Origin of the sequence: Enterobacter cloacae complex sp. I2 (genome assembly GCF_014896205.1) — a bacterium.
In the GTDB taxonomy this organism is placed as follows: Bacteria; Pseudomonadota; Gammaproteobacteria; order Enterobacterales; family Enterobacteriaceae; genus Enterobacter; species Enterobacter quasihormaechei.
This window is the reverse complement of sequence record NZ_JADBRA010000007.1, coordinates 1-115343: the sequence shown is the minus strand read 5'-3', so window position 1 is coordinate 115343 and position 115343 is coordinate 1. Positions and strand designations below refer to the sequence as shown.

Annotated in this window: 107 protein-coding genes (1 of these 107 running past the window's edge); 74 read left to right on the top strand and 33 right to left on the bottom strand. The window is 57.5% G+C overall.

Annotated features, from left to right (window positions below; translation table 11 throughout):
* The 4 genes in view from IM300_RS08005 to IM300_RS07990 are tightly spaced (at most 5 nt apart) and all read left to right on the top strand, a layout consistent with a single transcriptional unit that may run on beyond the window.
* Positions 1 to 178, top strand: the 3' end of a protein-coding gene (locus IM300_RS08005) for an FAD/NAD(P)-binding protein (RefSeq protein WP_193036031.1). It extends 1694 nt beyond the left edge of the window; the window shows 178 of its 1872 coding nt (coding positions 1695–1872); its start codon lies beyond the left edge, outside the window; the stop codon is at positions 176 to 178.
* A gap of 5 nt (positions 179 to 183) precedes the next feature.
* A complete protein-coding gene (locus tag IM300_RS08000) occupies positions 184 to 798 on the top strand; it encodes a cysteine hydrolase family protein (RefSeq protein WP_107534116.1) in 615 nt (204 codons plus the stop codon).
* The gene (locus tag IM300_RS07995) at positions 798 to 2069 is read left to right on the top strand and encodes an MFS transporter (protein ID WP_107534115.1); all 1272 of its coding nucleotides are present in this window, start codon (positions 798 to 800) and stop codon (positions 2067 to 2069) included. Before IM300_RS08000 ends, IM300_RS07995 begins: the two co-directional genes overlap by 1 nt.
* Complete coding sequence (locus IM300_RS07990; protein ID WP_193036029.1) at positions 2066 to 3604, top strand: 2-isopropylmalate synthase; 1539 nt, start codon at positions 2066 to 2068, stop codon at positions 3602 to 3604. The genes IM300_RS07995 and IM300_RS07990 overlap by 4 nt, the downstream gene beginning before the upstream one ends.
* A 38-nt stretch (positions 3605 to 3642) precedes the next feature.
* Here the strand turns inward: IM300_RS07990 and panM are convergent, their stop codons facing one another.
* Complete coding sequence (gene panM / locus IM300_RS07985; protein WP_193036027.1) at positions 3643 to 4026, bottom strand: aspartate 1-decarboxylase autocleavage activator PanM; 384 nt, start codon at positions 4024 to 4026, stop codon at positions 3643 to 3645.
* A 424-nt stretch (positions 4027 to 4450) separates the two neighbouring features.
* On the opposite strand from panM, the gene livK reads away from it, so the two are divergent.
* From livK to ugpQ, 10 genes are all read left to right on the top strand, one after another.
* Complete coding sequence (gene livK / locus IM300_RS07980; protein ID WP_193036025.1) at positions 4451 to 5560, top strand: high-affinity branched-chain amino acid ABC transporter substrate-binding protein LivK; 1110 nt, start codon at positions 4451 to 4453, stop codon at positions 5558 to 5560.
* Between the two features lie 46 nt (positions 5561 to 5606).
* The gene (gene livH, locus IM300_RS07975; RefSeq protein WP_063449544.1) at positions 5607 to 6533 is read left to right on the top strand and encodes a high-affinity branched-chain amino acid ABC transporter permease LivH; all 927 of its coding nucleotides are present in this window, start codon (positions 5607 to 5609) and stop codon (positions 6531 to 6533) included.
* Positions 6530 to 7807 carry a high-affinity branched-chain amino acid ABC transporter permease LivM gene (locus IM300_RS07970; protein WP_063865377.1) on the top strand — a complete coding sequence of 426 codons (1278 nt, stop codon included), beginning with the start codon at positions 6530 to 6532 and terminating at the stop codon, positions 7805 to 7807. The genes livH and IM300_RS07970 overlap by 4 nt, the downstream gene beginning before the upstream one ends.
* A complete protein-coding gene (gene livG, locus IM300_RS07965) occupies positions 7804 to 8571 on the top strand; it encodes a high-affinity branched-chain amino acid ABC transporter ATP-binding protein LivG (protein ID WP_006812274.1) in 768 nt (255 codons plus the stop codon). Before IM300_RS07970 ends, livG begins: the two co-directional genes overlap by 4 nt.
* A gap of 1 nt (position 8572) precedes the next feature.
* On the top strand, positions 8573 to 9286 hold the full coding sequence (livF, locus tag IM300_RS07960; RefSeq protein ID WP_074177582.1) for a high-affinity branched-chain amino acid ABC transporter ATP-binding protein LivF: 714 nt from the start codon (positions 8573 to 8575) through the stop codon (positions 9284 to 9286).
* Between the two features lie 245 nt (positions 9287 to 9531).
* Positions 9532 to 10848: a sn-glycerol-3-phosphate ABC transporter substrate-binding protein UgpB gene (gene ugpB, locus IM300_RS07955; RefSeq protein WP_193036023.1), complete on the top strand. Its 1317-nt coding sequence runs from the start codon at positions 9532 to 9534 to the stop codon at positions 10846 to 10848.
* A gap of 106 nt (positions 10849 to 10954) precedes the next feature.
* Positions 10955 to 11842 (top strand): sn-glycerol-3-phosphate ABC transporter permease UgpA, encoded by an 888-nt coding sequence (gene ugpA, locus IM300_RS07950; RefSeq protein WP_193036021.1) that lies wholly within the window; start codon positions 10955 to 10957, stop codon positions 11840 to 11842.
* Complete coding sequence (ugpE, locus tag IM300_RS07945) at positions 11839 to 12684, top strand: sn-glycerol-3-phosphate ABC transporter permease UgpE (RefSeq protein ID WP_045347706.1); 846 nt, start codon at positions 11839 to 11841, stop codon at positions 12682 to 12684. The genes ugpA and ugpE overlap by 4 nt, the downstream gene beginning before the upstream one ends.
* Before the next feature lies 1 nt (position 12685).
* The gene (locus IM300_RS07940; protein WP_047718141.1) at positions 12686 to 13756 is read left to right on the top strand and encodes a sn-glycerol-3-phosphate import ATP-binding protein UgpC; all 1071 of its coding nucleotides are present in this window, start codon (positions 12686 to 12688) and stop codon (positions 13754 to 13756) included.
* Complete coding sequence (ugpQ, locus tag IM300_RS07935; protein ID WP_193036019.1) at positions 13753 to 14493, top strand: glycerophosphodiester phosphodiesterase; 741 nt, start codon at positions 13753 to 13755, stop codon at positions 14491 to 14493. Before IM300_RS07940 ends, ugpQ begins: the two co-directional genes overlap by 4 nt.
* Here ugpQ and IM300_RS07930 read toward each other — a convergent pair.
* Positions 14483 to 14854: a DUF2756 family protein gene (locus IM300_RS07930; RefSeq protein ID WP_063449537.1), complete on the bottom strand. Its 372-nt coding sequence runs from the start codon at positions 14852 to 14854 to the stop codon at positions 14483 to 14485. The two genes, ugpQ and IM300_RS07930, sit on opposite strands and share 11 nt — an antisense overlap.
* Positions 14855 to 14976: 122 nt before the next feature.
* Here IM300_RS07930 and ggt point away from each other — a divergent pair, with 122 nt between their 5' ends.
* Positions 14977 to 16722 carry a gamma-glutamyltransferase gene (ggt, locus tag IM300_RS07925; protein WP_173937192.1) on the top strand — a complete coding sequence of 582 codons (1746 nt, stop codon included), beginning with the start codon at positions 14977 to 14979 and terminating at the stop codon, positions 16720 to 16722.
* A gap of 40 nt (positions 16723 to 16762) precedes the next feature.
* Here ggt and yhhY read toward each other — a convergent pair whose 3' ends face one another.
* The gene (yhhY, locus tag IM300_RS07920) at positions 16763 to 17251 is read right to left on the bottom strand and encodes an N-acetyltransferase (RefSeq protein ID WP_193034091.1); all 489 of its coding nucleotides are present in this window, start codon (positions 17249 to 17251) and stop codon (positions 16763 to 16765) included.
* A 256-nt stretch (positions 17252 to 17507) separates the two neighbouring features.
* Here yhhY and IM300_RS07915 point away from each other — a divergent pair, with 256 nt between their 5' ends.
* From IM300_RS07915 to gntU, 5 genes are all read left to right on the top strand, one after another.
* Positions 17508 to 18545: an oxidoreductase gene (locus IM300_RS07915; protein WP_193036017.1), complete on the top strand. Its 1038-nt coding sequence runs from the start codon at positions 17508 to 17510 to the stop codon at positions 18543 to 18545.
* Between the two features lie 123 nt (positions 18546 to 18668).
* On the top strand, positions 18669 to 19364 hold the full coding sequence (locus tag IM300_RS07910; protein WP_193036015.1) for a pirin family protein: 696 nt from the start codon (positions 18669 to 18671) through the stop codon (positions 19362 to 19364).
* A 91-nt stretch (positions 19365 to 19455) separates the two neighbouring features.
* Positions 19456 to 20451, top strand: coding sequence for a gluconate operon transcriptional repressor GntR (gene gntR, locus IM300_RS07905; RefSeq protein WP_063865382.1), 996 nt, complete (start codon positions 19456 to 19458; stop codon positions 20449 to 20451).
* Positions 20452 to 20577: 126 nt separating this feature from the next.
* Positions 20578 to 21105 carry a gluconokinase gene (gntK, locus tag IM300_RS07900; protein WP_003861569.1) on the top strand — a complete coding sequence of 176 codons (528 nt, stop codon included), beginning with the start codon at positions 20578 to 20580 and terminating at the stop codon, positions 21103 to 21105.
* Between the two features lie 3 nt (positions 21106 to 21108).
* Positions 21109 to 22449 carry a gluconate transporter gene (gene gntU, locus IM300_RS07895; RefSeq protein ID WP_023295539.1) on the top strand — a complete coding sequence of 447 codons (1341 nt, stop codon included), beginning with the start codon at positions 21109 to 21111 and terminating at the stop codon, positions 22447 to 22449.
* A 107-nt stretch (positions 22450 to 22556) separates the two neighbouring features.
* Here gntU and yhgN read toward each other — a convergent pair whose 3' ends face one another.
* The gene (gene yhgN / locus IM300_RS07890; RefSeq protein ID WP_003861574.1) at positions 22557 to 23150 is read right to left on the bottom strand and encodes an NAAT family transporter YhgN; all 594 of its coding nucleotides are present in this window, start codon (positions 23148 to 23150) and stop codon (positions 22557 to 22559) included.
* Between the two features lie 178 nt (positions 23151 to 23328).
* Between yhgN and asd the strand changes: the two genes are divergently transcribed.
* From asd to glgP, 6 genes are all read left to right on the top strand, one after another.
* Positions 23329 to 24432, top strand: coding sequence for an aspartate-semialdehyde dehydrogenase (gene asd / locus IM300_RS07885; protein ID WP_193036013.1), 1104 nt, complete (start codon positions 23329 to 23331; stop codon positions 24430 to 24432).
* A 239-nt stretch (positions 24433 to 24671) separates the two neighbouring features.
* Complete coding sequence (gene glgB / locus IM300_RS07880; protein ID WP_193036011.1) at positions 24672 to 26858, top strand: 1,4-alpha-glucan branching enzyme; 2187 nt, start codon at positions 24672 to 24674, stop codon at positions 26856 to 26858.
* Entirely contained in the window at positions 26855 to 28828 is a 1974-nt protein-coding gene (glgX, locus tag IM300_RS07875) for a glycogen debranching protein GlgX (RefSeq protein ID WP_193036009.1), read from the top strand. The genes glgB and glgX overlap by 4 nt, the downstream gene beginning before the upstream one ends.
* Before the next feature lie 17 nt (positions 28829 to 28845).
* Positions 28846 to 30141 carry a glucose-1-phosphate adenylyltransferase gene (glgC, locus tag IM300_RS07870; RefSeq protein WP_063449532.1) on the top strand — a complete coding sequence of 432 codons (1296 nt, stop codon included), beginning with the start codon at positions 28846 to 28848 and terminating at the stop codon, positions 30139 to 30141.
* Entirely contained in the window at positions 30141 to 31574 is a 1434-nt protein-coding gene (glgA, locus tag IM300_RS07865; RefSeq protein WP_063865387.1) for a glycogen synthase GlgA, read from the top strand. Before glgC ends, glgA begins: the two co-directional genes overlap by 1 nt.
* Positions 31575 to 31592: 18 nt before the next feature.
* A complete protein-coding gene (glgP, locus tag IM300_RS07860; protein WP_112792200.1) occupies positions 31593 to 34040 on the top strand; it encodes a glycogen phosphorylase in 2448 nt (815 codons plus the stop codon).
* Between the two features lie 90 nt (positions 34041 to 34130).
* On the opposite strand, the gene glpD is transcribed toward glgP, so the two are convergent.
* Positions 34131 to 35639: a glycerol-3-phosphate dehydrogenase gene (gene glpD, locus IM300_RS07855; protein ID WP_112792199.1), complete on the bottom strand. Its 1509-nt coding sequence runs from the start codon at positions 35637 to 35639 to the stop codon at positions 34131 to 34133.
* 188 nt (positions 35640 to 35827) lie between these two features.
* Between glpD and glpE the strand changes: the two genes are divergently transcribed.
* From glpE to IM300_RS07840, 3 genes are read left to right on the top strand one after another with little or no spacing between them, the layout of a single operon-like run.
* Positions 35828 to 36160: a thiosulfate sulfurtransferase GlpE gene (glpE, locus tag IM300_RS07850; RefSeq protein WP_063865391.1), complete on the top strand. Its 333-nt coding sequence runs from the start codon at positions 35828 to 35830 to the stop codon at positions 36158 to 36160.
* A gap of 47 nt (positions 36161 to 36207) precedes the next feature.
* Positions 36208 to 37038: a rhomboid family intramembrane serine protease GlpG gene (glpG, locus tag IM300_RS07845; RefSeq protein ID WP_193036007.1), complete on the top strand. Its 831-nt coding sequence runs from the start codon at positions 36208 to 36210 to the stop codon at positions 37036 to 37038.
* A 16-nt stretch (positions 37039 to 37054) separates the two neighbouring features.
* On the top strand, positions 37055 to 37813 hold the full coding sequence (locus IM300_RS07840) for a DeoR/GlpR family transcriptional regulator (protein ID WP_063449527.1): 759 nt from the start codon (positions 37055 to 37057) through the stop codon (positions 37811 to 37813).
* An 81-nt stretch (positions 37814 to 37894) separates the two neighbouring features.
* Here IM300_RS07840 and malT read toward each other — a convergent pair whose 3' ends face one another.
* Positions 37895 to 40600: an HTH-type transcriptional regulator MalT gene (gene malT / locus IM300_RS07835; protein WP_193036005.1), complete on the bottom strand. Its 2706-nt coding sequence runs from the start codon at positions 40598 to 40600 to the stop codon at positions 37895 to 37897.
* 572 nt (positions 40601 to 41172) lie between these two features.
* On the opposite strand from malT, the gene malP reads away from it, so the two are divergent.
* A complete protein-coding gene (malP, locus tag IM300_RS07830; RefSeq protein ID WP_193036003.1) occupies positions 41173 to 43566 on the top strand; it encodes a maltodextrin phosphorylase in 2394 nt (797 codons plus the stop codon).
* Between the two features lie 9 nt (positions 43567 to 43575).
* Positions 43576 to 45654, top strand: a complete 2079-nt coding sequence (gene malQ / locus IM300_RS07825; RefSeq protein ID WP_193036001.1) for a 4-alpha-glucanotransferase — start codon at positions 43576 to 43578, stop codon at positions 45652 to 45654.
* Positions 45655 to 45741: 87 nt separating this feature from the next.
* Here malQ and gntT read toward each other — a convergent pair whose 3' ends face one another.
* The 3 genes from gntT to gntX form a co-directional block, all read right to left on the bottom strand.
* Positions 45742 to 47058: a gluconate transporter gene (gene gntT / locus IM300_RS07820; protein ID WP_193035999.1), complete on the bottom strand. Its 1317-nt coding sequence runs from the start codon at positions 47056 to 47058 to the stop codon at positions 45742 to 45744.
* 363 nt (positions 47059 to 47421) lie between these two features.
* Positions 47422 to 47997: a Fe-S biogenesis protein NfuA gene (gene nfuA / locus IM300_RS07815; protein ID WP_063449522.1), complete on the bottom strand. Its 576-nt coding sequence runs from the start codon at positions 47995 to 47997 to the stop codon at positions 47422 to 47424.
* Positions 47998 to 48058: 61 nt separating this feature from the next.
* Entirely contained in the window at positions 48059 to 48739 is a 681-nt protein-coding gene (gene gntX / locus IM300_RS07810) for a DNA utilization protein GntX (protein WP_193035997.1), read from the bottom strand.
* A gap of 36 nt (positions 48740 to 48775) precedes the next feature.
* Between gntX and bioH the strand changes: the two genes are divergently transcribed.
* Positions 48776 to 49558: a pimeloyl-ACP methyl ester esterase BioH gene (bioH, locus tag IM300_RS07805; protein WP_193035995.1), complete on the top strand. Its 783-nt coding sequence runs from the start codon at positions 48776 to 48778 to the stop codon at positions 49556 to 49558.
* On the opposite strand, the gene feoC is transcribed toward bioH, so the two are convergent.
* The 5 genes from feoC to greB all read right to left on the bottom strand — a co-directional run bounded on the left by feoC (position 49533) and on the right by greB (position 55568).
* Complete coding sequence (feoC, locus tag IM300_RS07800) at positions 49533 to 49769, bottom strand: [Fe-S]-dependent transcriptional repressor FeoC (protein WP_193035993.1); 237 nt, start codon at positions 49767 to 49769, stop codon at positions 49533 to 49535. The two genes, bioH and feoC, sit on opposite strands and share 26 nt — an antisense overlap.
* Positions 49770 to 49780: 11 nt before the next feature.
* Positions 49781 to 52099: a Fe(2+) transporter permease subunit FeoB gene (gene feoB / locus IM300_RS07795; protein WP_107534077.1), complete on the bottom strand. Its 2319-nt coding sequence runs from the start codon at positions 52097 to 52099 to the stop codon at positions 49781 to 49783.
* A 30-nt stretch (positions 52100 to 52129) separates the two neighbouring features.
* Entirely contained in the window at positions 52130 to 52357 is a 228-nt protein-coding gene (gene feoA / locus IM300_RS07790; protein WP_006812243.1) for a ferrous iron transporter A, read from the bottom strand.
* Positions 52358 to 52676: 319 nt separating this feature from the next.
* The gene (locus IM300_RS07785) at positions 52677 to 55007 is read right to left on the bottom strand and encodes a Tex family protein (RefSeq protein ID WP_193036114.1); all 2331 of its coding nucleotides are present in this window, start codon (positions 55005 to 55007) and stop codon (positions 52677 to 52679) included.
* Positions 55008 to 55094: 87 nt separating this feature from the next.
* Positions 55095 to 55568 (bottom strand): transcription elongation factor GreB, encoded by a 474-nt coding sequence (gene greB / locus IM300_RS07780; RefSeq protein ID WP_014072116.1) that lies wholly within the window; start codon positions 55566 to 55568, stop codon positions 55095 to 55097.
* A gap of 228 nt (positions 55569 to 55796) precedes the next feature.
* Here greB and ompR point away from each other — a divergent pair, with 228 nt between their 5' ends.
* Both ompR and envZ read left to right on the top strand, forming a co-directional pair.
* Complete coding sequence (ompR, locus tag IM300_RS07775; protein WP_001157751.1) at positions 55797 to 56516, top strand: two-component system response regulator OmpR; 720 nt, start codon at positions 55797 to 55799, stop codon at positions 56514 to 56516.
* Complete coding sequence (gene envZ, locus IM300_RS07770) at positions 56513 to 57859, top strand: two-component system sensor histidine kinase EnvZ (RefSeq protein ID WP_003861615.1); 1347 nt, start codon at positions 56513 to 56515, stop codon at positions 57857 to 57859. The genes ompR and envZ overlap by 4 nt, the downstream gene beginning before the upstream one ends.
* Before the next feature lie 108 nt (positions 57860 to 57967).
* Here envZ and pckA read toward each other — a convergent pair whose 3' ends face one another.
* Positions 57968 to 59587, bottom strand: a complete 1620-nt coding sequence (pckA, locus tag IM300_RS07765; protein ID WP_193035991.1) for a phosphoenolpyruvate carboxykinase (ATP) — start codon at positions 59585 to 59587, stop codon at positions 57968 to 57970.
* A gap of 375 nt (positions 59588 to 59962) precedes the next feature.
* Here pckA and IM300_RS07760 point away from each other — a divergent pair, with 375 nt between their 5' ends.
* Positions 59963 to 61720: a DUF4153 domain-containing protein gene (locus IM300_RS07760; RefSeq protein ID WP_193035990.1), complete on the top strand. Its 1758-nt coding sequence runs from the start codon at positions 59963 to 59965 to the stop codon at positions 61718 to 61720.
* Between the two features lie 122 nt (positions 61721 to 61842).
* Here the strand turns inward: IM300_RS07760 and hslO are convergent, their stop codons facing one another.
* The 4 genes from hslO to IM300_RS07740 form a co-directional block, all read right to left on the bottom strand.
* Positions 61843 to 62727, bottom strand: a complete 885-nt coding sequence (gene hslO / locus IM300_RS07755) for an Hsp33 family molecular chaperone HslO (protein WP_006812239.1) — start codon at positions 62725 to 62727, stop codon at positions 61843 to 61845.
* 18 nt (positions 62728 to 62745) lie between these two features.
* Positions 62746 to 63147: a ribosome-associated heat shock protein Hsp15 gene (hslR, locus tag IM300_RS07750; protein WP_063449514.1), complete on the bottom strand. Its 402-nt coding sequence runs from the start codon at positions 63145 to 63147 to the stop codon at positions 62746 to 62748.
* Positions 63144 to 63827, bottom strand: coding sequence for a GMP/IMP nucleotidase (gene yrfG / locus IM300_RS07745; RefSeq protein ID WP_006812237.1), 684 nt, complete (start codon positions 63825 to 63827; stop codon positions 63144 to 63146). Before yrfG ends, hslR begins: the two co-directional genes overlap by 4 nt.
* A 64-nt stretch (positions 63828 to 63891) precedes the next feature.
* The gene (locus IM300_RS07740; RefSeq protein ID WP_063865725.1) at positions 63892 to 66030 is read right to left on the bottom strand and encodes an intracellular growth attenuator family protein; all 2139 of its coding nucleotides are present in this window, start codon (positions 66028 to 66030) and stop codon (positions 63892 to 63894) included.
* Positions 66031 to 66357: 327 nt separating this feature from the next.
* Between IM300_RS07740 and nudE the strand changes: the two genes are divergently transcribed.
* Positions 66358 to 66918 carry an ADP compounds hydrolase NudE gene (gene nudE, locus IM300_RS07735; RefSeq protein ID WP_063449510.1) on the top strand — a complete coding sequence of 187 codons (561 nt, stop codon included), beginning with the start codon at positions 66358 to 66360 and terminating at the stop codon, positions 66916 to 66918.
* Between the two features lie 93 nt (positions 66919 to 67011).
* On the opposite strand, the gene mrcA is transcribed toward nudE, so the two are convergent.
* Positions 67012 to 69564 (bottom strand): peptidoglycan glycosyltransferase/peptidoglycan DD-transpeptidase MrcA, encoded by a 2553-nt coding sequence (gene mrcA / locus IM300_RS07730; RefSeq protein WP_193035987.1) that lies wholly within the window; start codon positions 69562 to 69564, stop codon positions 67012 to 67014.
* Positions 69565 to 69684: 120 nt separating this feature from the next.
* Here mrcA and pilM point away from each other — a divergent pair, with 120 nt between their 5' ends.
* The 12 genes from pilM to trpS all read left to right on the top strand — a co-directional run bounded on the left by pilM (position 69685) and on the right by trpS (position 79642).
* Positions 69685 to 70458, top strand: coding sequence for a pilus assembly protein PilM (gene pilM / locus IM300_RS07725; protein ID WP_193035985.1), 774 nt, complete (start codon positions 69685 to 69687; stop codon positions 70456 to 70458).
* Positions 70458 to 70952 carry a PilN domain-containing protein gene (locus IM300_RS07720; protein WP_193035983.1) on the top strand — a complete coding sequence of 165 codons (495 nt, stop codon included), beginning with the start codon at positions 70458 to 70460 and terminating at the stop codon, positions 70950 to 70952. The genes pilM and IM300_RS07720 overlap by 1 nt, the downstream gene beginning before the upstream one ends.
* Before the next feature lie 3 nt (positions 70953 to 70955).
* A complete protein-coding gene (locus tag IM300_RS07715) occupies positions 70956 to 71405 on the top strand; it encodes a DNA utilization protein HofO (RefSeq protein WP_193035981.1) in 450 nt (149 codons plus the stop codon).
* Positions 71395 to 71799 (top strand): HofP DNA utilization family protein, encoded by a 405-nt coding sequence (locus IM300_RS07710; protein WP_107534064.1) that lies wholly within the window; start codon positions 71395 to 71397, stop codon positions 71797 to 71799. The genes IM300_RS07715 and IM300_RS07710 overlap by 11 nt, the downstream gene beginning before the upstream one ends.
* Positions 71711 to 72949, top strand: a complete 1239-nt coding sequence (gene hofQ / locus IM300_RS07705) for a DNA uptake porin HofQ (RefSeq protein WP_193035980.1) — start codon at positions 71711 to 71713, stop codon at positions 72947 to 72949. The genes IM300_RS07710 and hofQ overlap by 89 nt, the downstream gene beginning before the upstream one ends.
* 286 nt (positions 72950 to 73235) lie before the next feature.
* Entirely contained in the window at positions 73236 to 73757 is a 522-nt protein-coding gene (aroK, locus tag IM300_RS07700) for a shikimate kinase AroK (RefSeq protein ID WP_003861630.1), read from the top strand.
* 57 nt (positions 73758 to 73814) lie between these two features.
* Entirely contained in the window at positions 73815 to 74903 is a 1089-nt protein-coding gene (gene aroB / locus IM300_RS07695) for a 3-dehydroquinate synthase (protein WP_063865743.1), read from the top strand.
* A gap of 92 nt (positions 74904 to 74995) precedes the next feature.
* Entirely contained in the window at positions 74996 to 76294 is a 1299-nt protein-coding gene (gene damX / locus IM300_RS07690) for a cell division protein DamX (RefSeq protein ID WP_193035978.1), read from the top strand.
* A gap of 67 nt (positions 76295 to 76361) precedes the next feature.
* The gene (dam, locus tag IM300_RS07685) at positions 76362 to 77174 is read left to right on the top strand and encodes an adenine-specific DNA-methyltransferase (RefSeq protein ID WP_063449500.1); all 813 of its coding nucleotides are present in this window, start codon (positions 76362 to 76364) and stop codon (positions 77172 to 77174) included.
* A gap of 39 nt (positions 77175 to 77213) precedes the next feature.
* Positions 77214 to 77891 (top strand): ribulose-phosphate 3-epimerase, encoded by a 678-nt coding sequence (gene rpe / locus IM300_RS07680; protein ID WP_003861634.1) that lies wholly within the window; start codon positions 77214 to 77216, stop codon positions 77889 to 77891.
* Positions 77884 to 78645, top strand: a complete 762-nt coding sequence (gene gph, locus IM300_RS07675; protein WP_193035976.1) for a phosphoglycolate phosphatase — start codon at positions 77884 to 77886, stop codon at positions 78643 to 78645. Before rpe ends, gph begins: the two co-directional genes overlap by 8 nt.
* Positions 78638 to 79642: a tryptophan--tRNA ligase gene (trpS, locus tag IM300_RS07670; RefSeq protein WP_023298773.1), complete on the top strand. Its 1005-nt coding sequence runs from the start codon at positions 78638 to 78640 to the stop codon at positions 79640 to 79642. Before gph ends, trpS begins: the two co-directional genes overlap by 8 nt.
* Before the next feature lie 72 nt (positions 79643 to 79714).
* On the opposite strand, the gene IM300_RS07665 is transcribed toward trpS, so the two are convergent.
* The 5 genes from IM300_RS07665 to tsgA form a co-directional block, all read right to left on the bottom strand.
* Complete coding sequence (locus IM300_RS07665; protein WP_008503029.1) at positions 79715 to 79885, bottom strand: YhfL family protein; 171 nt, start codon at positions 79883 to 79885, stop codon at positions 79715 to 79717.
* 143 nt (positions 79886 to 80028) lie between these two features.
* Positions 80029 to 81402 (bottom strand): siroheme synthase CysG, encoded by a 1374-nt coding sequence (gene cysG, locus IM300_RS07660; RefSeq protein WP_063865750.1) that lies wholly within the window; start codon positions 81400 to 81402, stop codon positions 80029 to 80031.
* 134 nt (positions 81403 to 81536) lie between these two features.
* Positions 81537 to 81863 carry a nitrite reductase small subunit NirD gene (gene nirD / locus IM300_RS07655; RefSeq protein ID WP_063449497.1) on the bottom strand — a complete coding sequence of 109 codons (327 nt, stop codon included), beginning with the start codon at positions 81861 to 81863 and terminating at the stop codon, positions 81537 to 81539.
* Entirely contained in the window at positions 81860 to 84403 is a 2544-nt protein-coding gene (gene nirB, locus IM300_RS07650; protein ID WP_107534052.1) for a nitrite reductase large subunit NirB, read from the bottom strand. The genes nirD and nirB overlap by 4 nt, the downstream gene beginning before the upstream one ends.
* Before the next feature lie 259 nt (positions 84404 to 84662).
* Positions 84663 to 85847 carry an MFS transporter TsgA gene (tsgA, locus tag IM300_RS07645; RefSeq protein WP_063449495.1) on the bottom strand — a complete coding sequence of 395 codons (1185 nt, stop codon included), beginning with the start codon at positions 85845 to 85847 and terminating at the stop codon, positions 84663 to 84665.
* A gap of 278 nt (positions 85848 to 86125) precedes the next feature.
* Here tsgA and ppiA point away from each other — a divergent pair, with 278 nt between their 5' ends.
* The 4 genes from ppiA (at position 86126) to IM300_RS07625 (ending at position 89290) form a co-directional block, all read left to right on the top strand.
* A complete protein-coding gene (ppiA, locus tag IM300_RS07640) occupies positions 86126 to 86698 on the top strand; it encodes a peptidylprolyl isomerase A (RefSeq protein WP_022649614.1) in 573 nt (190 codons plus the stop codon).
* A gap of 105 nt (positions 86699 to 86803) precedes the next feature.
* Positions 86804 to 87388: a putative adenosine monophosphate-protein transferase Fic gene (locus IM300_RS07635; RefSeq protein ID WP_193035974.1), complete on the top strand. Its 585-nt coding sequence runs from the start codon at positions 86804 to 86806 to the stop codon at positions 87386 to 87388.
* Positions 87389 to 87418: 30 nt separating this feature from the next.
* On the top strand, positions 87419 to 87982 hold the full coding sequence (gene pabA / locus IM300_RS07630; RefSeq protein WP_193035972.1) for an aminodeoxychorismate synthase component 2: 564 nt from the start codon (positions 87419 to 87421) through the stop codon (positions 87980 to 87982).
* Positions 87983 to 88069: 87 nt separating this feature from the next.
* Positions 88070 to 89290 (top strand): aspartate aminotransferase family protein, encoded by a 1221-nt coding sequence (locus IM300_RS07625; RefSeq protein WP_193035970.1) that lies wholly within the window; start codon positions 88070 to 88072, stop codon positions 89288 to 89290.
* On the opposite strand, the gene IM300_RS07620 is transcribed toward IM300_RS07625, so the two are convergent.
* Positions 89287 to 91374: a YccS/YhfK family putative transporter gene (locus IM300_RS07620; RefSeq protein ID WP_063449491.1), complete on the bottom strand. Its 2088-nt coding sequence runs from the start codon at positions 91372 to 91374 to the stop codon at positions 89287 to 89289. The genes IM300_RS07625 and IM300_RS07620 overlap by 4 nt on opposite strands.
* Before the next feature lie 57 nt (positions 91375 to 91431).
* Entirely contained in the window at positions 91432 to 92064 is a 633-nt protein-coding gene (crp, locus tag IM300_RS07615) for a cAMP-activated global transcriptional regulator CRP (protein ID WP_000242758.1), read from the bottom strand.
* A 311-nt stretch (positions 92065 to 92375) separates the two neighbouring features.
* On the opposite strand from crp, the gene IM300_RS07610 reads away from it, so the two are divergent.
* The gene (locus tag IM300_RS07610) at positions 92376 to 92780 is read left to right on the top strand and encodes an OsmC family protein (RefSeq protein ID WP_107534042.1); all 405 of its coding nucleotides are present in this window, start codon (positions 92376 to 92378) and stop codon (positions 92778 to 92780) included.
* Between the two features lie 85 nt (positions 92781 to 92865).
* Here IM300_RS07610 and IM300_RS07605 read toward each other — a convergent pair whose 3' ends face one another.
* Genes IM300_RS07605 through IM300_RS07595 form a run of 3 tightly spaced genes read right to left on the bottom strand, consistent with a single transcriptional unit; the run spans position 92866 to position 95003 of the window.
* On the bottom strand, positions 92866 to 93735 hold the full coding sequence (locus IM300_RS07605; protein ID WP_063449489.1) for a phosphoribulokinase: 870 nt from the start codon (positions 93733 to 93735) through the stop codon (positions 92866 to 92868).
* Positions 93736 to 93765: 30 nt separating this feature from the next.
* The gene (locus tag IM300_RS07600) at positions 93766 to 93984 is read right to left on the bottom strand and encodes a YheU family protein (protein ID WP_003861664.1); all 219 of its coding nucleotides are present in this window, start codon (positions 93982 to 93984) and stop codon (positions 93766 to 93768) included.
* On the bottom strand, positions 93981 to 95003 hold the full coding sequence (locus tag IM300_RS07595; RefSeq protein WP_193035968.1) for a hydrolase: 1023 nt from the start codon (positions 95001 to 95003) through the stop codon (positions 93981 to 93983). The genes IM300_RS07600 and IM300_RS07595 overlap by 4 nt, the downstream gene beginning before the upstream one ends.
* A gap of 228 nt (positions 95004 to 95231) precedes the next feature.
* On the opposite strand from IM300_RS07595, the gene mdcA reads away from it, so the two are divergent.
* The 8 genes from mdcA (at position 95232) to mdcH (ending at position 102278) form a co-directional block, all read left to right on the top strand.
* Positions 95232 to 96887 carry a malonate decarboxylase subunit alpha gene (gene mdcA / locus IM300_RS07590; RefSeq protein ID WP_063449487.1) on the top strand — a complete coding sequence of 552 codons (1656 nt, stop codon included), beginning with the start codon at positions 95232 to 95234 and terminating at the stop codon, positions 96885 to 96887.
* A complete protein-coding gene (locus tag IM300_RS07585) occupies positions 96887 to 97744 on the top strand; it encodes a triphosphoribosyl-dephospho-CoA synthase (protein WP_063865768.1) in 858 nt (285 codons plus the stop codon). Before mdcA ends, IM300_RS07585 begins: the two co-directional genes overlap by 1 nt.
* Before the next feature lie 9 nt (positions 97745 to 97753).
* Positions 97754 to 98053, top strand: a complete 300-nt coding sequence (mdcC, locus tag IM300_RS07580; RefSeq protein WP_015571419.1) for a malonate decarboxylase acyl carrier protein — start codon at positions 97754 to 97756, stop codon at positions 98051 to 98053.
* Positions 98046 to 98879 (top strand): biotin-independent malonate decarboxylase subunit beta, encoded by an 834-nt coding sequence (locus tag IM300_RS07575; RefSeq protein WP_063865774.1) that lies wholly within the window; start codon positions 98046 to 98048, stop codon positions 98877 to 98879. The genes mdcC and IM300_RS07575 overlap by 8 nt, the downstream gene beginning before the upstream one ends.
* Positions 98879 to 99679: a biotin-independent malonate decarboxylase subunit gamma gene (mdcE, locus tag IM300_RS07570; RefSeq protein ID WP_193036112.1), complete on the top strand. Its 801-nt coding sequence runs from the start codon at positions 98879 to 98881 to the stop codon at positions 99677 to 99679. The genes IM300_RS07575 and mdcE overlap by 1 nt, the downstream gene beginning before the upstream one ends.
* A 123-nt stretch (positions 99680 to 99802) precedes the next feature.
* On the top strand, positions 99803 to 100762 hold the full coding sequence (locus tag IM300_RS07565; RefSeq protein WP_063449483.1) for an AEC family transporter: 960 nt from the start codon (positions 99803 to 99805) through the stop codon (positions 100760 to 100762).
* Positions 100763 to 100764: 2 nt separating this feature from the next.
* The gene (locus IM300_RS07560) at positions 100765 to 101382 is read left to right on the top strand and encodes a malonate decarboxylase holo-ACP synthase (protein WP_107534038.1); all 618 of its coding nucleotides are present in this window, start codon (positions 100765 to 100767) and stop codon (positions 101380 to 101382) included.
* On the top strand, positions 101382 to 102278 hold the full coding sequence (mdcH, locus tag IM300_RS07555) for a malonate decarboxylase subunit epsilon (protein WP_107534036.1): 897 nt from the start codon (positions 101382 to 101384) through the stop codon (positions 102276 to 102278). The genes IM300_RS07560 and mdcH overlap by 1 nt, the downstream gene beginning before the upstream one ends.
* 60 nt (positions 102279 to 102338) lie before the next feature.
* Here the strand turns inward: mdcH and IM300_RS07550 are convergent, their stop codons facing one another.
* The gene (locus IM300_RS07550) at positions 102339 to 103271 is read right to left on the bottom strand and encodes a LysR substrate-binding domain-containing protein (RefSeq protein WP_193035966.1); all 933 of its coding nucleotides are present in this window, start codon (positions 103269 to 103271) and stop codon (positions 102339 to 102341) included.
* A gap of 15 nt (positions 103272 to 103286) precedes the next feature.
* Complete coding sequence (locus tag IM300_RS07545; RefSeq protein ID WP_064910102.1) at positions 103287 to 105191, bottom strand: ABC transporter ATP-binding protein; 1905 nt, start codon at positions 105189 to 105191, stop codon at positions 103287 to 103289.
* Positions 105192 to 105323: 132 nt separating this feature from the next.
* Here IM300_RS07545 and kefG point away from each other — a divergent pair, with 132 nt between their 5' ends.
* The 4 genes from kefG to slyD all read left to right on the top strand — a co-directional run bounded on the left by kefG (position 105324) and on the right by slyD (position 108579).
* Positions 105324 to 105875 carry a glutathione-regulated potassium-efflux system ancillary protein KefG gene (kefG, locus tag IM300_RS07540; protein ID WP_074160922.1) on the top strand — a complete coding sequence of 184 codons (552 nt, stop codon included), beginning with the start codon at positions 105324 to 105326 and terminating at the stop codon, positions 105873 to 105875.
* Entirely contained in the window at positions 105875 to 107680 is a 1806-nt protein-coding gene (kefB, locus tag IM300_RS07535; protein WP_063865786.1) for a glutathione-regulated potassium-efflux system protein KefB, read from the top strand. Before kefG ends, kefB begins: the two co-directional genes overlap by 1 nt.
* Positions 107681 to 107693: 13 nt before the next feature.
* Positions 107694 to 107894, top strand: coding sequence for a YheV family putative zinc ribbon protein (locus tag IM300_RS07530; protein WP_003861689.1), 201 nt, complete (start codon positions 107694 to 107696; stop codon positions 107892 to 107894).
* Between the two features lie 94 nt (positions 107895 to 107988).
* A complete protein-coding gene (slyD, locus tag IM300_RS07525) occupies positions 107989 to 108579 on the top strand; it encodes a peptidylprolyl isomerase (protein WP_063865788.1) in 591 nt (196 codons plus the stop codon).
* Between the two features lie 51 nt (positions 108580 to 108630).
* Here the strand turns inward: slyD and IM300_RS07520 are convergent, their stop codons facing one another.
* Positions 108631 to 108849 carry a protein SlyX gene (locus IM300_RS07520; RefSeq protein WP_063449475.1) on the bottom strand — a complete coding sequence of 73 codons (219 nt, stop codon included), beginning with the start codon at positions 108847 to 108849 and terminating at the stop codon, positions 108631 to 108633.
* A gap of 238 nt (positions 108850 to 109087) precedes the next feature.
* Here IM300_RS07520 and fkpA point away from each other — a divergent pair, with 238 nt between their 5' ends.
* The 9 genes from fkpA to IM300_RS07475 all read left to right on the top strand — a co-directional run.
* A complete protein-coding gene (gene fkpA / locus IM300_RS07515; RefSeq protein WP_107534032.1) occupies positions 109088 to 109906 on the top strand; it encodes an FKBP-type peptidyl-prolyl cis-trans isomerase in 819 nt (272 codons plus the stop codon).
* A gap of 166 nt (positions 109907 to 110072) precedes the next feature.
* A complete protein-coding gene (locus IM300_RS07510) occupies positions 110073 to 110795 on the top strand; it encodes a transcriptional regulator (protein WP_023333674.1) in 723 nt (240 codons plus the stop codon).
* On the top strand, positions 110795 to 111181 hold the full coding sequence (gene tusD / locus IM300_RS07505) for a sulfurtransferase complex subunit TusD (RefSeq protein WP_063865797.1): 387 nt from the start codon (positions 110795 to 110797) through the stop codon (positions 111179 to 111181). The genes IM300_RS07510 and tusD overlap by 1 nt, the downstream gene beginning before the upstream one ends.
* Positions 111181 to 111540, top strand: a complete 360-nt coding sequence (gene tusC / locus IM300_RS07500) for a sulfurtransferase complex subunit TusC (RefSeq protein ID WP_193035964.1) — start codon at positions 111181 to 111183, stop codon at positions 111538 to 111540. Before tusD ends, tusC begins: the two co-directional genes overlap by 1 nt.
* Before the next feature lie 7 nt (positions 111541 to 111547).
* Positions 111548 to 111835, top strand: a complete 288-nt coding sequence (gene tusB, locus IM300_RS07495) for a sulfurtransferase complex subunit TusB (RefSeq protein ID WP_063449471.1) — start codon at positions 111548 to 111550, stop codon at positions 111833 to 111835.
* A gap of 124 nt (positions 111836 to 111959) precedes the next feature.
* Entirely contained in the window at positions 111960 to 112334 is a 375-nt protein-coding gene (rpsL, locus tag IM300_RS07490; RefSeq protein WP_000246815.1) for a 30S ribosomal protein S12, read from the top strand.
* A 96-nt stretch (positions 112335 to 112430) separates the two neighbouring features.
* A complete protein-coding gene (gene rpsG / locus IM300_RS07485) occupies positions 112431 to 112901 on the top strand; it encodes a 30S ribosomal protein S7 (protein ID WP_003861706.1) in 471 nt (156 codons plus the stop codon).
* A 96-nt stretch (positions 112902 to 112997) separates the two neighbouring features.
* Positions 112998 to 115112 carry an elongation factor G gene (gene fusA, locus IM300_RS07480; RefSeq protein ID WP_063449470.1) on the top strand — a complete coding sequence of 705 codons (2115 nt, stop codon included), beginning with the start codon at positions 112998 to 113000 and terminating at the stop codon, positions 115110 to 115112.
* 69 nt (positions 115113 to 115181) lie between these two features.
* On the top strand, positions 115182 to 115343 hold a 162-nt coding region (locus tag IM300_RS07475; RefSeq protein WP_001445782.1), incomplete at its 3' end, for a GTP-binding protein.

The following is a 115343-nucleotide window of genomic DNA, read 5'->3' as shown; positions in this document are numbered from 1 at the left end:
GCAGGGGAAGGCGGTTCCCCAGCTTTACGTTATTGGTATTCCCAGCGAACACACGCGCTGGTTTATGTCCGCTGGCAGCAGCCGCCCGGGCTATTGGACTGATTTTATCTGCGATGCGGATGCCATTGCAGAACACATCTTAACGGCGCTACCCGCTGCCGATCTTAAGCAGGAATAAAGACGATGAAAAAAATGGCGTTACTGATGTTGGATTTTCTCAATGAGATAGTCCATCCCGATGGCGTATACGCGCAGATGGGTTACTACCAGCAGGTGCGGGAAAAAGGGGTGATTAAACAGGCTGCTCAGGCGCTGGCAGGGGCGCGTGCCGCTCATACTCCGGTGGTGCATGTGGTAGTTGGTTTTTCTGAAAACTACGTTGAATGCCCAACCGGCTCCGAGGTTTTTGATATCGCACGTCGCAACCGGCTGTTGCGTTTTGACACTTGGTCGACGGATATCGTCGAAGCGCTGGCACCGCTGCCGGAGGAGAGCATTGTCCGCAAGCATCGGGTTGATCCGTTTTACCAGACCAGCCTTGAATTGACGCTGCGAAGCATGGGCGTGGACACGCTGGTGCTGGCCGGCGTTTCTACCGAGTTTGTGGTGCTGGCGACGGCGATGAGCGCCCACGATCGCGGTTTTCACGTCGTAGTGCTGGAAGATGCCGTTGCGGCGGTGAATAACGTGAAACATCTGGCGGCTCTGGAGGTGATTGGCAGTACCGCTGAACGGCGAAAAACCGCCGATCTTTTCCCGGCTCGCCGGACGTTTAATGCCACTCAGGAGGCCCTCTGATGACAGAAGTTGCAACGACTCTGCTGCGCGGCGCGCGCCACCGCTGGAAAGTGTTGGGTATTGGCGTAGCGGCCAACGCCTGTTTCTCAATGGTGGTAGGAGGCTTGCCGGCGACGGCGGTCTTTATGCGTGCCGATTACAACATCAGCAATGCCGAGCTGGGGTTCGTGCTTGGGATGCTGGGATTGGGGATCGCGATTAGCGAGCTGCCCTGGGGGCTTTTGACCGACCGCTGGGGCGACCGCCCGATCCTGCTGACCGGCTTGTTAAGTACCGGCGCGATGTTGCTGCTGATGGCGGCCTTTGCCGCGCCGCATAACGGTTTTATTCCCGCATACGGCCTGCTTATTACCGGAGTGTTGTTTATCGGACTGCTTGGCAGCAGCGTAAACGGCTCCAGCGGCAGGGCGATCATGGCCTGGTTTCAGGAGGGGGAGCGCGGTCTGGCGATGAGTATCCGTCAGACCGCGGTACCGATGGGCTATGGGATTGGCGCGTTACTTCTCCCCTGGCTGGCGGCTACATGGGGGTTTGTAACGATGTTTATCGTCTCTGCGCTGCTGTGCGCCGTGGTGGGTTTTTATGCCTGGCTGTGGTTGCACGAGCCGGATCGCGTCGGGGGCAATACGGCTCAGGCCGCTACTGCGTCTGCCGTACCGGGCAAAGGGCCGCTGTACGATCCTGCCATCTGGAAAATCGTGCTGGCAATCGGCATTCTCTGCGGGCCGCAGTTCGCGCTGCTCACTTTCGGATCGGTCTTCCTGCACGACTTCGCCCATATCGACGTGGCCGTAGTGTCCGTGTGCCTGGCGGTTATCCAGGTTGGGGCGATGGTGTCGCGCATCTGGAGCGGACGCTGGACGGACAAAAATAAAAACCGTAAGCGTTATCTCAAAAGCTGCACGCTGATAAGCATTCTGGCTTTTGTGCTGCTGAGCGTGCTGGTAGGCATCTGGCCGACTCTGCCGCATCAGGGAGCAACCCTTGCCTTACTGGCGGCGCTATTTATCCTCTCCGGCGTGGTGGTCTCAGCCTGGCATGGCGTGGCCTATACCGAGCTGGCGTCAATGGCGGGGGCAAAACGCGCCGGAACAGCGCTGGCAATGGGCAACACCAGCGTGTTCGTGGTGATGTTTATCACTCCGATCGCTATCCCTTGGATGCAAACGCACTTTAGCTGGAGCAGCGTCTGGCTCGCCTCAGCGGCGTGTGCGGTTATTGCGCTCTGGTTTTTCCCGAAGGTGGAGAAAAAGCAGGAGAACGCAGCATGAGCGCGCATGTGACCAGTGGTAAATATTGCCCGATGCCGCAGCCTGAACTGCCGAACCGACAGTGGCCGACACGCGCGCTGCTCCACGCACCACGCTGGTGTAGCGTTGATCTGCGCGACGGCAACCAGGCGCTGCCGGAGCCAATGAACCCTCAGCAAAAGCGGGCACTTTATCAGCAGTTGGTAGCGATGGGCTACAAAGAGATTGAAGTAGGTTTTCCCGCCGCCTCGGAAACCGACTACCAGTTTGTACGAACCCTGATAGACGACGGGTTGATCCCCGATGACGTACGCATCCAGGTGCTGACGCAGGCGCGAGAAAACCTTATCGCCGACACCGTTGCCGCCCTGAATGGGGTAAAAGAGGCGGTGGTGCATCTCTATAACTCTACGTCGTTACAGCAGCGCGAGCAGGTCTTTAATCTCAGCCGCGCTGGGGTGATCGAACTGGCGCTACAGGGCGTGCGCTGGCTGCTGGAGGAGATGGCAAAGGTGGAGCAAAATTGGGTGCTGGAGTACTCCCCGGAGAGTTTTACTGCCACCGAGATGGATTTTGCGCTGGAGATTTGCAACGCGGTTATCGACCTGTGGGTGGGGAAGACGGGGCGGGAGGTGATCATCAACCTGCCAGCAACCGTCGAGCTGGCTTCGCCAAACGTCTATGCCGACCAGATTGAATGGATCTCAGGTAAGCTTCGCCACCGCCAGAAGGTGACGCTTTGCGTGCATCCTCATAACGATCGCGGTTGCGCGGTGGCGGCAGCGGAAATGGCGTTGCTTGCGGGCGCTGAACGTGTAGAAGGCACACTGTTTGGCAACGGCGAACGTACCGGCAATGTCGATCTGGTCACGCTGGGGTTAAACCTGTTGGTGCAGGGCGTCGATCCGCTGATTGATTTCAGCCAGCTTCCGCAGGTGGTGAATGTCTATGAGTCGGCGACGGGAATGACGGTGCCGCCGCGCCATCCCTACGCCGGAAGCCTGGTATTCACCGCCTTTTCCGGTTCGCATCAGGATGCGATCCGCAAATCAATGGAGCTGCAAAAATACCGCACCCGTTGGGATGTGCCCTATTTACCCCTCGACCCGCACGATATTGGCCGTAGCTACGAAGGGATCATCCGCATCAATGGTCAGTCGGGCAAAGGAGGACTAGGCTACCTGCTGGATTATTACTACGGCATTCGCCCGCCGCGCCCGCTGCTTATTCGCTTTCAGCAGCACATACAGACGCTGGCGGACGCCAGTAACCAGGAGCTGGAGCACGCGTTTCTGCACCAGCAATTTCACGCGTTTTTTGCGACCTGTGACAGTATCAGCGAAGCGCATCCCGGCGGTACGCCCGCAGAATTTCACCCCCAGTGGGATAGCCATCGGCTGGGAGCATCACAGGTGATGAGCTATGTCTGGGGAACGTGGCAGGGCGAACTGGTATACGGTATCGGGCTGGATATTAGTGAAGAGAAAAGCCGCCACCGTGCCTGGGGGCAGCTGTTGCGCTCGCTGCCGGTGAGCGTGATCAGCGTGCCGCTGTAACACACTTGCGCCGCACAAGCTTCATGCGGCGCGAGTTTTTAGCGCTTCTCCCACCCGTTCGCCTGAGCCGTAAACCCTAACGCCTGCATAAACGCCGCCATCACGCCGCGATCCTCCACGCCCACGTCGGCCATCCACCAGGAGGTCACGCTCGGGTTTTCGCGGATCACCTCTTCAATTAAATACTGCCCGACCCCACGGCGGCGGGTCACGTCGCGCACGCGAAGCGAGTCCAGCGCGCCTTCCGTACCGCTCAGCGTTATGCGAACGGCGGCCAGCAGGCGCTCGTTAAAACGCGCGGCATAAATGCGGTGGTTCTCATCGACGGCCAACGACGAAGGGGAATATTCCGGCCAGATCTTGCCCAGGTCGATATGATCCTGTTCGCTAAAGGTCACCAGACGAACGATTGTCAGTTTCATTAGCTGCTTGTCCAAATCAAAAAAAGTAGGGCCAGTGTACTCAATTTATTTGCTCAGGCGCGTTCTCTTTTTATTCACGTTTGCCAGGTGATTCGTTTTTTAGCGGCGACATGGGCAGTTCGAAAACACATGGATTGAAAAATAAGCAGGATTTTAACCTGAAGGGCAGTGATTTATTCCGCGCATTGTACCGTTATTTTATGCTGCAAAACGCGCTTTTATTTGTTTATCTCTGCCTGAATTCAGAATATTATCTTTCCTTAATCTCCTGAAAAATAGAGATATTAGTCTGGTTTTTGATAAAAAACCGCGCTAAACCCTTAAAGGCACTGGTAAAAATAGCGTTGTTCATTAAAAGTACAGAATGCTTTTTAACCATAATAAAACAAAATATAAACATCACTTCACGAATGGGGATTCTGAGATGAAAAGGAACGCGAAGACGTTAATCGCGGGGATGGTCGCACTGTCGATCTCGCATATCGCTATGGCGGAGGACATTAAAGTTGCGGTAGTGGGTGCGATGTCCGGTCCTGTTGCCCAGTGGGGTGACATGGAGTTCAACGGTGCGCGCCAGGCCATAAAAGACATCAACGCTAAGGGCGGCATCAAGGGCGACAAACTGGTGGGCGTGGAATATGACGACGCCTGCGATCCGAAACAGGCCGTCGCGGTCGCCAACAAAATCGTTAATGATGGCATCCAGTATGTCATTGGCCACCTCTGCTCGTCCTCCACGCAGCCCGCGTCCGACATCTACGAGGACGAAGGCATTCTGATGATCACTCCGGGCGCCACCAACCCGGAGCTGACCCAGCGCGGCTATCAGCACATCATGCGTACCGCCGGCCTGGACTCTTCTCAGGGACCGACCGCCGCCAAATATATCCTCGAGACCGTCAAGCCACAGCGTATCGCCATCATTCATGACAAGCAGCAGTATGGCGAAGGTCTGGCGCGCTCCGTGCAGGACGGCCTGAAAAAAGGCGGCGCGAACATCGTCTTCTTCGACGGCATTACCGCCGGTGAAAAAGACTTCTCCGCGCTGATCGCCCGCCTGCAAAAAGAGAATATCGACTTCGTCTACTACGGCGGCTACTACCCGGAAATGGGCCAGATGCTGCGCCAGGCGCGCGCCACCGGCCTGAAAACCCAGTTTATGGGGCCAGAAGGCGTGGGCAATGCCTCTCTGTCCAACATCGCGGGGGATTCTGCCGAAGGCATGCTGGTCACCATGCCAAAACGCTATGATCAGGATCCGGCCAACAAAGCTATCGTGGATGCGCTCAAGGCGCAGAAGAAAGATCCGAGCGGTCCGTACGTCTGGATCACCTACGCGGCCGTGCAGTCTCTGGCAACGGCAATGGACCGTACCGGCAGCAAAGAACCGCTGGATCTGGTGAAAGATTTAAAAGCACACGGGGCGAACACCGTGATTGGGCCGCTGAACTGGGATGAGAAAGGCGATCTGAAGGGATTTGAATTTGGTGTCTTTAAGTGGCACGCCGACGGGTCTTCCTCGGTCGCCAAATAATTATCCCACCGCCCGGCTCTCCGGGCGGGTATAAAAAGGTTTGCATATGTCCGAGCAGTTTCTCTACTTTTTGCAGCAGATGTTTAACGGCGTCACGCTGGGAAGCACCTACGCGCTGATCGCCATCGGCTATACGATGGTTTACGGCATTATCGGCATGATCAACTTCGCCCATGGCGAGGTGTACATGATCGGTAGCTACGTCTCCTTTATGATCATCGCCGCGCTGATGATGATGGGCATCGACAGCAGCTGGCTGCTGGTGGCCGCCGGGTTTGTCGGCGCGATTGTGATCGCCAGCGCCTACGGCTGGAGCATTGAGCGCGTGGCCTACCGGCCGGTGCGCAGCTCCAAGCGCCTGATTGCGCTGATTTCCGCGATTGGTATGTCGATCTTCCTGCAAAACTACGTCAGCCTGACCGAAGGCTCGCGCGATGTGGCGCTGCCAAGCCTGTTTAACGGCCAGTGGATTGTGGGGGCCAGCGAAAACTTCTCTGCCTCTGTCACTACCATGCAGCTGGTTATCTGGGTTGTCACCTTCCTGGCGATGCTGGCCCTGACCGTTTTCATCCGCTACTCCCGCATGGGACGCGCCTGCCGCGCCTGTGCGGAAGATCTGAAGATGGCGAGTCTGCTCGGCATCAACACCGACCGCGTCATCGCTCTGACCTTCGTGATTGGCGCCGCAATGGCGGCGGTGGCGGGGGTTCTGCTCGGCCAGTTCTACGGCGTAATTAACCCGTACATCGGCTTTATGGCCGGGATGAAAGCCTTCACCGCGGCGGTACTGGGCGGCATCGGCAGCATTCCGGGCGCGATGATCGGCGGCCTGATCCTGGGCGTGGCGGAGGCGCTCTCCTCGGCGTACCTGAGCACCGAATATAAAGACGTGGTGTCGTTTGCCCTGCTGATTTTGGTTCTGCTGGTGATGCCTACCGGTATTCTGGGCCGTCCGGAGGTAGAGAAAGTATGAAACCGATGCATTTTGCTATGGCGTTGCTCTCTGCCGCCATGTTCTTCGTACTGGCGGGCGTCTTTATGGGCGTCCAGTTAGGGCTGGACGGCACGAAACTGGTGGTCGATACCGCCCCCGACATCCGCTGGCAGTGGGTGTTTATCGGCACCGCCGTGGTGTTTCTGTTCCAGCTGTTGCGTCCGCTTTTCCAGAAGACGCTGAAAAACGTCTCCGGGCCGAAGTTCGTTCTGCCGGCAATCGACGGTACCACGGTAAAGCAGAAGCTGTTCCTCGTGGCGCTGCTGGTGGCTGCCGTGGCGTGGCCGTTTATGGTGTCGCGCGGCACGGTGGACATCGCCACCCTGACCATGATTTATGTGATCCTCGGCCTCGGTCTGAACGTGGTGGTGGGGCTGTCCGGCCTGCTGGTGCTGGGCTACGGCGGTTTCTACGCTATCGGCGCGTACACCTTCGCGCTGCTGAACCACTATTACGGCCTCGGCTTCTGGACCTGTCTGCCGCTGGCGGGGCTGGTCTCTGCCGCCGCAGGCTTCCTGCTCGGCTTCCCGGTGCTGCGCCTGCGCGGTGACTACCTGGCGATTGTGACCTTAGGCTTCGGCGAAATTGTCCGTATCCTGCTGCTCAACAACACCGAAGTGACCGGCGGGCCGAACGGCATCAGCCAGATCCCGAAGCCGACCTTCTTCGGCCTGGAGTTCAGCCGTACCGCCCGCGAAGGCGGCTGGGATACCTTCAGCAACTTCTTCGGCATCAAATATGACCCGTCCGACCGCGTGATCTGGCTCTACCTGGTGGCGCTGCTGCTGGTGGTCATTACCCTGTTCGTGATCAACCGCCTGCTGCGCATGCCGCTGGGCCGCGCGTGGGAAGCGCTGCGCGAAGATGAGATCGCCTGCCGCTCTCTGGGCCTGAACCCGACCCGCATCAAGCTGACCGCGTTTACCATCAGCGCCGCGTTTGCCGGTTTCGCCGGCACGCTGTTCGCCGCGCGCCAGGGCTTCGTCAGCCCCGAGTCGTTCACCTTTGCCGAATCGGCCTTTGTGCTGGCGATCGTGGTGCTTGGCGGGATGGGCTCGCAGTTCGCCGTGATCCTCGCGGCCATCCTGCTGGTGGTCTCCCGCGAGCTGATGCGCGACTTTAACGAATACAGCATGCTGATGCTGGGTGGTTTGATGGTGCTGATGATGATCTGGCGTCCGCAGGGCCTCCTGCCGATGACGCGTCCACAGCTGAAGCTTAAGCGTGCGGAAGCGAAAGGAGAGCAGGCATGAGTCAGCCATTATTATCCGTTAACGGTCTGATGATGCGTTTTGGCGGCCTGCTGGCGGTCAACAACGTGAACCTGGATCTGCATAAAAAAGAGATCGTCTCCCTGATTGGCCCGAACGGCGCGGGGAAAACCACGGTCTTCAACTGCCTGACCGGTTTCTACAAGCCGACGGGCGGCACCATCATGCTGCGCGACCAGCACCTGGAAGGGCTGCCGGGCCAGCAGATTGCCCGCATGGGCGTGGTGCGTACCTTCCAGCACGTGCGCCTGTTCCGCGAGATGACGGTGATTGAGAACCTGCTGGTGGCACAGCATCAGCAGTTGAAAACCGGCCTGTTCTCCGGCCTGCTGAAAACCCCGGCCTTCCGCCGCACGCAGGAGGAGGCGCTCGATCGCGCCGCCACCTGGCTCGACCGTATCGGCCTGCTCCAGCACGCCAACCGGCAGGCGAGCAACCTGGCCTATGGCGACCAGCGTAGGCTGGAGATTGTACGCTGCATGGTGACCCAGCCGGAGATCCTGATGCTCGACGAACCGGCGGCAGGCCTCAACCCGAAAGAGACCAAAGAGCTGGACGAGCTGATTGCCGAGCTGCGCGATCATCACGACACCACCATCCTGCTGATTGAGCACGACATGAAGCTGGTGATGGGCATTTCGGACCGTATCTACGTGGTAAACCAGGGCACGCCGCTGGCAAACGGCACGCCGGAAGAGATCCGCAACAACCCGGACGTGATCCGCGCATACCTTGGTGAGGCATAAGATGGAAAAAGCGATGTTAACGTTCGACAAGGTCAATGCGCACTACGGCAAGATCCAGGCGCTGCACGACGTCAGCCTGCACATCAATCAGGGTGAAATCGTCACCCTGATTGGCGCCAACGGCGCGGGAAAAACCACGCTGCTCGGCACCCTGTGCGGCGACCCGCGCGCCACCAGCGGGCGGATTGTGTTTGATGGCAAAGATATTACCGACTGGCAGACTGCCAGAATTATGCGTGAAGCGGTGGCGATTGTCCCGGAAGGGCGCCGCGTCTTCTCACGTATGACGGTGGAAGAGAACCTGGCGATGGGCGGCTTTTTTGCTGACCGCGACCAGTATCACACCCGTATCAAATGGGTGTACGAACTCTTCCCGCGCCTGTGGGAGCGCCGCATCCAGCGTGCGGGCACCATGTCCGGCGGTGAACAGCAGATGCTGGCGATTGGCCGCGCGCTGATGAGCCAGCCGCGCCTGCTGCTGCTGGACGAACCGTCGCTCGGTCTTGCGCCGATCATCATCCAGCAGATTTTCGACACCATTGAGCAACTGCGCAAAGAGGGAATGACCATCTTCCTCGTCGAGCAGAACGCCAACCAGGCGCTGAAGCTCGCCGATCGCGGCTACGTGCTGGAGAATGGTCGCGTGGTGCTCGAGGATACCGGCGACGCGCTGCTGGCGAACGAAGCGGTGCGGAGTGCCTACCTGGGCGGCTGAGCCGTCTGTATTGCCCGGTGGCGCTACGCTTACCGGGCCTACGGATACCCTCCAGGCCGGGTAAGGCGCAGCCGCCACCCGGCTTTTTTCATATTAACCCCTTCACACAACCATCATCACCCTGACGCCTGGCCGTCACTTATCTGTAAACAAACAGTTATTTTTCTGTCATTCGAGCATGTCATGTTACCTCGCGAGCACAAAACGCGTGATATCGCGCATCCGGCATAATAAGAGAGATGACAATGACATCGTTACGACACACGGCTTTGGGTCTGGCAATCGGTCTGGCTTTTGCGACGAACGCAATGGCCGTGACCACCATTCCGTTCTGGCATTCCATGGAAGGGGAGTTGGGTAAAGAGGTTGACTCCCTGGCGCAGCGTTTCAACGACACCCACCCGGATTACAAAATTGTGCCGGTGTACAAAGGCAACTATGAGCAGAGCCTGAGCGCGGGCATCGCCGCCTTCCGTACCGGCAACGCGCCTGCACTGTTGCAGGTGTATGAAGTCGGCACCGCGACCATGATGGCCTCGAAAGCCATCAAACCGGTCTACGAAGTGTTCAAAGACGCGGGCATCAACTTTGACGAATCCCAGTTCGTGCCGACCGTCTCCGGTTACTACACCGATTCCAAAACCGGCCACCTGCTGTCCCAGCCGTTTAACAGCTCCACGCCGGTGCTGTACTACAACAAAGATGCCTTCAAAAAAGCGGGCCTGGATCCGGATCAGCCGCCAAAAACCTGGCAGGATCTGGCCGAGTACACCGCGAAGCTGAAAGCGGCGGGCATGAAGTGCGGCTACGCCAGCGGCTGGCAAGGCTGGATCCAGATTGAGAACTTCAGCGCCTGGCACGGCCTGCCGGTTGCCACCAAAAACAACGGCTTCGACGGCACCGACGCGGTTCTGGAGTTCAACAAGCCGGAGCAGGTGAAGCACATCGCGCTGCTGGCGGATCTGAACAAGAAGGGCGACTTCAGCTACTTCGGGCGTAAAGACGAATCCACCGAGAAGTTCTACAACGGCGACTGCGCCATTACCACCGCGTCTTCCGGCTCGCTGGCGGATATCCGTCACTACGCCAAATTCAACTACGGCGTGGGCATGATGCCGTACGACGCCGACGTAAAAGGCGCGCCGCAGAACGCCATCATCGGCGGGGCCAGCCTGTGGGTGATGCAGGGTAAAGACAGCGGCACCTACAAAGGCGTAGCCGAGTTCCTCGACTTCCTGGCGAAGCCGGAAAACGCGGCCGAATGGCACCAGAAAACCGGCTATCTGCCGATCACCAAGGCCGCGTACGACCTGACCCGCGAGCAGGGCTTCTACAGCAAAAACCCGGGCGCGGACATCGCGACGCGTCAGATGCTGAACAAGCCGCCGTTGCCGTTCACCAAAGGCCTGCGTCTGGGCAACATGCCGCAGATCCGCACCATCGTGGATGAAGAGCTGGAAAGCGTGTGGACCGGGAAGAAAACCCCGCAGCAGGCGCTGGACTCTGCGGTAGAGCGCGGCAATCAGCTGCTGCGCCGCTTTGAGCAGTCGACGAAATCGTAATCGCTGAAACGCCCGGTGGCGCTTCGCTTACCGGGCCTACGATGTGCCCCATCCAGGCCGGGTAAGGCGCAGCCGCCACCCGGCATTGTTCAGGAATCAAATCTCCATGTCCTCATCCCGTCCGGTGTTTCGTTCCCGCTGGCTGCCGTACCTGCTGGTCGCGCCTCAGCTGGTCATCACCGTTATCTTCTTCATCTGGCCTGCGGGCGAAGCGCTGTGGTACTCGGTACAAAGCGTCGATCCGTTCGGGCTGTCCAGCCAGTTCGTTGGGCTGGACAACTTTACGGCGCTGTTCCACGACAGCTATTACCTGGACTCCTTCTGGACGACGATCAGGTTCAGCGCGCTGGTGACCGTGAGCGGCCTTGTCGTGTCGCTGTTTTTCGCCGCGCTGGTGGATTACGTGGTGCGCGGCAGCCGCCTGTATCAGACCCTGATGCTGCTGCCTTACGCCGTGGCCCCCGCCGTGGGTGCCGTGCTGTGGATCTTCCTGTTTAACCCCGGCCGCGGGCTGATTACCCATTTTCTGGCGGAATTCGGCTATGACTGGAACCACGCCCAGAACAGCGGTCAGGCGATGTTCCTCGTGGTGTTCGCCTCGGTGTGGAAGCAGATCAGCTATAACTTCCTGTTCTTCTTCGCCGCGCTGCAATCCATTCCGCGTTCGCTGGTGGAGGCCGCCGCCATCGACGGCGCAGGGCCGGTGCGCCGCTTCTTCAGGCTGTCGCTGCCGCTGATCGCCCCGGTCAGCTTCTTCCTGCTGGTGGTAAACCTCGTGTACGCCTTCTTCGATACCTTCCCGGTGATCGACGCCGCCACTGCGGGCGGTCCGGTGCAGGCGACCACCACGCTTATCTACAAGATCTACCGCGAAGGGTTTGCCGGACTCGATCTCTCGGCCTCTGCCGCGCAGTCCGTCGTGCTGATGTTCCTCGTCATCATCCTCACGGTAGTGCAGTTCCGCTATGTCGAAAGTAAGGTGCGCTACCAATGATTGAGAACCGTCGCGGGCTGACGATTTTCAGCCATACCCTGCTGATCCTGGGTATCCTCGTTATCCTGTTCCCGCTGTACGTGGCCTTTGTCGCCGCCACGCTGGACACCAAAGCGGTGTTCGACACGCCGATGACGCTGATCCCGGGCGGGCACCTTTTCGAAAACATGAAGACCATCTGGACCCAGGGCGTGGGCGCCAACAGCGCGCCGTTCTGGCTGATGATGCTCAACAGCTTCATCATGGCGTTCGGCATTACGGTGGGCAAAATCACGGTGTCGATGCTCTCGGCCTTCGCCATCGTCTGGTTTCGCTTTCCGCTGCGTAACCTGTTCTTCTGGATGATTTTCATCACCCTGATGCTGCCGGTGGAGGTGCGTATCTTCCCGACCGTGGAGGTGATCGCCAACCTGAAGATGCTGGACAGCTACGCGGGCTTAACCCTGCCGCTGATGGCCTCGGCGACCGCCACCTTCCTGTTCCGCCAGTTCTTTATGACCCTGCCGGACGAGCTGATTGAGGCCGCGCGCATCGACGGTGCCTCCCCGATGCGCTTCTTCCGCGACATCGTGCTGCCGCTGTCGAAAACCAACCTCGCGGCGCTGTTTGTGATCACCTTTATCTACGGCTGGAACCAGTACCTGTGGCCGCTGCTGATCGTTCAGGACGTTAACCTCGGCACCGCCGTGGCGGGCATCAAAGGCATGATCGCCACCGGTGAAGGCACCACCCTCTGGAACCAGGTGATGGCGGCGATGCTGCTTACCCTAATCCCACCCGTAGTCATTGTTTTAGCCATGCAGCGCGCGTTTGTCCGCGGCCTGGTCGATAGCGAGAAATAAGATGGCAGGTTTAAAACTTCAGGCAGTTACCAAAAGCTGGGACGGTAAAACCCAGGTCATTCAGCCGCTGACGCTCGACGTGGCGGACGGCGAATTTATCGTGATGGTCGGCCCGTCCGGCTGCGGGAAGTCCACGCTGCTGCGCATGGTGGCGGGGCTGGAGCGCGTCACGTCCGGAGATATCTGGATTGACCGCCAGCGCGTCACCGAGATGGAGCCAAAAGATCGCGGCATCGCGATGGTGTTCCAGAACTATGCCCTCTATCCGCACATGAGCGTGGAGGAGAACATGGCCTGGGGGCTGAAAATTCGCGGCATGGGCAAAGGCCATATCGCCGAGCGCGTAAAAGAAGCCGCGCGCATTCTGGAACTTGACGGCCTGCTTAAGCGCCGCCCGCGCGAGCTCTCCGGCGGCCAGCGCCAGCGCGTGGCGATGGGGCGCGCCATCGTGCGCGACCCTGCGGTATTCCTGTTCGACGAACCGCTCTCGAATCTCGACGCCAAGCTGCGCGTGCAGATGCGCCTTGAGCTACAGCAGCTGCATCGCCGTCTGAAAACCACGTCCCTCTATGTCACCCACGATCAGGTCGAAGCCATGACCCTCGCCCAGCGCGTGATGGTGATGAACAAAGGCATTGCCGAGCAGATTGGCACGCCGGTGGAGGTCTACGAAAAACCGGCCAGCCGTTTTGTGGCGAGCTTTATCGGCAGCCCGGCGATGAACCTGCTGGACGGGCGGATCAATGCTGCGGGAACCCACTTTGAACTGGAAAGCGGGATGGCGTTACCGATCAACTGGTACTATCGTGGGTACGCCGGGCGTAAGATGACGCTCGGCATCCGCCCGGAGCATATTGGCTTAACGTCTCAGGCGGACGGCGGCGTGCCGCTGGTGATGGACACGCTGGAGATGCTGGGCGCCGATAACCTGGCGCACGGGCGCTGGGGCGAGCAAAAGCTGGTGGTGCGCCTGCCGCATCAGGAGCGCCCGAAGGCAGGTAGCACGCTGTGGCTGCATATGCCGGAAAATCACCTGCACTTATTTGACGGTGAAACAGGACAACGAGTATGAGCAACTGGCCTTACCCCCACATCGTCGCCCACCGTGGCGGCGGTAAACTGGCGCCGGAGAACACCCTGGCGGCGATTGACGCTGGCGCACGCTACGGCCACACGATGATCGAGTTTGACGCCAAGCTGTCGAAAGACGGCGAAATTTTCCTGCTGCATGACGACAACCTCGAACGCACCAGCAACGGCTGGGGCGTGGCGGGCGAACTGCCGTGGCGCGATCTGCTGAAGGTGGACGCCGGAAGCTGGTTCAGCGGTGATTTCAAAGGCGAGCCGCTGCCGCTACTGGCGGAAGTGGCGGACCGGTGTCGTCAACACGGCATGATGGCTAACATCGAAATCAAACCGACCACCGGCACCGGGCCGCTGACGGGCAAAGTGATTGCGCTGGCCGCGCGTGAGCTGTGGGAAGGCATGACGCCGCCGCTGCTCTCCTCGTTTGACATCGACGCGCTGGAAGCCGCACAGGCGGCTGTGCCTGAGCTGCCGCGCGGGCTGCTGCTGGACGACTGGCGTGAGGACTGGCGCGAACTGACGGGCCGCTTAGGCTGCGTCTCTATCCATCTGAACCATAAGCTGCTGGATGCGGCGCGGGTCAAAATGCTGAAAGACGCAGGTCTGCATATCCTGGTCTACACCGTCAACAAACCCCAGCGTGCAGCCGAACTGCTGCGCTGGGGCGTAGACAGCATCTGTACCGATGCGATTGACCAGATCGGGCCAGACTTTATTTATTAAGCATGCTGCCGTTCTGCTGGGTCGGCAGCATATGCTGCTGACCGCTGCTTTGCGACATCCCGCCACCTAACATCCCGCCGTTTGGGTTTTGCAGCGGCTGCTCGCGCATCTGGCCCTGCTGCACGCGCTGGGTGTTAGCGTTCATCTGGTTTTGCAGGTGCTGCTGCTGCACCTGGGTCTGCGTCTTTAACTGCTGGTTGAGCATCCCTTTCTGCTGTTGTTGCTGGCTCATCATCTCCGTCTGCATACGCTGCTGGCTCGGAATGACGTAGCCCGGCTGGTTCGGGTTGTTCAGGGTGTTAATGGGCTGTGCGAGCGCGGCGAACGGGAGCAGCGCGGTCAGGATCAGGAATCGTTTCATGGTTATCTCCTCCTTTGAGGCGTCTCTTAAGTTTACCTCTAAACCAGCATAACGATGATTTTTTAAGAGTTGTGAACCAGGCTTAAGCGGGGAATATGGACCCCTTCACCTGGAGAACAATAATGATGAAACCAACCTTTTTGCGCTGGGTCGCCCTCGCTGCGCTGATGGCAGGCGGCACATTTACCGTGGCGGCCAACCCGCCCGCCGCTCCTCCGGTCTCTTACGGCGTGGAGGAGGATGTTTTTCACCCCGTGCGGGCCACGCACGGCATGGTGGCCTCGGTTGACGCGCTGGCAACCCAGGTGGGCGTCGATATTCTTAAGCAGGGCGGTAACGCGGTGGACGCGGCGGTCGCGGTCGGGTACGCGCTGGCGGTAACGCACCCGCAGGCGGGGAACCTGGGCGGCGGCGGGTTTATGATGCTGCGCACCAAAGACGGTAAAACCACGGCCATCGACTTCCGTGAGATGGCGCCGAATCAGGCCTCCCGCGATATGTTCCTCGACGATCAGGGCAACCCGGACAGCAAAAAATCCCTGACATCGCACCTTGCGTCCGGCACGCCTGGCACCGTTGCGGGCTTCTCGCTGGCGCTGGAAAAATACGGCACGCTGCCGCTGAACAAGGTGGTGCAGCCTGCTATCAAGCTGGCGCGTGACGGCTTTGTGGTGAACGACGCGCTGGCGGACGACCTCAAAACCTACGGCAGTGAAGTGATTCCGAATCACGAAAACAGCAAGGCGATTTTCTGGAAAGACGGTGAGCCGCTGAAGAAGGGCGATAAGCTGGTGCAGAAAAACCTCGCCAGAAGCCTGGAGCTGATTGCGGAAAACGGTCCTGACGCCTTCTATAAAGGGGCGATTGCCGATCAGATTGCCGACGAGATGCAGAAGAACGGCGGGCTCATTACCAAAGCGGACCTGGCAGAATACAAGGCGGTGGAGCGCGAGCCGATTAGCGGCACCTATCGCGGGTACGACGTCTTCTCCATGCCGCCGCCGTCCTCCGGTGGCATTCACATCGTGCAGATCCTCAACATTCTTGAAAACTTTGATATGCACAAGTTCGGCTTCGGCAGCGCGGACGCCATGCAGGTGATGGCGGAAGCGGAAAAGCGTGCCTACGCCGACCGCTCGGAATACCTTGGCGATCCGGATTTCGTGAAGGTGCCGTGGCAGGCGCTGACCAACAAAGCGTATGCCAAATCGATTGCCGACGAGATCGACATCAACAAGGCGAAGCCGTCCAGCGAGATCCGCCCCGGCAAGCTGGCACCGTATGAAAGTAACCAGACCACGCATTTCTCGGTGGTGGATAAAGACGGTAACGCGGTGGCGGTGACCTATACGCTGAACACCACTTTCGGCACCGGGATCGTAGCGGGCAACAGCGGCATTTTGCTGAATAACGAGATGGATGATTTCTCGGCCAAGCCGGGCGTGCCGAACGTGTACGGGCTGGTCGGCGGGGATGCTAACGCCGTGGGGCCGAAGAAGCGTCCGCTGTCGTCCATGTCGCCAACCATCGTGGTGAAGGACGGTAAAACCTGGCTGGTGACCGGCAGCCCTGGCGGGAGCCGCATCATTACCACCGTGCTACAGATGGTGGTGAACAGCATCGATTTTGGCATGAACGTCGCCGAGGCGACCAATGCGCCGCGTTTCCATCATCAGTGGCTGCCGGATGAACTGCGCGTCGAGAAGGGCTTTAGCCCGGACACGATAAAACTGCTTGAGCAGCGCGGACAAAAGGTGGCGGTGAAAGAGGCGATGGGCAGCACCCAGAGCATTATGGTCGGGCCGGACGGGGCGCTGTTTGGCGCGTCGGACCCGCGTTCGGTAGATGATTTAACGGCGGGGTATTGATGTTTAGCCGGGTGGCGGCTTCGCCTTACCCGGCAACAAACTACTTCATTCGCGCCATATAATACGCATCCACGTACTCACCGTTGCGCAGGCCGTAGCGCTTGCCGGTGCCTTCAATTTCGAATCCGTGCTTTTTGTACACCGCGATTGCCGGTTCGTTATCCACAAACACCGTTAACTCAATGCGGTCGACGCGCAGCCAGTTGTCGCACATATCGATCATGGTACGCATCAGGGCGCTGGCGACGCCCCGGTTTTGCCACTGCGCACCCACACAAATTCCGAAATCGGCAACGTGGCTGCGACGTGGGCGCTGGGCTACGGCAATGCACAGGTGCCCGGCGACAGTCCCGTCGATGCAGGCGACCAGCTGTTTAATGCCGGGCTGATCGGTTAGCCGCTCCTGCCACATCTGCTCTGAGGGATGAGGAACCTGTAGCGTGTTGTGGTACACCTCCGGCTGGGCGTGGATCTGACGAATGGCGTCGTAATCTTTCGGTTCCGCGTGGCGTATCACTATCTCACTCATTCCTTGTTCCTCAGTCGGTTAAAAGTCCCTTCCAACATCATTGACTTTAAAATCTGAGTCAATCGCTATTTTTTGCAAAAAGTGTTGGACAAGTGCGAATGAGAATGATTATTATTGCTCTGCATTCAGGAAGACCTCCTACGGGAACCTGAAAGCACGACATTGCTCACATTGCTTCCAGTATTACTTTAGCCAGCTTCTCGCTGGCTTTTTTTTTGTTATGGTTAAACCCAGTAACCTTAAAAAGGACTGAGCCATGACACTACATTGCGCATTTATTGGATTTGGCAAAAGCACCACGCGTTACCACCTTCCGTACGTTCTCAACCGTAAAGACACCTGGCATGTAGCCCATATCTACCGTCGCAGCGCGAAGCCGGAAGAGCAGTCTCCGCAGTATTCCCATATTCACTTCACCAGCGATCTTGATGAAGTGCTTAACGATCCGCAGGTAAAGCTGGTGATCGTCTGCACTCACGCCGACAGCCACTTCGACTACGCGAAACGCGCGCTCGAAGCGGGCAAGAACGTACTGGTGGAAAAACCATTCACCCCAACGCTTGCCGAAGCCAGGGCGCTGTTCGCGCTGGCGAAAAGCAAAGGTCTGACCGTCACCCCGTACCAGAACCGTCGCTTTGACAGCTGCTTCCTGACGGCGAAAAAGGCGATCGAGAGCGGCAAGCTTGGCGATATTGTGGAGATAGAAAGCCACTTCGATTACTACCGTCCGGTGGCAGAAACCAAACCCGGCCTGCCGCAGGACGGCTCGTTCTACGGTCTGGGCGTACACACCATGGACCAGATCATCTCCCTGTTTGGCCGCCCGGACCACGTGGCGTACGATATCCGCAGCCTGCGCAATAAAGCCAACCCGGACGATACCTTCGAGGCGCAGCTGTTTTACGGCGACCTTAAGGCCATCGTTAAAACCAGCCATCTGGTGAAAATCGACTACCCGAAATTTATCGTTCACGGCACGAAGGGCTCGTTCATCCGGTACGGCATCGACCAGCAGGAGACCAGCCTGAAGGCCAACATCATGCCGGGCGAACCGGGCTTTGCGGCGGACGATGCCGTGGGCGTGCTGGAGTACGTGAACGATGAGGGCGTGACGGTCAGGGAAGAGCTGAAACCGGAAACCGGCGACTATGGCCGCGTCTACGATGCGCTGTATGAAACCCTCGCCAGCGGCACGCCGAATTACGTCAAGGAATCTGACGTTCTCACTAACCTGGAAATCCTTGAACGGGCATTCGAACAGGCTTCTCCTGCCACGGTAACCCTCGCCAGATAAGCAAAAACGGCTCCTCTGCGGTTGTTCATAATTTTTGAACAGAGGAGTCAATTTTCACCCTCTATGATCCCGGGCGGTTTGCGTCCACACTTACTCCATCGAAACGAACTGAGGGTGAAAACAATGATCTACTTACGCAAAGCAAACGAACGCGGTCACGCAAATCATGGCTGGCTGGACTCATGGCATTCATTCTCGTTTGCCGACTATTACGACCCGAACTTCATGGGCTTCTCCGCGCTCCGCGTCATTAACGACGACGTGATTGACGCAGGCCAGGGCTTCGGTACCCACCCGCACAAGGACATGGAAATCCTGACCTATGTGCTGGAAGGGGCGGTTGAGCACCAGGACAGCATGGGCAACAAAGAGCAGGTGCCGGCGGGTGAATTCCAGATTATGAGCGCGGGTACCGGGGTGCGTCACTCTGAGTACAACCCGAGCAAAACGGAAAAACTGCACCTGTATCAAATCTGGATCATTCCGGAAGAGACCGGCATCACGCCACGCTACGAGCAGCGCCGCTTCGACGCGAAACAGGGCAAACAGCTGGTGCTGTCCCCGGATGCGCGTGAAGGTTCTCTGAAGGTGCACCAGGATATGGAACTGTACCGCTGGGCGCTGGCGAAAGACGAACAGTCTGTCCATCAGATTGCCGCCAACCGCCGCGTCTGGATCCAGGTGGTGAAAGGGGAAGTGTCTATTAACGGCACGAAAGCCACAACCGCCGATGGCCTGGCTATCTGGGACGAGCAGGCGCTCTCCGTGTACGCCGACAGCGAAAGCGAAATCCTGCTGTTTGACCTGCCGCCGGTCTAAATAATTTCTCAACCTTCCCTTTAAACGGGGAAGGTTGAGCTTTGTCCGTGATAAACTGAGCAAATCTCTCACTTCAAGATTTCTCAGGACGATGAAAAAGAAACGCCCCGTACTTCAGGATGTCGCCGATCGCGTCGGTGTGACCAAAATGACGGTCAGCCGTTTTTTACGTAACCCGGAACAGGTTTCCGTGGCGTTGCGTGGCAAGATTGCCGCCGCCCTTGATGAACTGGGTTATATCCCCAACCGCGCACCCGATATTCTCTCCAATGCGACCAGCCGTGCGGTGGGCGTCCTGCTTCCTTCCTTAACCAACCAGGTTTTCGCCGAAGTGCTGCGCGGTATCGAAAGCGTCACCGATGCGTTTGGCTATCAGACCATGCTCGCCCACTACGGGTACAAGCCGGAACTGGAAGAGGAACGTCTTGAATCGATGCTTTCCTGGAACATCGACGGGCTGATTTTAACGGAACGTACCCACACGCCGCGCACGCTGAAAATGATTCAGGTGGCGGGCATTCCGGTGGTGGAACTGATGGACAGCCAGTCGCCGTGCCTCGACATTGCCGTTGGGTTCGATAACTTTGAAGCGGCGCGTCAGATGACGGCGGCCATTATTGCCCGCGGCCATCGCCATATCGCATACCTGGGTGCACGACTGGATGAACGTACTATCATCAAACAGAAGGGATACGAGCAGGCGATGCTCGACGCCGGTTTAACCCCGTACAGCGTAATGGTGGAGCAATCGTCATCTTATACGTCGGGTATTGAGCTGATGCGTCAGGCGCGACGCGAGTATCCGCAACTGGACGGTATTTTCTGTACCAACGATGACCTTGCGGTGGGCGCGGCGTTTGAGTGTCAGCGTCTGGGGCTGAAGATCCCTGATGACATGGCGATTGCCGGCTTCCACGGTCACGACATCGGCCAGGTGATGGAGCCGCGGCTGGCAAGCGTCCTGACCCCGCGCGAACGCATGGGGCGCATTGGTGCAGAACGCCTGCTGGCGCGCATTCGTGGTGAGGCAGTTACCCCTAAAATGTTAGATTTAGGTTTCACCTTGTCACCGGGTGGATCTATTTAATCCGACAAATTTGAAGTAGCTCACACTTATTCACATCGCGCACGTTTGGATATTGCTTCTCTTTTGCCCCGGCAGGACAATGTTACCGATAACTGTTACCCGTAACAATTGACTGAGGGACACCCTTTGAGCACGACTAATCACGATCACCACGTTTACGTCCTGATGGGCGTGTCCGGTAGCGGTAAATCTGCCGTGGCGAGCGAAGTGGCGCATCAACTCCAGGCTGCGTTTCTTGATGGTGACTTCCTCCATCCGCGCAGCAACATCATGAAAATGGCTTCCGGCGAGCCGCTGAACGACGACGACCGCAAACCGTGGTTGCAGGCGCTGAATGACGCCGCGTTCGCGATGCAGCGCACCAACAAAGTCTCCCTGATCGTCTGCTCCGCGCTGAAAAAAACCTATCGCGACCTGCTGCGCGACGGCAATCCGAACCTCTCTTTCATCTACCTGAAAGGCGATTTCGGGGTGATTGAAAGCCGTCTGAAGGCGCGTAAAGGCCACTTCTTCAAAACCCAGATGCTGGTCACGCAGTTCGAGGCGTTGCAGGAGCCGGGTGCTGACGAGCAGGATGTCTTAGTGGTTGATATCGATCAGCCGCTGGAAGGTGTTGTAGCCAGCACCATCGAGGTTATTAATAAAAGGCAGTAAGTTTTGAGTACATTAACGCTAGTTCTGACAGCAGTGGGTTCGGTATTGCTGCTGCTGTTTTTAGTGATGAAGGCGCGTATGCATGCCTTCGTTGCTTTGATGGTGGTTTCTATTGGTGCAGGTCTCTTTTCCGGTATGCCGCTCGACAAAATCGCGGCGACGATGGAAAAAGGGATGGGCGGCACGCTGGGCTTCCTGGCCATTGTGGTGGCGCTGGGCGCGATGTTTGGCAAGATCCTGCACGAGACGGGCGCGGTCGACCAGATTGCCGTCAAGATGCTGAAATCCTTCGGACACAGCCGTGCGCACTACGCGATTGGTCTGGCCGGTCTGATTTGCGCGCTGCCGCTGTTCTTTGAAGTGGCGGTTGTGCTGCTCATTAGCGTGGCGTTTTCAATGGCGCGTCATACCGGTACGAACCTCGTGAAGCTGGTCATTCCGCTGTTTGCGGGCGTGGCGGCGGCCGCGGCGTTTCTGCTGCCCGGGCCTGCCCCGATGCTGCTGGCCTCCCAGATGCACGCGGACTTTGGCTGGATGATCCTGATTGGCCTGTGCGCTGCGATCCCGGGGATGATTATCGCCGGTCCGCTGTGGGGCAACTTCATCAGCCGCTACGTTGAGCTGCACATCCCGGACGACATCTCCGAGCCGCACCTGGGCGAAGGCAAAATGCCGTCCTTCGGCTTTAGTCTTTCTTTGATCCTGCTCCCGCTGGTGCTGGTGGGTCTGAAAACCATCGCGGCGCGCTTTGTGCCGGTCGGTTCAACCGCGTACGAATGGTTCGAGTTTATTGGTCACCCGTTCACGGCGATCCTGGTGGCGTGTCTGGTGGCGATTTACGGCCTGGCGATGCGTCAGGGCATGCCGAAAGACCGCGTGATGGAGATTTGCGGCGCTGCGCTGCAACCGGCGGGTATCATTCTGCTGGTGATCGGTGCCGGTGGCGTGTTCAAACAGGTGCTGGTGGACTCCGGTGTGGGTCCGGCACTGGGCGAAGCGCTGACCGGAATGGGACTGCCGATTGCGGTCACCTGCTTCGTGCTGGCTGCGGCGGTGCGTATCATTCAGGGCTCCGCGACCGTGGCATGCTTAACCGCCGTGGGCCTGGTGATGCCGGTGATTGAACAGCTGAACTACTCCGGCGCGCAGATGGCGGCGCTCTCTATCTGTATCGCGGGCGGCTCGATTGTGGTTTCACACGTAAACGACGCCGGCTTCTGGCTGTTCGGTAAATTTACCGGCGCCACCGAAGCGCAAACCCTGAAAACCTGGACGCTGATGGAAACCATCCTCGGCACCACAGGTGCGATTGTCGGGATGATTGCGTTTACGCTCCTGAGCTAACGAGGCTGTATGTGTGTCGGGTGGCGGCTTCGCCTTACCCGACCTACAAAATACCTCAGGTCCCGTAGGCCGGGTAAGCGTGAGCGCCACCCGGCTTTTTTACATCCTCATCCCTTCATCCACGCCCGGATCCCGTCAAGGAACATCTGCGTCGCCATCATCACCAGAATCAGCCCCATCAGACGCTCCAGCGCGTTCACCCCTTTCTCACCCAGCAGGCGCAGGAACAGCGACGACTGCAACAGGATAATAAACGTCCCGCCCCAGGCGATCAGCAGGGCAATCACCAGATGGCTCATCTGATTCGGATACTGATGCGACAACAGCATCAGCGTTGCCAGAATCGTTGGTCCCGCGACCAGCGGGATCGCCAGCGGCACGATAAACGGCTCTTCGCCCGCGGGCAGGCCGCTGCTGCTGCCTTCCGCGCTCGGGAAAATCATCTTAATGGCGATCAGGAACAAAATTATCCCGCCGGAAATGGAGACCGTTTCGGCGCGTAAGTTCAGGAAAGCGAGGATTTTTTCCCCGGCGAACAGGAAGATAAACATCACCAGCAGGGCGATGAGCAGCTCGCGGATCATGATCGCCCGGCGGCGCTTCGGCTCGGTGTGCTTCAGCACCGACATGAAGATCGGCAGATTACCGAGCGGATCCATAATCAGGATCAATAAAACCGCTGCGGAAATGATTTCACTCATCTTAAATTATCCCTGATACTTATTGTGGTCATTGCGATGATTAGCACTTTTTCTGATTGCCGGGCAATCATCGATTAATTTCGCTTGCGACTTTGGCAGCATTTTGTAATGTGAAGCATATCCCAGTTCAATACTGGCTTGCACAATCAGCACACACCCCTTGCAGGAAAAAAATGCTATGAAAAACGTTGGTTTTATCGGCTGGCGCGGTATGGTCGGCTCTGTACTCATGCAACGCATGGTTGAAGAGCGCGATTTCGACGCCATCCGCCCGGTCTTCTTCTCCACTTCCCAGCTCGGCCAGGCTGCACCGTCCTTTGGGGGTACCACAGGCACGTTGCAGGACGCTTACGATCTGGAAGCGCTGAAGGCACTCGACATTATTGTGACCTGCCAGGGCGGCGATTATACCAACGAAATCTATCCGAAGCTGCGTGAAAGCGGCTGGCAGGGCTACTGGATTGACGCGGCCTCGTCGCTGCGCATGAAAGACGATGCCATCATTATTCTCGACCCGGTTAACCAGGACGTCATCACCGATGGCCTGAACAACGGCGTGAAAACCTTTGTTGGCGGCAACTGCACCGTCAGCCTGATGCTGATGTCCCTCGGCGGCCTGTTCGCGCAGGATCTGGTGGAGTGGGTCTCTGTGGCAACGTACCAGGCCGCGTCCGGCGGCGGCGCACGCCACATGCGCGAGCTGCTGACCCAGATGGGCCAGCTGCACCACAGCGTCGCGACCGAGCTGGCAGACCCGGCATCCGCCATCCTCGACATCGAGCGCAAAGTCACTCAGCTGACCCGCAGCGGCGAGCTGCCGGTGGATAACTTTGGCGTACCGCTGGCCGGTGGCCTGATCCCGTGGATCGACAAACAGCTGGATAACGGCCAGACCCGCGAAGAGTGGAAGGGCCAGGCGGAGACCAACAAAATCCTCGCCACCGCGAACACCATTCCGGTTGACGGTCTGTGCGTGCGTATCGGCGCGCTGCGCTGCCACAGCCAGGCCTTCACCATTAAACTGAAAAAAGATGTGTCTATTCCGACCGTGGAAGAGCTGCTGGCCGCGCACAACCCGTGGGCGAAAGTGGTGCCAAACGATCGCGATATCACCATGCGCGAGCTCACCCCGGCTGCCGTTACCGGCACGCTGACCACGCCGGTTGGCCGCCTGCGCAAGCTGAACATAGGGCCGGAGTACCTCTCCGCCTTCACCGTTGGCGACCAGCTGCTGTGGGGTGCCGCCGAGCCGCTGCGCCGCATGCTGCGCCAGCTGGCGTAATAATTTGTTAAACACGGGGGGTGATTGTCACCCCCTTTTTTTGCGTACTACATGGAGTAAAACGCAGATGTCTTATTTTTTATCAGGAGGAACCACGACGTTGGCTATGCTTTAAGGAAGATTTATTTCTCACCTGAGGGTAGGGCGGAGCAGAGAGGATTAACTGCACCGTTTAGGTCACATTAAAAGTCGTCCCGGAGCGCGTAAAAAGGGCGACATAAAAAAACAGGATGAATACCATGTCCGATCGTATTTCGAGAGACGTGATTAATGCGCTTATCGCGGGTCATTTTGCCGACCCCTTTTCTGTGCTAGGGATGCACCGTACAGAGGCCGGACTGGAAGTTCGGGCGCTGTTACCGGATGCGACAGAAGTGTGGGTTATCGAACCCAAAACCGGCCGCAAGGTGGGTAATCTGGAATGCCTCGACTCGCGTGGCTTCTTCTCGGGCGTCATGCCCCGTCGTAAAAACCCCTTTCGCTATCAGCTTGCCGTTATCTGGCACGGTCAGCAAAACCTGATTGACGATCCCTACAGCTTTGGGCCGCTCTTAAAAGAGATGGATGCCTGGCTGCTGTCCGAAGGAACCCATTTACGCCCCTACGAAACGCTGGGTGCCCACGCGGATACCATGGACGGTATCACCGGCACGCGCTTTGCCGTATGGGCACCAAACGCCCAGCGCGTCTCCGTCGTTGGGCAGTTCAACTACTGGGACGGTCGTCGTCACCCGATGCGCCTGCGCCGGGAAACCGGCATCTGGGAGCTGTTTATCCCCGGGGCGCATAACGGCCTGCTCTACAAATTCGAGATGATCGATGCCAGCGGCAAGCTGCGTATTAAATCTGACCCGTACGCCTTTGAGGCTGAACTGCGCCCGAATACCGCCTCGCTGATTTGCGGCCTGCCGGAAAAGGTCGTCCAGAGCGAGGAGCGCAAGCAGGCCAACCGCTTTGATGCGCCGATCTCCGTCTATGAGGTGCATCTCGGCTCCTGGCGTCGCCACACGGACAACAACTTCTGGCTGAGCTACCGCGAGCTGGCGGACCAGCTGGTGCCGTACGCCAAATGGATGGGCTTTACCCATCTGGAGCTGCTGCCGATCAACGAACACCCGTTCGACGGCAGCTGGGGCTACCAGCCAACCGGGCTGTATGCGCCTACGCGCCGCTTCGGCACCCGCGATGACTTCCGCTATTTCATTGATGCCGCGCACGCCGCCGGGCTGAACGTCATCCTCGACTGGGTACCGGGCCACTTCCCGTCGGACGATTTTGCGCTGGCAGAGTTCGACGGCACGAAGCTGTACGAGCACAGCGACCCGCGCGAAGGCTATCACCAGGACTGGAACACGCTGATCTACAACTACGGTCGCCGTGAAGTGTCGAATTACCTGGTGGGGAATGCGCTGTACTGGATCGAACGCTTCGGCATTGATGCCCTGCGCGTCGATGCGGTGGCGTCGATGATCTACCGTGACTACAGCCGCAAAGAGGGCGAGTGGATCCCGAACGAGTTTGGCGGACGTGAAAACCTCGAAGCGATTGAGTTTCTGCGCAACACCAACCGCATCATCGGTGAGCAGGTGGAAGGCGCCGTGACCATGGCGGAAGAGTCCACGGACTTTCCGGGCGTTTCCCGTCCACCGTCAATGGGCGGCCTGGGCTTCTGGTACAAGTGGAACCTCGGCTGGATGCACGACACGCTCGACTACATGAAGCTCGACCCGGTTTATCGTCAGTATCACCACGATAAGCTCACCTTCGGGCTGCTCTACAACTTCACCGAAAACTTCATGCTGCCGCTGTCGCACGATGAAGTGGTGCACGGCAAGAAATCTATTCTCGACCGCATGCCGGGGGACCCGTGGCAGAAGTTTGCCAACCTGCGCGCCTATTACGGCTGGATGTTTGCCTTCCCCGGCAAAAAGCTGCTGTTTATGGGCAACGAATTTGCGCAGGGGCGCGAATGGAACCACGACACCAGCCTTGACTGGCACCTGCTGGAAGGCGCGGACAACTGGCACCACGGCGTACAGCGTCTGGTGCGCGACCTGAACCTGACCTACCGCCATCACAAAGCGCTGCACGAGCTGGACTTCGATCCGTACGGCTTTGAGTGGCTGGTGGTGGACGACCACGCGCGCTCGGTGTTTGTCTTTGTCCGTCGTGACAAAGCGGGTAACGAGATCATCGTTGCCAGCAACTTCACGCCAGTGCCGCGCGAACACTACCGCTTCGGCATTAACCAGCCGGGTAAATGGCGCGAAATTCTGAACACCGACTCCATGCACTACCACGGCAGTAACGCCGGTAACGGCGGGCTGGTGCAGAGCGATGCGATTGAAAGCCACGGTCGTCCGAACTCCCTGAGCCTGACGCTGCCGCCGCTGAGCACCATCTGGCTGGTGCGGGAGGGCGAATGACGCAGCTCTCGGCAGGTAAACCCGAACCGCTCGGGGCGAGTTTTGACGGAAAGGGGGTGAACTTCACGCTCTTTTCTGCCCATGCGGAGCGGGTGGAACTCTGTGTGTTTGACGGGGAAGGTAACGAGCACCGTTACGATTTACCGTCCCGCACGGGGGATACCTGGCACGGTTACCTGTCCGGCGGGCGTCCGGGAATGCACTACGGTTTTCGCGTACACGGCCCGTGGGAGCCATCTCAGGGGCACTGGTTTAACCCGGCAAAGCTGCTGATTGACCCGTGCGCGCACCGCGTGGACGGCGAGTTTAAAGACGACCCGCTGTTCCACGTCGGCTACGGGGAACCTGACCACCGCGACAGCGCGCCCGTCGCGCCCAAAAGCGTGGTGGTGCACGATCTCTACGACTGGGAAGATGATGCCCCGCCGCGCACGCCGTGGGGTAATACCGTCATCTATGAAGCCCACGTCAAAGGGCTGACGTATCTGCACCCGTCGATCCCCAAAGAGATGCGCGGCACCTACAAAGCGCTGGGGCATCCGACAATGGTCGCTTACCTGAAGCAGTTAGGGATCACCGCGCTGGAGCTACTGCCGGTGGCGCATTTCGCCAGCGAGCCGCGTCTTCAGCGTCTTGGGTTAAGCAACTACTGGGGCTACAACCCGCTGGCGATGTTCGCGCTCGACCCGCGCTACGCGGTGCATCCGGAGAAAGCGCGGGACGAGTTTCGTGATGCGGTGAAGGCGCTTCACGCGGCGGGCATTGAGGTCATTCTGGACGTGGTGCTGAACCACAGTGCGGAAAGCGATCTTGACGGTCCAACGCTCTCACAGCGCGGAATCGATAACCGTAGCTATTATTGGATCAGGGACGACGGCGATTATGAAAACTGGACCGGGTGCGGTAACACCCTCAACCTCAGCCATCCGGCCGTTACGCATTACGCGTACGAATGCCTGAAATACTGGGTTGAGACGTTCCACGTGGACGGTTTTCGTTTCGACCTGGCGCCGGTGATGGGGCGCACTCCGGCATTTAGCCAGCAGGCGCCGCTGTTTGAGGCGATAAAAAACTGCCCGGTGCTCTCAACGGTGAAGCTGATTGCGGAACCCTGGGACATTGGTGAAGGCGGTTATCAGGTGGGGAACTTCCCGCCGCTGTTTGCCGAGTGGAACGATCACTTCCGCGACGCCGTCCGTCGCTTCTGGCTGGCGCGCGATCTGTCGCTCGGAGAGTTCGCCGGACGCTTTGCCGGCTCGAGCGATCTCTTTAAGCGCGACGGAAAACGTCCGTCGGCCACCATTAACCTGGTGACGGCACACGACGGTTTCACGCTGCGCGACTGCGTTTGTTTCAATCAGAAACACAATGAGGCAAACGGCGAGGAGAATCGCGATGGGACTAACAATAACCATAGCTTTAACCATGGTATAGAAGGGTTAGGCGGAAGTCTGGACGTGATCGAGCGGCGACGCGCCAGCGTTCATGCGCTGCTGACGACGCTTTTGTTGTCGCAGGGCACGCCAATGTTGCTGGCAGGCGATGAGCACGGTCACAGCCAGCACGGCAACAACAACGCCTATTGCCAGGACAACACCCTGACCTGGCTCGACTGGGGAGAAGCGAACAGCGGGTTGACTCATTTCACCGCGGCGCTGATCCATCTTCGCCAGCGCATCCCCGCGCTCACCGCCGACAGCTGGTGGGAAGAGGGCGACGGCAACGTTCGCTGGCTGAATAAAGACGCGCAATCGTTAAGCGCGCAAGAGTGGCAACACGGCATACCCTGTCTGCAAATCCTGCTTTCGGATGCGTGGCTGGTGACGCTGAACGCGACGGATGACGTCGCAGAGATTGTTTTACCTGACGGGGAATGGCGAGCCATTCCTCCCTTTGCCGGAGCGGATAATCCGGTTGTTATGGCTGTCTGGCACGGGCCTGCGCACGGAGTGTGCGTATTCCAAAGATGATAAAAAAGGAGTTAGTCATGGTTAGATTAGAGAAGAACGATCCGTTAATGTTGGCGCGCCAGCTACCATTAAAAACAGTTGCCCTGATACTTGCGGGCGGGCGTGGTACCCGTCTGAAAGATTTGACCATCAAGCGCGCCAAGCCGGCGGTTCACTTTGGTGGTAAGTTCCGTATTATCGATTTTGCACTCTCCAACTGCCTTAACTCAGGCATTCGCCGCATTGGCGTCATTACGCAGTATCAGTCGCACACGCTGGTGCAGCACATTCAGCGCGGCTGGTCATTCTTCAGCGAAGAGATGAACGAGTTTGTCGATCTGCTTCCCGCGCAGCAGCGCGTACACGGGGAAAACTGGTACCGCGGCACGGCGGATGCGGTGACCCAAAACCTCGACATCATTCGCCGCTACAACGCGGAATACGTCGTGATCCTCGCGGGGGACCACATCTACAAGCAAGATTACTCCCACATGCTGATCGACCATGTCGAAAAAGGGGCGCGCTGCACCGTGGCGTGTCTGCCGGTGCCCGTTGCGGAAGCAACCGCGTTCGGCGTGATGCACGTGGATGCGGACGACAAGATTATCGATTTTGTTGAAAAGCCGGCGAACCCGCCAACCATGCCGGGGGATGACACCAAATCGCTCGCCAGCATGGGGATCTATGTCTTTGATGCTGACTATCTTTATGAGCTGCTGGAAGAAGACGACACAGACGAAAACTCCAGCCACGATTTCGGCAAAGACATTATCCCGAAAATTACCAAAGCTGGCATGGCGTATGCACATCCGTTCCCGCTGTCCTGCGTACAGTCCGATCCGAATGCGGAACCCTACTGGCGCGATGTGGGAACCCTGGAAGCGTACTGGAAAGCCAACCTCGATCTGGCGTCCGTGACGCCTGAGCTGGATATGTACGACCAGAACTGGCCAATACGCACCCATATGGAATCGCTGCCGCCGGCGAAGTTCGTGCAGGACCGCTCCGGCAGCCACGGTATGACGCTGAACTCGCTGGTCTCTGGCGGGTGCATTATCTCCGGTTCGGTGGTGGTGCAGTCCGTGCTGTTCCCGCGCGTGCGTATAAACTCATTCTGTAATATCGATTCGGCAGTTCTGCTGCCGGACGTCTGGGTAGGGCGCTCATGTCGTCTGCGTCGCTGCGTCATTGACCGCGCCTGCGTCATTCCCGAAGGGATGGTGATTGGGGAAAACGCGGAAGAAGATGCGCGTCGTTTCTACCGTTCGGAAGAGGGGATCGTGTTAGTAACACGGGAAATGTTGCGGAAGCTGCAAATCAAACAGGAGCGATGATGCAGGTTTTACACGTATGTTCTGAGATGTTCCCGTTGTTAAAAACGGGCGGACTGGCGGATGTTCTTGGTGCACTACCGGCGGCGCAAATTGCCGGAGGGGTAGATACCCGCGTGTTGTTGCCCGCTTTTCCGGATATCCGGCGCGGTATTCCTGATGCAAAGGTTGTTTCCCGTCGCGAGACCTTCGCTGGACGTATCACCCTGCTGTTTGGACATTACAATGGGGTAGGCATTTACCTGATCGATGCGCCGCATTTATACGACCGTCCCGGCAGCCCGTATCACGATACCAACCTGTATGCCTATACCGATAACGTGCTGCGCTTTGCCCTGCTCGGCTGGGTGGGGGCGGAGATGGCCGTCGGGCTGGATCCGTTCTGGCGTCCGAACGTGGTGCACGCGCACGACTGGCATGCGGGGCTGGCACCCGCGTATCTGGCGGCGAAGGGGCATCCGGCCAAATCGGTGTTTACCGTGCACAACCTGGCGTATCAGGGCATGTATTACGCCCATCACATGAATGACATCGATCTGCCATGGTCGTTCTTTAACATGCACGGGCTGGAGTTTAACGGACAGATTTCGTTCCTGAAGGCGGGGCTGTACTACGCCGACCACATTACAGCGGTCAGCCCAACCTACGCGCGTGAAATTACCCAGCCGGAGTTCGGTTACGGTATGGAAGGGCTGCTGCAACAGCGCCACCGTGAAGGCCGCCTGTCGGGCATTCTGAACGGCGTGGATGAACAGATCTGGAATCCGGAAACGGACCTCCTGCTGGCGGCGCGCTATGGTCGCGACTCGGTGGAAGACAAAGCGGAAAACAAGCGCCAGCTACAGATTGCGATGGGGCTGAAGGTCAACGACAAGGTGCCGCTGTTTGCGGTGGTCAGCCGCCTGACCAGCCAGAAAGGGCTGGATCTGGTGCTGGAGGCGCTGCCGGGATTACTGGAGCAGGGCGGTCAGCTGGCGCTGCTTGGCGCGGGCGACCCGGTCTTGCAGGAAGGTTTCCTGGCGGCCGCGGCGGAACACCCGGGGCAGGTGGGCGTGCAGATCGGTTATCACGAAGCCTTTTCGCACCGCATCATGGGCGGCGCGGACGTGATTCTGGTGCCGAGCCGTTTCGAGCCCTGCGGCCTGACGCAGCTCTATGGCCTGAAATACGGCACGTTGCCGCTGGTGCGGCGCACGGGCGGGCTGGCGGATACGGTGTCTGACAGTTCTCTGGAAAACCTGGCGGACGGTATCGCCAGCGGGTTTGTCTTTGAGGACAGTAATGCCTGGTCGCTGCTTCGGGCGATCCGGCGTGCGTTCGTCTTGTGGTCCCGTCCATCCCTGTGGCGTTACGTCCAACGTCAGGCGATGTCCATGGACTTTGGCTGGCACGTTGCGGCGCAGTCCTACCGCGACCTTTATCAACGCTTGATGTAACGAGGCGAAGTGACAGATATGAACGCTCCATTTAGCTACTCTTCCCCCACGCTCAGCGTTGAGGCGTTAAAGCACTCCATCGCCTATAAGCTGATGTTTACCATTGGGAAAGACCCCGTTATTGCCAACAAGCACGAATGGCTGAACGCCACGCTGTTTGCGGTGCGTGACCGTATGGTCGAACGCTGGCTGCGCTCCAACCGCGCCCAGCTTTCGCAGGAGACGCGACAGGTGTATTACCTGTCGATGGAGTTTTTGATTGGTCGCACCCTCTCCAACGCGCTGCTGTCGCTCGGGATTTATGACGACGTCAAAAACGCGCTGGAAGAGATGGGTCTGGATTTAGAAGAGCTGATTGACGAAGAGAACGACCCGGGGCTGGGTAACGGTGGTCTGGGGCGTCTTGCCGCGTGCTTCCTTGACTCGCTGGCAACGCTGGCGCTGCCGGGGCGCGGCTACGGTATTCGCTACGACTACGGCATGTTCAAGCAGAACATCGTCGATGGCCGTCAGAAAGAGTCCCCGGACTACTGGCTGGAATACGGTAACCCGTGGGAGTTCAAGCGCCACAACACGCGCTACAAGGTGCGTTTTGGCGGGCGTATTCAGCAGGAAGGGAAAAAATCCCGCTGGGTGGAAACTGAAGAGATCCTCGCCGTGGCCTATGACCAGATCATCCCCGGCTACGACACCGATGCGACCAACACGCTGCGCCTGTGGAACGCGCAGGCCAGCAGCGAGATCAACCTGGGTAAATTCAACCAGGGCGACTACTTCGCGGCGGTGGAAGATAAAAACCACTCCGAGAACGTCTCCCGCGTGCTTTACCCGGATGACTCCACCTATTCGGGCCGCGAGCTGCGCCTGCGTCAGGAGTATTTCCTCGTCTCGGCAACGATTCAGGATATTCTCAGCCGTCACTATCAGCTGCACAAAACCTACGCCAACCTGGCGGAGAAGACCGCGATTCACCTCAATGACACCCATCCGGTGCTGTCGATCCCCGAGCTGATGCGACTGCTGATTGACGAGCATAAGTTCAGCTGGGACGACGCGTTTGAGGTGACCTGTCAGGTGTTCTCGTACACCAACCATACGCTGATGAGTGAAGCGCTGGAGACGTGGCCGGTGGACATGCTCGGCAAAATTCTGCCGCGCCATCTGCAAATCATCTTCGAGATCAACGACTACTTCCTCAAGACCTTGCAGGAGCAGTACCCGAACGATACCGGCCTGCTGAGCCGCGCGTCGATCATTGATGAATCCAACGGACGCCGCGTACGCATGGCCTGGCTGGCGGTGGTGATCAGCCACAAGGTGAACGGCGTGTCAGAGCTGCACTCGAACCTGATGGTGCAGTCGCTGTTTGCGGACTTCGCGAAGATCTTCCCGACGCGTTTCTGCAACGTAACCAACGGCGTCACGCCGCGCCGCTGGCTGGCGCTGGCGAACCAGCCGCTCTCCGACGTGCTTGATGAGAACATTGGCCGCACCTGGCGCACCGATTTGAGCCAGCTGAGCGAGCTTGAGCAGCACATTGATTTCCCGACGGTGAACAAAGCCGTACGGGAAGCCAAGCTGCTGAACAAGAAACGTCTGGCGGTGTGGCTGGCGATGCACCTCAACGTGGTGGCGAACCCGAAAGCGTTGTTTGACGTGCAGATCAAGCGTATCCACGAGTACAAGCGTCAGCTGATGAACGTGCTGCACGTGATCACCCACTACAACCGCATTAAGGCTGACCCGACGGCGGAATGGGTGCCGCGCGTGAAAATCTTTGCCGGCAAGGCGGCGTCCGCGTACTACATGGCGAAGCACATTATTCACCTCATCAACGATGTGGCGAAGGTGGTCAACCACGATCCGGACATTGGCGACAAGCTGAAGGTGGTATTCATCCCGAACTACAGCGTGAGCCTGGCGCAGCTGATCATTCCGGCGGCGGATCTCTCCGAGCAGATTTCCACGGCGGGGACGGAAGCGTCCGGCACCAGCAACATGAAGTTTGCCCTGAACGGCGCGCTGACCATCGGCACGCTGGACGGCGCAAACGTCGAGATGCTTGAGCATGTGGGGGAGGAGAATATCTTTATCTTCGGCAATACGGCGGAAGAAGTGGAGTCGCTTCGCAAGCAGGGCTACTCGCCGCGCGAATATTACGAAGAGGATGAAGAGCTACGCCAGGTGCTGACGCAAATTGCCACCGGGGTGTTTAACCCTGAGGAGCCTGGACGCTATCGTGACCTGGTGGACTCGCTGATTAACTTCGGCGATCACTATCAGGTGCTGGCGGATTACCGCAGCTACGTGGACTGTCAGGACAGGGTAGACGAGCTGTACCGTCAGCAGGAGAAGTGGACCAGCGCCGCGATGCATAACATCGCCAACATGGGGTACTTCTCGTCAGACAGAACCATCAAGGAGTATGCCGAGAACATCTGGCATATTGATCCGGTGCGGTTGTAAAACAAAGCCGGGTGGCGGCTCCGCCTTACCCGGCCTACTCGATCCTGTAGGCCCGGTAAGCGCAGCGCCACCGGGCATTTTTTGTCACCCTCAGGACGCCAGCGACAATTCACGCTTTCCCGCATGTTGCGCCAGCCACTGCGCGACGCGAGACTGCTGCTCGGCATTCAGCCACATCCCTTCTTTAGTACGACGCCAGATGGCATCGTCCAGGCGGCGCACCCACTCGTGTTCAACCAGGTAGCGCAGCTCCGCTTCATACAGCTCATGACCGAAATGCTCGCCCAGGTCGCCAATCTCTTTCGCGTCGCCGAGGAACAGCTCGGTATTGCTGCCGTAGGTGCGGGCATAGTGGCGAGCCATCCCTTCGGTGATGAACGGGAAGCGGCGACGCAGCTTCGCGGCGTAATCGTCGCGGTTATCGCCGATATCTCCGCCCGGCAGTACCGCCTCTTTGGTCCACGCGGGGCCGATGCCTTTATAGTACGGCGCCAGTTTTTCCAGCGCGTGCTCGGCCAGCTTGCGGTAGGTGGTGAGCTTGCCGCCAAACACCGACAGCAGCGGTGCCTGACCGTCTACGTCATGAATATCGAGCGTATAGTCGCGGGTGATGGCCTGCGGTGAGTCAGATTCGTCATCGCACAGCGGACGCACGCCGGAGTAGGTCCAGACCACGTCATCGCGCGCCAGCTGTTTCTTAAAGTGCGCGTTGTACACCTTCAGCAGGTAGCTGACTTCACTCTCGTCGATCTCAACGTTTTTCGGATCGCCTTTGTACTCCACGTCGGTGGTGCCGATGATGGAGAACTCGTCCATCCACGGGATCACAAACACGATGCGCTTGTCTTCGTTTTGCAGGATGTAGGCCTGCTTCTGGGTATGTACGCGCGGCACCACAATGTGGCTGCCCTTGATCAGGCGAATGCCGTACGGTGAAGGCAGGTGCATTCCATCGTCGAAGAACTGCTTCACCCACGGGCCGGTGGCGTTCACCAGGCCGCGTGCTTTCCAGCTGAACTTCTCGCCGGTATCCACGTCTTCTGCTTCCACAATCCACAGGCCGTTTTCGCGGCGGGCGGCGGTCGCGCGGGTGCGGGTTTTCACCTCGCCGCCTTTCTTCTCGACCATCTGGGCGTTAGCCAGCACCAGACGCGCATCGTCCACCCAGCAGTCGGAATATTCGAAACCGCGCACGATTTCAGGCTTAAGGACCGATTCTGAGCCAAAACGCAAACCGTTCGAACCCGGCAGGCTGGTGCGTTTGCCGAGATGATCGTACATAAACAGGCCGATGCGGATCATCCACGCCGGGCGCAGGTGCGGGCGGTGAGGCAGGCGGAAGCGCATCGGGATCGCCAGATGCGGGGCCATTTTCAGCAGCACTTCGCGTTCGGCCAGCGCTTCGCTGACCAGGCGGAATTCGTAGTGTTCCAGGTAGCGCAGGCCACCGTGGATCAGCTTGGAGCTGGCGGACGACGTCGCGCAGGCGAGATCGTTAGCTTCCAGCATCAGCACGGATAAACCGCGTCCTGCGGCATCAACCGCAATACCGGCACCGTTGATGCCACCGCCTATCACAATCAGATCTTTGGTTTCCATAACACCCTCATGCACTTTCGTTAAAGCTCAGAAATGTTCGATATCGCTCATAATAGCAAAGGAACGCGCTTTTGGTAACATCAAAAAAACAATTTAGAGTGATATGGATAACATAATGGCGTTTACCCGCCGCCAGGACGTACACTACGGGGTAAAATCTTGTCGTTGACCACTGTAAAGAGAACACCATGGATCAGTTTGAATGTATTAACGTAGAAGAAGCCCATCAGAAGATGCACCAGAAAACCGCGGTGCTGGTGGACATCCGCGATCCGCAGAGCTTTGCCATGGGCCACACGCCGGGCGCGTTCCATTTGACCAACGACACGCTGGGCGCGTTTATGCGCGATAACGACTTCGAAACCCCGGTGATGGTGATGTGTTACCACGGCAACAGCAGTAAAGGCGCAGCGCAGTATCTGATCCAGCAGGGCTACGATGCGGTGTACAGCGTCGACGGCGGCTTTGATGCCTGGCACCGTCATTTCCCGGCAGAAGTTGAATACGCGTTTGAGCGCTGATCCCGCTATACTGTCCCCTTTTGTGTGGAAATAAGCGACCGCTGCCCATGTTGATGATCACCTCTTTTACCAACCCGCGCGTCGCCCAGGCGTTTGTCGACTATATGGCGACGCAGGGCATAATCCTGACTATTCAGCAGCATACGCAGACGGACGTCTGGCTGGCGGACGAAAGCCAGGCCGAGCGCGTGAACGCCGAGCTGGCGCGTTTTCTGGAAAACCCGGGCGACCCGCGCTATCTGGCGGCAAGCTGGCAGTCCGGACAGACCGGCAGCGGACTGCATTACAGCCGCTTTCCCTTCCTTGCCACGATACGCGAGCGCGCGGGCCCGTTTACGCTGCTGCTGATGGCAGCCTGCATTATTGTCTTCATTATTATGAACGTGGTGGGCGACCAGAGCGTGATGATTGCCCTCGCATGGCCGTACGATCCCTCCCTGCAATTTGACGTCTGGCGCTACTTCACGCATGCGCTGATGCACTTCTCGGTGATGCATATCCTCTTTAACCTGCTGTGGTGGTGGTATCTCGGCGGGGCGGTGGAGAAGCGGCTCGGCAGCGGCAAGCTGATTGTCATCACCGTGATCAGCGCCCTGTTGAGCGGCTATGTGCAGCATAAATTCAGCGGCCCGTGGTTTGGCGGGTTATCCGGCGTGGTTTACGCCCTGATGGGCTACGCCTGGCTCAGAGGCGAGCGCGACCCGGAAAGCGGCATCTATTTACAACGTGGATTAATAACCTTTGCGTTAATATGGCTTATTGCCGGATGGTTTGATCTGTTTGGTATGTCTATCGCCAATGGTGCGCACGTTACCGGCCTGGCGGTCGGGCTGGCGATGGCGCTTGCCGATACGCTCCATGAGCGAAAACGAACATAATTCTCAGGGATAATTGATGAAACAAACACAACGTCATGACGCCATTATCGAACTGGTCAAAAAACAGGGATACGTCAGTACCGAAGAGCTGGTCGAGCAGTTTGCCGTCAGCCCGCAAACCATCCGTCGTGACCTGAACGACCTTGCCGATCAGAACCGTATTCTGCGGCATCACGGCGGCGCCGCGCTGCCGTCCAGCTCGGTGAACACCTCGTGGCATGACCGTAAGGCGACGCAAACGGCAGAGAAAGAGCGTATCGCCCGTAAGGTTGCGAGCCAGATCCCGAACGGCGCGACGCTGTTTATTGATATCGGCACCACGCCGGAAGCGGTCGCCCACGCGCTGCTGGATCACGAGAACCTGCGCGTGGTCACTAACAACCTGAACGTGGCCAACACCCTGATGCAGAAGGATGATTTCCGCATCATCCTCGCGGGCGGCGAGCTACGCAGCCGCGACGGGGGCATTATCGGTGAAGCGACGCTCGATTTTATCTCCCAGTTCCGCCTCGATTTCGGCATTCTGGGGATCAGCGGCATCGACACCGACGGCTCGCTGCTGGAGTTTGATTATCATGAGGTACGCACCAAGCGCGCGATTATTGAGAACTCGCGCCATGTGATGCTGGTGGTGGACCACTCGAAGTTTGGCCGTAACGCGATGGTGAACATGGGCAGCATTAGCCTGGTGAATGCGGTCTATACCGACGTAATGCCGCCGGCGGGCGTTATGCAGGTGATTAAGGATAATAATGTGCAGTTAGAGCTGTGCTAACCGTTTTGTCGGGTGGCGCTGCGCTTACCCGACCTACAAAACCCGTAGGCCCGTGCAAGCGTAGCGCCGCCGGGCAATAAATTACACACCGTACCCCATCATCTTCAACAGCTGCTGCGCATGCTGTACCGCGTCCTGACGGTGCGCCACGCCCAGCTTCTGATACAGATTACGAATGTGCGTTTTGATGGTGGTCGCCGCGACGGCCAGCTCACCGGCTATCTGGTCATTGCTGTAACCGGAGTAGATCAGCCCCAGCACCTGCCATTCACGCTGAGTGAGCGGGCTGGTGCGGATAAGTTCCGGCACTTCCGGATGGTTCAGCAGACGCTCCACGAAGTTCTCATCGAAGTGCGCAAACTTGTGGCGGTGATGCTGGTTGATCTCGCGCAGAATGCGCTGGGCGCGATGCTGGTCGAGTTCCGGCAGCGTGTTGAGCTGAATCAGCTGGCGCAGCTGCTGGGCCATCACTTCACCTTCAATCACAAAGTGGCTGATAAACCCGGTGCGGTTCGCCAGCTGCAACGCTTCCAGCAGCACGCGCTGGGCATCGTTTTTACGTCCCGCCTGCCAGTAAAGCTGGTTTAACAGCAGCAGGTTGCGGTTCAAATCGCTCATCAGACGCAGGCTGCGGGCGTTTTCATTTAACTCTTCCAGCACGATCTCGGCAGGCTCGTAGTCACCCATCAGGATCTGCACGCGGGCAATATTGCGCCACTGGCTTTGCAGGAAGTGGTTATTGGCAAATTCTGGCTTAGGCGTCTGACGCAGCCAGTGGGCGGCGGACTTTTTATCGCCGGTCATCTGCCAGTAAATTACCCGAACCTTATCGGCGTTGGACACCCAGTCGCTATGGTACTGCCCATTGCCGAGCAGGTTTTCCAGGCGATTAAGGTGGTTGCGGGCATTATCCAGGTCACCGCGCGCCAGCGAGCACTGTACCAGCAGGGCCAGACACTGGAGTTGCTGTTGAGGCTGGAAGCTCGAAAGCACGTTCAGCCCCTGGCGGGCGCAGCTTTCTGCTTCATCCAGACGCGACCATGCCCACAGCAGCTGAGCGCGAATACGCAACAGGAACTCGTGCATCGGCAGCTGTTCCAGATGCTGTTCACGGATCAGCTGGAACGCTTTCTCCTGGTTTTCCCAGGCGGCTTGCAGGAACCCCTGAGCAAATAAAATCTCGCTTTGCTGGATCAGGCTCCACAGGGCGTAATGCCAGACATCGTGGCGGCGCGCCATCTGTTCGGTTTGCTGCATGAGCGAAAGCGAACGCGTGAGATCGCCCTTGCAGTGCAGCACTTCGCCGTGCACCGAGGTGGCCACAATGCGGCTGTAAAAATTCGCCAGCGGCAGCTCATCCAGCGCGACCATCGCCAGCCGTTCGGCCTCATCCGGGTCGCCGTCGTTAATCGCCACCTGCGCGCGCAGGGCGTTAAACTCGCCGTGCAGGATGGTATCCATCTCGCTTTCCATCTCCTGCTCGGCGCGCGCCAGCAGGGTGTTCACTTCGCTGTAGCGATGCTGACTCTGCATCAGCCAGGCCTGGAGCAGCACCAGACGCGGATTCTCCAGCAGGCTCTCCCACGGCAGCGCTTTCAACGACTCTTCCAGCAGCGACAGTTCGCTGTGGTTGAACAGCCCCCACGCGTGATTGAGCAGAATATCGCGCAGCATACCGGCATCCCCGGCGGCCAGCGCGTGGTGGATAGCCTCGCTCGGGAAACCTTGCGCCATCCAGCTTTCGGCGGCGGCGCGGTGAATATCAGGCAGCTCTGCGGCCAGCTCCCACTGACAGCGCTGGCGCAGGAAGCTGCCAAACAGCGGATGGTAGCTAAACCATTCGCCGGGATCGTCCATGCGCGTCAGGAACAGACCCTGACGTTCAATCTCTTCGAGCTGAAGCTGCCCGTTTTCGATGCCGGTGACGCGCACGATCAGCGCATCGTTCATCGAACGCAGCAGGGAGCTTTTCAGCAGGAAATGGCGGGTGGAGAGGTCAACGCTGTCGAGTACCTCATCCACCAGATAATCCGACAGGTGGCTGGCGTTGATGCCCGCCAGGCGGCGTGCCGACTGGTGCGTCGGGCTGTTGTTTTGCCGCGCGGAGAGAGCAATCAGCTGAAGCGCCGTGGCCCAGCCTGCAACGTCATCACACAGGCGGCTGCTTTCAGACGCCTCGATCGGAGACGTCAGACGGCAGTCAAAGAACTGTTTCGCTTCCTGATGGGTAAAGGCCAGCTGCTGGCTGCCGATTTCCAGCAGCTGATCGCGCACGCGCAGGTTAGCAATGCCCAGTTGCGGAAGGTTGCGCGACAGGACCACCAGCGTCAGGTTTTCCGGCTGATGGCGTAGGAAGAAACGCATCGACTCGTGAATGACCGGGTTCGTGATCAGATGATAATCATCAATCACCACGTACAGCGGGCGATGCCATTCGGCCAGTTCAATAAACAGCTGTGAGAAAAGAGAGGACAGGCTGGCGTACTGGCGCTTCTGCACCATCACCTCGCTGGTGACGCAGTGCCCGTTGGTTGCCTGCTGAATAGCGGCAATTAAATAGCTGGCAAAACGCTCCTGCTGGTTATCCCCTTCATCCAGGGAGTACCAGCCAAGATCGCTTTTGCCTGCCGCCCACTGTGAAATGAGCGTTGTTTTTCCATAACCCGCAGGACTCGTAACCAGCGCCAGTCGGAAATTATGCGCACCGGAAAGTTTAGCCAGCAGGCGCTCGCGGACCACAGTATGGTCAAGACGAACCGGGCGACTTAATTTGGACGGAATCAACATAGTTTTCACTTCACTGTGGGGAACGAGAAAATTTATTTTTTTTGCGCTTCGTAATTAATACCTATAAGTTCGGCCAATACAGGAACTATTGCAAGTTATGTCTGGGTTTGGAGGCTCTGAATTTGCACTCTGTCACAAAACATTCTCATCTATGTTGGAACTTTTGTTAAATGGCTGGATGCCGCGCTGCTGCTGGCTTGTCTGCATGGTGTACGGTTGCGCTGAAACTGGTTTCAGGAGGAGATAATGACGCTGAAGTTAATAAACTTTGGCAAAGGTTGCGCGGGCTTAATAGTGGTGCTGAATAATCCGGGCGCCCGGAAATCATATTCTTCGTAAGTAATCATTTCAGCGATGATTAATTTCCTCCGAAACGGTATTTCACTTCTTTGACACGCTTCCGGTATATCTTTTTTTGCGAAGCGCACACTCACACAGTGGCCTCGATCACACTTTTATGCTCATCCCCGCTACTCCTCCCTGCCTAATCCCCGACAGGATGAGGAAGAGGCGCAGTGAGCCAGGCACACTAGCGTCAAATGTGTTTTCTCTCTACAGGATGCCGATTCCCTATGTCACAGCCTACTTTCAACAAAGCTCAATTTCAGGCTGCCCTGACGCGTCAGTGGCAGCGTTTTGGCCTTCATGCTGCAAACGAGATGACGCCTCACCAGTGGTGGCAGGCGGTGAGCGGGGCGCTCGCGGAGCAGCTGGACGCTCAGCCCGTGACGAAGCCTGTTAAGGGCCAACGTCACGTCAACTACATTTCGATGGAGTTCCTGATTGGCCGTCTGACAGGCAACAATCTGCTGAACCTTGGCTGGTATCAGGAAGTGGGTGACGTGCTGAAAGAACACGACATCAACCTGACCGATTTGCTGGAAGAAGAGACGGACCCGGCGCTGGGTAACGGCGGACTGGGACGTCTGGCAGCCTGCTTCCTGGATTCCATGGCAACGGTTGGCCAGTCGGCGATTGGCTATGGCCTGAACTACCAGTACGGCCTGTTCCGTCAGTCGTTCGCTGACGGCCACCAGATGGAAGCGCCGGACGACTGGCACCGTAATACCTATCCGTGGTTCCGCCACAACGCGCAGCTGGACGTGCAGGTCGGGATTGGCGGGAAAGTGACGAAGCAAGGGCTCTGGGAGCCGGCGTTCACTATTACCGGTGAAGCCTGGGACCTGCCGGTGCTCGGCTACCGTAACGGCGTGGCGCAGCCGCTGCGCCTGTGGCAGGCGAAGCACGCGCATCCGTTCAACCTGACCAAATTCAACGACGGTGATTTCCTGCGCGCCGAGCAGCAGGGTATCGACGCCGAGAAGCTGACCAAAGTGCTCTACCCGAACGACAACCATCTGGCGGGTAAAAAGCTGCGCCTGATGCAGCAGTACTTCCAGTGCGCCTGCTCCGTGGCGGACATTCTGCGTCGCCATCACCTGGCGGGCCGCAAGCTGGCACAGCTGCCGGACTTCGAAGTCATTCAGCTCAACGACACGCACCCGACCATTGCCATCCCGGAACTGCTGCGCGTGCTGATTGACGAGCATCAGCTGAGCTGGGACGACGCCTGGGCCATCACCAGCCGTACCTTCGCCTACACCAACCACACCCTGATGCCGGAAGCGCTGGAGTGCTGGGATGAGAAGCTGGTGAAAACGCTGCTGCCGCGCCATATGCAGATCATCAATAAGATTAACGACCAGTTCAAAACGCTGGTGGAGAAAACCTGGCCGGGCGATAAGCCCGTCTGGGCGAAGCTGGCCGTGGTGCACGACAAGCAGGTGCGCATGGCGAACATGTGCGTAGTCAGCGGTTTTGCGGTCAACGGCGTGGCGGCGCTGCACTCTGACCTGGTGGTGAAAGACCTGTTCCCGGAATACCACCAGCTGTGGCCGACCAAATTCCACAACGTGACCAACGGCATCACGCCGCGCCGCTGGATCAAGCAGTGCAACCCGCTGCTGGCCGGCCTGCTGGATAAGACCCTGAAGAAAGAGTGGGCCAACGACCTGGACCAGCTCATCAACCTGGAAAAATATGCCGACGACGCGAAGTTCCGCGAGCAGTACCGCGCGATCAAGCTGGAGAACAAAGTTCGCCTGGCGGCGTTCGTGAAAATGCGCACCGGGATTGAAATCAACCCGAACGCGATTTTCGATATTCAGATCAAACGTCTGCACGAGTACAAGCGTCAGCACCTGAACCTGCTGCACATTCTGGCGCTGTACAAAGAGATCCGCGAGAACCCGCAGGCCGACCGCGTGCCGCGCGTGTTCCTGTTCGGTGCGAAAGCGGCGCCGGGCTACTACCTGGCGAAAAACATTATCCTCGCCATTAATAAAGTAGCGGCGGCGATCAACAGCGATCCGAAAGTGGGCGACAAGCTGAAGGTGGTGTTCCTGCCGGACTACTGCGTCTCTGCGGCTGAAATGCTGATCCCGGCGGCGGATATCTCCGAGCAGATCTCAACCGCCGGTAAAGAAGCGTCCGGTACCGGCAACATGAAGCTGGCCCTGAACGGCGCGCTGACCGTCGGCACGCTGGACGGCGCGAACGTCGAAATTGCGGAGAAGGTCGGTGAAGAGAACATCTTTATCTTCGGCCATACTGTTGAAGAAGTGAAAGCCATCAAAGCCAAAGGGTACGACCCGGTGAAATGGCGTAAAAAAGACAAAGTGCTGGATGCGGTGCTGAAAGAGCTGGAAAGCGGTAAGTACAGCGACGGCGACAAGCACGCGTTTGACCAGATGCTGCACAGCATGGACAAACAGGGCGGCGATCCGTATCTGGTGATGGCTGACTTCACGGCTTATGTTGAAGCGCAGAAGCAGGTCGACGTGCTGTACCGCGACCAGGACGCCTGGACCCGCGCGTGTATCCTGAACACCGCGCGCTGCGGCATGTTCAGCTCTGACCGCTCAATCCGTGATTATCAGGCCCGTATCTGGCAGGCAAAACGCTAAGGAAGCGCGATGGAGAGTAAACGTCTGGACAGTGCCGCGCAGGCGGCGGGAATTAGCCTCAGTTACATCAATGCGCACGGCAAACCGCAGTCTATTGGTGCGGACACCAAAAGACGTTTGCTGGATGCCATGCATAAAACCGACGCGAAAGCGTCGGGTACGCCAGTGCCGAACGTGAAGGTCTTTACCGCAGGCAAAAAGATGCCGCTGACGGTGGAAGGGCGCGGCGAATTCAGCTGGCTGCTCACTACCGAAGAGGGGCACCAGCACAAAGGCCACGCCACCGGCGGCAAAACGATCAACCTTCCGGCAAAGCTGCCGGAGGGCTACCACAGCCTGACGCTCACCCAGAATGACAGCCGCTTCCACTGTCGGGTGATCGTCGCGCCGAAGCGCTGCTATGAGCCGCAGGCGCTGCTCGAAGGCAAAAAACTGTGGGGCGCCTGCGTGCAGCTCTATACGCTGCGTTCCGACAGCAACTGGGGCATCGGCGATTTCGGTGACCTGAAGAATATGCTGGTATCCGTGGGGGAGCGCGGCGGGGCGTTTATCGGCCTCAACCCGATCCACGCCCTCTATCCGGCCAACCCGGAAAGCGCGAGCCCGTACAGCCCGTCTTCCCGCCGCTGGCTGAACGTGATTTACATCGACGTCAACGCGTTAGACGATTTCAAAAACAGCAAAGAGGCGCAGGCCTGGTGGAAGCTGGACACCACGCAGCAGATGCTGCAACAGGCTCGCGATGCGGAGTGGGTGGACTATGCCACCGTGACCGCGTTAAAAATCGCGGCGCTGCGTCTGGCATGGAAGGGCTTTGCGAAGCGTGACGACGCGCAGATGGCAGCCTTCCGCCAGTTTGTGATGCAGGAAGGTGAGAGCCTGTACTGGCAGGCGGCGTTTGATGCGCTGCACGCGTATCAGGTGCAAGAGGACGAGATGCGCTGGGGCTGGCCGGTGTGGCCGGAAGCGTATCAGTCCGTGGATACCCCGGAAGTAAAAGCGTTCTGTAAGACGCATGCCGACGAGGTGGATTTCTATCTCTGGTTGCAGTGGCTGGCGTACAGCCAGTTTGCCGCCTGCTGGCAGGTGAGCCAGGGCTATAACATGCCGATCGGGCTGTATCGCGATTTGGCCGTCGGCGTGGCGGAAGGCGGGGCGGAAACCTGGTGTGACCGTGAGCTTTATTGCCTGAAGGCTTCCGTGGGTGCGCCGCCGGACATCCTGGGCCCGCTCGGTCAGAACTGGGGCCTGCCGCCGATGGATCCGCACGTGATGGCGGCGCGTGCCTACGAGCCGTTTATCGACCTGCTGCGCGCGAACATGCAGAACTGCGGGGCGCTGCGTATCGATCACGTGATGTCCGTGCTGCGTCTGTGGTGGATCCCATACGGTGAAACGGCCGATCACGGGGCGTACGTGCAGTATCCGGTGGACGATCTGCTGTCGATCCTCGCGCTGGAGAGTCAACGTCATCAGTGCATGGTGATTGGTGAAGATCTCGGTACGGTGCCGGTTGAGATTGTCAGCAAGCTCCGCGACAGCGGGGTTTACTCCTACAAAGTGCTCTATTTTGAAAACGACCTTGAGAAAACCTTCCGCGCGCCGAAAGCGTACCCTGAACAGTCAATGGCAGTCGCGACGACGCACGATCTTCCTACGCTCAGAGGCTACTGGGAAAGCGGTGACCTGACGCTCGGCAAAACGCTGGGTCTCTATCCTGATGAAGAGGTTCTGCGCGGGCTGTATCAGGATCGCGAGCTGGCGAAGCAGGGGCTGCTGGACGCGCTGCATAAGCATGGCTGTCTGCCGAAGCGCGCCGGGCATAAGGCGTCGCTGATGTCGATGACGCCAACGCTTAACCGTGGCTTACAGCGCTTTATTGCCGACAGCAACAGCGCGTTGCTCGGCCTGCAACCCGAAGACTGGATTGATATGGCGGAGCCGGTTAACGTTCCCGGCACCAGCTATCAGTACAAAAACTGGCGTCGCAAGCTCTCCACTACGCTTGAGAAGATGTTTACGGATGACGGCGTGAACAGGCTGATTAAGGATTTGGATAAGCGGCGAAAAGCAGCCGGGAAGAAGTGATAAAAAACCCGCCAGTGGCGGGTTTTTTATTATCAGGTAATGCTCATGTAGGTCGGGTAAGGCGTAGCCGCCACCCGACTTCGGGCATTAAACCACCATATTCAACAGCAGCACCCCGACCAGGCCACACACCGAAATAATGGTCTCCAGCGCGGACCAGGACTTGATGGTTTCACCGATGGTCAGGTTGAAGTACTCCTTGAACAGCCAGAAGCCCGGATCGTTCACGTGGGAGAAAATCACGCTACCGGAACCGACCGCGATAACCATCAGCTCAGGGCTGACGCCCGTCGTGGCAATCAGCGGTGCAACGATGCCGCCCGCGGTGATCGCCGCAACGGTTGCAGAACCCAGCGCAATACGCAGAACGGCGGCGATAGACCACGCCATCAGCAGCGGGGAGACGTTGGTTTCGTGCATCATGGCAGCGATGTATTTATCCACGCCGCTGTCGACCAGCACCTGCTTGAACGCGCCGCCGCCGCCGATGATCAGCAGCATCATGGCGATGATTTTGATGGAAGAGGTCAGCGTGTCGTTGATCTGATCCATGGAGCGACCGCGGTTAAGACCGAAGGTGAACATCGCAATCAGTACCGCAATCAGCGTTGCCATTACCGGGTCGCCCAGGAACTCTGCAACGGACAGGAACGCGTGACCTTTCGGCAGAACCATCTCCGCTACGGCACGCATCGCCATCAGGATCACCGGCACCAGTGAGGTCCAGACGCTGACGCCAAAGCCCGGCATCTCTTCTTCTGAGAAGGTTTTGGCGCTGTACAGGCCTTCCGGGATGGGCTTATCAATGCTTTTCAGGAAGCGCGCATAAACAGGGCCCGCCAGGATAACCGTTGGGATCGCCAGAATCGTGCCGAACAGCAAGGTTTTACCCATATCGGCGTGGAAGATGGTGGCGATAGCGGTTGGGCCCGGGTGCGGCGGCAGGAAGCCGTGGGTGACGGACAGCGCCGCAGCCATCGGCACGCCCACGAACAGCAGCGGGATATTGGCGGCAGCGGCGATGGTGAACACCAGCGGCAGCATCAGCACGAAGCCCACTTCATAGAACAGCGCGAAACCGACGGTAAAACCGGTTAAGACCACCGCCCACTGGATATGCTGCTTGCCAAATTTATCGATAAGCGTGGTGGCAATACGCTGCGCGCCACCGCAGTCCGCGAGCATTTTACCCAGCATGGCGCCGAAGCCCATGATCAGCGCCAGGCTGCCGAGCGTACCGCCGACACCGGCTTTGATGGAGCTGATAACTTTAACCAGCGGCATTCCCTGCATCAGACCGACTGCAAGTGCCACCAGAACCAGAGCGATAAATCCGTTCATTTTGAAGCGGATCATCAAGAGCAGTAATAACACAACACCGATAGCGACGATGACTAATGGCATGATTGACCTGGCCTTTGAATTGTTATGGGTAACGTCATTGTTTCAACGACAAATTCCGGTTGTCCCAACTGGGAACAGAGCGTTAACGGCACTCATACTGATGCCTGCGAAAACGTTAAGTTTAGTCGGCTGTTATAGGGGTGTTGAGTGCCCATGGGAATGATACGGGTAACATGCTGTGATTGAGAATCACCCAGGGAGGCAAAATGTGAATTATGAGACGCAGGTCAACATATGGAGTGAGATCGGCGGGAAATCAAAAGCCGGGTGGCGGCTTCGCCTTACCCGGCCTACGATCCTTGCAGACTGTATTTGTAGGCCCGGTAAGCGCAGCGCCACCGGGCAATACAGACGGGTACTGAATTAGTAGTAAGAGTGCTCGCCGCGCTGGTGCTCGGTCAGATCGCGCACGCCTTTCAGTTCAGGGAATTCGTTCAGCAGCTGCTTTTCGATCCCTTCTTTCAGGGTAACATCGACCATGGAGCAGCCGTTACAGCCGCCGCCAAATTGCAGGATCGCCAGACCCTCTTCGGTGATTTCCATCAGGGAAACTCGTCCACCGTGGCCGGCAAGCTGTGGGTTGATCTGCGATTGCAGCAGATATTCCACGCGCTCCATCAGCGGGGCATCGTCAGAGACTTTACGCATCTTCGCGTTTGGCGCTTTCAGCGTCAGCTGAGAGCCCAGCTGGTCGGTAACGAAATCAATCTCCGCATCTTCAAGATACGGCGCGCTCAGCTCATCAACGTATGCGGTGAGCTGTTCAAATTTAAGGGCAGTGTCAGTTGCTTCCACGGCATCCGGAGGACAATAAGAGACACCACATTCTGCATTCGGAGTGCCTGGATTGATCACAAACACGCGGATCTGCGTCCCTTCTTCCTGATTTGCCAGCAGTTTGGCAAAGTGCGCTTGTGCAGAATCGGAAATACGGATCATAGCTTTGGCCTAATAGTTGACTAAATTACCTGGGTATAATCATACGCCCATTGGAGAAGGGCTACAAGGTACGGCACAGACACCATACCTGAACTGACGCGGCGCCGCTTTGCAAAAGCAGTCGGGAAAGTTCAGCGACGGTACTGCCCGTGGTGACGACATCATCCACAATCGCGATATGGAGACCGTTGACCGGCAATTCAAGGCGAAAGGCGTTTTTCAGGTTCCTTTTGCGCAGCCGGGCATTGAGGCGGTGCTGAACCGCAGTGGCATGTACGCGCTTCAGCGCGCAGGCAGCGTACCGACAGCCCAGCCAGCGGGCGAGCGGACGGCACAGCAGGTCGCTTTGATTATATCCCCGCTGCCAGTGGCGACGCCGGAAGAGGGGCACGTTCATAATTATGTCGATCTTCGGCAGCCCCCGTGTTCGCCGCGCCTGCAAGACCGCCAGTAATAGCAGACGCGCCAGCGGCTTCGCCAGGCGGGTCTGGCTGGAAAACTTAAACTGATGAACCAGACGGCTCAGCGGCAAAACGTAATCATCCACCGCCACCAGCGCGTGCCACGGCGGCGCTTTTTTCAGGCATCGACCGCAGGGGAGCGTCTGGCTGACGGCAGGCAAGCCGCATTGCGGGCAGCCCTTCAGCCAGCCCAGCGCTCGCGTACAAACGGAACAGACGCCCCACTTACTCAGCGCAAGCGGCATTCGGCATAGCCAGCACAAGCCGGGCACTGTTAGCATACGCAACCTCCATGTAAAAAAAGAGAACGATAGCTGATGAAGACGCTGTGGTGGCAGACCGTTGGAACGGGAAATTGTCATCTTGTGCTGCTGCACGGATGGGGACTGAACGCCGAAGTGTGGCGTTGCATAAGTGAGGAACTGGCCTCGCAATTTACGGTGCACCTGGTCGATCTGCCGGGGTATGGCCGCAGCCGCGGCTATGGGGCGATGACGCTCGACGACATGGCGAAGCAGGTTCTGGATGCCGCGCCGCAAAAAGCCGTCTGGCTCGGCTGGAGCCTTGGCGGGCTGGTGGCAAGCCAGATTGCGCTGAGCCATCCTGAGCGGGTGCAGGCGCTGGTGACCGTGGCCTCATCACCCTGCTTCAGCGCCCGCGAGGCGTGGCCGGGCATTAAACCCGAGGTGCTCGCCAGTTTCCAGCACCAGCTGAGCGAAGACTTCCAGCGGACGGTGGAGCGTTTTCTGGCGCTACAAACCATGGGGACAGAAACCGCCCGTCAGGATGCACGGACGCTGAAGCAGACGGTGCTTTCCCTGCCGATGCCGGACGTTGAGGTACTGAACGGTGGGCTGGAAATCCTGAAAACGGTCGATCTGCGCGAGCCGCTGGCATCGCTGGCGGTGCCGCATCTGCGTATTTATGGCTATCTGGATGGGCTGGTCCCGCGTAAGGTGGTTCCGCTGCTGGATGCGCTGTGGCCGGAGAGTCAGTCACGGGTGGTTGCCAAAGCGGCACATGCGCCTTTCATCTCTCATCCTGCTGAGTTTTGTTCGGCGCTGTCCGGTTTTATTAGCGAAGCGTCCACCACTCCCTGAGGCAGGCTTTACCATCCGGGCAATGTTTACAGCTGCCGGACAGACAACCGTCCGGCTCTTCCTGAATGCGCACGACTTTTCCCATGGCCTCCAGCCTTTCCAGCATGGCATCGATCATCGGCTGCGGCGTATGCAGGCTGAGGCTGAGCTGCTTCGCCTCCATTCGCCCCTGCAACGCCAGTAAGTCCCGGACCTGAATCAACGATGCCATCGCTTTCCTCCTCAGTGACAGTCGCCCGCAGGGCTGCTACAGCAGGTGGTTGGGGTTTTGCGCGTCGCCAGCAGATTAATGTCAACGCGGCTACGCGCCCGGCGCAGCAGGCCAATCACCAGCACGTTGAACAGGATCACCGCCAGAATACAGACCAGGCTGTAGCGCGGATGCTGACTGTAATTGACGGTCTGATAAAACACCGTCGCCAGCGAGTAGGCAATGTTCAGCCCCCAGAGAATGGAGAAGCCCATCCAGCCGCGGCTGGACTCGCGGGCAATGGCGCCCATCACCGAGATGCACGGAATATAGAGCAGGACGAAGATCAGGTAGCTATAGGCCGCTGACGCGCTGCCAAATTTCTGGCCCATCACGCCCATTGCTCCGGTCGCCATTTCGCCGTCGCCTTTGCTGGCTTCAATCGGGTTCGCCAGCACGCTCAGGCTGAAGGTATCTTTCAGGCTCTGCCAGGTCTCTTCCACCGCGCCGAGCAGTTCATCGCCGAGGTGAAACGCTGCCGGATTAAACTCCTCTTCCTGGATATTCTCAGCGGTGTAGAGCGTGTTCAGGGTGCCGACCACCACCTCTTTCGCCATCGCGCCGGTGAACAGGCCCACGGTTGCCTGCCAGTTGTCTTCCTGAACGCCAATCGGTTTGAAGACCGGCGTAATGATCCGGCTGACGGAGGCGAGGGCGGAATCGTTAATGTTGTCCGCCGCCTGGCCGCTCAGGGTGAAGCTGTTCAGGGCGCTCAGGAAAATGCTGACGATAACAATCACCTTACCGGCGCGCAGAACGAAGCCCTTCAGACGTTGCCATGTCTGTATGACCAGACTTTTCAGGTGCGGAACGTGATACACCGGCAGCTCCATCACGAACGGCGACGCTTCGCCGCGCATGATGGTGTGCTTCAGCATCAGGCCGGTGAGGATCGCCATCACAATACCCAGCACATACAGGGAGAAGACGGCAAGCGCCCCTTCCTGACCAAAGAACGCCGCGGCAAAGACCGCGAAGATCGCCAGACGCGCGCCGCAGGACATGAACGGCGCCATCATGATGGTCATCAGGCGTTCGCGCGGTGCATCCAGCGTACGCGCGCCCATCACGGACGGCACGTTACAGCCGAAGCCGACAATCAGCGGCACGAACGATTTGCCCGGCAGCCCCAGCGCCTGCATCAGGCGGTCCATCACGAAGGCCGCGCGCGCCATGTAGCCGGAATCCTCAAGGAAGGAGAGGAACAGGTACATCATGCCGATTTGCGGCACCAGCGGGAGGACGGTGTTGATCCCGCCGCCGATCCCCTGCGCAAGGAAGATAGTCAGCCATTCCGGGAAGTGGAGGGTATAGCCCAGCCACTGAATGCCGTGCACGAAGATAGCGACAGAGCCGCCATCAAAGATGGGTTGTAATGCACCGCCGATGTTAATGGCGAGCAGGAACATCACGTACATCACCAGTAAAAAGATCGGCAAACCGAGGAAGCGGTTGAGCACAATCTTATCCACGGCGGCGGTGAAGCGGCTCGGTTCAGCGGTTAAGGCATTACTGACCACGTCACAGATCGCGGCGATGGCCTGATAGCGCGCATCGGCAATGTGCAGGGCCGGGTCATCCAGCTCGTCGCTCAGGCGGGCCAGCGCAACGTCCAGCTTATCCGCCGCATCGCCCGCGTAGGCGCGGCTGTAGATATCGCCTTCCAGCATTTGCAGGCCAAGCCACAGGCGCTGTCTGGCGGGCATGGTGTTGTCCATCTCCTGCGCCAGCTGTCTGGCTTCGCGCAGCAGCGGCTGGGCGTAGTGCACCAGCTCGACGTCGGCATTGCCCGCGTGGCGGTCAATCGCCAGCTTCAGGGCGTCAATGCCGCGCGCGCGGGTAGAAACCAGCGGAACCACCGGGCAGCCCAGACGGGCCGAGAGGGCGTCGACATCGATGCGCAGCTTTTGCTTTTCCGCGATGTCGAGCATGTTGAGCGCCACGATGCAGGGAATACCCAGCTCCAGCAACTGTAACGTGAGATACAGATTGCGCTCGAGGTTGGAAGCATCCACCACGTTGATGAGCATATCCGCGTCGCCGCTCAGAATATAGTGGCAGGCAATTTGCTCATCGAGAGAGGTCTGGGAGGAAATCGTAGTGAGGGAATAAGTTCCCGGTAAATCAACCAGCGTGACCTGGTTATCCGTCGTGGTGAACTGGCCTTCTTTGCGTTCAACCGTTACGCCTGCCCAATTTCCCACGCGCTGGCGCGCGCCGGTTAGCTGATTAAATAAGGTTGTCTTGCCGGAATTAGGATTGCCAATTAAGCCAATAGTTAATTTTTTCATTGTAGTAGACTCACTGAAACCGCTGGCTTGTTAACGGGATAAAGATTCAACTTCAATTAATGCGAGATCTTTTTTTCGCAGAACCAGATTAACGCGTCGGGTTTCGATATGAATGGGGTCGCCCAACGGCGCGACGCGCACCACCTGGAATGATGAGCCGGGTAGCATACCTAGTGACAGCAGCTTCTGCCGATAGGCCGGGCTTATCTCACGGGTAAAACCGATAATTTTCCACGCACTGTCTGGAGTGAATTGCATAGCGCCTGATTCCACGAGAGGTTAAATAATCTACACTGCGATGATAATGAGAATAGTTTTTATCAGCAATAATAAAAATGTGACGGGATGTTGTTAAGCGTATTATTTTGCGGTCGGATTGACCTTGCTCAATATTTGCGGAAGTACCGAAAGGGAAGAATAAATGTATTTTGTTAACGGAGTGATAAATAGTGGTTTAAATATGGATACACCATATTTATTTTAATTTCCTGCGGCCTGCTTGCCGGGCGGCACTGCATTTGCCCGGCCTACAAAATCGTAGGCCCGGTAAGCGTAGCGCCACCGGGCATTTACAGATTTAGCGTTTCTTACCCATTGCCGCTGCCAGCGCATCCATCATCGCGCTGTTGCCCGCCGGCTGTGCGTCGCGTCCGCGTGGCTTCGCGGCTTTCGCTGTCGGGCGCTGCTGTTCACGGCCACCGCCATTACCGCCACGGCGCGCGCTGGTGTCGCCCGGCTGCTCGTCCAGACGCATGGTCAGGGCGATACGCTTGCGCTGGAGATCCACTTCCAGCACTTTCACCTTCACGATGTCGCCCGCTTTGACCACGGTGTGCGGATCTTCAACGAACTTGTCGGCGAGGGAAGAGATATGCACCAGACCATCCTGATGCACGCCGATATCCACAAACGCGCCGAAGTTGGTCACGTTGGTCACCGCACCTTCCAGCACCATGCCCGGGAGCAGGTCATTCATGGTTTCCACGCCGTCAGCAAAGGTCGCGGTTTTGAACTCAGGGCGCGGATCGCGGCCCGGTTTTTCCAGCTCTTTGATGATGTCGGTCACCGTCGGCACGCCGAACTGTTCGTCGGTGAAATCCACCGCCTTCAGGTTACGCAGCGCGCTGCTGTCGCCCATCAGGTCTTTCAGCGCCTGCTGGGTGGCGGCCAGAATACGCTCAACGACCGGGTACGCTTCCGGGTGAACGGTAGAGGCATCCAGCGGGTTATCGCCGTGGTTGATGCGCAGGAAGCCCGCGCACTGCTCAAACGCTTTCGGCCCGAGGCGGCTCACCTTCAGCAGCTGCTGGCGGTTCTGGAACTGACCGTTCTCATCGCGCCAGGCGACGATATTCTGCGCCATCATGCGGGTCAGGCCTGCCACGCGGGTCAGCAGGGGCACGGAAGCGGTGTTCAGGTCCACGCCGACGGCGTTAACGCAGTCTTCCACCACCGCATCCAGCTTGCGCGCCAGCTGCGTCTGGCTCACGTCGTGCTGATACTGGCCCACGCCAATGGATTTCGGGTCGATCTTCACCAGCTCCGCCAGCGGATCCTGTAAACGACGGGCGATAGAGACCGCGCCGCGCAGGGAAACGTCCAGGTCAGGGAACTCCTGCGCCGCCAGCTCTGAGGCGGAATAGACCGATGCCCCCGCCTCGCTGACGATCACCTTCTGCGCCGTCACTTTCGGGAACTGCTTCTGCACGTCAAGATAGAAACGCTCGGTTTCGCGGGACGCCGTACCGTTACCGATGGCGACCAGCTCGACGTTATATTTTTCACACAGCGCCGCCACGACCGTCGCCGCCTTAGCCGCCTGGCCGGTGTGCGGGTAAATGGTGTCGGTGGCGACCAGCTTGCCGGTGCCGTCAACGACCGCCACCTTCACGCCGGTACGCAGACCCGGATCGAGCCCCATGGTGGCGCGCAGGCCAGCGGGGGCGGCCATCAGCAGGTCATGCAGGTTACGGGCGAAGACGTTGATCGCTTCGTCTTCGGCGCGCTCGCGCACGGTGCCCATCAGCTCGGTTTCAAGGTGCATCAGCACCTTAATGCGCCATGTCCAGCTCACCACGCCTTTGCGCCAGCTGTCCGCCGGGGCGTTGTTCAGGCGCAGGCCGAGATGATCGATAATGATCTGCTCGCAGTGGCTCTCTTTTGGCGGCTCGTCAAACTGCGGATCGGCATTCAGGGAGAGTTGCAGCACGCCTTCGTTACGGCCGCGGAACATCGCCAGCGCGCGGTGGGACGGCGCGGTAGAAATCGGCTCGTGGTGATCGAAATAGTCGCGGAATTTCGCGCCTTCTTCCTCTTTGCCGGTCACCACGGTGGAGACGATATGCGCATTCTTCCACAGGTAATCACGCACTTTGGCCAGCAGCGACGCGTCTTCGGCAAAACGCTCCATCAGAATGTAGCGAGCGCCGTCCAGTGCGGCTTTGGTGTCCGCTACGCCTTTGTCGACGTCGATAAATTTGGCGGCTTCGGTTTCCGGGTCGTGAGACGGCTCGTTCCACAGCAGGTCGGCCAGCGGCTCAAGGCCGGCCTCGATCGCGATCTGCCCGCGCGTGCGGCGCTTCGGTTTGTACGGCAGATAGAGATCTTCAAGTTCGGTTTTGCTCAGGGTGCCGTTAATGGCTTTTTCCAGGTCACTGGTCAGCTTGCCCTGCTCGCCGATAGATTTGAGGATCGCCTGACGTCGGTCTTCCAGTTCGCGCAGATAGCCCAGACGCGTCTCCAGGTTACGCAGCTGCGTGTCATCCAGACCGCCGGTGACTTCCTTACGATAACGTGCAATAAACGGCACGGTGTTCCCTTCATCAAGCAGGCGAACGGCAGCTTCTACCTGTTCGGCTCTGGCCTGAATATCACCCGCAATAATGCGGCAGAGCGACTCTTTCATCATGGTCAGTTCATCTTGTGGATCGAAAATCAGGGGGATAGTTATACGGGCTGACACCAAAAAATGCCAGCCGGGGAGGGCGCTCTCGGACTATTTAACATACTCGATTTCGTTGACGTACCAGCTTGCTTCACCGGCGGGCGTCTGGACAACGGCTAAATCGCCCACCTCTTTTTTCAGCAGGGCGCGGGCCATCGGTGAGTCGATAGAAATGTAATCCTTACGACCGAAAATTTCATCGTAACCGACGATGCGAAAACGCAGGGTGTTGCCATCGTCGTTTTCGATCTCCACCCAGGCGCCGAAGAAGACTTTACCTTCCTGCTGCGGGGAGTAATCGACGATTTTGAGATTCTCGAGGCACTTCGTCAGGTAGCGTACCCGGCGATCGATTTCGCGCAGCCGCTTTTTATTGTACTGGTAGTCCGCATTCTCGCTGCGATCGCCCAGGCTTGCCGCCCAGGTGACTTTTTTGGTCACTTCCGGACGCTCTTCGCGCCACAGGTAATCCATCTCTTTTTTGAGTTTTTCGTACCCTTCACGGGTGATCAGAGGCGTTTTCATGGTGCAGCCTTTAATGCCGGTTAACTGTCTTTGCGCACAATACGTAGCGCACAGTGTAACAGACAAGATTAATAATGATTTATGTGATGAAATGAACAGATAAGCTGCTGTTAAATATGCTTTGTAACAATTTCGTCTAGAATTTATACCAGAATTTGCTGGTCGAACACGTGCACTTTTTTAGAATACGCTGTTCCAGGCCTATCCGAACCTTTGGGAGTACACACAATGCAAGAGAACTACAAAATTCTGGTCGTGGATGACGACATGCGCCTGCGTGCGCTGCTGGAACGTTATCTGACAGAGCAGGGCTTCCAGGTTCGTAGCGTCGCGAACGCGGAACAGATGGATCGTCTGCTGACGCGTGAATCCTTCCACCTGATGGTGTTGGACCTGATGCTGCCTGGCGAAGACGGGCTCTCTATCTGCCGCCGCCTGCGCAGCCAGAGCAACCCGATGCCGATCATCATGGTGACGGCGAAGGGTGAAGAAGTTGACCGTATCGTCGGCCTTGAGATTGGCGCTGATGACTACATTCCTAAGCCGTTCAACCCGCGTGAACTGCTGGCGCGTATTCGCGCCGTGCTGCGTCGTCAGGCGAACGAGCTGCCGGGCGCGCCGTCTCAGGAAGAGGCAGTTATTGCATTCGGTAAGTTCAAGCTGAACCTCGGCACCCGTGAGATGTTCCGTGAAGATGAGCCAATGCCGCTCACCAGCGGCGAGTTCGCGGTGCTGAAAGCGCTGGTCAGCCACCCGCGTGAGCCGCTCTCACGTGACAAGCTGATGAATCTGGCGCGTGGTCGTGAATACTCGGCGATGGAGCGTTCCATCGACGTGCAGATCTCTCGTCTGCGCCGCATGGTGGAAGAAGATCCGGCGCATCCTCGTTACATTCAGACCGTGTGGGGTCTGGGCTACGTGTTTGTCCCGGACGGCTCTAAAGCATGAGGCGAATGCGCTTCTCGCCGCGAAGTTCGTTTGCCCGCACGCTGTTATTGATCGTCACCCTGCTGTTTGTCAGCCTGGTGACGACCTACCTGGTGGTGCTGAACTTTGCGATCCTGCCGAGCCTTCAGCAGTTTAATAAGGTGCTGGCATACGAAGTGCGTATGCTGATGACCGACAAACTGCAACTGGAGGACGGCACGCAGTTGGTTGTTCCCCCGGCGTTCCGTCGGGAAATCTACCGTGAGCTGGGTATTTCGCTCTACTCCAACGAAGCGGCGGAAGATGCTGGCCTGCGCTGGGCGCAGCATTATGAATTCCTCAGCCAGCAGATGGCGCAGCAGCTTGGCGGCCCGACGGAAGTGCGCGTTGAGGTCAATAAAAGCTCGCCGGTTGTCTGGCTGAAAACCTGGCTGTCACCCAACATCTGGGTGCGTGTTCCGCTCACCGAAATCCATCAGGGCGACTTCTCGCCGCTGTTCCGTTACACCCTGGCGATCATGCTGCTGGCCATCGGCGGCGCGTGGCTGTTTATTCGTATCCAGAACCGACCGCTGGTCGACCTGGAGCATGCGGCATTGCAGGTCGGTAAAGGGATTATCCCACCGCCGCTGCGCGAGTATGGCGCGTCGGAAGTGCGCTCGGTGACGCGTGCGTTTAACCACATGGCGGCAGGCGTTAAACAGCTGGCGGACGACCGTACGCTGCTGATGGCCGGGGTCAGCCATGACCTTCGCACCCCGCTGACGCGCATCCGGCTGGCGACAGAGATGATGGGCGAGCAGGACGGTTATCTCGCTGAATCTATTAATAAAGATATAGAAGAGTGTAACGCCATCATCGAGCAGTTTATCGATTATCTGCGCACCGGGCAGGAGATGCCGATGGAGATGGCGGATCTGAACGCGGTGCTGGGGGAAGTGGTCGCCGCGGAAAGCGGCTATGAACGTGAAATTGCGACCGACCTTCAGGCGGGTGAGATTCAGGTACGTATGCACCCGCTCTCCATCAAACGCGCGGTGGCGAATATGGTGGTCAACGCGGCGCGCTACGGCAACGGCTGGATCAAAGTCAGCAGCGGTACGGAACTCAACCGCGCCTGGTTCCAGGTGGAAGACGATGGTCCGGGCATCAAGCCTGAGCAGCGTAAGCACCTGTTCCAGCCTTTCGTGCGCGGCGACAGCGCGCGCAGCACCAGCGGCACGGGCTTAGGCCTGGCGATTGTGCAGCGTATTGTTGATAACCATAACGGACTGCTGGAAATTGGCACCAGCGAACGGGGTGGATTGAGTATTCGCGCATGGTTACCGGTGCCGGTTTTACGGGGGCAGGTAAAAGAGAGTTAAAAAAGGGTGGCTTTAGCCACCCTTTTCGTAGGTCGGGTAAGGCGAAGCCGCCACCCGACAAGGTTCAGTCTCTGCGGCCTGATGCCCTCACCCCGACACTCTCAAGGGCTACAGCTTCGGACCCGCACTCACCAGCGCTTCACCTGCCGGGGTATCGGTATACTTCTCAAAGTTTTCGATAAACAGTTTCGCCAGCGATTCTGCCTTCTCGCGCCACTGTTCCGGTGAACCGTAGGTGTTGCGCGGGTCAAGGATACGCGTATCCACGCCCGGCAGCTCGGTTGGGATCGCCAGATCGAACATCGGCAGCGTAAAGGTCTCGGCGTTGTCCAGCGAACCGTCCAGGATGGCGTCGATGATGGCGCGGGTATCTTTGATGGAGATACGCTTGCCGGTACCGTTCCAGCCGGTGTTCACCAGATAGGCCTGGGCACCGGACGCCTGCATGCGTTTCACCAGCACTTCCGCGTACTGCGTCGGGTGCAGCGACAGGAACGCCGCGCCGAAGCAGGCGGAGAAGGTTGGGGTTGGCTCGGTCACGCCGCGCTCGGTTCCCGCCAGCTTAGCGGTAAAGCCAGAGAGGAAGTGGTACTGCGTCTGGCTGGCGGTCAGGCGGGAAACTGGCGGCAACACGCCGAACGCGTCCGCGGTCAGGAAAATCACCTTCGTGGCGTGGCCCGCCTTCGACACCGGCTTCACGATGTTGTCGATGTGGTAGATCGGATAAGACACGCGGGTGTTTTCGGTTTTGGACGCATCGTCGAAGTCGACAGTGCCATCGGCACGCACGGTGACGTTTTCCAGCAGCGCATCGCGACGAATCGCGTGGTAGATATCCGGCTCTGCCTCTTCAGACAGGCGAATGGTCTTCGCGTAGCAGCCGCCTTCAAAGTTAAACACGCCGTCGTCATCCCAGCCGTGCTCGTCGTCGCCAATCAGACGACGTTTTGGATCGGTGGACAGCGTGGTTTTACCGGTGCCGGAAAGGCCGAAGAACACCGCCACGTCACCTTTTTCACCGACGTTCGCCGAGCAGTGCATGGAGGCGATACCGCGCAGCGGCAGCAGGTAGTTCATGACCGAGAACATCCCTTTCTTCATTTCGCCGCCGTACCAGGTACCGCCGATCAGCTGGATACGCTCGGTCAGGTTGAAGGCGATGAAGTTTTCGGAGTTCAGACCCTGCTCTTTCCACTGCGGGTTGGTGCATTTCGCGCCGTTCATCACGATAAAGTCAGGGGTGAAGTTTTGCAGTTCTTCATCGGTCGGACGAATGAACATGTTCTTCACGAAATGCGCCTGCCAGGCCACTTCAGTGATAAACCGAACGGAGAGACGGGTGTCGGCGTTAGCGCCGCAGAAAGCATCGACGATGAACAGACGCTTGCCGGAAAGCTGATGGGTGACGAGCCCTTTGAGATGCTGCCAGGTTTCAGGAGAGAGCGGTTTGTTATCGTTCTTCCCTTTGCCTTTATCGGCCCACCACAGCGTATCGCGGGTGGTATCATCTCGGACGATGTATTTATCTTTCGGCGAACGGCCGGTAAAAATACCGGTATCGACGGCGATAGCACCAAGATTCGTCAACACACCTCGCTCGTACCCTTCCAGCGCGGGATTAAGCTCTTCCTGATACAGCGTATCGTAATCGGGGTTGTAGACCACTTCCTGGACGTCGTGAATACCATAAGCCTTGAGATCTTGCGGGGTTAAACCATTAACACGCATATCACTGCTCCTTAGCCAATATGTACTGCCTGAAATTGTAGGGTTTTTCTGGGGATGTTAACCGCGACGGGGCTCATAGATTTACGTATCTGGTCAAAACCCTTACTAACGGAAAACGCTGCGACTCCAGTCACAGGGCGGGCAGATTATCGCAGGAATCGCTTTTTGGTTGGGGAAAATGTTCTTAAAAGGTTAATCTCTGGTGAATTTATCCGGAAGAATGTGAATGTAATCGCATACATGAAAGAAAATTACGTAAGGGTTACATTAGGAAAACGATTCATGTCTCCTGCAACTATGATTTCAGATATTGCCGTTGACACCCTGATATCGCTTTAATGGGACATTGTATTTTTCGTAAGCAAGGGATGAAAGATGGACAACAGTGAAACGTTATCCCCTTCAACGCGCCTGGCCGTCGTGCTGGCGGGCGCTTTACAGGGAGTGCTCTGCTATGCCATTACCTGGTACATCGGGCATGCGAAATTGCCGTCCGATACGCTGTGGTTGATGTGCGTTATTCCTGCCACCGTGGTAATGACGACCACGATGTCGCTTGCTGTGACATCGTTCAGAAAGCCTTTTTTGTGGCTGGCGCTCGGGTTGATCGGCGCGGCAGTCGCGGGTATGGGCGGCTGGCTTAAGTGGAGCGTTGCAGGACTCGAAAGCTGGAGTCTCAGAGATGAGATGCTCGTTTTCGGCTTTCATCTGCTGCTGATGACGCTGTTGGTGTTGCCATGGCTTCAGCGGCGTCTGGATCCTGTCCCGACTACCTCGTTTTACAGCGACTTTTATCAACGCAACTGGCATAACGCGCTGACGCTGCTCATTATTTTTGTTTCGAATGGTCTCTTCTGGCTGGTGCTTTTCCTCTGGGCCGAGCTTTTCGAACTTATCGGCATCGGCTTTTTTGATCGGCTTTTCTTCCATTCTGACGGGTTTATTTCAGGGGCGATTGGCGTGGTTTCAGCCAGTGCGGCCGTGCTCACGCGCATGCAGGTAAGGTTAATCCTTGCCCTGCAAAATTTGCTGACCCTCATCGCCACCGGTCTGCTTCCCCTGATGGCGGCGCTGGCGCTGCTCTTTATTGGCGCGTTGCCTTTTGTCGGCTTTGAATCCATTTCAGCCAGGATATCCGCCGCGGGCTTGCTGACCACCTTAGCGCTGCTGCTGTTATTCCTGGTGACGATAGTGTGGCATCCACAGCGTCAAACGCTGCCTTACTATGCCCCGCTGCGAGGGATGATTCGCCTTGCCGTGGCTATCGTACCCGCGTATCCGGTTCTGGCGGGATGGGCGCTGTGGCTACGCATTTCGCAATACGGCTGGTCACCCGAGCGTTTGTACGGGGTATTAATAACCATCGTGGCGCTGGTCTGGGCGGTCGGTTTTTGCGCCAGCATCCTGATTCAGCGCCGTGAACCGCAGAAAATCCATGCATACGTCATTCCGGCGACCGGGCTGCTTTCCCTCGTCTTCCTGGCGTTGATCCATACTCCCGTGCTGGATCCGTGGCGAATAAGTGTCGCAAGCCATATGGCCCGCTATCAGGAAGGCAGAATAACTGCGGATCAAGTCAGCCTGTATATGCTCAGTAACGCTGGACGAAAGGGGCGGGAGGCGATGCTCACGCTGCAAAACGATCCGCAGTTTATCTCTAACCCAAAACGCCAGCGTGAAATAAATGGTCTTCTCTCCGGGAACGCTGGCGGAGCAGGTAAGATGACCGCCGCGATGCTGGAAAAACAGGTTCAGCTCGCACCGGGAATGGCTCGTCCTGATAAGGCATTGTGGCAAGCCATGCTCAACAATCAGTATCGCTTTGAGAGCTGCGATAGCGCCCAGAGTAACTGTTTACTCATGCCGCTGGATCTTAACGGCGACGGCAAGCCGGAAGCCGTGCTATTTCACTTTACCGATCGCACGATCGTGGCTTACACACAAACCGACACGGGCTGGAGGATAGCCGGGGACGCGTGGAAAATGCCGGAGGCGTTGACCAGAGAAGAACTTGACCGCGCATTAAGGCAGAGGAAAGTGAAATCTGTCGTGAAGCCCTGGGCGGATATTGAGATTTTTGGGGAGCGTGTCGATATGAGCTACGACAGTTACAATAATGCGCAGTGGCGTTAGTGCTCTTTCTTGCCGGGTGGCGCTACGCTTACCCGGCCTACAATTAGCAATCATATCAAAAAATTGCACCATTCATTGTAGGCCCGTGCGAGCATAGCGCCGCCGGGCAACTGGCTCAGACCTTAGTGAACCTGCGGATCCGCCGGAGAGGCGTTATTGCGGATCTCCGCGATATCCATCGAATTGAACACGTAGTGCGTACCGCAGTAGTCACAGTGCATATCGATTTCACCGTCTTCCGCCATGATGCTGTCGATCTCTTCATCCGGCAGGGTTTTCAGTGCGCCAGCACAACGCTCGCGAGAGCAGGTGCACTTAAATTCCACCGCCTGCGGATCGTAAACCGTCACTTCTTCTTCGTGGTACAGACGCCACAGCACGTCGGTCGCCGACAGGGTGAACAGCTCTTCCGCTTTGATGGTTTCCGTCAGCGTTGCCAGATGCTCGAAATCATTGGTCTGCGCATCCTGCGCAGGCAGAACCTGGAGCAGCATACCGCCGGCGGCAGGCTGGCCGTCAACTTCACCGGTACGGATGAACAGGCGGGTTGGCAGCTGTTCGGAACGCATGAAGTAATCTTCCAGGCAGGCGGCAAGCGTATCGCCTTCCAGACCGACCACGCCCTGATAGCGCTCACCTTCTTCAGGCGAGATGGTGATGACCAGGTAGCCGTTACCGACCAGCGTTTTCAGATCGGCATTTTCAGGGATATCGCCCTGAACGCGCGCCACGCCGCGCATTTGCTGCTGGTTATTGCCGTTGATCACCGCCAGCGACATTGGGCCATCGCCCTGCAACTGTACGGTAATATCGCCTGCGAATTTCAGCGTGGCGGTCAGCAGGCTGGTGGCAACCAGCAGTTCGCCCAACAGGGTTTTCACCGGCAGCGGGTAGTTGTGGTTTTCCAGAATCTGTTTCCAGGTTTCGGATACGGTGACCAGCTCGCCGCGCACGGCGAATTGTTCAAACAGATAGCGGTGTAATTGGTCGTGTTGGGCCATTTTCATCTCTCGTGCAGGTGAGGGTTACTCGTTCTCACCGTGTTTAAATTTCATCAGATCGCGGCGCTCTTTTTTATCCGGTCGCCGGTCCGGGTGAGGCATGGTCAGCGCATTCATTTTGCGCGCCAGCGCGGTTTTCTCACGCTTCTCTATGCTCTGGGCCGTCTCTTCATAAAGCAAAACGGCTTCGGTTGCGGGCCGCCGCTGTTCGGTAATGGCTTTCACCACGACCGTTTTTTCATCGTTGCCCTGGCGAAGCGTCAACGTGGCATTCAGTTCAACCAGCTTGCTCGGTTTGCTGCGCTGGCCGTTGTAATGCACCTTTCCGCCATCAACCATTTCACGGGCAAGGGCGCGCGTTTTATAAAAACGGGCGGCCCACAGCCATTTATCCAGTCTTACCCCATCAGAGGGTTTTTCTTTCATGGCGTCTCCTTCACGGTAAGTGAGGGGATCATCCGGCGATAGTCGTTCAGCCCCGGATGTCGCAGATAGCTTTTTTCAGCCAGGCCGGAATCAGGATTGGTCACGCCCAGGCAATAGCGAATGCCAAATGCGGCCGCAGAATCCAGAATGGGCTCACTGTCGTCAATGAACAGCGTCCGTTCCGGCTGTAAACCGGTCTCTTCCACCACGGCATGCCACAACCGCTGATCCTCTTTCGGATAACCAAATGTGTGGGTGGAAAGCAATAAATCAAGGTGTGAAGCAAGACCGGTATGTTCCAGCTTCACGGCCAGGTTATGGGGATGCGCATTTGTCAGCAAAATGCGGCGCTTACCGCAGGCTTTCAGCGCGTCCAGAAACGGGACCGTATCGTCACGCAGTACGGCGCGTGCGCCCTGGGCGGTGGTCATGGCACAAATATCCAGACCGAGTCGCTCGCTCCAGTAGTCAAGACAGTACCAGTTTAGCGTATGCTGCACCGCGCTATATTGCGAACGAATGAATTCCTGCGCTTCCGCCGGGGAGATCCCCTGCTGTTCACCGTATGTTTCCGGTACCAGCTTTTGCCAGAAATAGTTATCAAAGGCGAGATCGAGCAGCGTGCCGTCCATATCAAGCAGGACGGTATCGACCGCCTGCCAGTCGATATCAAGATGCATAAGGGGGAACTCCAGCCAGAAGAAACGTGCGCGACAGGGTAGCACAACTTGTCGCGCAGGGACGTTATCCGATCAGGCTCTCAGAAGAGGAGATCAGTTTCGGATTAAGGCAATTTTCGTAGTAGGCCTGGATGTCTGCCAGTCGCGTGCGGGAGCGCTGGTAGCGGCGTACGGCCTGATAACCGTTCCAGACAATGCACGCCAGCATCGCAATCAGCAGCAGAGATGTTCCTACGTAGCGCCACAGGCCAGCGCTGTCCGGCATGCGGTGCAGGCCAATATGACGTGTGCCGTTGGCGTCGGTAAACAGGGTAGTGACGATCCCTTCTGCGCTGAACGGCGTTCGCATCAGCATCTGCGCCAGGCGCTGAAATTCGCTCCACTGTTCCTGAGCAGGATAGTCATACAGCGAAACCTGCGGATAGGGTTGATCCACCAGGTCGCTGCCTTCATCGCTGGCAATCACAAATCCGCCTGGCGCCGGGCTGTTAAGCGCCTGGGCCGCACGGGTGGTTTCACGCAGCACGAAGGGGGCGGTAGACGTCGCCACCAGGTTATCCAGCGACTCGGCGCTGACCGGACGCAGAAGCACGTTCACGCCGTCGAGGCGTCCCGCTTCGGCGCGTTTCACCAGCGCATCCCAGTCCTTGCTGTTGCCGAGGTTGACCAGCGCGTTCTTAAGCCGGATACAGTCATCCTGAGCCGAACAGAGATCTTCAGTTTTCAGGACGATTTCGCCAAAGTCATCCAGCAGGACCATGCCCGACTTCTGAATGGCCGAGCGCAGAGCAGGGCTCACGCGAGAATCATCATCCGGTTTTGGATGGAGCTGGCGATTAATCGTCTGGGTGAGCGCGGTAGCCTTATTGACCACATCCGATTCCGGCAGCGGCAGCGGAGAGGCATCATTCCAGATGATCTGAGAGCAGTCGAACGGCGCGAACGGCGAGTTCTGACGCGTGTTCCAGGCGCCCGGCGTGTGGATATTACACATCCCGGTACCTTTCAGCCGCAACGTATCTCCCACGCGGACACCCGCTTCTTCAAGCTGCTGGACGCTGGTGGCTTCCACGGTTTGCGCCCCTTTGATCCACGACAGGGTAAACTTAATCGGCATATCCAGCGGCACGAAGAGCAGCAGCATAACGAAGACGAGCGCAGCGCCACCGGCAATCACCGCGCTGCGAAGCCAGTGCTGAAGCGGGAAGTTTTTCACTTCATCGTGCAGGGACAAATAACGTCCCTGGCGTACAACGTGGCGGTCGAGATAGATATCAATATCCGTTTTTTGGCCCAGGTCCTGCGCAATCCACGGCTGCCAGTGGCGTGGATAGATAAGATCGATGATCCCGAGCGAGATATTGTTGATATGTTCCTGATCGTTCTCGCCGAACAGTCCCCAGCGTTTTGGGGTTCCGCGCAGGCAGTGAATTTCACGTAACGACGTTTTTGCCGGCGGGGCAAATATGCCCCACAGTCCGGCGGCCAGAAGCAGTACCGCGCCACCCGCGAGCCACGGAACAAACACGTCCGGCGTCAGCAGGCAGATGAAAAAGAGCAGGAACGAGACGACAATCAGCACCGCTTCGCGAATGCCATCCGGGCGGCTCAGGACGTACTCTTCATGCGTCTCCTGACGGATGTTCAGCAGTTCAATCTGCTCTGTCTCTTCACCGCGAATAGAGGCCTGCGTTCCGCTCGCGCGCTCCAGCGCAAAGCGTGGCGCTTCCTGAACATATTCGCTCAGGGTGTGACCATTAAGGGAAATAACCAGCGGCAACGTATCGGTATGGATGAGCTCGACGCTGTTTTCATCGTTAATATACTGCTCCCAGAAGGGCGGCAGGTGGACTTCAACAGAATCGAGATAGTAACGCCACTTGTTGGGATCGTCGGTAGTGATGCCGTAGCGGGTAATGGAGCGCGTCACGCACAAAACGGTGTCGCTTTGTGCGTTCAGGTTAAGCGATACGGGGGCGGTGCTGGCGCCGGTAGGGCCAGGCGAAAGCCGGGATCGGTTCAGCGTGTCGAGATACTGCTCAACGGTGCTGCGTTCCTCTGGCGAGAGCTTGCGCGTGTTTGCCCCGGCGAACGCGTTTAAAAAGGGCAGCCGATAACGGCGATGTACGCGGCGCCTGAATACCCACACCGCAATCGACGCGCAGGCCAGCACAGCAGCGAGAAAAATCAAAATGGTGCTCATGCTTTCCCCATCTTACTTATCTTCTTACAGGTGTTGTCAGTCGCACCTTTTGTACAATGAATGAGATTCTGTGGTCGGCTATCGGCAAGTATGGAGTCTAACTTGAGCATGTTGACGCGCATCCCAGTGACCGGTAATGATACCAAAGCCTGTTCCGGCGCGATATCAGCAAATTCCTGGAAACATTTCAACCTATTGACATTTGTTTTGAAATGAGAATCGCATTCAGTTACGTTGCATAAATGTAAATAAAGAGCAATTGACATTGCCGAAACCGTACGGCGTATCGCACAATAAAGCCAGTTCACCCAGCAAAGACCCGTCAAGATGACCAAACCCTTACAAAAGCCCACCATTCTGAATGTTGAAACCGTCGCGAAATCGCGTCTGTTTAATGTTGAAAGCGTGGATCTGGAATTCAGCAACGGCGTGCGTCGTGTTTATGAACGTATGCGCCCCTCCACGCGCGAAGCGGTGATGATTGTGCCCATTGTCGACGAGCACCTGATCCTCATTCGTGAATACGCCGTGGGCATTGAATCCTACGAGCTGGGCTTTTCCAAAGGACTGATCGACCCGGGCGAAACGGTTTTTGAAGCGGCAAACCGGGAGCTGAAAGAAGAGGTCGGTTTTGGCGCGAAGGAGCTGACGTTCCTGAAAAAGCTGAGCATGGCGCCATCCTATTTTTCCAGCAAAATGAACATTGTTGTCGCGGAAGATCTCTATCCTGAATCGCTGGAAGGAGACGAGCCGGAACCGCTGCCGCAGGTTCGCTGGCCGCTGGCCCACCTGATGGATTTGCTGGAAGATCCTGACTTTAACGAGGCGCGCAACGTGAGCGCACTGTTCCTGGTGCGGGAGTGGCTGAAGGGGCAGGGGCGTTTGTAGCGCCACCCGTAAAAACGGCAACCGATGGTTGCCGTTTTGCGTTACGCTGTAGGCCGGGTCAGGCGTCGTCGCCACCCGGCTTTTTTGTCGGCGTCAGAAGAGCTCGTGCGTTTCGCCGTTATCAATGATTTCGGTACCCACCTCGTGCACCGCCTGCGTGGTTGGCTGCGTGCCCTCGATGAAATACTCTGCGCGGCTGTTGCCGCCATTCGCCAGCTGCCCGGTGCTGCGGTCAATATTGACCGTGACAATGCCCGGCGGAGGCGTTAGCGGCTGCTCCGGTACGCCGTCGAGAGCGGCCTTCATGTAAGCATCCCAGGCCGGCTGCGCACTCTTCGCTCCGCCCTCGTAACCGGAAATCTGATCTTTAATCGCGCCAGAAGCGGTTGTGCGCCCCAGAGTACGGCGGTGATCGTCAAAACCAATCCAGACCGAGGTGACAACGCCCGGGCCATAACCCGAGAACCAGGCATCTTTTGAACTGTTGGTGGTGCCGGTTTTGCCGCCAATGTCGCGGCGCTGCAAATCGCGGCCCGCTCGCCAGCCGGTGCCTTGCCAGCCCGGTTCGCCAAAGATGTTGGTGTTCAGCGCGCTCTTAATCAGGAACGACAGCGGGGTGCTGATGACGTGCGGGGCATACTCCTGCGCGCCGCTCTGGGCGACCAGCGCCTGATTAGCCTGTTCCAGCTGAGGCTGCGGCACCGTCAGATTCTGACGTTCCTGAGAGATCGCCACATCTTCCATATCCTTGTTTTCAAGGACATTTGATTTTGGCGTGTCGCCGTAAATCACCGGTATATCGCATTCAGGGCAGGCAATTTTCGGCTTCGCTTCAAACACCACGCCGCCCTGATCGTTCTCGATTTTGCTGATGAAATACGGATCGACCAGGAAGCCGCCGTTCGCCATCACCGAGTATCCACGCGCGACCTGAAGCGGCGTAAAGGACGCGGAGCCGAGCGCCAGAGATTCGGTATGGACGATGTTTTGCGCCGGGAAGCCGAAGCGTTGCAGATACTCTGCCGCATAATCAACGCCCATCGCACGCATCGCGCGAACCATGACCACGTTCTTCGACTGGCCAAGCCCCTGACGAAGACGGATAGGGCCAGCGTATTGCGCCGGAGAGTTCTTCGGCTGCCAGTCAGAGCCCGCACCGGCATCCCAGCGGGAAATGGGCACGTCGTTGAGAATACTGGCGAGCGTCAGCCCCTTGTCCATCGCCGCGGTATACAGGAACGGTTTGATGTTCGAACCGACCTGACGCAGCGCCTGGGTTGCGCGGTTAAATTTGCTCTGGTTGAAATCGAACCCGCCCACCAGCGCCATCACGGCACCGTTTTGCGGATTGATGGAGACCAGGGCAGAGTTGACGTCCGGCACCTGCGCCAGCCACCAGGCATCACCGACCTGACGTACCCAGATTTGTTGTCCGGTTTGTACGACATCGGTCACTTTACGCGGCGTCGGGCCCTGAAGAGTGTCAGAGCGGTACGGACGCGCCCAGCGGACACCCTCCATGCGCAGCGACACAGAGGTGCCATCGGCCATCATTGCCACCGCTTCCTGCGGATCGGCCTGGGTTACCACCGCCGGACGCAGCGGGCCATAGGTCGGCAGCGCCTTCAGGGAATCAGTGATTTTTTTGCTGTCCCATGCGCCTTCGCCCACTCTCCACAGCACGTTAGACGGGCCGCGATAGCCGTGACGCATATCGTAATCCATCACGTTATTACGCACCGCCTGCTGGGCAGCCTGCTGCACCTTGCGGGTCACGGTGGTGTAAACGCGATAGCCGTCTTCATACGCTTTGTCGCCGTAGCGGCGCACCATCTCCTGGCGAACCATTTCCGTCAGATACGGCGATGAGAAAGCAATTTCCGGCGCATGGTAATTGGCGTCGATAACCTCGCCGCGCGCCCGATTGTAGTCATCCTGGCTGATGTAGCCTTCGCTCAGCATACGCGACAGCACCACGTTGCGACGCGCGGTGGCGCGGTCCAGCGAGTAGAGCGGGTTAAATGTGGACGGCGCTTTTGGCAGGCCGGCAATGGTCGCCATTTCGCTCAGCGTGAGCTGATCGATCGGCTTACCAAAATAGACCTGCGCCGCTGCCCCTACGCCATAGGCGCGGTAGCCCAGATAGATCTTGTTGAGGTAAAGCTCAAGGATCTCGTCTTTGCTCAGCAGTTGCTCAATGCGGATCGCGAGGAATACCTCTTTGATCTTACGCATTAGCGTCTTTTCCGGGCTGAGGAAGAAGTTACGCGCCAGCTGCTGGGTAATGGTACTTGCCCCCTGAGAGGCATGACCAGAGAACAGCGCCACGCTTGCCGCACGGAAAATACCGACCGGATCCACACCGTGGTGCTCGTAAAAACGGCTGTCCTCGGTGGCGATAAAGGCCTTCACCATGACGGGCGGAATTTCATTTAAGGTCAACGGGATACGACGTTTCTCGCCGTATTGCGCCATCAGTTCACCGTCGGCGCTATAGACCTGCATAGGGATCTGGAGCCGCACATCACGAAGCGTGGCGACATCAGGTAGTTGCGGCTCGACATATTTGTACAAACCAATAATCGAGCCTGCTCCCAGCAGAATGCAACAGACTGCAAGGATCAATAAATACTTTACGAACTTCACCGGAGATTTCCCATTTGGTTTAGCCTGGGCAGTTTCTAAACAATCGCGCGGTAGTATAAAGGCAAGCCTGATTCATTGATATAGCCGTCACTCCGACGGGCGATAAGGAGATCGTGAAGCATGGCTTTTAAAACGTGGCAAACAGGCGTTCATATTCAACAGGATAAGGTGGTCGCGGTGGCGCTGACCCGGGAGCGGGCCGGCTGGCGTTTACGCCGCTGGTGGGCCGTGCCGCTGTCGGACGGCATTATTGGGGAGGGAAAAATACTCAAGCCCGATCAACTGGTTAATGCATTACGCGGCTGGCGGAAGACGTTGCCGCACGCGCATCGGGTTTTTCTCTCATTTCCGGCGACGCGCGTGCTGCAACGCGCGTTGCCCCGGCCCAACGTAGCCTTGCGCGACAGCGAACAGCTCACCTGGGTAGGGGCCACATTAGCACGTGAGCTGGAGATGCCCGCCGATACGCTCTGCTTTGACTACGCGCAGGATACGTTCAGCAACACATTTCATGTCACCGCGGCGCAAAACAGAGAGGTCGATACTCTGCTGTCGCTGGCGAAAGCGCTGCGTTTGCGCCTGGCCGCCATCGCCCCGGATGCCGGCGCGCTGGCTAATCTTCTCTCTGCTGTTGAACCCGCCCGGTGCGTGGCCTGGAGGGATGAAGACCAGTGGTTATGGGCGATGCGTCATCAGTGGGGGCGGCGCTATACCACAGAAGCGGCGACGGTGAATGAGCTGGCGGCGCTGCTTGCGCTGTCTGCTTCTGACATCGCCGTTTTTGATGCTACTCGCGATCCCTGGGAAGCGGTGACGCTGTGTCAGCCGCCGCTGCCTGAATGCGGTGCTGAGTACACCGTCGCCCTGGCGCTGGCCATGAGCGAGGCACGTTGATGAGCATGCCCAATCTTTTACCGTGGCGTCGGCAACAGCGTATCCAGCGTCTGCGCTTCTGGGGCCTGCTGTACGTCGCCTCGTTGCTGGTGATGCTGGCGGGCGGCGTTAGCCTGCGGGCGGCTCAGTCTCTTTCGTCACATGCGTTGCAAAGCGATCTGGCGGGCACGCGTGCGGTGCAGAAGGTATTGAAAGCCCGTCAGCCGCAGCCAGCGGCGCTGAATACCCCTTCTCAGCCGCCCGAGCCGGTGGCCTGGCAACCCGTGCTGGAATCCCTCGCTGGCGCCATGCCCCAGCAGGCCTGGCTGACGGCGCTGCGTTACCAGCCACCCACGCTGATCCTGACGGGTTATACCTCCTCACTTTCGGCGCTCTCCGCCATGACCGATGCACTGAAAAGGGTGGCGGGTTTTAACCCCGGGCCGACAGGCGAACTGCAACAGGATAGCCAGGGGCGATGGATGTTCTCTTTTCAGCTGCATAGCCGGAGGTAGCCAGTGGGGATCTATCAACGCTGGGCTGATGCACGCCCTTCCCGACGCGTACTTTGCTGGTTGATGGCATCGGGGGTCATCGCGTTTGTGATGTGGGGGCTGCTGCTCAGACCCGCAGCTCTTCGCCACGCCGATATTCAGGCGCAGGCCATCAGTACACAGCGGATTAATGCCTCGTTGTGGCCAGAAGCCAGACGGCGACCGGGGGTGACGCAAGGGAAGCTCTCGCAGCCCTTTTCTCCGCTGGCATTTCAGCGTGAGGACGCAAGGCTGGTGTACTGGAAGCCGCAAAAGAGTGGGGGAGAGCTGGCGCTGGATGTCTCATGGAGCGCCGTTCCGGCGCTCTTTTCCCGGCTGGCGCTTAAGAACGTGCGGGTGAGCGCGTTTGATCTTACGCCTCAGGGCAAGCAGCTACGCCTCAGCCTGCAACTGGAGGTCGGTCATGCGCGGTAAAGCCCGTTTGCTGATCCTGCTTTCTCCGCTTTTCCTGACCGGGATGCGGGATCCCTTCTCAGTGCCACACGAGAGCTGCGCCGCAGGGCAACTGAGCCAGTGGCGTTATCAGGGGATAGTCAGTGGCGGCATGGATATCGGCCTTATGCAGGACGGGCAGAAACGCTGGCACCGGGTAAAAACGCAGATGCGGTTACCGCCAGGCTGGCGGGTAAGTGCGATAGATAAACAACAACTGACCGTTGATGTCGGCGACATGTGCGAGCCGAAGCGATGGACATGGCAACGAGAAGGAACGAAAAAAAGTGAAGATAAGGATATTGCTGTTGCTGACGGCACTCAGCCAACCCCTGTGGGCCGCCACGCCAAAACCGGTCACCCTGCTGGTGGATGATGTCCCGGTGGTGCAGGTTTTACAGGCATTGATAGCGCAGGCGGACCGCAATCTGGTGGTCTCGCCGGACGTCAGCGGTTCGCTTTCGCTAAATTTAACACGGGTGCCCTGGAGGCAGGCGCTCCAGACGGTAGTGAACAGCGCCGGGCTGGTATTGCGGGAAGAGGGCGGCATTTTTTATGTGCATACGGCGGCCTGGCAACGGGACCAACAGACGCGTAAAGAGCAGGAGCGGGCCCAGCGTTTGCTCGATGCCCCGCTTCTCTCTCACAGCATTCCGTTTGCCTGGGCAGATGCAGCCGAATTGCAAAAAGCGGCGGAGAAGCTCTTAAGCCCGAAAGGCAGTCTGTCCGTCGACAAGCGCACCAATCGTCTCCTGATCAGGGATAACCAGACGGTTGTGGACACGCTCTCGCGCTGGGCGGCGCAGATGGATCTGCCCATCGAGCAGGTGGAGCTGGCGGCGCAAATCGTGACCATCAATGAAAAAAGCCTGCGCGAGCTGGGCGTGAAGTGGAGTCTCGCCGAGGCGTCGGAGGCGGGAAAAGTGGGGCAGGTGACGACGCTTGGTGCCGATCTGTCGGTCGCCAGCGCAACCACCCACGTGGGGTTCAACATCGGGCGCATCAACGGCAGGATGCTGGATCTTGAGCTGTCTGCGCTTGAGCAAAAGCAGCAGGTGGACATTATCGCCAGCCCGCGGCTGCTGGCGTCGCATATGCAACCGGCCAGCATCAAGCAGGGCAGTGAAATTCCGTATCAGGTTTCCAGCGGCGAGAGCGGGGCGACATCCGTTGAATTTAAAGAGGCGGTATTAGGGATGGAGGTCACACCGGTGGTGCTGCCAGGCGGCCGCGTACGTCTGAAGCTGCATATCAGTGAAAATATGCCCGGACAGGTACTGCAACAGGCAGACGGCGAAACGCTGGCGATTGATAAACAGGAGATCGAAACGCAGGTGGAAGTAAAAAGTGGGGAAACGATCGCACTGGGCGGGATCTTTTCGCAAAAGAATAAAACCGGACGCGATAGCGTGCCTGTGCTGGGCAACATACCGTGGCTGGGTCAGTTGTTTCGCCATGACGGAAAAGATAACGAACGGCGCGAGCTGGTGGTGTTTATCACGCCACGTCTGGTCAGTATTCATTAATGGGTAACGATCCCCGCAATGATTTTGCATTCAGTTTGTTGCAGATGTTTGACGTGGGGCATGAATTAGCATACAAGGAGTACCGATTTGAGTTGGCCTTACGTCTTATTTCCTTATGCGCCGGGAACGGTGATTTAATCAGTTGCCAAACAAGCCGGAGTATTGAGATAATTTTTCGTCTGACTCTCGCTCTATTGCAAATGAGGTTTCAGTTCATGTCCTGCTACGCCAGGTGTCTGCGCAGCGGGGATTACCATTAACGAATAGTCTTAGTAGTACCGAAAAAATGGCAGAGAAACGCAATATCTTTCTGGTTGGGCCTATGGGTGCCGGCAAAAGCACTATTGGGCGTCAGTTAGCTCAACAACTCAATATGGAATTTTACGATTCTGATCAAGAGATTGAGAAACGAACCGGAGCGGATGTGGGCTGGGTCTTCGACGTAGAAGGCGAAGAAGGTTTCCGTGACCGAGAAGAAAAAGTGATCAACGAACTCACGGAAAAACAGGGCATTGTGCTGGCAACAGGCGGCGGCTCTGTAAAATCTCGCGAAACCCGCAACCGTCTCTCCGCCCGTGGCGTAGTGGTCTATCTTGAGACGACCATCGAAAAACAGCTGGCACGCACGCAGCGTGATAAAAAGCGCCCGTTGTTGCAGGTTGAAACACCGCCACGTGAAGTTCTGGAAGCTTTGGCCGATGAACGCAATCCTCTGTACGAAGAGATTGCTGATGTGACCATTCGTACTGACGATCAAAGCGCTAAAGTGGTTGCAAACCAGATTATTCATATGCTGGAAAGCAACTGATTCTGGCTTTATATACACTCGCCTGCGGGTAAAAGCATTTAAGGTGGATGTCGCGTCATGGAGAGGATTACAGTTACTCTCGGGGAACGTAGTTACCCTATCACCATCGCGGCTGGTTTGTTTAACGATCCAGCTTCCTTCTTACCACTGAAAGCGGGTGATCAGGCGATGCTGGTCACCAACGAGACGCTGGCTCCGCTTTATCTCGACCGTGTACGCCACCTGCTTGAGCAGGCGGGCGTGAAGGTCGACAGTGTGATTCTGCCCGATGGCGAGCAGTACAAAAGCCTGACGGTACTGGATACCGTCTTTACCGCACTTCTGCAAAAACCGCACGGTCGTGATACAACACTGCTTGCCCTTGGCGGCGGCGTTGTGGGCGATCTGACCGGTTTTGCAGCCGCCAGCTATCAGCGCGGTGTGCGCTTTATTCAAATTCCAACCACGTTGCTGTCACAGGTCGATTCTTCTGTAGGCGGTAAAACGGCGGTTAACCATCCGCTCGGCAAAAACATGATTGGCGCGTTCTACCAGCCTGCATCGGTGGTGGTGGATCTCGACTGTCTGAAAACGTTGCCAGCACGCGAACTGGCGTCTGGCCTTGCAGAAGTGATCAAATACGGCATTATTCTTGACGGTGAGTTCTTCAACTGGCTGGAAGAGAATATGGATGCGCTGCTGCGCCTCGATGGGCAGGCAATGGCCTACTGTATTCGCCGTTGCTGTGAGCTGAAAGCAGAAGTCGTTGCCGCAGATGAGCGTGAAACCGGCTTACGTGCTTTACTGAATCTGGGGCATACGTTTGGTCACGCGATCGAAGCCGAAATGGGCTACGGTAACTGGCTTCACGGTGAAGCTGTCGCTGCCGGGATGGTTATGGCGGCCCGTGCCTCTGAACGTCTGGGGCAGTTCAGGCCGGAAGAGACAGCGCGTATCATCGCGTTGCTTAAGCGCGCTGGCTTGCCGGTGAGTGGTCCGCAGGAAATGTCTGCGCAGGCGTACCTTCCCCACATGATGCGCGATAAAAAAGTATTGGCAGGTGAGATGCGTCTGGTGCTCCCGCTTGCAATAGGGAAAAGTGAAGTGCGCGGCGGAGTGCCGCACGAAGTCGTACTTGGCGCTATTGCTGATTGTCAGCAGGCGTAACAACTAGAAAGGTCAGACCGCTGTAACAGGTGGTCGTTTTAGCTTCAGGTAAATGCAGAGTCGTTGGCAGAAGCCTTTGAGTGGGGTGTTAAATGGATGAATTCAAACCAGAAGACGAGCTGAAACCCGATCCCAGCGATCGTCGTACTGGTCGTTCTCGTCAATCTTCAGAACGTGATAACGAGCCGCAGATCAACTTTGACGATGTCGATCTGGATGCAGACGATCGTCGCCCTTCGCGTAGCCGCAACGCGCGCAATGAGCGTGAAGACGAGGCGTTTGAATCCGAAGAAGAGTTAATGGATGAACAGCCTGTTGAACGTCGTCCGCGCAAGCGTAAAAAAGCGGTAGCGGCAAAACCGGCCTCCCGTCAGTACATCATGATGGGCCTTGGCGTTCTGGTGCTGGTACTGCTGATTGTCGGCATTGGTTCCGCGCTAAAAGCCCCTTCTACCCATTCTACCGAGAAGACCGCGTCTGCCGAGAAGAGCATCGACCTGTCTGGTAACGATGCGAGCAACCAGGCGAATGGCGCTCAGCCTGCGCCGGGCACCACCTCCGCAGAGCAGACCGCAGGCAACACCAGCGCCGGTCAGGATATCTCTCTGCCGCCCGTCTCTGCTACCCCGACTCAGGGCCAGGCGCCCGCTACGCCTGAAGGCCAGCAGCGTGTTGAAGTTCAGGGCGATCTGAACAACGCGCTGATGCAGCCGCAGAATCAGGAGCAGGTTAACAACGCCGTGGTGAACTCCACGCTGCCAACTGAACCGGCCACCGTTGCGCCAGTGCATGGCAGCAATGCCCAGCAGCAAACTGCGGCAACGGAAACCAAACCGCGCCAGACGCAGACTGCGCCGCGTCAGGAACGTAAGCAGACCGTGATTGAGCCGAAGCGTGAGACGAAACCACAGGCTGTGGCAAAAGCGCCAGAAACGAAAGCGCCAGCGCAGACAAAACCTGCGGTGAGCCAGCCGGTTAAAGCGCCAACGCCTGCGGCAACCGCTGCACCGAAAGCAACGGCGACCACAACCGCGCCTGCGGCAACTGCGGCACCGGCTGCAACGCCAGCCGCTAGCGCATCCAACACCGCGACAGGGAAAACGACGGGTAACGTGGGTTCTCTTAAAGCCGCGTCATCCAGCAACTACACGTTGCAGCTGAGCAGTTCGTCTAACTACGACAACCTCAACGCCTGGGCGAAGAAATCGAATCTGAAAAACTATGTGGTTTATCAGACGACCCGTAACGGACAGCCGTGGTACGTGCTGGTAAGCGGTGTTTATGCTTCTAAAGATGAAGCAAAACGTGCCGTCTCCACGCTGCCAGCCGATGTGCAGGCGAAAAATCCGTGGGCGAAGCCGATTCATCAGGTGCAGGCCGATCTGAAGTAATGTTTAAAGCGCAGGATGCTGTCGGAGCTTTCTCCACAGCCGGAGAAGGTGTAATCAGTTAGTCAGCATGAAAAAAAATCGCGCTTTTCTGAAATGGGCAGGGGGGAAATACCCCCTGCTCGATGATATTAAAAAGCACCTGCCGAAAGGCGAGTGTCTTATCGAGCCCTTCGTGGGTGCTGGATCGGTGTTCCTGAATACCGATTTTTCTCGTTATATCCTGGCGGATATCAACAGCGACCTTATCAGCCTCTATAACATCGTCAAACTGCGTACCGATGAGTATGTGGAAGAGGCGCGGAAGCTCTTTACGCCAGAGAACAACAACCCGGACGTCTACTATCAGTTCCGCGCTGAGTTTAATCAGAGCCAGGATCCGTTCCGTCGCGCGCTGTTGTTTCTTTATCTCAACCGCCATGGTTACAACGGCCTGTGCCGGTATAATCTGCGTGGCGAGTTTAACGTGCCGTTTGGCCGCTATAAGCGCCCCTACTTCCCGCAGGACGAACTGTATCACTTTGCTGAAAAAGCGCAGAATGCCGAATTCTATTGCCTCTCCTATGAAGAGTGCATGGAGCTGGCGGGCGTAAACTCGGTGGTTTACTGCGACCCGCCTTACGCGCCGCTGTCTGCCACGGCAAATTTCACCGCCTACCATACCAACAGCTTTAGCCCTGCCGAGCAGGCGCGTCTGGCGGAGTTGGCGGAAAAGCTGGTCAGCAAAAGAATTCCGGTGTTAATTTCGAATCACGACACGCCTGATACGCGCGAATGGTACAAAGCCGCGAAGCATTTTCAGGTAAAAGTGCGTCGTAGCATTAGCAGCAACGGCGGCACACGTAAAAAGGTGGACGAACTTCTGGCGCTTTATCGACCCTGAGCCTTTGCCCGCCGGTAAACACATTTCAAGGAGATGCGGATGAAACAGTTTTTGATTGCTCCCTCAATTCTGTCGGCCGATTTTGCCCGCCTGGGTGAAGACACTGCCAAAGCTCTCGCGGCTGGCGCGGACGTCGTCCATTTCGACGTGATGGATAACCACTACGTTCCCAACCTGACCATCGGTCCGATGGTGCTTAAAGCGCTGCGTAATTACGGGATCACCGCGCCCATTGACGTGCATCTGATGGTGAAGCCGGTTGACCGCATCGTGCCTGATTTTGCCGCAGCGGGTGCCAGCATCATCACTTTCCACCCGGAAGCCTCCGAGCACGTTGACCGCACGCTGCAACTGATCAAAGAGAACGGCTGTAAGGCGGGGCTGGTCTTTAACCCGGCGACCCCGCTGAGCTATCTCGACTACGTGATGGACAAGCTGGACGTGATCCTGCTGATGTCCGTTAACCCGGGCTTTGGCGGCCAGTCGTTTATCCCACAGACCCTCGACAAACTGCGTGAAGTGCGCCGCCGTATCGATGAGTCTGGCTATGATATTCGCCTGGAAGTGGACGGCGGCGTGAAGGTGAATAATATCGGTGAGATTGCGGCTGCGGGTGCGGATATGTTCGTCGCGGGCTCCGCCATCTTCGATCAGCCGGATTACAAAAAAGTTATTGATGAAATGCGCCGTGAACTGGCGAAGGTAAGTCATGGATAAATTGCAGGCTATTCGGGGTGTATCATTTGACCTCGACGGCACGCTGGTCGACAGCGCGCCAGGATTAACCAGCGCCGTCGATCGGGCGCTGTATGCGCTTGAACTCCCCGTTGCGGGCGAAGAGCGCGTCGTGACGTGGATTGGTAACGGTGCGGACGTGCTGATGGAGCGCGCGCTGGCCTGGGCGCGTCAGGAGCGCGCCTCTCAGCGTTCCGCACAGGGAAAACCGAGCGTTGATCTCGCGGATATCCCCCAGGACGAACAGCAGCGTATTCTGCGTAAACTGTTCGACCGTTTCTATGAAGAGACCGTCGAAGAGGGCAGTTTCCTGTTCCCGGATGTCCAGGAAACCCTGAGCGCGCTGCACGCGAAAGGCATCCCGCTGGGGCTGGTGACCAACAAGCCAACACCGTTCGTTGCGCCTCTGCTGGAAGCGCTGGATATCGCGAAATACTTCTCCGTGATTGTGGGCGGCGATGACGTGCAGAATAAAAAGCCGCATCCGGAACCGCTGTTGCTGGTGGCAGGAAAATTATCCTTAGCGCCGGCGGAGCTGCTCTTTGTCGGGGATTCCCGCAATGATATTCTGGCTGCCAGAGCGGCAGGTTGCCCGTCTGTTGGGTTGACCTACGGCTACAACTACGGTGAGGCCATTACGCTGAGTGAGCCGGACGTTGTGTTCGACCACTTCAAAGATTTGTTGCCCGCACTCGGGCTCTCGCACAGTGAACATCAGGAATTGAATAATGACTAAGCCCATCGTTTTTAGTGGCGCACAGCCTTCAGGTGAACTGACCATTGGTAACTACATGGGTGCGTTACGTCAGTGGGTGAGCATGCAGGATGACTACCACTGCATTTATTGCATCGTGGATTTGCATGCTATCACCGCGCGTCAGGATCCCGAGAAGCTGCGTAAAGCGACGCTGGATACGCTGGCGCTGTATCTGGCCTGCGGAATCGATCCCGAGAAGAGCACCATTTTCGTTCAGTCTCACGTGCCGGAGCACGCGCAGCTGGGCTGGGCGCTGAACTGCTACACCTACTTCGGTGAGCTGAGCCGCATGACCCAGTTCAAGGATAAATCTGCCCGTTACTCTGAAAACATCAACGCCGGTCTGTTTGACTATCCGGTGCTGATGGCGGCCGATATTCTGCTGTATCAGACCAACCAGGTGCCGGTGGGTGAAGACCAGAAGCAGCATCTGGAGCTGAGCCGCGATATCGCCCAGCGCTTCAACGCGCTGTACGGCGACGTGTTCAAGGTGCCGGAGCCGTTTATTCCAAAATCCGGCGCGCGCGTGATGTCGCTGCTGGAGCCGACCAAAAAGATGTCTAAGTCTGACGATAACCGCAACAACGTTATCGGCCTGCTGGAAGATCCGAAATCGGTGGTGAAAAAGCTCAAGCGTGCGGTAACCGACTCCGACGAGCCGCCGGTAGTGCGCTACGACGTGCAGAATAAAGCGGGCGTATCCAACCTGCTGGACATCCTCTCCGGCGTAACCGGACAGAGCATCCCTGAGCTGGAAAAACACTTCGAAGGCAAGATGTACGGCCACCTGAAAGGCGAAGTGGCTGACGCCGTTTCCGGTATGCTGACCGAGTTGCAGGAGCGTTATCATCGTTACCGTAACGACGAAGCATTCCTGCAAAAAGTGATGAAAGAGGGCGCAGAAAAAGCCAGCGCGCGCGCGTCGGAAACCCTGAAAGCGGTGTACGAGGCGATTGGGTTTGTGGCGAAACCTTAAGCCGCCACCCGACAAATACGGACTCAATAAAAAAACCGGGAAATTCCCGGTTTTTTTACGCCTGAAAAACGCTTACTGCTGTGCCGCCGGGCCGCAACCGCCAATGATCTTCGAAATGGAGATCGCCGGGTGCAGCAGGTAATCATAGCTGCAATTATTTTTAGTATTTTGAACGTGACCGGTGCAGGCCGTCAGAGTTGATAACAGGCCGACCAGAACGGCAGCTTTTGCCAGTTTGAACATACGCATTCCTTGTCTAAAAATCTAAAATTGGATGTAACACGAGGGAATAAATGGAAAAGTTCCATTATGCGGGCGGTATGTTATCGACTGAGGTATGAAGGGAGTAGTCCGCATAAGGACTACTCCAGGAAGAGAGACTATGGTTAGTGGTTCGAGAACCAGTTCAGCTTTTCGCGCAGCTCAACCACGCGTCCAACAACGATCAGCGCCGGGCTTTGAACCTGCTGCGCCAGCTCGCCCAACTGCGTCAGCACGCCATCAACCACGCGCTGCGTAATGGCGGTACCGTTTTCTACCAGCGCGACCGGCATATCTGCTTCCATGCCGTGCTCCAGCAGTTTCGCCTGAATAGTGGCGGCCTGATTTAGCCCCATATAGAAGACCAGCGTCTGCTTTTCAGCGGCCAGATTATGCCAGTCCAGCTCGCTGCCGGTTTTCAGGTGCCCCGTTACCAGGCGCACGCTCTGGGCATAATCGCGGTGGGTCAACGGGATACCGGAATAGGCAGAACAGCCGGATGCCGCGGTAATGCCCGGCACTACGGAGAACGGAATACCCGCGTTGCACAGGGTTTCCAGCTCTTCGCCGCCGCGACCAAAGATAAACGGATCGCCACCCTTCAGGCGCACCACGCGCTTACCTTTTTGCGCTTCCCGCAGCAGGATCTGGTTGATCTCTTCCTGCGGCACGCAGTGATAGCCCGCCCGTTTGCCGACGAACACGCGGTCAGCATCCCGGCGTACCAGGTTCATGATGTCATCAGAGACCAGACGGTCATACACCACGATATCGGCCTGCTGGATCTGCTGTAGGCCTTTCAGCGTCAGCAGGCCCGCATCGCCGGGACCTGCGCCCACCAGCACCACTTCACCGCGGTGATCCAGCGGTTCAGAGAGAAGCTGCTCGGTGGTCTCTTCAACCGCTTTCGCGTCCTGATTTGCCAGCGACTGCGCCAGCCTGTCGTTGACAAAGAACTTCTCCCAGAAGCGACGGCGTTCGCCCACTGTTGAGAAGGTTTGCTTCACGCGGGAACGAAGCTGCCCGGCGTAGTGGGCAATCTGGCCGAGATGCTGCGGCAGCACGGCCTCCAGTTTTTCCCGCAGCAGGCGGGCAAGCACGGGCGAGCGGCCGCCGGACGACACCGCAATCATCAGCGGTGAACGGTCGATAATCGACGGCATGATAAAGCTCGCCTCTTTCGGCGCATCCACCACGTTACAGAAGATGCGGCGCGCTTCGCAGGCGTCGCTGACGCGCTGGTTAACGTCATCGTTATCCGTTGCGGCGATGGTCAGCCAGCAGGTTTCCAGCAGGGATTCATCAAATTCGCCCTGCACCAGCGTGAGCATCCCTTCCTGCGCCCAGACGTCAAACTGTGGGGCGAAGGTGAGGGCGTTAACGGTCAGGCGGGCGCCAGCCTCCAGAAGCAGGCGGGCTTTGCGTTCAGCCACATCGCCGCCGCCCACGAGCAGGCAGTCGCGGTTGCGTAATTGACAAAAAATCGGCAGGTGATCCACGACGTTACCTCACAGCATTCATGGCGGGGGAAGAATTGACGTCAGGATAACAGCAGGGATCGTACAGAACATACGGTTTTTCCTGCTGCTACCCACAAGAGGTCATAAGCCTTTCCTATTGGAAAGGCGGAGGGTTACGCTTTCAGCTGCACCTCGCCGTCCTTCACGCGGACGTCGTAGTGCTTCACAGAGAAGCTTTCGTCTTCCATGCAGCGCCCGTCGGTTAAGCGGAAGCGCTGCTTTTTCAGCGGGCTGGCGACCCACAGGTCGCCCTGGTGTTCCGCAATCAGACCGCGGGAGAGCACGCTGGCCTCAAAGAATGGGTCGATATTGCTGATGGCAAAGACCTGTTCATCGTGGCGAGGGCGGAAAATCGCCACCTGCTCGTTACCCAGCAAAGCACAGACGCCGGTTGCTGGCAGAATGTCGTTAATGTTGCAGATGTTTACCCACTGGCTCATGCGTTTTCCTCCACCAGCATCACCGGAATGCGTTCATACGGGGTTGCAGGACGATGCTGTTCGCGCTCCGGCACCACCTGCACGTTCGGGTCGCGCTGGGTGCTGTTGATAAAGTGTTTGAAGCGCGTCTGCGCCGCAGGCGTGTTCACGGTTTCGGTCCACTCGCAGATCACCGCCTCGCGCAGGCGAGCCATCTCGGACTCCAGCTGTTCGTTCAGACCCAGCTTGTCGTCAATGATGACCGACTTCAGGTAGTCGATACCGCCTTCGAGATTATCCAGCCAGGACGCGGTACGGGTCAGCTTATCGGCAGTACGAATGTAGAACATCATGAAGCGGTCGAGATACTTGATCAGCGTATCGCGATCGAGATCCGCCGCCAGCAGATCCGCGTGGCGAGGTTTCATCCCGCCGTTGCCGCACACGTACAGGTTCCAGCCTTTCTCGGTGGCGATGATACCCACGTCTTTACCCTGCGCTTCCGCACATTCACGGGTACAGCCTGAGACGCCGAACTTCATTTTGTGCGGAGTACGGATGCCTTTGTAGCGGTTTTCCAGCTCGACGCCGAAGCCCACGCTGTCGCCAACGCCGTAGCGGCACCAGGTGCTGCCCACGCAGGTTTTCGCCATGCGCAGCGCTTTGGCATACGCGTGACCAGTTTCGAAGCCCGCTTCAATCAGCTGACGCCAGATTTCCGGCAGATCATCTTTCTGCGCACCAAACAGGCCGATACGCTGGGAACCGGTGATTTTGGTGTACAGGTTAAACTCACGGGCGATACGGCCTACGGCGACCAGCCCTTCCGGAGTAATTTCCCCTCCGGCAGAACGCGGGATCACCGAGTAAGTTCCGTCTTTCTGAATATTGGCCAGGAAGTTGTCGTTTGTGTCCTGAAGCGGGGTGTGCTCTGGTTTGAGCACATACTCGTTCCAGCAGGACGCCAGCAGGGAACCGACGGTCGGCTTACACACTTCACAGCCGTAGCCCTGGCCATGTTTCTCCAGCAGCTCGTCGAAGGATTTGATGCCTTCCACACGGATCAGGTGATACAGCTCCTGGCGAGAGTAAGCGAAGTGCTCGCACAGGTTGTTGTTCACTTCGATGCCCTGTTTCGCCAGTTCAGCGTTCAGCACCTGCGTGACCAGCGGAATACAGCCGCCGCAGCCGGTACCGGCTTTGGTTTCGGCTTTCAGCGCCGCAACGGTGTGGCAGCCTTTGTTGATGGCGGAGATCAGCATGCCTTTAGTGACGTCGAAGCAGGAGCAAATCTGCGCGCTGTCCGGCAGTTTATCTACGCCGATCGACGGTTTACCGCTGGAGGCATGTGCCGGCAGGATCAGCGCGTCCGGGTTTTCCGGCAGCTCAATAGCGTTCAGCACCAGCTGGAGCAGGTTACCGAAGTCGCTGGTATCGCCCACCAGCACCGCACCGAGCAGGGTTTTGTTGTCCTGGCTGACGATAAGGCGTTTGTAGACCTCTTTGCTTTCGTCCAGATAGACGTAGCTGCGGGAGTTCGGGGTGCGGCCATGCGCATCGCCAATGCCGCCTACGTCCACGCCCAGCAGCTTCAGCTTGGCGCTCATGTCTGCGCCGGTAAAGGCGTTTTCGTTGCCGAGGATATGGTCAACGGCAACCTGCGCCATTTTGTACCCTGGCGCCACCAGACCGTACACGCGGTTATTCCAGCTGGCACATTCGCCGATGGCGTAGATATCCGGATCGGAGGTCTGGCAGGTATCGTTGATCATGATCCCGCCGCGCTGGGCGACGGCCAGGCCGCACTGCGTGGCGAGCTTGTCGCGCGGACGAATACCGGTGGAGAAGACGATGAAGTCCACTTCCAGCTCGCTGCCGTCGGCAAAGCGCATGGTTTTACGCGCTTCGGTACCTTCCTGCACGATCTCTTTGGTGTTTTTGCTGGTGTGAACCTTCACGCCCATGCTTTCGATTTTACGGCGTAGCTGATCGCCACCCATGTGGTCCAGCTGTTCCGCCATCAGCATCGGGGCAAATTCGATGACGTGGGTTTCAACGCCGAGGTTTTTCAGCGCGCCTGCCGCTTCCAGGCCCAGCAGACCACCGCCGACAACCGCACCGCGTTTGCTTCGACGTGCGCAGGATTCAATGGCGTTGAGGTCTTCAATGGTACGGTAAACGAAGCAATCCTGGGTTTCCGACCCTTTAATCGGCGGGATCCACGGATACGAGCCAGTCGCCATGATCAGCTTATCGTAAAAAACCGTACGCCCGGCGCTGGAGTGGATCACTTTCTCCTGACGGTTGATGGTGATAGCGCGTTCGCCCACCAGCACTTTTACGCCATGCTTCTCGTAGAACCCGTCGCGCACCAGAGAGAGCTCTTCGGCGGTATGGTGGGAGAAGTAGGAAGACAGGTGCACACGGTCGTACGCCTTGCGGGGTTCTTCACAGAACACGGTAATATCGAACTGGTCAGCATCGGCTTTATCGAGAAGATCCTCAATAAAGCGGTGGCCGACCATGCCGTTACCGATGATAGCGAGTCTGACTTTGCTCATTTTTGCCTCGATTTCTTTTCTATTACTGCCTACCTTAACGATTCAGCAGAGGCACTTATTGATGCAAATCAAATACGCCTGCACCTACCCCTTAGTGGGTATATCTATGATTTGTCAGGATTTTTATAAGTGGCGGATATTGTTCGTTTTTTGTGCTTGCTTGTTTTTTGCACAAATGTGGTGGGGTTTTTACGAATCGGCAGTCAGAGCGGGTGAGCAGGGTGAAACCCCTTTGCAGAACGCAAAGGGGTGATGGCGATTAGTGGGTAGCCGTTGCCGTATTGTGCTGGCGGTGACGGGTCACAAAGCCCAGCACGAAGCACATGATAAACACCACGGCGTACAGACCATTAGCGGTATGTAGCGCCGCCAGCGGGCCGCTGTGCGCCACAATCGGGCCCGTGACCACGAAGGTCAGCATGGTGCCGATGGTGCCGCAGGTCAGCACGAAGTTCACCAGCTTTGGCGAGGCCACTTTGGTCTGGAGTGAGCCAAGGGTGATGATCGAGGTATAAATCGCGCTGGAGAAGAAGCCCAGGGTCAGAATGAACCACGGCATATGCTCCGGGGAACCGTTGATGAACAGATACATCAGCACAGTCGCCAGACCCGCCAGAACGGTCAGAATACGTTGCAGGTCGAAGAAGCGCAGGATGAAGCTAAAGGCCCACATGCCGAACATGTAAGACATCCAGAAATCGCTCACCAGCTTGCCCGCGTCGTTCAGGCTCATGCCCAGACCTTTTGCGTATTCCGGTACCCACGAGATAAAGCCCAGCTGACCGAGGATGTAGCACAGGGCGGCAATGGAGAGGAACAGCACGCCGATACCCCATTTTTCCTTCGCCACCGGCTCTGAGGTGGTCTGCGCTTTTTTGCCGAGCACCGGGAAGTCACAGCCGAAGGTCAGAATGAAGATCGCGACATAGACCAGACCGATACAGGCGTATACCCAGTACCATTCAATGCTGCGCGCGAGAAGATACGCGGCGACCATCGGGAAAATCATCCCGGCCATGCTGAAGAAGGAGTCGGTAAACAGCAGACGCGCGCCGCGCTGGCGGCCTTCATACATATGGGTGATCAGGAACGTACCGATCGACATGGTGATCCCGCTCACCAGGCCCAGCACGAACATGGCGGCGGAGAACAGGGCGATGCTGTGGCTCAACATCAGGCCCGCCACGGCGGCAACCATCAGCACGAAGCCGAAGCGCAGCTGGGTTTTCAGCGGCACGATTTCCATCAGCCAGGCATTCAGGAAAATAGAGATCAGGATCCCTGCGTTCAGGAAGGTGAAGGTGTTACTCATGCTGGAAACGGGCAGCTGGAAATACTCTGCGATATTACCCATCACCATCCCGGTGACGATCACCAACGCGCCGGTCAGGGCGTAAGAGAAGAAGCTGATCCATGTGAGCTTGATGCGATTGCTGTTAGTCATGTCTGGCCTGTTAAAAGTAAAGAAAAACGCATGGACTGCGTTTGAGCGGGCAGATTTTAGTCGCGAAAGTGATCTAATTAAATCTTTTCAGAAAATTTTGAGCACAATTGCAGGCTTTAACGTGATAAATATCACATTCTATCGCGTGCTGAACAATCGTTTGCGCGGTAATAATTGTTTCAATTTCGTAAAATTAGGTAAAAGACTGGTCTGGGTTCATACTGCTCTTTAGAATCAAGCCATTCGCTTTTTATACTGCGCTTTGTTAAGGAATTCTCATGCTCAAATCAACACTGGCGGCTGTCGCAGCTGTGTTTGCTCTTTCTGCCGTTTCCCCTGCTGCGCTGGCAGCCAAAGGAGACCCTCACGTCCTGCTGACTACCTCTGCGGGGAATATTGAGCTGGAGCTGGATAGCCAGAAAGCCCCCGTTTCCGTGAAAAACTTCCTCGACTACGTGAACAGTGGTTTTTATAACAACACCACGTTCCACCGCGTGATCCCGGGCTTTATGATTCAGGGCGGCGGTTTCAACGAGCAGATGCAGCAGAAAAAGCCTAACCCGCCAATCAAAAATGAAGCGGATAACGGCCTGCTGAACAAGCGCGGCACTATTTCCATGGCGCGTACGGCGGATAAAGACAGCGCCACCAGCCAGTTCTTCCTCAACGTGGCGGACAACGCTTTCCTGGATCACGGCCAGCGCGACTTTGGCTATGCGGTCTTCGGTAAAGTGGTGAAAGGCATGGACGTGGCGGACAAGATCTCTCAGGTTCAGACCCACGATGTCGGTCCATACCAGAATGTGCCGTCTAAGCCAGTGGTGATCCTCTCCGCGAAAGTGCTGCCGTAATCGTTCTTCCACACGGGCATATCCTGCCCGTGTCTTTCCCTCCTCCCAGCGAAAGCGCGTTTTGCTGCTTATACTTGTGGCAAACGGACTATTCAGGGAGGCGTAGTGAAAAAACTCACCGACAAGCAAAAATCCCGACTCTGGGAGCAACAGCGTAGCGTCAATCTTCAGGCCAGCCGCCTTCTTGAAAAAGGCAAGGGTCCAGCTGAACCCAATATTGAGACGCTGGAACTGGGGCCTTCTGCACCGGGTTTACCCCATCTGTGCCTTATTCACCGCCATTTATTCCGCAACGAAATGAAAGGGGCTGGTGAGCTGCGCACCGCCGATATTTCCAAAGGCGACATTCCTTTTTGCCATTTCGAGTACATCGAGAAGGTGGGGAATGAGCTGATGGCTTCGCTGGAAACCGATAAATATCTTGTCGGTCTTCCGAAAGAGGATTTCACAGACAAAATGAGTCACTACTACTGTGAAATCAATATGCTACATCCGTTTATGAGCGGCAATGGCGTGGCCCAGCGGATCTTCTTTGAACAGCTGGCGATCCATGCGGGCTACGTGCTGAACTGGCAGGGTATCGACCCGGACGACTGGGCCGCCGCCAACCAGAGCGGGGCGACGGGGGATCTGGCCGCCCTGAACGCCATCTTTGCTAAAGTAGTGAGCGAAGCGCGGGGATCTGAGTAGAATAGGGCGGCAATTTTTTCGGGGGCCGCCATGATTCTGCTGATTGATAACTACGATTCCTTTACCTGGAACCTTTACCAGTATTTTTGTGAGCTGGGGGCAGAGGTGGTTGTCCGCCGTAACGACGAGATCGCGCTGGCAGACATTGACACGCTGGCTCCCCGGAAAATCGTGATTTCGCCGGGGCCGTGTACCCCGTCGGAGTCCGGTATCTCCCTGGAGGCGATCCGCCACTATGCGGGCAGGCTGCCGATTCTGGGCGTCTGCCTGGGCCATCAGGCCATTGCGCAGGTTTTTGGCGCGACCATTGTCCGTGCCGCGAAAGTCATGCACGGTAAAACCTCGCCGGTCACGCACACCGGTACGGGCGTATTCTCAGGACTCAACAATCCGCTAACCGTGACGCGCTACCATTCGCTGGTGATCGATCCGCCGACGCTCCCGGCCTGCTTTGAGGTTACCGCCTGGAGCGAGACGCAGGAGATCATGGGCATTCGTCACCGGGACTGGGATCTTGAAGGCGTGCAGTTCCACCCGGAAAGCATCCTGAGCGAGCAGGGGCACGCGCTGCTGGCGAATTTCCTCAACCGCTGAATATCTGTTGCCTTGCTGTGATTTTTTATGCATATTTTGTGATTATATTTTCACAATCACTGTGACATAAAAATGGATGGTCATGACATGACAACTGAACAACCAGCAATAACCCGCGCGACATTCGATGAAGTGATCCTGCCGATTTATGCACCGGCTGAGTTTATTCCGGTAAAAGGGAAAGGCAGCCGCGTGTGGGATCAGCAGGGCAGAGAGTACGTGGATTTCGCGGGCGGTATTGCGGTGACGGCGCTGGGCCATTGCCATCCTGTGCTGGTGGACGCGCTGAAAACCCAGGGCGAAACCCTGTGGCACACCAGCAACGTTTTCACCAACGAACCGGCGCTGCGCCTGGGCCGTAAGATCATCGATGCAACCTTCGCCGAACGCGTGCTGTTTATGAACTCCGGCACCGAAGCCAACGAAACCGCCTTTAAGTTGGCGCGCTATTACGCAACCACACGCCACAGCCCGTATAAAACCAAAATCATCGCCTTCCATAACGCTTTCCACGGTCGCTCGTTCTTTACCGTTTCCGTGGGCGGCCAGCCGAAGTATTCCGACGGCTTTGGCCCGAAACCAGCGGACATCATCCACGTGCCGTTTAACGATCTGCACGCGGTGAAGGCGGTGATGGACGACCACACCTGCGCGGTGGTGGTCGAGCCGATTCAGGGGGAAGGCGGCGTCACGGCGGCTACCCCGGAATTTCTGCAAGGGCTGCGCGAGCTGTGCGATGCGCATCAGGCGCTGCTGGTGTTTGATGAAGTGCAGTGTGGTATGGGGCGTACCGGGGATCTGTTCGCTTACATGCACTACGGCGTCACGCCGGATATTCTGACCAGCGCGAAAGCGCTCGGCGGCGGCTTCCCGGTCAGCGCGGTGCTCACCACCCAGGATATCGCTTCCGCGTTCCACGTCGGCTCACACGGCTCCACCTACGGCGGTAATCCGCTGGCGTGCGCCGTGGCGGGCGCGGCGTTCGACATCATCAACACGCCGGACGTTCTGAACGGCGTGAATGCGAAACGCGACCTGTTTGTGAAACACCTGAAAAAGATTGATGAACAGTACGACGTGTTCAGCGAAATCCGCGGCATGGGGCTGCTGATCGGCGCCGAGCTGAAGCCGCAGTATAAAGGTCGCGCGCGCGATTTCCTGCACGCCGCCGCCCATGAAGGCGTCATGGTGCTCAATGCCGGGCAGGACGTGATGCGCTTTGCGCCGTCGCTGGTGGTGGAAGAGAACGACATTGAAGACGGGTTAACCCGCTTTGCCGCGGCGGTCGCGAAGATTGTAAAAGGCTAATACGCCGTCCGCTTCAACCTGCGGGTTAACCAAATCCCGTGATGCGGACGCTGACGCCATGCCACCGAGGAAATGGTGTGCATGGTGTTCAGGTGCCCGAGAACGCGCTGCAAATGCTGCTCCAGGGTGCTCATCGGGCCGTGGGTGAGTGTTTCCGGCGCTTCCAGAATATTTGACTCTCCCGACTCGCCCGGCGCGTCATACTCCAGACGCTGCTGACAGCGCTGCAACGCAATTTCACACGACTGCAAATAGCGCTGCGCCAGGTCTGGCGTCAGCATGGTGTGCTCGCGCGCCAGCGTGGTCATGGCGTTGATGTGCTCGACGATAAACTGGCTGTGCGTGACCCACAGCTTCATGTCCGCCAGGTAGTGCGCGTTAAAGCCCGGCTCTTGCATGGCCTGGTTCAGGGAGTTGAACAGGGCGTTGTGCGCCTGGTTGACCTTCATGCGCTCGTAGGCCAGCGGGGAAGGCTGCGGGTCGTCGCTCAGGATCAGGCGAATGGCCTGCTGATCGGCCTCCAGCGCGTCGTGGGCGTTCTGCCTCAGCAGCCCGCTCTGCCACTGTGGCCACAGCCAGACCATGCCGCCAAAGGCGATCAGACAGCCAATCAGCGTATCGACCAGCCGGGCAATAATAAACTGTTCCCCGTTAAGCGTGAGCAGTTGCAGGGTATACACCGCCGTCACCGTAAAGCCCACCATCGCCCAGCCGTAGTTTTTGCGGATGATCAGATAGCTCACCAGGGTGATCGCCAGCATACCGGCCAGGGTATAGCCCTCCGGCACGTGAAAGTGCAGCGTCACGCCCGCGATAATCAGACCCGCCATCGTGCCGCCCGCCCGATGCAGAATACGGACCCGCGTGGCGCCATAGCCGTTCTGGGTAACAAACAGCACGGTCATTAAGATCCAGTAGGGTTTCGGCAGGTGCAGGGCCATTCCCATCAGGCTGGCGATGCTCAGCATCACGCTGATCCGCGCGGCGTTGCGCAGGGCGGAAGACTTCAGCGACAGGTAGCTTTTCAGCGCGGGCAGCAGCGGGAGCCGTTTTTGCTTATCGGCCATCAGGTCGCGGGCATAAAGCGGGCGCTGGGTGCGCAGCACGCGGGCGATGCGGCTGAAATGCCAGGCGGCAAATTGCCCGACCGGGTTATCCGCGTGCTGACGCGCAATCTTTTCCAGCGCGCCGAGCTGTTTATCCATGTTAAAGCGCGTCGGGTAGCGGTGATAGAGAATATCATCAGCCAACACCCGCAGGCGCGCCGCGACGGTCTGCGCGTTCCAGCGGATCACCGCTTCCGCATGGCTGCGCTCCACCAGCTTTTGCACCTCTTCCGGATTATGCAGGCTGACGGAGATATGCTCCTGCAAATCCAGCCCGACCTGGAAGGTACGCAGCAGCCGCTTATATTCATGATTTTTATTGGCGGCAAGCATGTGCAGCTGCTGGTAGCACTGGCTGATCAAATCCACCACTTTTTGCTGCCGCTCCAGCAGCGGCGGCAGGGATTTTTCCGGGTCGGTATGCTGGGTGAGCAGGGTGTATTTTGCTTCGCAGTATTCAGCAAGCTGCACGTAGAGCAGGCTCAGGGATTCACGCAGCGGCTGTTCCCGCCACAGCCAGAACCAGAACCAGTTAAACAGCCCGTACCACAGCGTGCCGAGGGCGTAGATCAGCAATGGCTCCCACACCGGCATATTGCCCGCAAGGCTTAAGGTGAAGATGGCGGCTATCAGCGACGCGGGAAGCAGTCGGGCGTGCAGCGAGCTGATTTCGGCGGTTACGCCGAGCGTCATCGCCAGCACGGTCAGGATCAGCGGCAGCGGTATGTCGCGGGCCAGTAAAAGCTGCACGGCAAGGCTACAGCCGGCAAACAGGCAGCCGCCAATAATCAGGCGTTTGAAAAAGCGTTTATGCGGCGTGTCCAGACCGGCAATGTTGCAGCAGGCGGGCACGAGAGAAAACAGCAACCCCTGCTGAAGATGTCCGAGGAGCAGGCCCACGGCCACGGGGAGACACAACACCAGCGTTTGTCGCAGTGCGTAGTTAACTTCCGGGTGATAGATCAGCCTGCGCCACATGAGGAGTAGAGACAAAAACGGCGTGCCACCCTGCGGCGGCACGCCGTCTGACCGGAATTAACGGGTCCCGTAAACCACGATGGTTTTACCGTGGGCGGAGATCAGGTTCTGGTCTTCCAGCATCTTCAGGATACGGCCCACTGTTTCACGGGAGCAGCCGACGATCTGACCGATCTCCTGGCGGGTAATTTTAATTTGCATACCGTCAGGGTGGGTCATGGCGTCCGGCTGTTTCGCCAGGTTCAGCAGCGTCTGCGCGATACGACCGGTTACGTCCAGGAAAGCAAGGTTACCCACTTTCTCAGAGGTCACTTGCAGACGGCGTGCCATCTGGGAAGAAAGACGCATCAGGATGTCAGGGTTGACCTGAATCAGCTGACGGAATTTCTTGTAAGAAATTTCAGCCACTTCACATGCTGTTTTAGCACGAACCCAGGCGCTACGTTCCTGGCCTTCTTCAAACAGGCCCAGTTCACCGATAAAATCGCCCTGGTTCAGATAAGAAAGGATCATCTCTTTCCCTTCTTCATCTTTGATCAGCACGGCCACCGAGCCTTTAACGATGTAATACAACGTTTCCGCTTTTTCACCCTGGTGAATCAGCGTGCTCTTTGATGGGTACTTATGAATGTGGCAATGAGACAAGAACCATTCGAGAGTCGGGTCTGTTTGCGGTTTGCCAAGCACCATGCGCTGTTATCCTCTGTTATAAGCTGTCACCAGAGTCATAAGATGCATCCGGACTCTGGGGTTGCAATCGAATTCTTACCCATACCCTGGGAAGTCGGCTGTCGTAACGTTTCGCAGCCAGTAAAGTTTGATGTCCTCTGCATACATGTGTAACGTCAATGTATTACTGTAGCATCCAGAGTGTTTTAGCATAGCTTTCGCTGCGTGTCTCCTGGTGTCTCGCTTCAGCATGACGCAGGTCGCCTTCCGTTGCGAGAAATGTAACGTACACGTAATCTGTCATAAAAAATGCAACGTTGGAGTGAGTGAATATGCAAGCGCGTGTGAAATGGGTTGAAGGGTTAACGTTCCTGGGCGAGTCGGCCTCCGGGCACCAGGTTTTGATGGACGGTAACTCTGGTGATAAAGCCCCAAGCCCGATGGAAATGGTGCTGATGGCGGCAGGGGGATGCAGTGCGATCGACGTGGTGTCGATCCTGCAAAAAGGCCGTCATGACGTGACCGATTGTGAAGTGAAGCTGACGTCAGAACGTCGCGAAGAGGCGCCACGCCTGTTCACGCACATCAATCTGCATTTTGTTGTCACCGGGAAAGCGCTGAAAGACGCGGCGGTGTCACGCGCGGTGGATCTCTCAGCGGAGAAGTACTGCTCCGTGGCGTTGATGCTGGAGAAAGCGGTAAACATCACCCATTCGTATGAAGTGGTCGAGGCTTAATTTTTTGGCGGGTGGCGTTTCGCTGACCCGCCCTACAAAAGCATGACCGTAGGCCCGGTAAGTGCAGCGCCACCGGGCAAAAAAATCACGCGATCTGCTTCCCTTCCATCAGCCGCTGCACCAGCGGTGTCATGATCAGCTCCATCGCCAGCCCCATTTTTCCGCCCGGCACCACTAACGTATTCATGTGCGAAATAAACGAGCCTTGCAGCATCGCCAGCAGCCAGGGGTAATCGATGCCTTCCAGGTTGCGGAAGTGGATCACCACAAAGCTTTCGTCCAGCGAGGGAATGCTTTTCGCGGCGAACGGGTTAGAGGTATCCACGGTCGGCACGCGCTGGAAGTTAATGTGGGTGCGGGAGAACTGTGGCGTCAGGAAGTTGATGTAGTCTTCCATGGAGCGCACCACCGAATCCATCACCGCTTCACGCGAGTGGCCGCGCTCGCTGATGTCGCGCGTCAGCTTCTGGATCCACTCAAGGTTAACAATCGGCACCACCCCCACCAGCAAATCCACGTGGCGCGCCACGTCGTGCTGAGGCGTCACCACGCCGCCGTGCAACCCTTCGTAAAACAGCACGTCAGTCGGTTCCGGCAGCGGCTGCCAGGGCGTGAACGTGCCGGGTACCTGGTTCCAGGGAACGGCTTCATCGTAGGTGTGCAGATACTTGCGGGACTGTCCGGTGCCGCTTTGCCCGTATTCGCGGAAGGTTTGCTCCAGCAGGCCGAAGTCATTCGCCTCCGGACCAAAGTAGCTGATGTGTTTACCCAGATCGCGCGCCTTGCGGATGGCCATGTCCATCTCCGGGCGCGTATAGCGGTGAAAGCTGTCGCCCTCTACCTCTGCCGCCCGTAAATTCAGCTGTGCGAAGATCTTGCGGAAGGCGAGGCTGGTGGTGGTGGTTCCCGCCCCGCTCGAACCCGTAACGGCAATAACCGGATGTCTGGCAGACATAGCAACTCCCTGACTGGAAAAGTTTTAAGATCAGCCATGAAACGCGTTGCGGGGCATGATATTGACCGTCTCATGCAGTTCGGACCATACCAGCACCACGTCGCCGCTTTTAAGCTGGCGCTTAACATCGTTGACCTTTTGTTCAAGCGAACGTTCATGTTCACCATAATCGGTGCCTTCGCGCAAGACAAAGCTTTCAATCAGATTATCGAGCGTTTCGGGAGAGAGATCCTGCCAGGGAATAATCATTTTTTACCGTCCAGATAAGCCGTTAGCCAGTCGGGAATACGCGTCTCAAGCCACATTTTAGGCCGACGCAGCGTGCCGCCAACAAAGCCGACGTGTCCGCCGAACTCGGTAAGCTGATACTGCACGTTGGCCGGCAGATAATCGGGCGCGGGGATCGAGTGATGATCCATAAACGGATCGTCTTTGGCGTGGATAATCAGCGTGGGTTTCGTGATTTGATTCAGTAAAGGCATGGCGCTGCACTGACGGTAATAGTCGATTGCATCGGCAAAGCCGTGAATTTTCGAGGTGATCAAATCATCAAACTCGCGCAGGCGCTTCACGCGTTTAAGCTGTTGCAGCGTCACAGGCAGCGTATCCGGGTAGGCCTTTAGCTTGCGCGCGGCGTTGGCTTTCAGCAGGTTGAGCAGGTAACGCTGATAAACTCGCGAAAACCCCTTTTCCATATGATAGCTGCACTGCTCAAGCATAAATGGCGCGGAGACAATAACCGCCGCGTCCAGCGGTACGGCGTCGCTCTCTTTCGCCAGCAGGCAGGCCAGCATATTGCCGCCCAGCGAATATCCCACCGCTGCCGTTGGCGCGGCGCCAAAACGGTCTCTCAGCCAGCGCAGAAACCAGGTGCCGTCCTCGGTTTCACCGGAGTGATAGATGCGTTTCTGGCGATTCGGCTCGCCGCTGCATCCGCGAAAGTGCATCACGACCCCAAGCCAGCCGCGGGCTTTCGCCGCCTCGATGAGGCCGTGGGCGTAAGGGCTGTGCAGGCTACCTTCCAGACCGTGAAACACCACCAGACGAGGTTTATGTTTGGCCCGCTCCGGATCTTCGCTCCAGGCAAGATCCAAAAAGTCGCCATCCGGCAAATCCAGGCGTTGCCAGTGAGGGGCGAACCGTACCTTGTGCCGGATCAGGCGCGGCAGCATGGTTTGCAGGTGGGGGTTAGCCACCCCGCGCATGGGCACAAACTCTGCGCTCTCTTCGGCTGCAATGTCGAAGTCTGAGGGAATGATTTGGGTCATAAGGGCGATGCTGATTCTTGTCAGTAATTAACTATACCTTCCGGATTGTACCCCGTTTAGCCCGTTTTTCCGAAATATGAACTGATCCCGATCACATTTCCTTACCTTGTTTATTACTCTCAGGCTAATGATTCCGTCCTACGCTTAATTGATGCCTTTCTCACCAGAGCGCACACTTTACTCAACGTCAGGCAAATCAGAATGATGTGCTGAATCAGGAGGTTAATAATGTTATCTGGGCAAACTCCCACCCGGCAATGGAACACCCGACGCACTGAGAAAGCGCGTCGTCTGGCATCCGTACCGGTACAGGGCAAGGTACTGCCAACGGGCGATCTTGTCGCCATGCTGGAAAAACTGATCGCACCAGGCGACAAAGTCGTTCTGGAAGGTAATAACCAGAAGCAGGCGGATTTCCTTTCCCGTTCACTGGCGGAAGTGAACCCGCAAATCGTACATGACCTGCATATGATCATGCCGAGCGTGGGCCGCAGCGAACATCTGGACATCTTTGAGAAAGGTATCGCCCGCAAGCTGGACTTCTCCTTCTCCGGTACGCAAAGCCTGCGCATTTCGCAGCTGCTGGAAGATGGTCAGCTCGAAATCGGGGCGATCCACACCTACATCGAACTCTATTCACGTTTATACGTCGACCTGTCGCCAAACGTGGCGCTGATTGCCGGTTTTAAAGCGGACCGCAAAGGCAACCTTTATACCGGGGCGAGTACCGAAGATACCCCGGCGCTGGTGGAAGCCGCCGCGTTCCACGACGGTATCGTCATCGCACAGGTGAACGAACTGGTGGACGACGAGTGCGACCTGCCGCGCGTCGATATCCCGGGCTCGTGGATCGATTACGTGGTGGTGGCGGACAAGCCGTTCTTTATTGAACCGCTCTTCACCCGCGACCCGCGCCTCATCAAACAGGAACATATCCTGATGGCGATGATGGCGATTAAAGGCATCTATGCGGAGCACCAGGTGCAGTCCCTTAACCACGGGATCGGCTTTAACACCGCGGCGATTGAGCTGCTGCTGCCAACCTACGGCGAACAGCTCGGGCTTAAAGGCAAAATCTGTAAACACTGGACCCTGAACCCGCATCCAACGCTGATCCCCGCCATCGAAAGCGGCTGGGTGGAGAGCGTCCACTGCTTCGGCGGCGAGCTGGGGATGGAAGAGTACATCCGCGCCCGTCCGGACGTGTTCTTTACCGGTGCAGACGGCTCTATGCGCTCTAACCGCGCCTTCTGTCAGCTGGCAGGTCAGTACGCGGTGGATATGTTTATCGGCTCTACGCTACAGGTTGATGGTTACGCTAACTCCTCAACCGTGACCCGCGGTCGTCTCTCCGGCTTCGGTGGCGCGCCAAACATGGGCCACGATCCGCACGGTCGTCGCCACGCCACGCCGGCCTGGCTGAACATGATCACCGAGCCGGACCCAATGCAGCGCGGTAAAAAACTGGTCGTGCAGATGGTGGAAACTTTCCAGGCGGGCGTGAAGCCAACCTTCGTGGAAAAACTCGACGCCGTAGACGTGGCGAAAGCCTCCGGTATGCCGCTGGCGCCGGTCATGATTTACGGTGATGACGTCACCCACGTGCTGACGGAAGAGGGGATTGCGTACCTCTACCGGGCGAAAGATCTGGAAGAGCGTCGCGCGATGGTCGCCGCCGTGGCGGGTATTACCGATATCGGTCTGGGCGTGGATGCCAAACGCGTGGCTGAACTGCGCCAGAGCGGTAAGGTGGTATATCCGGAAGATATGGGTATTCGTCGCACCGACGCCACTCGCTCTCTGCTGGCCGCAGGCAGCGTGTCCGACCTCGTTGAGTGGTCCGGCGGTCTGTATAACCCACCTGCGAAATTCCGGAGCTGGTAATGAAACTTCTGCCCCAGATCCAGGTTGAAGGCGGTGCCGAATGGCTGGCGCGAACCGCCACGCAGTGTCTGATTGACGAAGCACGCTTAAGCCCGAAACCCGGTCTGGTGGACAGCCGGGGGAACGGCGCGCACCACGATTTATCGCTTGCGCTGATGGAGCGTTCCGCCCACAGCCTGACCCCCACGTTTCAGGCGCTGGCGCAGCAGAGCTGGCAGCGTCCGGCGGATATTGCCCTCAGGCAAACCGTTGGCCGCCTGGGTCGCGAAGGTGAACGGCAGATGATGGCCGCTACCGACGGCGTGAATACGCACCGTGGCGCGATCTGGGCTTTAGGACTGCTGGTGAGCGCGGTGGCGATGCTGGGCGGTGATGCCAGCGCGCAGGCCGTCGCGAACACCGCCGCGCAGCTGGCGAAACTGCCGGACGACGCGGCACCAAAAGTGTTCAGCAAAGGGTTACGCGCCACGCACCGCTACCGCGTGCCGGGCGCGCGTGAAGAGGCTCAGCAGGCGTTTCCGCACGTTATGCAGCGCGCGCTGCCGCAGCTTCGCCTCAGCCGTTTCAACGGCAGCAGCGAAACGCACGCCAGGCTTGACGCGCTGATGGCGATCATGACCTCGCTCACCGATACCTGCGTGCTGTCGCGCGCCGGCATGGAGGGTCTGGACGCCATGCAGAACGGTGCCCGTGCGGTGCTGAACGCCGGAGGATGCGCAACGCTTGCCGGGCAGCAGGCGCTGGCGCGGTTAGACCGTCAGATGCTGACGCTCAACGCCTCGCCGGGCGGTGCCGCAGACCTGCTTGCCGCCACGCTGTTTCTTGACCGCATCGAAACGCCCTATTCAAAGCATTAAGAGGATGTTATGGAAAAAATTACATTGACCGTGCCCGCCAGCCGCGAAGTAAGCGGCAGGGCGCTGGCAGGGGTAGTCGGTTCCGGGGATATGGAGGCGCTTTTCACCGCCGAACCGGGCCAGACCTTAACCATTGATATCACCACCTCCGTCGACAACAGCCGCGGACGCTGGGAGGCGTTGTTCAACCGCCTGCAAACCGTCAGCAGCCTGCCCGCAGGCAAACTGACCATCCACGACTTCGGCGCGACGCCGGGCGTGGCGCGCATTCGTATCGAACAGGTCTTTGAAGGGGTGAATCATGCGTGATGACAGCAGCTTTATCGAACTAAAAGCGCGCCAGCGTGCGCAGGCATTGCTTGACGACGGCAGCTACCGCGAACTGCTGGATCCGTTTGAAGGCATTATCTCTCCATGGCTTGGGCCACAGGGAATTGTTCCTCAGTCCGACGACGGCATGGTGGTCGCGAAAGGGACCATTAACGGCCAGCCTGCGGTAGTCGTGGCGATTGAAGGCACCTTCCAGGGCGGCAGCATGGGCGAAGTGTCCGGCGCCAAAATGGCGGCGGCGCTGGAGCTGGCGGCGGAAGATAACCGCAACGGCATTCCGACTCAGGCGGTACTGTGCCTCGAAACCGGTGGCGTACGTTTGCAGGAAGCCAACCTTGGCCTGGCGGCGATTGCCGATATCCACGCCGCGATCGTTGACCTGCGTCGCTATACCCCGGTCGTCGGGATTGTCGCCGGGACCGTAGGTTGCTTCGGCGGGATGTCTATCGCCGCGGCGCTGTGCAGCTACCTGATTGTGACCCGCGAAGCGCGTCTTGGCCTCAATGGCCCGCAGGTTATTGAGCAGGAAGCGGGCATTGAAGAGTACGACTCCCGCGACCGTCCGTTTATCTGGAGCATGACCGGCGGCGAAGTGCGCTATGAAAGCGGGCTGGTGGACGCGCTCGTCGGCGACGGCGTGAACGCGGTGAAAGCTGCGATGAACGAGGCCATCGCCAAAGGCGTACCGGCGAAACATCGCACCGATAACTACGACGATTACCTGAACCGTCTGACGAATTTCGACACCCGCAAACAGGCCGATGCCGAACAGATTAAAGCGCTTTTTGCCCGGGAGGTGAAATGATGAGTACTTCAATAAGCCGTGGCGAACTCTGGCTGGAAACCCTCGCCCCTCACGCCAAACGTCTGGAAGGGTTATGCCCGTCCGTGCAGGCGGCAGACGGCGAGCTGAACGGTGAAACGGTGCGCTTTGTCGCCGTGGTGCCGGACGCCAACAACCACTTTCCGCGCGCGGCGCAAGGGGAAGTCGGCCTGCTGGAAGGCTGGACGCTGGCAAAAGTGGTCAGCGAAACCGTAGCCGCTGACGCTGATAAAGCCGTGAAGCGCCCGATTGTGGCGGTGATCGACGTCCCAAGCCAGGCCTATGGCCGTCGCGAAGAGGCGTTTGGTATCCACCAGGCGCTGGCCGGAGCCGCTGCCGCCTACGCCAACGCGCGTTTAGCGGGGCATCCGGTGATTGGTCTTATCGTCGGTAAGGCCATGTCCGGCGCGTTTCTGGCGCACGGCTACCAGGCTAACCGCCTGATTGCCTTCAACGATAAAGGCGTGCTGATCCACGCGATGGGCAAAGAGTCTGCGGCGCGCATTACGCTGCGCACCGTAGAGGCGCTGGAAAAACTGGCGGCAACCATTCCGCCAATGGCGTACGACATCAGCAACTACGCCACGCTGGGGCTGCTTTCTGACCTGCTGGACATCAGCAATCCGGATGCCCCTTCCGGTAACGATCTGACGCTGGTGAAAACCACCCTGCAACAGGCCATCAGTGACGCTCGTCAGGACACCACGTTGAAAAACCGTCTGGGTGCTGACAACCGCCGCAGCTCGGCGCTCGTACGTGAACGCATGCGAGCCAGCTGGTAAGTAACAAGAGACCTGCCAGATGCATCACCCCGTGGGCGCACCCGCTGCGTCCACGCGGGGAGCTGCATCCTGAAAATAATAAACATCGCGCCAGTGCTTAAACTTTTTTACTACAGGTGATTTATGACTTACGTAATTGTTCATGCTCTTGCACCGATTTTCGTCATCATGCTGCTGGGATTCTGGGCCGGTAAGGCAAAGATGGTCGATAACAAAAATGTTTCCCTGCTCAATATCTTCGTTATGGATTTTGCACTCCCTGCCGCGCTGTTCAGCGCCACCGTGCAAACCCCGTGGACCGGCATTGTGGCGCAGTCGCCGCTGATCCTGGTTCTCACTCTGGCGATGTGGATCACCTATGCGGCCATCTACTTCCTCGCCACCAAAGTCTTTAAAAAATCCCCGCAGGATGCGGCCGTGCTGACGCTGACCGTCGCCCTGCCAAACTATGCGGCGCTCGGCCTGCCGATTCTGGGCAGCGTGCTGGGTGAAAGTTCTTCTACGTCACTCTCCGTGGCGGTCTCCATCGCCTGTGGTTCGGTGCTGATGACCCCGTTCTGCCTGCTGATTCTGGAGCGTGAGAAAGCCCGCGCTGAAGGCAATAACTCCGGTTCAACGCTTTCCATGCTGCCGGTGCTGATGTGGCGTTCCATTAAAAAACCGATCGTGATGGGCCCGCTGTTGGGTGTGATCCTGTCCGCTATCGGCATCACAATGCCGGAGCTGGTACTGGCGGCGATTAAACCGCTGGGACTGTCCGCGACCGCTGCGGCGCTGTTCCTGACCGGGGTGATCCTCTCCGCGCGTAAGCTTCAGATCAACACTATGGTGATCACCTCCACCATCGCTAAACTGCTGATCCAGCCAGCGATTGCCTGGGGTATCGTCTTGATCTTCGGTCTGCACGGCTCCGTGGCGATCACCGCCATCCTGATGATTGCGCTGTCCGCGGGCTTCTTCGGCGTCGTGTTCGGTAACCGCTTTGGCGTGCAGTCGCCGGATGCAGAAGCCGTGCTGCTGTTGAGCTCCGTACTGTGTATCCTGTCGCTGCCGCTGTTTATTTCGCTGACTTCAGGAATGTAATCATGACCACAACATTACGCCCCCACGACCTTATCTGGCTTACCGCGCGTGACGCGCTGGAAGGCGTCACCGACTCCTGGGTGGACGCGGCCTGGCATACCGGGCTGCCGGTAGTGGTACGGCGTGATGTTGATAGTGAAGGCCGTATTCCCGTTGGCGTGCGCGGTTTGCGTCGCGACCAGCGTGCGGCCGGATGGGTGAAGCCAGGGAACGTGCTGCGCGTGGTTTCGCCTGAAGATTTGTGCGTCACCGCCGATCTGCTGCGTTCGCCGTTTGTCACTCAGCCGCCGGTTCAGGTGGCGCTTCAGCTTGCTCAGCAGTCGTGGCCGTGGACGTGGGGGATAACCGGCAGTACGGGTTACGCGCTGGCGACCGGTATTCCGGTGATCCACGCCGACAGCGATCTCGATCTGCTCATCCGCGCTCCGCACGCCGTGTCACCTGACGCGTTTACCGGCTGGCAGGCTCAGCTTGGCCGCGCGCTATGCCGGGCGGATACGCAGGTGGATACGCCCGAGGGCGGATTCGCGCTGGCGGAATGGTTACGCGACGGCAAAACGTTGCTGAAAACCCGCCGTGGACCGCGCCTGGTGGCGGATCCATGGCACAGGGAGGAGTAATGAAAATACTGTTTACCTTTCCGGGGCAGGGCACCCAGCATGAAGGTATGCTGCAAAACCTGCCGGGAACGGAGCTGGAGCAGGCCCGTGCCGTGCTGGGGGCGGAAGTCGATACCCTGGACAGCGCAGCCTCGCTGACCCATACCCGCGCGGTTCAGCTTTCACTGTTAATTGCCGGCGTGTCCTGGGCGCGCGAGCTGGAACGTCGCGGCGTGTCGCCGGATATCGTCAGCGGTTTATCGATTGGCGCTTATCCCGCGGCGGTAGTGGCGGGCGCGCTGGCGTTTACGGACGCGCTGAAGCTGGTGGCGCTACGTGGCGATCTGATGGAGCAGGCGTATCCGCACGGCTACGGCCTGACGGCGATAATGGGGTTGACCCTGCCGCAGGTGGAAAACCTTATCCAGGGGACAGGAACCTATATCGCTAACCTGAATGCCGAAACGCAGATCGTTATAGCCGGAACCGATGACGGCATGGCGCAGGTAGCCGAACGCGCGCTGGCGAAGGGTGCGAGCAAGGCCAAACGGCTGGCGGTAAGCGTGCCGTCGCACTGCGAGCTGCTGGCGGAACCCGCGCAGAAGCTGGTGGCGGCGTTTGAATCGGTCACGCTTTCACGCCCCCGCTGCGCGTACCTGAGCGGCAGTACCGGGCGCGTGCTCTGGCAGCCAGAGAGAATTGCCGATGACCTGGCGATGAACATGGCGCGCACCGTGCGCTGGCAGGAGGCAGTCATTTCCGCCAATGAACGCGAAGCGCGGCTGGCGATTGAGATGCCGCCAGGGGGCATATTGACCTGCCTGACGCGTCAGGCGGCCTGGGAAGGGGAATCCATTTCGCTGGAGCGCAGCGGGGTGGACGTGGCGGTGCATCTGGCAGGGCGGCTTCAGCGGTGAGTTTGATGCCCGGTGATCCGGGAGTAGGCCCGGTAAGCGTAGCGCCACCGGGCAATAACATCAGGCACCATCCTGCAAACTGCGGGCATACATTCGCCCTTCAGCGGCCAGCGCCCGCAGGCTGGGATCCTGCTCGCGGTTGCGCGCAAAGACGATCGCAATCAGCTGCTGCATCTGGTACGGCTGCGCCAGCTTTAACAGCTGCACCGAATTTTCGTACACTTTCTTCATCCTGCCCGGCATTAGCGTAAACCCGACCCCTGCCTGCACCAGGCTCAGCATCGAGAAGATATCGTTCACCCGCGTCACAATATCCGGCTCGAAGCCGGCGATATGAAACGCTTCCTGAAACCCCGCATACGTGGCGAACCCTTCCGCGAGGGCGACGAACTTCCGATCTTTATAGTCGCGCAGATCGGCGGGGCCGCTGGTATTGAGCGTGGCAGAGGCCGGTGCGGCAAGGAAAATATCGTCGTGGAACAGCGGCAGCACTTCGAGGCTGTTACGGTCGATATCGCTTTCGGAGATAGAGATTAAAATCGCGTCCAGCGACCCTTCATCCAGCATGTGCAGCAAGGTTTCGTTAGATCCCATCGTGAGATCCATCTCCAGATCCGGACGGCGCAGCTTCATGCCCATGATCAGGCGCGGCACGGTTTCCAGCGTCAGCGAGTAGAGTGTGCCGACGCGTAACCGCCCCTGACCAATGCCGGCGACCTTGCGCGACTCTTCCAGCCCGCGCTCCATCACCTGCATCACCTCCTGGCAATACTCCAGCAGCGTCCACGCCGAGGGGAGGGCAATCAGGTTGCGCCCTTTGTGGGTAAAGAGCGGGCAGCGGACGTTCTCTTCCAGGGTATGCAGCGCCCGGTGCACGCTGACGCCGCTCAGGCCGAGCGTTTCGGCGGTACGCGCGATATTGCCCTTCCCCATGAACGTCATGAAGATGCTGAGCTTACGGAACGTAATCTCGCTCGTGGTATCGAAACCCATAACCCTCCCGGCGTGTTAGTCAGCTTGCAGCATCGCTTCCAGCTGTTCCTGCGCGTCCAGCCAGGCCATTTCGCACTCTTCGAGGCTGGATTTGGCCTTCGCCTGCGTTTGCAGGCAGTCCGTCAGCTCCGCTTTACGGCGCTGATCGTACAGATCGCTGTCGCCCAGCTTCTCTTCAACGGCGGCAAGCGTGGCGTTGAGCTTTTCCATCTCTTTTTCGAGACGGGCAATCTCTTTACGCAGCGGCTGAGTCTGGGTGCGCAGCTCCGCTTCACGGCGCTTCTGGTCTTTGCGCGCCTGCGCGCTGTTGGCGTTGTCTTTCGCTGACTCTTCCGGCTGGTTTTCCTGCTTCTGCACGTCCGTCAGCCACTGCTGATAATCTTCCAGATCGCCGTCGAACGGCTCCACTTTGCCGCCGTGCACCAGGTAGAGATCGTCGGTGGTGGAGCGGATCAGGTGGCGATCGTGCGACACGACAACCAGCGCCCCTTCGAACTCAATCAGCGCTTCGGTCAGCGCCTGACGCATGTCGAGATCCAGGTGGTTGGTCGGTTCATCGAGCAGCAGCAGGTTTGGACGCTGCCAGACGATCAGCGCCAGCACCAGGCGGGCTTTTTCACCGCCCGAAAAACGCGCGGTGTTTTCAGTGACCTTATCGCCCTGGAAGCCGAAGCCGCCGAGGTAGTCGCGCAGCTTTTGCTCCATTTCCTGCGGGGCCAGGCGAGCCAGGTGCTGAATTGGCGATTCATCCGCGCGTAAAAATTCCAGCTGATGCTGGGCGAAGTAGCCAAGCTTAATGCCCTTCGCCAGGCCGATTTCGCCGCTGACCGGGTTAAGCTCGCCCGCCAGCAGCTTGATCAGCGTGGATTTACCGGCGCCGTTACGCCCCAGCAGACCGATGCGTGAACCCGGCACCAGGTTAAGCTTAATAGAGTCGAGAATAATGCGATCGCCATAGCCTGCGCTCACTTTTTCCATTTTCAGCAGCGGGTTCGGCAGGCTCTCTGGCTCGCGGAAACTGAAGTGGAACGGGTTATCCACGTGCGCGGGGGCGATCATCTCCATGCGTTCCAGCATCTTGATGCGGCTCTGCGCCTGCTTGGCTTTTGACGCCTTGGCCTTGAAGCGATCCACAAAGCTTTGCAGGTGCGCTACGCGCTGCTGCTGGCTTTCATACATCGCCTGCTGCTGGGCAAGGCGCGTCGCGCGCTGGCGTTCGAAGGAGCTGTAGTTGCCGGTGTACTCGAACATGCTTTGCTGTTCGATATGAATGATTTTATCTACTACCGGATCGAGGAAGTCGCGGTCGTGGGAGATCAGAATCAGAGTGCCCTGATAGCTCTTAAGCCACTTCTCCAGCCAAATAACCGCATCGAGATCGAGGTGGTTGGTCGGTTCATCGAGCAGCAGGAGGTCGGAGCGGCAGATCAGCGCCTGCGCCAGGTTGAGGCGCATACGCCAGCCGCCCGAGAAGTCGCTGACCGGGCGTTCAAGCTGTTCGTTGCTGAAGCCCAGACCGTGCAGCAGGCTGGAGGCGCGGGAGCGAATGGTCCAGGCGTCGATGGCGTCCAGCTTGCCGTGAACGGTGGCGATGGCGTGGCCGTCGTTGCGCTCGTTGGCGGCATTGAGCTCCGCTTCGAGCCTGCGGTATTCGCGGTCGCCGTCGATAACATAGTCGAGTGCGGGTTCGCTCAGCGCAGGCGTCTCCTGGTTCACCCAGGCAAGCTGCCAGTTGCCCGGGAAGGTAAAGTTCCCGCCGTCCGCGCTTATCTCGTTTTTCAGCAGCGCCAGCAGGGTGGATTTACCGCAGCCGTTTTTGCCGACCAGCCCCACCTTCTGGCCCGGGTTGATGGTAGCAGTCGCGTTATCCAGCAGGACGCGCACGCCGCGACGAATTTGTAACGAGGAGAAAACAATCATAGAAGCGCCGTATGTTCCGACTATGTTAATTTGTCATTATGATAATGTAAGGTGTGGGCCATTTTTCCCACCGGGCCGCCATGGTAGCCCAAAACGACAACAATACACAAAAACAGAACCGGGAGGGGAGTGATGTCTCAGACAGCGAAAGTGCTGCTGCTGTATGCCCATCCGGAATCTCAGGACTCGGTGGCGAACCGGGTGCTGCTTAAGCCGGCCACACAGCTCAGTAACGTCACGGTGCACGATCTCTACGCGCACTATCCTGATTTTTTTATCGATATTCCTTACGAGCAGGAACTGCTGCGTCAGCATGACGTGATTGTGTTCCAGCATCCGCTTTATACCTACAGCTGTCCGGCGCTGCTCAAAGAGTGGCTGGACCGCGTGCTGAGCCGGGGCTTTTCCAGCGGGGTGGGGGGCAACCAGCTGGCGGGAAAGTACTGGCGGAGCGTCATTACCACCGGTGAGCCGGAAAGTGCTTACCGTCACGACGGGCTGAACCGTTATCCCATGAGCGACATCCTGAGGCCGTTCGAGCTGACGGCGGCGATGTGCCGCATGCACTGGATGAGCCCGATTATTGTTTACTGGGCGCGGCGGCAGGAACCAAAGGCGCTGGCGAGCCATGCCAGAGCCTACGGAGAATGGCTGGCATCACCGATACCGGCGGGAGGACGCTAATGGACGGTTCGAATTTACTCCTTGCCGGGGTGCTGTTTTTGTTTGCCGCCGTGGTCGCCGTGCCGCTTGCCGCGCGTCTCGGCATCGGCGCGGTGCTGGGCTATTTGCTGGCGGGGATCGCCATTGGCCCCTGGGGGCTGGGGTTCATCAGCGATGTGGATGAAATTCTCCACTTCTCCGAGCTGGGCGTGGTGTTCCTGATGTTCATCATCGGTCTTGAGCTGAACCCCTCCAAGCTATGGCAATTGCGGCAATCTATTTTTGGCGTCGGGGCGGCGCAGGTGTTACTCAGCGCCGCCATTCTGGCGGGCCTGCTGATGCTGACGCAGTTTTCCTGGCAGGCGGCGGTGATTGGCGGGATCGGTCTTGCGATGTCGTCGACGGCGATGGCGCTACAGCTGATGCGCGACAAGGGGATGAACCGCAACGAGGCGGGGCAGCTGGGCTTTTCGGTGCTGTTGTTCCAGGATTTAGCGGTGATCCCGGCGCTGGCGCTGGTGCCGCTGCTGGCAGGCTCAGGAGACGATCATTTCGACTGGATGAAAATCGCCATGAAGGTGCTGGCCTTCGCGGGCATGCTGATTGGCGGACGGTTTTTACTGCGCCCGGTATTCCGGTTCATTGCCGCATCCGGCGTGCGCGAGGTATTTACCGCCGCAACGCTGCTGCTGGTGCTCGGCTCGGCGCTGTTCATGGATGCCCTCGGGCTGTCGATGGCGCTCGGGACGTTTATCGCCGGGGTGCTGCTTGCGGAAAGTGAGTACCGCCACGAGCTGGAGACCGCCATCGATCCGTTTAAGGGGCTGCTGTTAGGGCTATTCTTTATTTCGGTGGGCATGGCGCTCAACCTCGGCGTGCTCTATACCCATCTGCTGTGGGTCGTGATGAGCGTGGCGGTGCTGGTCGCGGTGAAAACGCTGGTGCTGTATGTTCTGGCGAGAATTTACGGGCTGCGCAGCTCGGAAAGAATGCAGTTCTCCAGCGTGTTAAGCCAGGGTGGAGAGTTTGCATTTGTGCTGTTTTCCACGGCGTCGTCTCAGAAGCTGTTCAAAGATGACCAGATGGCGCTGCTGCTGGTGACGGTAACGCTGTCGATGATGACCACGCCGCTGCTGATGAAGCTGGTGGATAAACTGCTGTCGCGCCGCCTGAACCCGGCAACCGATGAAGATGAAACGCCGTGGGTGGAGGACGATAAGCCGCAGGTGATCGTCGTGGGCTTTGGCCGCTTCGGACAGGTGATTGGCCGTCTGTTGATGGCGAACAAAATGCGCATCACGGTGCTGGAGCGCGATATCAGCGCGGTCAATCTTATGCGCAAATACGGTTATAAGGTCTACTACGGCGATGCGACGCAGCTTGAGCTGTTGCGCTCGGCGGGAGCGGAGGCCGCGGAGTCCATCATTATCACCTGCAACGATCCGGAAGACACCATGAAGCTGGTGGAGCTGTGCCAGCAGCATTTCCCGCATCTGCATATTCTGGCGCGTGCCCGCGGACGTGTTGAAGCTCACGAACTTTTGCAGGCGGGTGTGAAACACTTCTCCCGTGAAACGTTTTCCAGTGCGCTGGAGTTGGGGCGTAAGGCGCTTATCTCGCTTGGGATGCATCCTCACCAGGCCCAGCGGGCCCAGATGCATTTCCGCCGGCTGGATATGCGCATGCTGCGCGAGCTCATGCCCGTGCACAGCGACACGGCGCAGATCTCCCGCGTGCGGGAAGCGCGTCGCGAGCTGGAGGAGATCTTCCAGCGCGAAATGCAGCAGGAACGACGCCAGCTCGACGGCTGGGATGAATTTGAATAAAGGGTAACGAAAGATGGCTGTACGTAAACGCTTTATCGCGGGCGCAAAGTGCCCGTCCTGCCAGGCGCAAGATACGCTGGCCATGTGGCGCGAAAATAATATCGATATCGTTGAATGTGTTAAGTGCGGCCACCAGATGCGTGAGGCCGACAAAGAAGCCCGCGATCACGTTCGCAAAGAAGAGCAAGTGATCGGCATTTTTCATCCAGACTAGCGATATGCTCTGAGTTTTTTTAAGCTTAAGGGTACACGGGTGCAGATTTCCGCTACAATCTGCGCCAGTAATTTTCCCACGCTCAGGAGATATCATGAAAGTAGCAAAAGACCTGGTGGTCAGCCTGGCCTATCAGGTACGTACAGAAGACGGTGTGTTGGTTGATGAGTCTCCGGTGAGTGCGCCGCTGGACTACCTGCATGGTCACGGTTCCCTGATTTCCGGCCTGGAAACTGCGCTGGAAGGCCATGAAGTTGGCGACAAATTCGACGTTGCTGTAGGCGCAAACGACGCTTACGGTCAGTATGACGACAACCTGGTTCAGCGCGTTCCTAAAGACGTGTTCATGGGCGTTGACGAGTTGCAGGTTGGCATGCGCTTCCTGGCTGAAACTGACCAGGGTCCGGTTCCTGTTGAAATCACTGAAGTTGAAGACGACCACGTTGTGGTTGACGGCAACCACATGCTGGCTGGCCAGAACCTGAAGTTCAACGTAGAAGTTGTTGCTATCCGTGAAGCAACCGAAGAAGAGCTGGCTCATGGTCACGTTCACGGTGCGCACGGTCACGACCACGACCACGATCACGGCCATGACGGCTGCTGCGGTGGTCACGGCCACGACCATGGTCACGACCACGACCACGGTAAAGGTGGTTGCGGTAACGGCGGCTGCGGTTGCCACTGATTCCGTACTGCGGAAAATAAAAAAGCGGGATAATCCCGCTTTTTTTACGCCTCAATAATGAGGTGGTGGCGTCTCTTCCGACTGAGAGGCAATATTCGACGGCTGCGTGGCCTTCAGTTTTTCCGTCAGCAGGCGCATATGATCGCGCAGTTTTGCCATTTCAAGCTCATGGGCCGTTACGGTCTGGTTCAGTTCTTCGATGGTGATGTCCTGAAAAGCCAGGCGGCTTTCCAGCTCAGCCAGTCTCGCTTCGATCATTGTATCCTTCATCATTCACCTCGTTTATATCTCATACGCCATAATGGGCCAGCGGCGGCGAAGTGTAGCTGACTTTTTCCTTAAGTACAGTATCCATCTCCCTGACAAGAAACTTATTTAAACAAAAATAGTCTGAAAAGAGGCGACAATAGGGGGAGTCTGTCTGTAGATTTCTTCCACAACGTTTTATAGTACGTCACTCATTTACGTTTAACACTGGGGTGAGAGACCTCAGGTCCTGGAGATATGGATGAAATCACTGTTTAAAGTTACGCTGCTGGCGACCACGATGGCCGTTGCGCTCAACGCGCCGCTGTCTTTCGCTGCTGATACTGCTGCGAAGCCTGCTGCGACTACAGACAGCAAAGCGGCATTCAAAAATGACGACCAGAAATCCGCCTACGCACTTGGCGCGTCTCTGGGTCGTTACATGGAAAACTCTCTGAAAGAACAAGAGAAGCTGGGCATCAAACTGGACAAAAACCAGCTGATCGCCGGTGTTCAGGATGCGTTCGCCGACAAGAGCAAGCTCTCTGATCAGGAAATCGAGCAGACTCTGCAAGCGTTTGAAGCGCGTGTGAAAGGCGCCGCTCAAACCAAGATGGAAGCAGACGCTAAAGATAACGAAGCGAAAGGCAAAGCCTACCGCGACAAGTTTGCTAAAGAGAAAGGCGTTAAAACGTCTTCTACCGGCCTGATCTATAAAGTTGAGAAAGAAGGGACCGGCGATGCGCCTAAAGACAGCGACACCGTTGTGGTGAACTACAAAGGTACGCTGATCGACGGTAAAGAGTTCGATAACTCTTACACCCGCGGTGAGCCTCTCTCCTTCCGTCTGGACGGTGTGATCCCGGGCTGGACCGAAGGCCTGAAGAACATCAAGAAAGGCGGTAAGATCAAGCTGGTCATTCCACCAGACCTGGCTTACGGCAAAACTGGCGTTCCGGGCATCCCGGCTAACTCTACGCTGGTATTTGACGTAGAACTGCTGGACATCAAACCGGCTCCGAAAGCGGATGCGAAAGCAGACGCACCGGCTGACGATAAAGCCGCAGCAGCCAAGAAGTAATGCTGAGAAAAACCGCCGCCTGCCAGGCGGCGGTTTTTTTTATGTGGGGCAGATATAATTAACACTGGAAAGCGTTATACACGCTGTATTAATTTAGTTGTCCGTGTAGATAATGAGCCTGCCCTGAAAACCTAACGACAGGCTCCTGAAAAGGAGTGTTTTTTTCATGTCCAGGTCGCTTTTAACCAACGAAACCAGTGAACTTGATTTGCTGGATCAACGTCCATTTGACCAGACCGACTTCGATATTCTGAAATCCTACGAAGCGGTAGTGGACGGGTTAGCGATGCTCATTGGTTCCCACTGCGAAATCGTATTGCATTCCCTGCAAGATCTTAAGTGTTCCGCTATCCGCATTGCGAACGGTGAGCACACTGGCCGTAAAATTGGTTCGCCAATCACCGACCTTGCATTGCGTATGTTGCATGACATGACCGGCGCGGACAGCAGCGTCTCAAAATGCTATTTCACCCGCGCCAAAAGCGGCGTGCTGATGAAATCAGAAACTATCGCGATTCGAAACCGCGACCACCGGGTTATCGGGTTGCTGTGCATCAACATGAACCTTGATGTGCCCTTCTCTCAAATCATGAGCACCTTCATTCCGCCAGAAACGCCGGACGTGGGCTCGTCGGTGAACTTTGCTTCCTCCGTTGAGGATCTCGTGACCCAGACGCTGGAGTTCACCATTGAAGAGGTGAATGCCGATCGCAACGTATCCAACAACGCCAAGAATCGTCAGATCGTCCTGAACCTCTATGAGAAAGGGATTTTTGATATCAAAGATGCCATCAACCAGGTAGCCGATCGCCTGAATATCTCTAAGCACACGGTTTACCTTTATATTCGCCAGTTCAAAAGCGGCGATTTCCTGGGGCAAGACAAGTAATGCGCTTTGCGTTAATGGTGACGGGCCCGGCGTACGGAACCCAGCAGGCCAGCAGCGCGCTACAGTTTGCCCATGCGCTGCTTGATGCCGGCCATGAACTGGCAAGCGTCTTCTTCTATCGTGAAGGGGTGTATAACGCGAACCAGTTTACCTCTCCGGCAAGCGATGAGTTTGACCTTGTGCGCGCCTGGCAAAAATTAAACGAAACGCAGGGCGTTGAGCTGCATATCTGCGTCGCCGCGGCACTGCGTCGCGGTGTGGCGGATGCGACCGAAGCCGAACGCCTCGGTCTGGCGGGGGCCAACCTGCAACCGGGCTTTTCGCTCAGCGGATTAGGTGCATTGGCACAGGCCGCGTTGACCTGCGACAGAGTGGTGCAATTTTGATGAAGCGCGTAGCGTTTGTTTTTACTTCTGCGCCGCACGGCAGCGCTTCAGGTCGCGAAGGGCTGGATGCATTGCTCGCGACATCGGCATTAACCGAAGATATCGGCGTGTTCTTTATAGGCGATGGCGTATTCCAGCTTCTGGCCGGCCAACAGCCGCAGGCTATTCTCGCGCGCGATTACATTGCGACCTTTAAGGTCCTGCCGCTCTATGACATTGAAACCTTCTATGTGTGTGCCGACTCGCTGGCCGCTCGTGGGTTAAACGAGAATACATCGTTCGTGCTGGACGTGACGATCCTCGCCTCTACGGCGCTGCGCGAACATCTCTCTCACTACGATACCGTTCTGACTTTCTGAGGCCGTCATGCTCCATACCCTGAGCCGTTCACCGTGGCAATGCGATATCGACACGTTACTGAGCATGCTGCGCGAAGGCGACGATCTGCTGCTGATTCAGGATGGCGTGCTGGCGGCGCTTGAAGGCAGCCGTTTTGTTGAAATCCTCAGTAATGCCCCCATAACTGTCTCTGCGCTGAAGGACGATCTGGATGCGCGGGGTCTTTCTGGTCAAATTTCAGCCAAAATTGACGTGGTTGGCTATACTGATTTCGTCAATCTTACTGTGACGCACGCCAGTCAAATGAACTGGTGATTTGAGATCGCTGTATATTTCTTGACACCTTTTCGACGTAGCCCTAAAATTTCGCGTCCTCATATTGTATGAGGTCGTTTTATTACGTGTTTACGAAGCAAAAGCTAAAACCAGGAGCTATTTAATGGCAACAGTTAACCAGCTGGTACGCAAACCACGTGCACGCAAAGTTGCAAAAAGCAACGTGCCTGCGCTGGAAGCCTGCCCGCAGAAACGTGGTGTATGTACTCGTGTATATACCACCACTCCTAAAAAACCAAACTCCGCACTGCGTAAAGTATGCCGTGTGCGTTTGACTAACGGTTTCGAAGTGACTTCCTACATCGGTGGTGAAGGTCACAACCTTCAGGAGCACTCCGTGATCCTGATCCGTGGCGGTCGTGTTAAAGACCTTCCGGGTGTTCGTTACCACACCGTTCGTGGTGCGCTGGACTGCTCAGGTGTTAAAGACCGTAAGCAGGCTCGCTCCAAGTACGGCGTGAAGCGTCCTAAGGCTTAATGGTTCTCCGTTAAGTAAGGCCAAACTGATTTATCTTAATGTCAAACTAAACTCGTAGAGTTTTGGACAATCCTGAATTAACAACGGAGTAATCCCATGCCACGTCGTCGCGTCATTGGTCAGCGTAAAATTCTTCCAGATCCGAAATTCGGATCAGAACTGCTGGCAAAATTTGTAAATATCCTGATGGTAGATGGTAAGAAATCTACCGCAGAAGCAATCGTATACAGCGCGCTGGAGACCCTGGCTCAGCGTTCTGGTAAAAATGAACTGGAAGCTTTCGAAGTCGCTCTCGACAACGTGCGCCCGACTGTAGAAGTTAAGTCTCGCCGCGTTGGTGGTTCTACTTATCAGGTTCCAGTTGAAGTTCGTCCGGTTCGTCGTAATGCTCTGGCAATGCGTTGGATCGTTGAAGCTGCTCGTAAACGCGGTGATAAATCCATGGCTCTGCGTCTGGCGAACGAACTTTCTGATGCTGCGGAAAACAAAGGTACCGCAGTTAAGAAACGTGAAGACGTTCACCGTATGGCAGAAGCCAACAAGGCGTTCGCACACTACCGTTGGTAATCCCTTCGGAGTCGTAGTCACCAGGCGGGCGCTTCAGAGAAGCCGCCCGCTCTGGGTAACTTAACTGAACGCCTAAAGATATAAACGAGGAATCAAATGGCTCGTACAACACCCATCGCACGCTACCGTAACATCGGTATCAGTGCGCACATCGACGCCGGTAAAACCACTACTACCGAACGTATTCTGTTCTACACCGGTGTAAACCATAAAATCGGTGAAGTTCATGACGGCGCTGCCACCATGGACTGGATGGAACAGGAGCAGGAGCGTGGTATTACTATCACCTCCGCAGCGACTACTGCTTTCTGGTCAGGTATGGCTAAGCAGTACGAACCGCATCGCGTAAACATCATCGACACCCCAGGGCACGTTGACTTCACCATCGAAGTAGAACGTTCCATGCGTGTTCTTGACGGCGCGGTAATGGTTTATTGCGCAGTTGGTGGTGTTCAGCCACAGTCTGAAACCGTATGGCGTCAGGCGAACAAATATAAAGTTCCACGCATCGCGTTCGTTAACAAAATGGACCGTATGGGTGCTAACTTCCTGAAAGTTGTTGGCCAGATCAAAACCCGTCTGGGCGCGAACCCTGTTCCGCTTCAGCTGGCAATTGGTGCTGAAGAAGGTTTCACCGGCGTTATCGACCTGGTGAAAATGAAAGCGATCAACTGGAACGAAGCAGATGCGGGCGTTACCTTCGAATACGAAGATATCCCGGCAGAGATGCAGGACCTGGCTGACGAATGGCACCAGAACCTGATCGAATCCGCAGCAGAAGCTTCTGAAGAGCTGATGGAGAAATACCTGGGTGGTGAAGAACTGACTGAGCAAGAGATCAAATCTGCTCTGCGTCAGCGCGTTCTGAACAACGAAATCATCCTGGTAACCTGTGGTTCTGCGTTCAAGAACAAAGGTGTTCAGGCAATGCTGGATGCGGTAGTTGACTACCTGCCATCCCCGGTTGACGTTCCTGCGATCAACGGCATCCTGGACGACGGTAAAGATACTCCGGCTGAGCGTCACGCAAGTGATGACGAGCCGTTCTCTGCACTGGCGTTCAAAATTGCTACCGACCCATTCGTGGGTAACCTGACCTTCTTCCGCGTTTACTCTGGTGTGGTTAACTCCGGTGACACCATCCTGAACTCCGTGAAAGCGGCGCGTGAACGTTTTGGCCGTATCGTACAGATGCACGCTAACAAACGTGAAGAGATCAAAGAAGTTCGTGCGGGCGACATCGCTGCTGCTATCGGTCTGAAAGACGTGACTACCGGTGACACCCTGTGTGACCCGGATCACCCGATCATTCTGGAGCGTATGGAATTCCCAGAGCCGGTAATCTCCATCGCGGTTGAACCAAAAACCAAAGCTGACCAGGAAAAAATGGGTCTGGCTCTGGGCCGTCTGGCGAAAGAAGACCCATCATTCCGCGTATGGACTGATGAAGAATCTAACCAGACCATCATCGCTGGTATGGGTGAACTGCACCTGGACATCATCGTTGACCGTATGAAACGTGAATTCAACGTTGAAGCGAACGTGGGTAAACCTCAGGTTGCTTACCGCGAAGCGATTCGCGCGAAAGTTACCGATGTTGAAGGTAAACACGCTAAGCAGTCTGGTGGTCGCGGTCAGTACGGTCACGTTGTGATCGACATGTACCCACTGGAGCCGGGCTCTAACCCTAAAGGTTACGAGTTCATCAACGACATCAAAGGTGGTGTAATTCCTGGCGAATACATCCCTGCCGTTGATAAAGGCATCCAGGAGCAGCTGAAAGCTGGTCCTCTGGCTGGTTACCCGGTTGTAGACATGGGTGTTCGTCTGCACTTCGGTTCTTACCACGACGTTGACTCCTCTGAACTGGCGTTTAAACTGGCTGCGTCTATTGCCTTTAAAGAAGGCTTTAAGAAAGCAAAACCAGTTCTGCTTGAGCCAATCATGAAGGTTGAAGTAGAAACTCCGGAAGAGAACACCGGTGACGTTATCGGTGACTTGAGCCGTCGTCGCGGTATGCTGCGTGGTCAGGAATCCGAAGTAACTGGCGTTAAGATCCACGCTGAAGTTCCGCTGTCTGAAATGTTCGGATATGCAACTCAGCTGCGTTCTCTGACCAAAGGTCGTGCATCATACACTATGGAATTCCTGAAGTATGATGATGCGCCGAACAACGTTGCTCAGGCCGTTATCGAAGCCCGTGGTAAGTAATCCACAGGATTAAAACCTAAGTCCCGTGCTCTCTCCGAAGGGGAGAGCACTATAGTAAGGAATATAGCCGTGTCTAAAGAAAAATTTGAACGTACAAAACCGCACGTCAACGTTGGTACTATCGGCCACGTTGACCATGGTAAAACTACCCTGACTGCTGCAATCACTACCGTACTGGCTAAAACCTACGGCGGTGCTGCTCGTGCTTTCGACCAGATCGATAACGCACCA

Coding starts and splice junctions, on each gene's coding strand:
- hslR (WP_063449514.1), bottom strand. CDS start 63,147: ATGAAAGAAAAACCCTCTGATGGGGTAAGACTGGATAAATGGCTGTGG.
- malT (WP_193036005.1), bottom strand. CDS start 40,600: ATGTTGATTCCGTCCAAATTAAGTCGCCCGGTTCGTCTTGACCATACT.
- envZ (WP_003861615.1), top strand. CDS start 56,513: ATGAGGCGAATGCGCTTCTCGCCGCGAAGTTCGTTTGCCCGCACGCTG.
- IM300_RS07760 (WP_193035990.1), top strand. CDS start 59,963: ATGGACAACAGTGAAACGTTATCCCCTTCAACGCGCCTGGCCGTCGTG.
- IM300_RS07930 (WP_063449537.1), bottom strand. CDS start 14,854: ATGAAACGATTCCTGATCCTGACCGCGCTGCTCCCGTTCGCCGCGCTC.
- tusC (WP_193035964.1), top strand. CDS start 111,181: ATGAAGCGCGTAGCGTTTGTTTTTACTTCTGCGCCGCACGGCAGCGCT.
- slyD (WP_063865788.1), top strand. CDS start 107,989: ATGAAAGTAGCAAAAGACCTGGTGGTCAGCCTGGCCTATCAGGTACGT.
- IM300_RS07600 (WP_003861664.1), bottom strand. CDS start 93,984: ATGATTATTCCCTGGCAGGATCTCTCTCCCGAAACGCTCGATAATCTG.
- crp (WP_000242758.1), bottom strand. CDS start 92,064: ATGGTGCTTGGCAAACCGCAAACAGACCCGACTCTCGAATGGTTCTTG.
- IM300_RS07720 (WP_193035983.1), top strand. CDS start 70,458: ATGAGCATGCCCAATCTTTTACCGTGGCGTCGGCAACAGCGTATCCAG.
- fusA (WP_063449470.1), top strand. CDS start 112,998: ATGGCTCGTACAACACCCATCGCACGCTACCGTAACATCGGTATCAGT.
- IM300_RS07665 (WP_008503029.1), bottom strand. CDS start 79,885: ATGTTCAAACTGGCAAAAGCTGCCGTTCTGGTCGGCCTGTTATCAACT.
- IM300_RS07995 (WP_107534115.1), top strand. CDS start 798: ATGACAGAAGTTGCAACGACTCTGCTGCGCGGCGCGCGCCACCGCTGG.
- livF (WP_074177582.1), top strand. CDS start 8,573: ATGGAAAAAGCGATGTTAACGTTCGACAAGGTCAATGCGCACTACGGC.
- trpS (WP_023298773.1), top strand. CDS start 78,638: ATGACTAAGCCCATCGTTTTTAGTGGCGCACAGCCTTCAGGTGAACTG.
- mdcA (WP_063449487.1), top strand. CDS start 95,232: ATGTTATCTGGGCAAACTCCCACCCGGCAATGGAACACCCGACGCACT.
- glpD (WP_112792199.1), bottom strand. CDS start 35,639: ATGGAAACCAAAGATCTGATTGTGATAGGCGGTGGCATCAACGGTGCC.
- ugpA (WP_193036021.1), top strand. CDS start 10,955: ATGTCCTCATCCCGTCCGGTGTTTCGTTCCCGCTGGCTGCCGTACCTG.
- IM300_RS07565 (WP_063449483.1), top strand. CDS start 99,803: ATGACTTACGTAATTGTTCATGCTCTTGCACCGATTTTCGTCATCATG.
- malP (WP_193036003.1), top strand. CDS start 41,173: ATGTCACAGCCTACTTTCAACAAAGCTCAATTTCAGGCTGCCCTGACG.
- nirD (WP_063449497.1), bottom strand. CDS start 81,863: ATGAGCCAGTGGGTAAACATCTGCAACATTAACGACATTCTGCCAGCA.
- pckA (WP_193035991.1), bottom strand. CDS start 59,587: ATGCGTGTTAATGGTTTAACCCCGCAAGATCTCAAGGCTTATGGTATT.
- fkpA (WP_107534032.1), top strand. CDS start 109,088: ATGAAATCACTGTTTAAAGTTACGCTGCTGGCGACCACGATGGCCGTT.
- pilM (WP_193035985.1), top strand. CDS start 69,685: ATGGCTTTTAAAACGTGGCAAACAGGCGTTCATATTCAACAGGATAAG.
- ompR (WP_001157751.1), top strand. CDS start 55,797: ATGCAAGAGAACTACAAAATTCTGGTCGTGGATGACGACATGCGCCTG.
- glgP (WP_112792200.1), top strand. CDS start 31,593: ATGAACGCTCCATTTAGCTACTCTTCCCCCACGCTCAGCGTTGAGGCG.
- mdcH (WP_107534036.1), top strand. CDS start 101,382: ATGAAAATACTGTTTACCTTTCCGGGGCAGGGCACCCAGCATGAAGGT.
- asd (WP_193036013.1), top strand. CDS start 23,329: ATGAAAAACGTTGGTTTTATCGGCTGGCGCGGTATGGTCGGCTCTGTA.
- IM300_RS07910 (WP_193036015.1), top strand. CDS start 18,669: ATGATCTACTTACGCAAAGCAAACGAACGCGGTCACGCAAATCATGGC.
- pabA (WP_193035972.1), top strand. CDS start 87,419: ATGATTCTGCTGATTGATAACTACGATTCCTTTACCTGGAACCTTTAC.
- mdcE (WP_193036112.1), top strand. CDS start 98,879: ATGAGTACTTCAATAAGCCGTGGCGAACTCTGGCTGGAAACCCTCGCC.
- tusB (WP_063449471.1), top strand. CDS start 111,548: ATGCTCCATACCCTGAGCCGTTCACCGTGGCAATGCGATATCGACACG.
- dam (WP_063449500.1), top strand. CDS start 76,362: ATGAAAAAAAATCGCGCTTTTCTGAAATGGGCAGGGGGGAAATACCCC.
- livG (WP_006812274.1), top strand. CDS start 7,804: ATGAGTCAGCCATTATTATCCGTTAACGGTCTGATGATGCGTTTTGGC.
- ugpQ (WP_193036019.1), top strand. CDS start 13,753: ATGAGCAACTGGCCTTACCCCCACATCGTCGCCCACCGTGGCGGCGGT.
- IM300_RS07990 (WP_193036029.1), top strand. CDS start 2,066: ATGAGCGCGCATGTGACCAGTGGTAAATATTGCCCGATGCCGCAGCCT.
- nfuA (WP_063449522.1), bottom strand. CDS start 47,997: ATGATCCGTATTTCCGATTCTGCACAAGCGCACTTTGCCAAACTGCTG.
- tsgA (WP_063449495.1), bottom strand. CDS start 85,847: ATGACTAACAGCAATCGCATCAAGCTCACATGGATCAGCTTCTTCTCT.
- rpe (WP_003861634.1), top strand. CDS start 77,214: ATGAAACAGTTTTTGATTGCTCCCTCAATTCTGTCGGCCGATTTTGCC.
- glgB (WP_193036011.1), top strand. CDS start 24,672: ATGTCCGATCGTATTTCGAGAGACGTGATTAATGCGCTTATCGCGGGT.
- hslO (WP_006812239.1), bottom strand. CDS start 62,727: ATGAAAATGGCCCAACACGACCAATTACACCGCTATCTGTTTGAACAA.
- IM300_RS07785 (WP_193036114.1), bottom strand. CDS start 55,007: ATGATGAAAGAGTCGCTCTGCCGCATTATTGCGGGTGATATTCAGGCC.
- IM300_RS07605 (WP_063449489.1), bottom strand. CDS start 93,735: ATGTCTGCCAGACATCCGGTTATTGCCGTTACGGGTTCGAGCGGGGCG.
- tusD (WP_063865797.1), top strand. CDS start 110,795: ATGCGCTTTGCGTTAATGGTGACGGGCCCGGCGTACGGAACCCAGCAG.
- IM300_RS07610 (WP_107534042.1), top strand. CDS start 92,376: ATGCAAGCGCGTGTGAAATGGGTTGAAGGGTTAACGTTCCTGGGCGAG.
- ggt (WP_173937192.1), top strand. CDS start 14,977: ATGATGAAACCAACCTTTTTGCGCTGGGTCGCCCTCGCTGCGCTGATG.
- IM300_RS07620 (WP_063449491.1), bottom strand. CDS start 91,374: ATGTGGCGCAGGCTGATCTATCACCCGGAAGTTAACTACGCACTGCGA.
- livK (WP_193036025.1), top strand. CDS start 4,451: ATGAAAAGGAACGCGAAGACGTTAATCGCGGGGATGGTCGCACTGTCG.
- damX (WP_193035978.1), top strand. CDS start 74,996: ATGGATGAATTCAAACCAGAAGACGAGCTGAAACCCGATCCCAGCGAT.
- glgC (WP_063449532.1), top strand. CDS start 28,846: ATGGTTAGATTAGAGAAGAACGATCCGTTAATGTTGGCGCGCCAGCTA.
- ugpB (WP_193036023.1), top strand. CDS start 9,532: ATGACATCGTTACGACACACGGCTTTGGGTCTGGCAATCGGTCTGGCT.
- IM300_RS07625 (WP_193035970.1), top strand. CDS start 88,070: ATGACAACTGAACAACCAGCAATAACCCGCGCGACATTCGATGAAGTG.
- IM300_RS07740 (WP_063865725.1), bottom strand. CDS start 66,030: ATGAGCACCATTTTGATTTTTCTCGCTGCTGTGCTGGCCTGCGCGTCG.
- IM300_RS07940 (WP_047718141.1), top strand. CDS start 12,686: ATGGCAGGTTTAAAACTTCAGGCAGTTACCAAAAGCTGGGACGGTAAA.
- ppiA (WP_022649614.1), top strand. CDS start 86,126: ATGCTCAAATCAACACTGGCGGCTGTCGCAGCTGTGTTTGCTCTTTCT.
- IM300_RS07575 (WP_063865774.1), top strand. CDS start 98,046: ATGCGTGATGACAGCAGCTTTATCGAACTAAAAGCGCGCCAGCGTGCG.
- aroB (WP_063865743.1), top strand. CDS start 73,815: ATGGAGAGGATTACAGTTACTCTCGGGGAACGTAGTTACCCTATCACC.
- yhgN (WP_003861574.1), bottom strand. CDS start 23,150: ATGAGTGAAATCATTTCCGCAGCGGTTTTATTGATCCTGATTATGGAT.
- greB (WP_014072116.1), bottom strand. CDS start 55,568: ATGAAAACGCCTCTGATCACCCGTGAAGGGTACGAAAAACTCAAAAAA.
- IM300_RS07585 (WP_063865768.1), top strand. CDS start 96,887: ATGAAACTTCTGCCCCAGATCCAGGTTGAAGGCGGTGCCGAATGGCTG.
- IM300_RS07915 (WP_193036017.1), top strand. CDS start 17,508: ATGACACTACATTGCGCATTTATTGGATTTGGCAAAAGCACCACGCGT.
- IM300_RS07545 (WP_064910102.1), bottom strand. CDS start 105,191: ATGATTGTTTTCTCCTCGTTACAAATTCGTCGCGGCGTGCGCGTCCTG.
- IM300_RS07595 (WP_193035968.1), bottom strand. CDS start 95,003: ATGACCCAAATCATTCCCTCAGACTTCGACATTGCAGCCGAAGAGAGC.
- glpE (WP_063865391.1), top strand. CDS start 35,828: ATGGATCAGTTTGAATGTATTAACGTAGAAGAAGCCCATCAGAAGATG.
- kefG (WP_074160922.1), top strand. CDS start 105,324: ATGTCTCAGACAGCGAAAGTGCTGCTGCTGTATGCCCATCCGGAATCT.
- glpG (WP_193036007.1), top strand. CDS start 36,208: ATGTTGATGATCACCTCTTTTACCAACCCGCGCGTCGCCCAGGCGTTT.
- IM300_RS07510 (WP_023333674.1), top strand. CDS start 110,073: ATGTCCAGGTCGCTTTTAACCAACGAAACCAGTGAACTTGATTTGCTG.
- glgA (WP_063865387.1), top strand. CDS start 30,141: ATGCAGGTTTTACACGTATGTTCTGAGATGTTCCCGTTGTTAAAAACG.
- IM300_RS07840 (WP_063449527.1), top strand. CDS start 37,055: ATGAAACAAACACAACGTCATGACGCCATTATCGAACTGGTCAAAAAA.
- yhhY (WP_193034091.1), bottom strand. CDS start 17,251: ATGAGTGAGATAGTGATACGCCACGCGGAACCGAAAGATTACGACGCC.
- nirB (WP_107534052.1), bottom strand. CDS start 84,403: ATGAGCAAAGTCAGACTCGCTATCATCGGTAACGGCATGGTCGGCCAC.
- IM300_RS07970 (WP_063865377.1), top strand. CDS start 6,530: ATGAAACCGATGCATTTTGCTATGGCGTTGCTCTCTGCCGCCATGTTC.
- yrfG (WP_006812237.1), bottom strand. CDS start 63,827: ATGCATCTTGATATCGACTGGCAGGCGGTCGATACCGTCCTGCTTGAT.
- livH (WP_063449544.1), top strand. CDS start 5,607: ATGTCCGAGCAGTTTCTCTACTTTTTGCAGCAGATGTTTAACGGCGTC.
- malQ (WP_193036001.1), top strand. CDS start 43,576: ATGGAGAGTAAACGTCTGGACAGTGCCGCGCAGGCGGCGGGAATTAGC.
- rpsG (WP_003861706.1), top strand. CDS start 112,431: ATGCCACGTCGTCGCGTCATTGGTCAGCGTAAAATTCTTCCAGATCCG.
- panM (WP_193036027.1), bottom strand. CDS start 4,026: ATGAAACTGACAATCGTTCGTCTGGTGACCTTTAGCGAACAGGATCAT.
- IM300_RS07520 (WP_063449475.1), bottom strand. CDS start 108,849: ATGAAGGATACAATGATCGAAGCGAGACTGGCTGAGCTGGAAAGCCGC.
- ugpE (WP_045347706.1), top strand. CDS start 11,839: ATGATTGAGAACCGTCGCGGGCTGACGATTTTCAGCCATACCCTGCTG.
- aroK (WP_003861630.1), top strand. CDS start 73,236: ATGGCAGAGAAACGCAATATCTTTCTGGTTGGGCCTATGGGTGCCGGC.
- kefB (WP_063865786.1), top strand. CDS start 105,875: ATGGACGGTTCGAATTTACTCCTTGCCGGGGTGCTGTTTTTGTTTGCC.
- nudE (WP_063449510.1), top strand. CDS start 66,358: ATGACCAAACCCTTACAAAAGCCCACCATTCTGAATGTTGAAACCGTC.
- gntR (WP_063865382.1), top strand. CDS start 19,456: ATGAAAAAGAAACGCCCCGTACTTCAGGATGTCGCCGATCGCGTCGGT.
- feoB (WP_107534077.1), bottom strand. CDS start 52,099: ATGAAAAAATTAACTATTGGCTTAATTGGCAATCCTAATTCCGGCAAG.
- gntX (WP_193035997.1), bottom strand. CDS start 48,739: ATGCTAACAGTGCCCGGCTTGTGCTGGCTATGCCGAATGCCGCTTGCG.
- glgX (WP_193036009.1), top strand. CDS start 26,855: ATGACGCAGCTCTCGGCAGGTAAACCCGAACCGCTCGGGGCGAGTTTT.
- feoC (WP_193035993.1), bottom strand. CDS start 49,769: ATGGCATCGTTGATTCAGGTCCGGGACTTACTGGCGTTGCAGGGGCGA.
- gntT (WP_193035999.1), bottom strand. CDS start 47,058: ATGCCATTAGTCATCGTCGCTATCGGTGTTGTGTTATTACTGCTCTTG.
- IM300_RS08000 (WP_107534116.1), top strand. CDS start 184: ATGAAAAAAATGGCGTTACTGATGTTGGATTTTCTCAATGAGATAGTC.
- IM300_RS07710 (WP_107534064.1), top strand. CDS start 71,395: ATGCGCGGTAAAGCCCGTTTGCTGATCCTGCTTTCTCCGCTTTTCCTG.
- IM300_RS07550 (WP_193035966.1), bottom strand. CDS start 103,271: ATGGGTTTCGATACCACGAGCGAGATTACGTTCCGTAAGCTCAGCATC.
- mdcC (WP_015571419.1), top strand. CDS start 97,754: ATGGAAAAAATTACATTGACCGTGCCCGCCAGCCGCGAAGTAAGCGGC.
- gph (WP_193035976.1), top strand. CDS start 77,884: ATGGATAAATTGCAGGCTATTCGGGGTGTATCATTTGACCTCGACGGC.
- feoA (WP_006812243.1), bottom strand. CDS start 52,357: ATGCAATTCACTCCAGACAGTGCGTGGAAAATTATCGGTTTTACCCGT.
- rpsL (WP_000246815.1), top strand. CDS start 111,960: ATGGCAACAGTTAACCAGCTGGTACGCAAACCACGTGCACGCAAAGTT.
- IM300_RS07560 (WP_107534038.1), top strand. CDS start 100,765: ATGACCACAACATTACGCCCCCACGACCTTATCTGGCTTACCGCGCGT.
- bioH (WP_193035995.1), top strand. CDS start 48,776: ATGAAGACGCTGTGGTGGCAGACCGTTGGAACGGGAAATTGTCATCTT.
- IM300_RS07530 (WP_003861689.1), top strand. CDS start 107,694: ATGGCTGTACGTAAACGCTTTATCGCGGGCGCAAAGTGCCCGTCCTGC.